At 69.2% G+C, this 115,343-nt stretch carries 99 protein-coding genes, 5 pseudogenes and 1 riboswitch (1 of these 105 only partly in view); of the genes and pseudogenes, 37 read left to right on the top strand and 67 right to left on the bottom strand.

Going from position 1 to position 115,343, the window contains the following annotated elements; translation table 11 throughout:
• Positions 1-51: 51 nt before the first annotated feature.
• The 6 genes from serA to OG747_RS31020 form a co-directional block, all read right to left on the bottom strand.
• A complete protein-coding gene (gene serA, locus OG747_RS31045; RefSeq protein ID WP_405882675.1) occupies positions 52-1,641 on the bottom strand; it encodes a phosphoglycerate dehydrogenase in 1,590 nt (529 codons plus the stop codon).
• A gap of 307 nt (positions 1,642-1,948) precedes the next feature.
• Positions 1,949-2,947 carry a ketol-acid reductoisomerase gene (gene ilvC / locus OG747_RS31040; protein ID WP_405882674.1) on the bottom strand — a complete coding sequence of 333 codons (999 nt, stop codon included), beginning with the start codon at positions 2,945-2,947 and terminating at the stop codon, positions 1,949-1,951.
• Positions 2,948-3,093: 146 nt separating this feature from the next.
• Entirely contained in the window at positions 3,094-3,624 is a 531-nt protein-coding gene (gene ilvN / locus OG747_RS31035) for an acetolactate synthase small subunit (RefSeq protein ID WP_405882673.1), read from the bottom strand.
• 28 nt (positions 3,625-3,652) lie between these two features.
• Complete coding sequence (locus tag OG747_RS31030) at positions 3,653-5,533, bottom strand: acetolactate synthase large subunit (protein WP_405882672.1); 1,881 nt, start codon at positions 5,531-5,533, stop codon at positions 3,653-3,655.
• A gap of 226 nt (positions 5,534-5,759) precedes the next feature.
• Positions 5,760-8,807, bottom strand: coding sequence for a putative bifunctional diguanylate cyclase/phosphodiesterase (locus OG747_RS31025; RefSeq protein ID WP_405882670.1), 3,048 nt, complete (start codon positions 8,805-8,807; stop codon positions 5,760-5,762).
• A 384-nt stretch (positions 8,808-9,191) separates the two neighbouring features.
• Positions 9,192-10,133 (bottom strand): 2-hydroxyacid dehydrogenase, encoded by a 942-nt coding sequence (locus tag OG747_RS31020; protein ID WP_405882669.1) that lies wholly within the window; start codon positions 10,131-10,133, stop codon positions 9,192-9,194.
• A gap of 75 nt (positions 10,134-10,208) precedes the next feature.
• On the opposite strand from OG747_RS31020, the gene OG747_RS31015 reads away from it, so the two are divergent.
• Both OG747_RS31015 and OG747_RS31010 read left to right on the top strand, forming a co-directional pair.
• A complete protein-coding gene (locus OG747_RS31015; RefSeq protein ID WP_405882668.1) occupies positions 10,209-11,207 on the top strand; it encodes an aldo/keto reductase in 999 nt (332 codons plus the stop codon).
• A 111-nt stretch (positions 11,208-11,318) separates the two neighbouring features.
• Complete coding sequence (locus OG747_RS31010; RefSeq protein ID WP_405882666.1) at positions 11,319-12,485, top strand: PQQ-dependent sugar dehydrogenase; 1,167 nt, start codon at positions 11,319-11,321, stop codon at positions 12,483-12,485.
• Between the two features lie 9 nt (positions 12,486-12,494).
• Here the strand turns inward: OG747_RS31010 and OG747_RS31005 are convergent, their stop codons facing one another.
• From OG747_RS31005 to OG747_RS30940, 14 genes are all read right to left on the bottom strand, one after another.
• Positions 12,495-12,788 (bottom strand): DUF6191 domain-containing protein, encoded by a 294-nt coding sequence (locus OG747_RS31005; RefSeq protein WP_405885772.1) that lies wholly within the window; start codon positions 12,786-12,788, stop codon positions 12,495-12,497.
• A 47-nt stretch (positions 12,789-12,835) separates the two neighbouring features.
• Entirely contained in the window at positions 12,836-15,919 is a 3,084-nt protein-coding gene (locus tag OG747_RS31000; protein ID WP_405882665.1) for an AAA family ATPase, read from the bottom strand.
• 134 nt (positions 15,920-16,053) lie between these two features.
• Positions 16,054-16,251 (bottom strand): hypothetical protein, encoded by a 198-nt coding sequence (locus OG747_RS30995; RefSeq protein ID WP_405882664.1) that lies wholly within the window; start codon positions 16,249-16,251, stop codon positions 16,054-16,056.
• 188 nt (positions 16,252-16,439) lie between these two features.
• Positions 16,440-17,039 (bottom strand): hypothetical protein, encoded by a 600-nt coding sequence (locus OG747_RS30990; RefSeq protein ID WP_405882663.1) that lies wholly within the window; start codon positions 17,037-17,039, stop codon positions 16,440-16,442.
• A 64-nt stretch (positions 17,040-17,103) separates the two neighbouring features.
• The gene (locus tag OG747_RS30985; RefSeq protein WP_405882662.1) at positions 17,104-17,670 is read right to left on the bottom strand and encodes a GNAT family N-acetyltransferase; all 567 of its coding nucleotides are present in this window, start codon (positions 17,668-17,670) and stop codon (positions 17,104-17,106) included.
• Between the two features lie 227 nt (positions 17,671-17,897).
• Complete coding sequence (gene gatB, locus OG747_RS30980; RefSeq protein ID WP_405882661.1) at positions 17,898-19,415, bottom strand: Asp-tRNA(Asn)/Glu-tRNA(Gln) amidotransferase subunit GatB; 1,518 nt, start codon at positions 19,413-19,415, stop codon at positions 17,898-17,900.
• 16 nt (positions 19,416-19,431) lie between these two features.
• Entirely contained in the window at positions 19,432-19,674 is a 243-nt protein-coding gene (locus OG747_RS30975) for a hypothetical protein (protein WP_143603000.1), read from the bottom strand.
• A complete protein-coding gene (gene gatA, locus OG747_RS30970) occupies positions 19,671-21,176 on the bottom strand; it encodes an Asp-tRNA(Asn)/Glu-tRNA(Gln) amidotransferase subunit GatA (RefSeq protein ID WP_405882660.1) in 1,506 nt (501 codons plus the stop codon). Before gatA ends, OG747_RS30975 begins: the two co-directional genes overlap by 4 nt.
• 5 nt (positions 21,177-21,181) lie before the next feature.
• Positions 21,182-21,478: an Asp-tRNA(Asn)/Glu-tRNA(Gln) amidotransferase subunit GatC gene (gatC, locus tag OG747_RS30965; protein ID WP_135333574.1), complete on the bottom strand. Its 297-nt coding sequence runs from the start codon at positions 21,476-21,478 to the stop codon at positions 21,182-21,184.
• Positions 21,479-21,842: 364 nt separating this feature from the next.
• Positions 21,843-24,083, bottom strand: a complete 2,241-nt coding sequence (locus OG747_RS30960) for a putative bifunctional diguanylate cyclase/phosphodiesterase (protein ID WP_405882659.1) — start codon at positions 24,081-24,083, stop codon at positions 21,843-21,845.
• Positions 24,084-24,343: 260 nt separating this feature from the next.
• Positions 24,344-26,539, bottom strand: a complete 2,196-nt coding sequence (ligA, locus tag OG747_RS30955) for an NAD-dependent DNA ligase LigA (protein ID WP_405882658.1) — start codon at positions 26,537-26,539, stop codon at positions 24,344-24,346.
• A 15-nt stretch (positions 26,540-26,554) separates the two neighbouring features.
• Complete coding sequence (locus OG747_RS30950) at positions 26,555-27,550, bottom strand: methionine synthase (RefSeq protein WP_405882657.1); 996 nt, start codon at positions 27,548-27,550, stop codon at positions 26,555-26,557.
• Positions 27,547-28,245 (bottom strand): SDR family oxidoreductase, encoded by a 699-nt coding sequence (locus OG747_RS30945; RefSeq protein ID WP_405882656.1) that lies wholly within the window; start codon positions 28,243-28,245, stop codon positions 27,547-27,549. The genes OG747_RS30950 and OG747_RS30945 overlap by 4 nt, the downstream gene beginning before the upstream one ends.
• A gap of 7 nt (positions 28,246-28,252) precedes the next feature.
• Positions 28,253-28,792 carry a TIGR00730 family Rossman fold protein gene (locus OG747_RS30940; protein WP_405882655.1) on the bottom strand — a complete coding sequence of 180 codons (540 nt, stop codon included), beginning with the start codon at positions 28,790-28,792 and terminating at the stop codon, positions 28,253-28,255.
• Between the two features lie 50 nt (positions 28,793-28,842).
• Here OG747_RS30940 and OG747_RS30935 point away from each other — a divergent pair, with 50 nt between their 5' ends.
• The gene (locus tag OG747_RS30935; protein WP_405882654.1) at positions 28,843-29,166 is read left to right on the top strand and encodes a DUF427 domain-containing protein; all 324 of its coding nucleotides are present in this window, start codon (positions 28,843-28,845) and stop codon (positions 29,164-29,166) included.
• Between the two features lie 30 nt (positions 29,167-29,196).
• Here OG747_RS30935 and OG747_RS30930 read toward each other — a convergent pair whose 3' ends face one another.
• Positions 29,197-30,063 (bottom strand): PIG-L deacetylase family protein, encoded by an 867-nt coding sequence (locus OG747_RS30930; protein WP_405882653.1) that lies wholly within the window; start codon positions 30,061-30,063, stop codon positions 29,197-29,199.
• A gap of 129 nt (positions 30,064-30,192) precedes the next feature.
• Entirely contained in the window at positions 30,193-31,320 is a 1,128-nt protein-coding gene (gene mnmA / locus OG747_RS30925) for a tRNA 2-thiouridine(34) synthase MnmA (protein WP_405882652.1), read from the bottom strand.
• 172 nt (positions 31,321-31,492) lie between these two features.
• Between mnmA and OG747_RS30920 the strand changes: the two genes are divergently transcribed.
• The gene (locus OG747_RS30920; RefSeq protein WP_405885771.1) at positions 31,493-32,173 is read left to right on the top strand and encodes an N-acetylmuramoyl-L-alanine amidase; all 681 of its coding nucleotides are present in this window, start codon (positions 31,493-31,495) and stop codon (positions 32,171-32,173) included.
• Between the two features lie 261 nt (positions 32,174-32,434).
• On the top strand, positions 32,435-33,952 hold the full coding sequence (locus OG747_RS30915) for a multicopper oxidase family protein (protein ID WP_405882651.1): 1,518 nt from the start codon (positions 32,435-32,437) through the stop codon (positions 33,950-33,952).
• Between the two features lie 34 nt (positions 33,953-33,986).
• Here OG747_RS30915 and OG747_RS30910 read toward each other — a convergent pair whose 3' ends face one another.
• The 3 genes from OG747_RS30910 to OG747_RS30900 all read right to left on the bottom strand — a co-directional run bounded on the left by OG747_RS30910 (position 33,987) and on the right by OG747_RS30900 (position 35,826).
• Positions 33,987-35,156, bottom strand: coding sequence for a cysteine desulfurase family protein (locus OG747_RS30910; RefSeq protein WP_405882650.1), 1,170 nt, complete (start codon positions 35,154-35,156; stop codon positions 33,987-33,989).
• Between the two features lie 161 nt (positions 35,157-35,317).
• Complete coding sequence (locus OG747_RS30905) at positions 35,318-35,626, bottom strand: DUF4190 domain-containing protein (protein WP_405882649.1); 309 nt, start codon at positions 35,624-35,626, stop codon at positions 35,318-35,320.
• A 32-nt stretch (positions 35,627-35,658) separates the two neighbouring features.
• Entirely contained in the window at positions 35,659-35,826 is a 168-nt protein-coding gene (locus OG747_RS30900; RefSeq protein WP_405882648.1) for a hypothetical protein, read from the bottom strand.
• A 144-nt stretch (positions 35,827-35,970) separates the two neighbouring features.
• Here OG747_RS30900 and OG747_RS30895 point away from each other — a divergent pair, with 144 nt between their 5' ends.
• Both OG747_RS30895 and OG747_RS30890 read left to right on the top strand, forming a co-directional pair.
• Positions 35,971-36,597 carry a TetR family transcriptional regulator gene (locus tag OG747_RS30895; protein ID WP_405882647.1) on the top strand — a complete coding sequence of 209 codons (627 nt, stop codon included), beginning with the start codon at positions 35,971-35,973 and terminating at the stop codon, positions 36,595-36,597.
• A 220-nt stretch (positions 36,598-36,817) separates the two neighbouring features.
• A complete protein-coding gene (locus OG747_RS30890) occupies positions 36,818-37,105 on the top strand; it encodes a hypothetical protein (RefSeq protein ID WP_405882646.1) in 288 nt (95 codons plus the stop codon).
• Positions 37,106-37,223: 118 nt separating this feature from the next.
• Here OG747_RS30890 and OG747_RS30885 read toward each other — a convergent pair whose 3' ends face one another.
• A complete protein-coding gene (locus OG747_RS30885) occupies positions 37,224-38,207 on the bottom strand; it encodes a helix-turn-helix transcriptional regulator (protein ID WP_405882644.1) in 984 nt (327 codons plus the stop codon).
• Between the two features lie 133 nt (positions 38,208-38,340).
• Between OG747_RS30885 and OG747_RS30880 the strand changes: the two genes are divergently transcribed.
• Positions 38,341-38,946: a TIGR03086 family metal-binding protein gene (locus OG747_RS30880; protein ID WP_405882642.1), complete on the top strand. Its 606-nt coding sequence runs from the start codon at positions 38,341-38,343 to the stop codon at positions 38,944-38,946.
• Here OG747_RS30880 and OG747_RS30875 read toward each other — a convergent pair.
• Positions 38,939-39,799 carry a thioesterase family protein gene (locus OG747_RS30875; protein WP_405882641.1) on the bottom strand — a complete coding sequence of 287 codons (861 nt, stop codon included), beginning with the start codon at positions 39,797-39,799 and terminating at the stop codon, positions 38,939-38,941. The two genes, OG747_RS30880 and OG747_RS30875, sit on opposite strands and share 8 nt — an antisense overlap.
• Positions 39,800-40,014: 215 nt before the next feature.
• Here OG747_RS30875 and OG747_RS30870 point away from each other — a divergent pair, with 215 nt between their 5' ends.
• Positions 40,015-41,244 (top strand): alpha/beta hydrolase, encoded by a 1,230-nt coding sequence (locus OG747_RS30870; protein WP_405885770.1) that lies wholly within the window; start codon positions 40,015-40,017, stop codon positions 41,242-41,244.
• Here OG747_RS30870 and OG747_RS30865 read toward each other — a convergent pair.
• The 10 genes from OG747_RS30865 to OG747_RS30820 form a co-directional block, all read right to left on the bottom strand.
• Complete coding sequence (locus OG747_RS30865) at positions 41,144-41,809, bottom strand: trimeric intracellular cation channel family protein (protein ID WP_405885768.1); 666 nt, start codon at positions 41,807-41,809, stop codon at positions 41,144-41,146. The genes OG747_RS30870 and OG747_RS30865 overlap by 101 nt on opposite strands.
• Positions 41,810-41,875: 66 nt before the next feature.
• Complete coding sequence (locus OG747_RS30860; protein WP_405882639.1) at positions 41,876-43,267, bottom strand: M1 family metallopeptidase; 1,392 nt, start codon at positions 43,265-43,267, stop codon at positions 41,876-41,878.
• Between the two features lie 106 nt (positions 43,268-43,373).
• Positions 43,374-44,945, bottom strand: coding sequence for an ABC transporter ATP-binding protein (locus OG747_RS30855; protein WP_405882638.1), 1,572 nt, complete (start codon positions 44,943-44,945; stop codon positions 43,374-43,376).
• Between the two features lie 23 nt (positions 44,946-44,968).
• Positions 44,969-46,057 carry an ABC transporter ATP-binding protein gene (locus OG747_RS30850; RefSeq protein WP_405882637.1) on the bottom strand — a complete coding sequence of 363 codons (1,089 nt, stop codon included), beginning with the start codon at positions 46,055-46,057 and terminating at the stop codon, positions 44,969-44,971.
• Entirely contained in the window at positions 46,054-47,067 is a 1,014-nt protein-coding gene (locus OG747_RS30845; protein WP_405882636.1) for an ABC transporter permease, read from the bottom strand. Before OG747_RS30845 ends, OG747_RS30850 begins: the two co-directional genes overlap by 4 nt.
• Positions 47,068-47,168: 101 nt before the next feature.
• Positions 47,169-48,905: an ABC transporter substrate-binding protein gene (locus OG747_RS30840; RefSeq protein ID WP_405882635.1), complete on the bottom strand. Its 1,737-nt coding sequence runs from the start codon at positions 48,903-48,905 to the stop codon at positions 47,169-47,171.
• A 72-nt stretch (positions 48,906-48,977) separates the two neighbouring features.
• Positions 48,978-49,976, bottom strand: coding sequence for an ABC transporter permease (locus OG747_RS30835; protein ID WP_405882634.1), 999 nt, complete (start codon positions 49,974-49,976; stop codon positions 48,978-48,980).
• A 467-nt stretch (positions 49,977-50,443) separates the two neighbouring features.
• Positions 50,444-51,241: an enhanced serine sensitivity protein SseB C-terminal domain-containing protein gene (locus OG747_RS30830; protein WP_405882633.1), complete on the bottom strand. Its 798-nt coding sequence runs from the start codon at positions 51,239-51,241 to the stop codon at positions 50,444-50,446.
• Positions 51,242-51,542: 301 nt separating this feature from the next.
• The gene (locus tag OG747_RS30825; RefSeq protein WP_405882632.1) at positions 51,543-52,352 is read right to left on the bottom strand and encodes an enhanced serine sensitivity protein SseB; all 810 of its coding nucleotides are present in this window, start codon (positions 52,350-52,352) and stop codon (positions 51,543-51,545) included.
• A gap of 93 nt (positions 52,353-52,445) precedes the next feature.
• A complete protein-coding gene (locus OG747_RS30820) occupies positions 52,446-53,132 on the bottom strand; it encodes an AAA family ATPase (protein ID WP_405885766.1) in 687 nt (228 codons plus the stop codon).
• A 169-nt stretch (positions 53,133-53,301) separates the two neighbouring features.
• A riboswitch (glycine riboswitch) is annotated at positions 53,302-53,428 on the top strand.
• A 146-nt stretch (positions 53,429-53,574) separates the two neighbouring features.
• Between OG747_RS30820 and gcvT the strand changes: the two genes are divergently transcribed.
• From gcvT to OG747_RS30800, 4 genes are all read left to right on the top strand, one after another.
• A complete protein-coding gene (gene gcvT / locus OG747_RS30815; RefSeq protein ID WP_405882630.1) occupies positions 53,575-54,693 on the top strand; it encodes a glycine cleavage system aminomethyltransferase GcvT in 1,119 nt (372 codons plus the stop codon).
• Between the two features lie 139 nt (positions 54,694-54,832).
• On the top strand, positions 54,833-55,210 hold the full coding sequence (gene gcvH / locus OG747_RS30810) for a glycine cleavage system protein GcvH (protein WP_405882629.1): 378 nt from the start codon (positions 54,833-54,835) through the stop codon (positions 55,208-55,210).
• 29 nt (positions 55,211-55,239) lie between these two features.
• Positions 55,240-56,517 carry a serine hydroxymethyltransferase gene (glyA, locus tag OG747_RS30805; protein WP_405882628.1) on the top strand — a complete coding sequence of 426 codons (1,278 nt, stop codon included), beginning with the start codon at positions 55,240-55,242 and terminating at the stop codon, positions 56,515-56,517.
• A 142-nt stretch (positions 56,518-56,659) separates the two neighbouring features.
• Positions 56,660-58,027, top strand: coding sequence for an L-serine ammonia-lyase (locus tag OG747_RS30800; protein ID WP_405882627.1), 1,368 nt, complete (start codon positions 56,660-56,662; stop codon positions 58,025-58,027).
• 1,677 nt (positions 58,028-59,704) lie between these two features.
• Here OG747_RS30800 and OG747_RS30795 read toward each other — a convergent pair.
• From OG747_RS30795 to OG747_RS30780, 4 genes are all read right to left on the bottom strand, one after another.
• Entirely contained in the window at positions 59,705-60,085 is a 381-nt protein-coding gene (locus OG747_RS30795; protein WP_405882626.1) for a helix-turn-helix domain-containing protein, read from the bottom strand.
• A 31-nt stretch (positions 60,086-60,116) separates the two neighbouring features.
• Complete coding sequence (locus OG747_RS30790; RefSeq protein ID WP_405882625.1) at positions 60,117-60,602, bottom strand: peptidoglycan-binding protein; 486 nt, start codon at positions 60,600-60,602, stop codon at positions 60,117-60,119.
• Between the two features lie 113 nt (positions 60,603-60,715).
• Complete coding sequence (locus OG747_RS30785) at positions 60,716-61,618, bottom strand: NmrA family NAD(P)-binding protein (RefSeq protein WP_405882624.1); 903 nt, start codon at positions 61,616-61,618, stop codon at positions 60,716-60,718.
• Positions 61,619-61,796: 178 nt separating this feature from the next.
• Positions 61,797-62,384, bottom strand: coding sequence for a TIGR03086 family metal-binding protein (locus tag OG747_RS30780; RefSeq protein ID WP_405882623.1), 588 nt, complete (start codon positions 62,382-62,384; stop codon positions 61,797-61,799).
• A gap of 976 nt (positions 62,385-63,360) precedes the next feature.
• Between OG747_RS30780 and OG747_RS30775 the strand changes: the two genes are divergently transcribed.
• The 6 genes from OG747_RS30775 to OG747_RS30750 all read left to right on the top strand — a co-directional run bounded on the left by OG747_RS30775 (position 63,361) and on the right by OG747_RS30750 (position 67,823).
• Positions 63,361-63,597, top strand: a complete 237-nt coding sequence (locus OG747_RS30775; RefSeq protein WP_405882622.1) for a helix-turn-helix domain-containing protein — start codon at positions 63,361-63,363, stop codon at positions 63,595-63,597.
• Between the two features lie 18 nt (positions 63,598-63,615).
• Positions 63,616-63,903 (top strand): winged helix-turn-helix domain-containing protein, encoded by a 288-nt coding sequence (locus OG747_RS30770; RefSeq protein ID WP_405882621.1) that lies wholly within the window; start codon positions 63,616-63,618, stop codon positions 63,901-63,903.
• Complete coding sequence (locus tag OG747_RS30765; RefSeq protein ID WP_405885764.1) at positions 63,870-64,430, top strand: transposase; 561 nt, start codon at positions 63,870-63,872, stop codon at positions 64,428-64,430. Before OG747_RS30770 ends, OG747_RS30765 begins: the two co-directional genes overlap by 34 nt.
• Before the next feature lie 263 nt (positions 64,431-64,693).
• The gene (locus OG747_RS30760) at positions 64,694-65,680 is read left to right on the top strand and encodes a helix-turn-helix domain-containing protein (RefSeq protein ID WP_405882620.1); all 987 of its coding nucleotides are present in this window, start codon (positions 64,694-64,696) and stop codon (positions 65,678-65,680) included.
• A 355-nt stretch (positions 65,681-66,035) separates the two neighbouring features.
• The gene (locus OG747_RS30755; RefSeq protein WP_405882619.1) at positions 66,036-66,500 is read left to right on the top strand and encodes a hypothetical protein; all 465 of its coding nucleotides are present in this window, start codon (positions 66,036-66,038) and stop codon (positions 66,498-66,500) included.
• A 321-nt stretch (positions 66,501-66,821) separates the two neighbouring features.
• On the top strand, positions 66,822-67,823 hold the full coding sequence (locus OG747_RS30750; RefSeq protein ID WP_405882618.1) for a hypothetical protein: 1,002 nt from the start codon (positions 66,822-66,824) through the stop codon (positions 67,821-67,823).
• Between the two features lie 154 nt (positions 67,824-67,977).
• Here OG747_RS30750 and OG747_RS30745 read toward each other — a convergent pair whose 3' ends face one another.
• From OG747_RS30745 to OG747_RS30735, 3 genes and pseudogenes are all read right to left on the bottom strand, one after another.
• Entirely contained in the window at positions 67,978-68,352 is a 375-nt protein-coding gene (locus tag OG747_RS30745) for a hypothetical protein (RefSeq protein WP_405882617.1), read from the bottom strand.
• 1,022 nt (positions 68,353-69,374) lie between these two features.
• Positions 69,375-70,175 (bottom strand): annotated as a pseudogene (locus tag OG747_RS30740) (beta-ketoacyl-[acyl-carrier-protein] synthase family protein); the annotation flags it as partial.
• 244 nt (positions 70,176-70,419) lie between these two features.
• On the bottom strand, positions 70,420-71,373 hold the full coding sequence (locus OG747_RS30735) for a nitroreductase/quinone reductase family protein (RefSeq protein ID WP_405882616.1): 954 nt from the start codon (positions 71,371-71,373) through the stop codon (positions 70,420-70,422).
• A gap of 657 nt (positions 71,374-72,030) precedes the next feature.
• Here OG747_RS30735 and OG747_RS30730 point away from each other — a divergent pair.
• Positions 72,031-72,336 carry a type II toxin-antitoxin system VapC family toxin gene (locus OG747_RS30730; RefSeq protein WP_405882615.1) on the top strand — a complete coding sequence of 102 codons (306 nt, stop codon included), beginning with the start codon at positions 72,031-72,033 and terminating at the stop codon, positions 72,334-72,336.
• A gap of 556 nt (positions 72,337-72,892) precedes the next feature.
• Here OG747_RS30730 and OG747_RS30725 read toward each other — a convergent pair.
• Positions 72,893-73,078, bottom strand: coding sequence for a hypothetical protein (locus OG747_RS30725; protein ID WP_405882614.1), 186 nt, complete (start codon positions 73,076-73,078; stop codon positions 72,893-72,895).
• Positions 73,075-73,683 carry a class I SAM-dependent methyltransferase gene (locus OG747_RS30720; protein WP_405882613.1) on the bottom strand — a complete coding sequence of 203 codons (609 nt, stop codon included), beginning with the start codon at positions 73,681-73,683 and terminating at the stop codon, positions 73,075-73,077. The genes OG747_RS30725 and OG747_RS30720 overlap by 4 nt, the downstream gene beginning before the upstream one ends.
• A 117-nt stretch (positions 73,684-73,800) precedes the next feature.
• On the opposite strand from OG747_RS30720, the gene OG747_RS30715 reads away from it, so the two are divergent.
• On the top strand, positions 73,801-76,422 hold the full coding sequence (locus OG747_RS30715; protein ID WP_405882612.1) for a LuxR C-terminal-related transcriptional regulator: 2,622 nt from the start codon (positions 73,801-73,803) through the stop codon (positions 76,420-76,422).
• A gap of 313 nt (positions 76,423-76,735) precedes the next feature.
• Here OG747_RS30715 and OG747_RS30710 read toward each other — a convergent pair whose 3' ends face one another.
• From OG747_RS30710 to OG747_RS30695, 4 genes and pseudogenes are all read right to left on the bottom strand, one after another.
• Positions 76,736-77,203: a nuclear transport factor 2 family protein gene (locus OG747_RS30710; RefSeq protein WP_405882611.1), complete on the bottom strand. Its 468-nt coding sequence runs from the start codon at positions 77,201-77,203 to the stop codon at positions 76,736-76,738.
• 128 nt (positions 77,204-77,331) lie between these two features.
• Positions 77,332-77,997, bottom strand: a complete 666-nt coding sequence (locus OG747_RS30705; protein WP_405882610.1) for an NAD(P)H-binding protein — start codon at positions 77,995-77,997, stop codon at positions 77,332-77,334.
• A 97-nt stretch (positions 77,998-78,094) separates the two neighbouring features.
• Positions 78,095-78,403, bottom strand: a pseudogene (locus tag OG747_RS30700) (XdhC family protein); the annotation flags it as partial.
• 120 nt (positions 78,404-78,523) lie between these two features.
• Positions 78,524-79,708 carry a winged helix DNA-binding domain-containing protein gene (locus OG747_RS30695; RefSeq protein ID WP_405882609.1) on the bottom strand — a complete coding sequence of 395 codons (1,185 nt, stop codon included), beginning with the start codon at positions 79,706-79,708 and terminating at the stop codon, positions 78,524-78,526.
• 62 nt (positions 79,709-79,770) lie between these two features.
• On the opposite strand from OG747_RS30695, the gene OG747_RS30690 reads away from it, so the two are divergent.
• The gene (locus OG747_RS30690) at positions 79,771-80,817 is read left to right on the top strand and encodes an MDR family NADP-dependent oxidoreductase (RefSeq protein WP_405882608.1); all 1,047 of its coding nucleotides are present in this window, start codon (positions 79,771-79,773) and stop codon (positions 80,815-80,817) included.
• 325 nt (positions 80,818-81,142) lie between these two features.
• Here the strand turns inward: OG747_RS30690 and OG747_RS30685 are convergent.
• Positions 81,143-81,187: pseudogene (locus OG747_RS30685) on the bottom strand (hypothetical protein); the annotation flags it as partial.
• 72 nt (positions 81,188-81,259) lie between these two features.
• Positions 81,260-81,916: a TetR/AcrR family transcriptional regulator gene (locus OG747_RS30680; RefSeq protein WP_405882607.1), complete on the bottom strand. Its 657-nt coding sequence runs from the start codon at positions 81,914-81,916 to the stop codon at positions 81,260-81,262.
• A gap of 323 nt (positions 81,917-82,239) precedes the next feature.
• Between OG747_RS30680 and OG747_RS30675 the strand changes: the two genes are divergently transcribed.
• The 3 genes from OG747_RS30675 (at position 82,240) to OG747_RS30665 (ending at position 85,028) form a co-directional block, all read left to right on the top strand.
• Complete coding sequence (locus OG747_RS30675; RefSeq protein WP_405882606.1) at positions 82,240-83,052, top strand: MBL fold metallo-hydrolase; 813 nt, start codon at positions 82,240-82,242, stop codon at positions 83,050-83,052.
• A 64-nt stretch (positions 83,053-83,116) separates the two neighbouring features.
• On the top strand, positions 83,117-83,947 hold the full coding sequence (locus OG747_RS30670) for an alpha/beta fold hydrolase (protein WP_405882605.1): 831 nt from the start codon (positions 83,117-83,119) through the stop codon (positions 83,945-83,947).
• Between the two features lie 211 nt (positions 83,948-84,158).
• Positions 84,159-85,028, top strand: a complete 870-nt coding sequence (locus OG747_RS30665) for a DUF2690 domain-containing protein (RefSeq protein WP_405882604.1) — start codon at positions 84,159-84,161, stop codon at positions 85,026-85,028.
• Positions 85,029-85,375: 347 nt separating this feature from the next.
• Here the strand turns inward: OG747_RS30665 and OG747_RS30660 are convergent, their stop codons facing one another.
• The 5 genes from OG747_RS30660 to OG747_RS30640 form a co-directional block, all read right to left on the bottom strand.
• Positions 85,376-85,909, bottom strand: coding sequence for an RICIN domain-containing protein (locus OG747_RS30660; protein WP_405882603.1), 534 nt, complete (start codon positions 85,907-85,909; stop codon positions 85,376-85,378).
• 450 nt (positions 85,910-86,359) lie between these two features.
• Positions 86,360-86,773, bottom strand: a complete 414-nt coding sequence (locus tag OG747_RS30655; RefSeq protein WP_405882602.1) for a peptidoglycan-binding protein — start codon at positions 86,771-86,773, stop codon at positions 86,360-86,362.
• 863 nt (positions 86,774-87,636) lie between these two features.
• Positions 87,637-88,752, bottom strand: a complete 1,116-nt coding sequence (locus OG747_RS30650; RefSeq protein WP_405885762.1) for an epoxide hydrolase family protein — start codon at positions 88,750-88,752, stop codon at positions 87,637-87,639.
• Positions 88,753-89,025: 273 nt separating this feature from the next.
• A complete protein-coding gene (locus tag OG747_RS30645) occupies positions 89,026-89,592 on the bottom strand; it encodes a PPOX class F420-dependent oxidoreductase (protein ID WP_405882601.1) in 567 nt (188 codons plus the stop codon).
• Positions 89,593-89,630: 38 nt separating this feature from the next.
• The gene (locus tag OG747_RS30640; protein WP_405882600.1) at positions 89,631-90,527 is read right to left on the bottom strand and encodes a LysR family transcriptional regulator; all 897 of its coding nucleotides are present in this window, start codon (positions 90,525-90,527) and stop codon (positions 89,631-89,633) included.
• Between the two features lie 232 nt (positions 90,528-90,759).
• Between OG747_RS30640 and OG747_RS30635 the strand changes: the two are divergent.
• From OG747_RS30635 to OG747_RS30620, 4 genes and pseudogenes are all read left to right on the top strand, one after another.
• Positions 90,760-91,881, top strand: a pseudogene (locus OG747_RS30635) (RHS repeat domain-containing protein); the annotation flags it as partial.
• Positions 91,882-92,102: 221 nt separating this feature from the next.
• Complete coding sequence (locus OG747_RS30630; protein ID WP_405882599.1) at positions 92,103-92,432, top strand: barstar family protein; 330 nt, start codon at positions 92,103-92,105, stop codon at positions 92,430-92,432.
• A gap of 544 nt (positions 92,433-92,976) precedes the next feature.
• On the top strand, positions 92,977-93,330 hold the full coding sequence (locus OG747_RS30625; RefSeq protein ID WP_405882598.1) for a hypothetical protein: 354 nt from the start codon (positions 92,977-92,979) through the stop codon (positions 93,328-93,330).
• An 88-nt stretch (positions 93,331-93,418) separates the two neighbouring features.
• The gene (locus OG747_RS30620; RefSeq protein WP_405882597.1) at positions 93,419-93,982 is read left to right on the top strand and encodes an MOSC domain-containing protein; all 564 of its coding nucleotides are present in this window, start codon (positions 93,419-93,421) and stop codon (positions 93,980-93,982) included.
• A gap of 11 nt (positions 93,983-93,993) precedes the next feature.
• On the opposite strand, the pseudogene OG747_RS30615 reads toward OG747_RS30620, so the two are convergent.
• The 3 genes and pseudogenes from OG747_RS30615 to OG747_RS30605 all read right to left on the bottom strand — a co-directional run.
• Positions 93,994-94,674: pseudogene (locus tag OG747_RS30615) on the bottom strand (NADPH-dependent F420 reductase); the annotation flags it as partial.
• 243 nt (positions 94,675-94,917) lie between these two features.
• Positions 94,918-95,130 carry an EF-hand domain-containing protein gene (locus OG747_RS30610; protein WP_405882596.1) on the bottom strand — a complete coding sequence of 71 codons (213 nt, stop codon included), beginning with the start codon at positions 95,128-95,130 and terminating at the stop codon, positions 94,918-94,920.
• Between the two features lie 58 nt (positions 95,131-95,188).
• A complete protein-coding gene (locus tag OG747_RS30605; protein WP_405882595.1) occupies positions 95,189-96,103 on the bottom strand; it encodes a MerR family transcriptional regulator in 915 nt (304 codons plus the stop codon).
• Between the two features lie 68 nt (positions 96,104-96,171).
• Between OG747_RS30605 and OG747_RS30600 the strand changes: the two genes are divergently transcribed.
• The gene (locus tag OG747_RS30600; RefSeq protein WP_405882594.1) at positions 96,172-96,807 is read left to right on the top strand and encodes a GNAT family N-acetyltransferase; all 636 of its coding nucleotides are present in this window, start codon (positions 96,172-96,174) and stop codon (positions 96,805-96,807) included.
• 441 nt (positions 96,808-97,248) lie between these two features.
• On the opposite strand, the gene OG747_RS30595 is transcribed toward OG747_RS30600, so the two are convergent.
• The 6 genes from OG747_RS30595 to OG747_RS30570 form a co-directional block, all read right to left on the bottom strand.
• Positions 97,249-98,439 (bottom strand): beta-propeller fold lactonase family protein, encoded by a 1,191-nt coding sequence (locus tag OG747_RS30595; protein WP_405882593.1) that lies wholly within the window; start codon positions 98,437-98,439, stop codon positions 97,249-97,251.
• On the bottom strand, positions 98,439-99,248 hold the full coding sequence (locus OG747_RS30590) for a polysaccharide deacetylase family protein (RefSeq protein ID WP_405882592.1): 810 nt from the start codon (positions 99,246-99,248) through the stop codon (positions 98,439-98,441). Before OG747_RS30590 ends, OG747_RS30595 begins: the two co-directional genes overlap by 1 nt.
• Before the next feature lie 181 nt (positions 99,249-99,429).
• Entirely contained in the window at positions 99,430-100,038 is a 609-nt protein-coding gene (locus OG747_RS30585) for an ATP-binding protein (RefSeq protein WP_405885761.1), read from the bottom strand.
• 237 nt (positions 100,039-100,275) lie between these two features.
• Entirely contained in the window at positions 100,276-101,043 is a 768-nt protein-coding gene (locus OG747_RS30580) for an enoyl-CoA hydratase/isomerase family protein (RefSeq protein ID WP_405882591.1), read from the bottom strand.
• 91 nt (positions 101,044-101,134) lie between these two features.
• The gene (locus OG747_RS30575; RefSeq protein WP_405882590.1) at positions 101,135-102,394 is read right to left on the bottom strand and encodes an Ig-like domain-containing protein; all 1,260 of its coding nucleotides are present in this window, start codon (positions 102,392-102,394) and stop codon (positions 101,135-101,137) included.
• Between the two features lie 188 nt (positions 102,395-102,582).
• Entirely contained in the window at positions 102,583-103,803 is a 1,221-nt protein-coding gene (locus tag OG747_RS30570; RefSeq protein ID WP_405882589.1) for an Ig-like domain-containing protein, read from the bottom strand.
• A gap of 199 nt (positions 103,804-104,002) precedes the next feature.
• Here OG747_RS30570 and glgX point away from each other — a divergent pair, with 199 nt between their 5' ends.
• Entirely contained in the window at positions 104,003-106,270 is a 2,268-nt protein-coding gene (gene glgX / locus OG747_RS30565; RefSeq protein WP_405882588.1) for a glycogen debranching protein GlgX, read from the top strand.
• 426 nt (positions 106,271-106,696) lie between these two features.
• On the opposite strand, the gene OG747_RS30560 is transcribed toward glgX, so the two are convergent.
• Positions 106,697-106,903 (bottom strand): hypothetical protein, encoded by a 207-nt coding sequence (locus OG747_RS30560; protein ID WP_405882587.1) that lies wholly within the window; start codon positions 106,901-106,903, stop codon positions 106,697-106,699.
• A 544-nt stretch (positions 106,904-107,447) separates the two neighbouring features.
• Here OG747_RS30560 and OG747_RS30555 point away from each other — a divergent pair.
• The 6 genes from OG747_RS30555 to OG747_RS30530 all read left to right on the top strand — a co-directional run.
• Positions 107,448-108,671, top strand: a complete 1,224-nt coding sequence (locus OG747_RS30555; protein WP_405882586.1) for a helix-turn-helix domain-containing protein — start codon at positions 107,448-107,450, stop codon at positions 108,669-108,671.
• Positions 108,668-109,195, top strand: coding sequence for a flavoprotein (locus tag OG747_RS30550; RefSeq protein ID WP_405882585.1), 528 nt, complete (start codon positions 108,668-108,670; stop codon positions 109,193-109,195). The genes OG747_RS30555 and OG747_RS30550 overlap by 4 nt, the downstream gene beginning before the upstream one ends.
• A gap of 160 nt (positions 109,196-109,355) precedes the next feature.
• Positions 109,356-111,158, top strand: a complete 1,803-nt coding sequence (locus tag OG747_RS30545; protein WP_405882584.1) for an ABC transporter ATP-binding protein — start codon at positions 109,356-109,358, stop codon at positions 111,156-111,158.
• Positions 111,155-113,068 carry an ABC transporter ATP-binding protein gene (locus OG747_RS30540; protein ID WP_405882583.1) on the top strand — a complete coding sequence of 638 codons (1,914 nt, stop codon included), beginning with the start codon at positions 111,155-111,157 and terminating at the stop codon, positions 113,066-113,068. The genes OG747_RS30545 and OG747_RS30540 overlap by 4 nt, the downstream gene beginning before the upstream one ends.
• 30 nt (positions 113,069-113,098) lie before the next feature.
• Complete coding sequence (locus OG747_RS30535) at positions 113,099-114,868, top strand: ABC transporter ATP-binding protein (protein WP_405882582.1); 1,770 nt, start codon at positions 113,099-113,101, stop codon at positions 114,866-114,868.
• Positions 114,865-115,343, top strand: the start of a protein-coding gene (locus OG747_RS30530; RefSeq protein ID WP_405882581.1) for an ABC transporter ATP-binding protein. 1,267 nt of this gene lie beyond the right edge of the window; only the first 479 of its 1,746 coding nucleotides appear in the window; its start codon is at positions 114,865-114,867; its stop codon lies beyond the right edge, outside the window. The genes OG747_RS30535 and OG747_RS30530 overlap by 4 nt, the downstream gene beginning before the upstream one ends.

Here is a 115,343-nt window from a genome sequence, read left to right as displayed (position 1 = left end):
ACGACTGAGGGCCGGGCCACCTGAAGGTGACCCGGCCCTCAACAGCGAACGTCAGACGAGGTTCACCGAGCGCGCCGAGGTCGCGCCGATCTCCTCGGCCACGTCGCCCAGCACGTTCTGGGGGACCGTGTCGTCGACGGTGAGGACCGCGAGGGCCTCGCCGCCCGCCGCCGCGCGCGCGACCTGCATGCCGGCGATGTTGATGCCCGCCTCGCCGAAGATGCGGCCGACGGTGCCGACGACGCCGGGACGGTCCTCGTAGCCCAGCACGACCATGTGGTCGGCGAGCGCGAGGTCCACGTCGTAGTCGCCGACCGCGACGATCTTCTGGAGGTGCTTGGGGCCCGCGAGCGTGCCGGAGACCGAGACCTCCTGGCCGTCGCCGAGCGTGCCGCGCACGGTGACGACATTGCGGTGGTCCGGGGACTCCGAGCTCGTCGTCAGCCGGACCTCGACGCCTCGCTCCTGCGCGAACAGCGGGGCGTTGACGTACGACACCGTCTCGTCGACGACGTCCTCGAACACGCCCTTGAGCGCGGAGAGTTCGAGCACCTTCACGTCGTGCTGGGTGATCTCGCCGTACACCTCGACGTCGAGGCGGACCGCGACCTCGCCCGCGAGGGCGGTGAAGATGCGGCCGAGCTTCTCGGCGAGCGGCAGACCGGGCTTGACGTCCTCGGCGATGACACCGCCCTGGACGTTCACCGCGTCCGGGACGAGCTCACCGGCGAGGGCGAGGCGCACCGAGCGGGCGACGGAGACACCGGCCTTCTCCTGCGCCTCGTCGGTGGAGGCGCCGAGGTGCGGGGTGCAGACGACCTCGTCGAGCTCGAAGAGCGGGGAGTCCGTGCAGGGCTCCTTCGCGTACACGTCGAGGCCGGCGCCGGCGACGCGGCCCTCCTTGAGCGCCGAGTACAGCGCCTCCTCGTCGACGATCCCACCGCGCGCGGCGTTGACGATCCGCACCGACGGCTTGACCTTGTGCAGCGCCTCGTCACCGATGAGACCGACCGTCTCAGGGGTCTTGGGCAGGTGCACGGTGATGAAGTCCGAGACCTCGAGCAGCTCGTCGAGGGAGAGGACCTTGACGCCCATCTGCGCGGCCCGGGCAGGCTGGACGTAGGGGTCGTAGGCGACGACCTTCATGCCGAACGCGGACATGCGCTGAGCGACCAGCGCGCCGATGCGGCCGAGGCCGACGACACCGAGGGTCTTCTCGGCCAGCTCGACGCCCGTGTACTTCGAGCGCTTCCACTCGCCGTTCTTCAGCGCCGAGTTCGCCTGCGGGATGTGGCGCGCGGTGGCCAGCAGCAGACCACAGGCCAGCTCGGCCGCGGTCACGATGTTCGAGGTGGGGGCGTTGACGACCATCACGCCGGCTTTGGTGGCGGCGGAGACGTCGACGTTGTCCAGGCCGACGCCGGCTCGTGCGACGACCTTCAGCTTCTTCGCGGCGGCCACGGCCTCCGCGTCGACCTTGGTGGCCGAACGGATCAGGATCGCGTCGACGTCGGCGATGGCGGGCAGCAGCTCGGCGCGGTCCGCGCCGTTCGCGTGCCGGATCTCGAAGTCCGGGCCCAGGGCGTCGACGGTCGCGGGCGACAGCTCTTCAGCGATGAGTACGACAGGTTTCGAGCTCACGTGAGTCCTCACAAGTCCAATGCGGACGGCCGTCCCGACGGCCGCAGGCGGTGGAGGGTTGTCGCGGCCCCAGGGCGTGCCTTCACTTCTTCGGGGTCGCTTGAGCCGCGTGGAAGACGCACGACGCTGTGGGCCTGACGCGTATGTTGTGCAGCAGTGTAGTGCCGCTTCGGAGGCCCGGTTACGCCTCCGAGGCAGGATCACCCGTCCGTGGCTGGACGGTGTGGACAACGTCGCGATCGCGGGCGTTACCCAGGGTTAGGCCGAGGGGCCGGAGCCGGATGCTCCGGCCCCTCGGCCGTACGGCTCACGCCTCGTCGTTGACCCACGACATGAGCTTGCGGAGCTCCTTGCCGGTGGTCTCCAGGAGGCTGTTCTCGTCCTGCTGCTTGTACTCGTTGTACTTCTTCAGACCGGAGTGGTACTCCTCCATCCAGTTCCGGGCGAACGTGCCGTCCTGGATCTCGGCGAGGACCTTCTTCATCTCGGCCTTGGTGGCGTCGGTGATGATCCGCGGGCCGGTGACGTAGTCGCCCCACTCGGCGGTCTCGGAGACCGACCAGCGCATCTTCTCCAGGCCGCCCTCGTACATCAGGTCGACGATGAGCTTCAGCTCGTGGAGGCACTCGAAGTACGCGATCTCCGGCTGGTAGCCGGCCTCGGTCAGGGTCTCGAAGCCCGCCTTGACCAGCGCGGCCGTACCACCGCACAGGACGGCCTGCTCACCGAACAGGTCGGTCTCGGTCTCCTCGGTGAAGGTCGTCTTGATGACGCCCGCGCGGGTGCCGCCGATGCCCTTGGCGTAGGAGAGGGCGAGCGGGAAGGCGCTGCCCGTGGCGTCCTGCTCGACGGCCGCGATGCAGGGAACGCCGCGGCCCTCCTCGTACTGACGGCGCACCAGGTGCCCCGGGCCCTTGGGGGCGACCATGCAGACGTCGATGCCGGCCGGGGGCTTGATGAAGCCGAAGCGGATGTTCAGGCCGTGGCCGAAGAACAGCGCGTCGCCGTCCTTGAGGTTGTCCTTGATGGACTCCTCGTAGACCTGGGCCTGGATCGGGTCCGGCACCAGGATCATGATGACGTCGGCCTCGGCGGCGGCCTCCGACGGCGTCACCACGCGCAGGCCCTGCTCCTCGGCCTTCGCCTTGGACTTGGAGCCCTCATGCAGACCGACGCGGACGTCGACACCCGAGTCGCGCAGCGACAGCGCGTGGGCGTGACCCTGGCTGCCGTAGCCGATGACCGCGACCTTGCGGCCCTGGATGATGGACAGGTCGGCGTCAGCGTCGTAGAACAGCTCGGCCACTGGGGTTCTCCTTGTTTTCCGGTATTGCCGGTGTTGCGTCCCACCGTACGGCGGGCGGGGAAAGGGAAGTTTTCGGGTCTCGGTATACGGGCGGCACACGGGCGGCACACGGGCGGCCGGCGATCACCGACCGCCCCTACCAAGGATCAGGCTGATCGGTCGAGCGCGCGCAGCGAGCGGTCCGTGATCGAACGCGCCCCGCGTCCGATCGCGATCGTGCCGGACTGGACGAGCTCCTTGATGCCGAACGGCTCCAGCATCTTGAGCATGGCCTCCAGCTTGTCGGCGCCGCCGGTGGCCTCGATGGTGACGGCCTCCGGGGAGACGTCCACTGTCTTGGCGCGGAACAGCTGGACGATCTCGACGATCTGGGAGCGCGTCTCGTTGTCGGCGCGCACCTTCACCAGAACGAGTTCGCGCTGCACCGCCGAGCCGGGTTCCAGCTCGACGATCTTCAGGACGTTGACGAGCTTGTTGAGCTGCTTGGTGACCTGTTCGAGCGGCAGCGCCTCGATCACGTTCACCACGATGGTGATGCGGGAGATGTCGGGGTGCTCGGTGACACCGACGGCGAGCGAGTCGATGTTGAAGCCGCGGCGGGAGAACAGGGCGGTGATCCGGGCGAGGACACCGGGCTTGTTCTCGACGAGGACGGAGAGGGTGTGCTTGGTGCTCATGGTTCGGACTCGGCTCTCTCTCGGTCTCTCAGTCGTCTTCGTTGTCGCCGAAGTCGGGGCGGACGTCCCGGGCGGCCATGATCTCGTCGTTGGACGTCCCGGCGGCGACCATCGGCCACACCATCGCGTCCTCGTGGACGATGAAGTCGACCACGACGGGGCGGTCGTTGATCGAGTTCGCCTCTTCGATGACCTTGTCGAGATCGTCCACGGACTCGCAGCGGATCGCGTAGCAGCCCATGGCCTCCGACAGCTTCACGAAGTCGGGGACGCGGGTGCCGGCGCTCGGCTGCTTGCCCACGGCGGAGCCGCTATTGGACACGGTCGCGTCCGGGCCGGAGTGCAGCACCGTGTTGGAGTAGCGCTGGTTGTAGAAGAGGGTCTGCCACTGGCGGACCATCCCGAGGGCGCCGTTGTTGATGATGGCGACCTTGATCGGGATGTTGTTCAGGGCACAGGTGGTGAGCTCCTGGTTGGTCATCTGGAAGCAGCCGTCGCCGTCCACCGCCCAGACCGTACGGTCCGGCCGGCCGGCCTTGGCACCCATCGCGGCCGGAACCGCGTAGCCCATCGTTCCGGCACCGCCGGAGTTCAGCCAGGTCGCGGGCTTCTCGTACTGGATGTAGTGCGCGGCCCACATCTGGTGCTGGCCGACGCCCGCCGCGAAGATGGTGCCCTCCGGGGCGAGCTGCCCGATGCGCTCGATCACCTGCTGCGGCGACAGCGAGCCGTTGTCCGGCTGCTCGTAGCCAAGCGGGTACGTCTCGCGCCAGCGGTTGAGGTCCTTCCACCAGGCGGTGTAGTCGCCGGCGTGTCCCTCGCTGTGTTCCTTCTGCACGGCCTGGACCAGGTCGGCGATGACCTCGCGGGCGTCGCCCACGATCGGCACGTCGGCGGCGCGGTTCTTGCCGATCTCCGCCGGGTCGATGTCGGCGTGGACGATCTTGGCGTAGGGCGCGAAGCTGTCCAGCTTGCCGGTGACGCGGTCGTCGAAGCGGGCTCCGAGGGCGACGATCAGGTCGGCCTTCTGCAGCGCGGTGACGGCGGTGACCGCACCATGCATGCCCGGCATTCCCACGTGCAGCGGGTGGCTGTCGGGGAACGCGCCGAGCGCCATCAGGGTGGTGGTGACGGGCGCTCCGGTGAGTTCCGCGAGGACCTTCAGCTCTGCGGTGGCCCGCGCCTTGAGGACGCCGCCGCCGACGTAGAGGACGGGCCGCTTGGCCTGGGTGATCAGCTTCGCGGCCTCGCGGATCTGCTTGGCGTGCGGCTTGGTCACGGGGCGGTAGCCGGGCAGGTCCGTGGCGGGCGGCCACTGGAAGGTGGTCTGCGCCTGGAGGGCGTCCTTGGCGATGTCGACGAGGACGGGGCCCGGGCGGCCGGTGGAGGCGATGTGGAAGGCCTCCGCGATCGTCTTCGGGATGTCCTCGGCCTTGGTCACCAGGAAGTTGTGCTTGGTGACCGGCATCGTGATGCCGACGATGTCCGCCTCCTGGAAGGCGTCCGTACCGATCGCCTTGGACGCGACCTGCCCGGTGATCGCCACGAGCGGCACCGAGTCCATGTGCGCGTCCGCGATCGGCGTCACCAGGTTGGTGGCACCCGGGCCGCTGGTCGCCATGCAGACGCCGACCTTGCCGGTGGCCTGCGCGTAACCGGTGGCCGCGTGGCCCGCGCCCTGCTCGTGCCGCACGAGGACGTGCCGCACGCGCCGGGAGTCCATCAGCGGGTCGTAGGCCGGAAGGATCGCGCCGCCGGGAATGCCGAATACGGTCTCGGCCCCGACCTCCTCAAGCGAGCGGATGAGGGACTGCGCACCCGTGACGTGCTCGGGCGCGGACTGCTGTCCTCCGGAACGGGGCCGCGGCTGCGGATGGTGGGCCCCGGTGGCCTGCTCGGTCATCGGCATTCTCTTCTCGATGCTGAGGGTTTTTGCGAGTTTTGTACGGTGTGTGATGGGTGCCTGTGCAACAAAAAACCCCTCGTGCCGTGAGGCAAGCGAGGGGAGCGCGCCGGGTGCGGTCGCTGGGTGTTCCGGGTCCGTCCGGTGGCCACCAGCTTCAGCCGACGCGCTTTCCAAGTACGAGAATTCGGGTGCGCATGGCATTGACCCTCCCCCCGGCACGCACCGACTGTCAAGTAGGTGGGACGGGAGTCTCATTATGTGAGCGGAGGGCCGTACCGCCCCCGAAAACTGCGGGCACACCACTCGTATACACCCCCGCGCCGCCGCCCGCGAACGCGGGCTCGACCGGGCCGTGCGGCACCGGATAATGGCCGGAAGACAGCGCTCTGCGCAGCCTGTACTCGTCGAGCGGCCCGGAGAAGGCCATGCCCTGCCCGTGTGTGCAGCCCATCGCGCGCAGGGCGACGACCTGCTCGGGCAAGTCCACGCCGTCAGCCACGGAGTGCAGCCCCAGGTCGGTGGCGATCCGCAGCAGCCCGCTGGTGATCTTGTGCAGCCGGGCGGACTCGACAACGCCTTCGACGAGGCCCCGGTCGACCTTCAGTACGTCGACGGGGAGCCTTCTGAGGGCCGTGATGGCCGCGTAGCCGCTTCCGAAGCCGTCCAGGGCGATCCGGACGCCGAGCCGCCGCAGCGCGTTCAGACGGCGCTCCAGCTCGTCCAGGGAGACCCGGGGGTCGGTGTCGGACAGCTCGACGATCAGGGCGCCCGAGGAGAGCCCGTGCCGGGTCAGCAGGGCCTCGACGGAGCCGAGGGGCATCGAGCGGTCCAGCAGGCGCCGGGCGCTCATCCGGACGGCCACGGGCACCGTGACACCCGCGGCGGCCCGCTCGGCCGCCTGCTCGACGGCCTCCTCCAGCATCCAGCGGCCCAGCTCGGCGGTCTTGTCACTGTCCTCGGCGACGCGCAGGAACTCCGCGGATGTGAAGAGCACCCCTTGCGAGGAGCGCCAGCGCGCCTGGGCGGTGACCGTCGTGATCCGGCCGTTCTCAAGGCAGACCACGGGCTGGTGCAGCAGCGTGAACTCGCCGTCCTGAAGGGCGGAGCGCAGCCTCGTCGCCAGCTCCGCCTTCCGTACGACGTCCTGCTGCATCTGGGGCGCGTACAGCTCGACGCGGCCCTTTCCGGCCGCCTTGGCGCGGTACATGGCGAGGTCGGCGTTGCGCAGCAGCTCCCCCGCGCCCAAGCCCGGTTCGGCGAAGCCGACGCCGATGGACGCCGCGACCCGGACATCGTTGCCGTCGATGGCGTACGGCTGGGAGAGCTTGATCCGCAGGCGGTCGGCGAGCTCCAGGATCTGTTGCTCGCGCGCGGAGCGGTCGCGGGTGCCGTCGCCGACGATGAGCGCCGCGAACTCGTCGCCGCCGAGGCGGGCGGCGGTGTCGCCCTGCCGTACCGACTCCTGGAGTCTGCGGGCGGCCTGGACGAGGAGCTCGTCGCCGGCCTGGTGCCCGATCGTGTCGTTGACGGCCTTGAAGCCGTCGAGGTCGATGAAGAGAACGGCCGTGCCCCGGAGGGCGGCGCCGCGGTCGGTGGAGCGGCGGCCGGACAGGGCCTGCTGGACGCGCCGGGTGAACAGCGCACGGTTGGGCAGGTCGGTGAGCGGGTCGTGCTCGGCGTTGTGCTGCAGCTGTGCCTGCAGACGGACCCGCTCGGTGACGTCACGGCTGTTGAAGATGAGGCCGCCGTGATGTCGGTTGACGGTGGACTCCACATTGAGCCAGCCGCCGTCGCCGGACTTGAAGCGGCACTCGATGCGAGTGGTGGGCTCCTCCAGATGGCTGGCGGCCAGGAAGCGGCGCACCTCGTGCACCACGCAGCCGAGATCCTCGGGGTGGATGAGCGAGGCGAGCTCGGAGCCGACGAGCTCCTCGGCGTTGCGGCCGTAGACCCCGGCGGCGGCTGGGCTGACGTACCGCAGGATGCCGTTGGGCGCGGCGATCATGATGACGTCGCTGGAGCCCTGCACCAGGGAGCGGAAGTGGTTCTCCTTCTGGGCCAGCTCCTGGGTGAGGGTGATGTTGTCGAGCAGCATGATGCCCTGGCGCACCACGAGGGCGAGCACGACGAGCCCCGCGGTGATGAGGACCACGCGGTCGACGCTGCGGCCGTTGAGGACGTTGTAGAGAATTCCCAGGGTGCACACGGCGGCGGCCAGATAGGGCGTGAGTGCGGCCAGCGATCCGGCGATCGGGCGGGTGACCGGATACCGGTCGTGACCTCCTCCCTGGGATCCCTGAGGTCCCTGAGGAAGCCCGTGTCCCCCCTGCCGGTCTCCTTGTCGGTCTCCTTGCCAGTCTTCCGGCTGCCGCTCTCCTGGCCGGCGTTCCCCCGGCCGTCCTTCCTGTCGCTGCCCCGGGATGTGCTCGTGCACCACGCGCGCGTGCCCGTCCATGCCGTGCCCGTCGGCGGCCGGCTGCCCGTGCCGGGGACCGACCCAGGGGGCGTACGCGAGGAGCAGCGAGCCGGCGAACCAGCCCGCGTCGAGGAGCTGACCGGAGTGGTAGTTGTTGTGCAGGAGGGGCGAGGTGAACAGGGCGTCACACATCACGGTGAGGGCGAGGGCTCCGATCGCGGTGTTCACCGCGGAGCGGTTCACCGACGAACGCCTGAAGTGCAGCGCGAGCACCATGCTGACCAGGGCGATGTCCATCAGCGGGTACGCCAGGGAGAGCGCGGTGTGCGCGACGCTCGGCCCGTCGAACTTCGCCGCCTGCGCGAGCGCGAGGCTCCAGGACAGCGTGAGCAAGGAACCGCCGATCAGCCAGGAGTCGAGCGCCAGGCAGACCCAACCCGCCTTGGTCACGGGCCTCTTGGCTAGCACGAGCAGTCCTACGATGGCGGGCGGAGCGAAACAGAGGAAGAAGAGATCGGCGCAACTGGGACTCGGGACCTGGCGGTCGAGGACGACCTCGTACCACCCCCAGACCCCATTGCCCAGCGCGGCCATGGTGGAGGAGAGCGCGAACAGCAGCCACGCGGGCCGAAGGCGGCTGCGGCGGCTGCGGGCGTAGAAGAAGCAGGAGACCGCGGCGGTCCCCGCGGCGGCGCTCAGCCCGAAGTCGCCCATGAACAGCGCGAGGCCCGCGGAGCCCCAGCCGAGCGCGGAACCGACGGCGTATGCCGCGCACACCAGGGCCAGCACGAGTTGCGAGATCAGGCCCGTCCCGCCACCGAGCGCCGACCGACGGGTCAGCAGCGCCCCGGGGGAGCTCACCGGGTCCACCCGGTCCGCGCCGTGGGGTCCCGCTGGTCCGTGTGCGCCGGGTGCGCATGCCTCCTGCGGCCGCCGTGCCGGCGGTGATGGTGGCCGCCATGGCCACCATGGCCTCCGTGGCCGCGTCTGCGCGTGGCGACGCGCCAGGGTCGTCGGCGGCCCCGCCGTGTCGGATCGTTGGTCCATAGGCCGTGCATCGCCCGTCGCCCCCCTCGCAGTCCGAATGTCCATACCCCGGCGCCGAATGGTGCACGGCGCATCCCCTGTCGGGACGATACACCAGTCTCGTCACTCAGGGACATAGCTTCTCTACGCTCCGTGACGACCAGCGGCAATGCGGACACCGTCCGCATTCGGCGGACTGCGGAGGGTGCCCGAAGCTGATTACGCGCCCGCCGTAAGGACCACGTTGCCCAGTGGCTCACGGTTCACGAAACGATTCAACTGCGCGATCAGAAGCCGCTCGGCGCGCGGCAGGAACGCTGAGGTGGGACCGCCGACGTGGGGGCTGATGAGCACGCCGGGCGCCTGCCACAAGGGATGTCCCTGAGGCAGCGGCTCCGGATCGGTCACGTCGAGGGCCGCGGTGAGGCGCCCGCTGTCCAGCTCGGCGAGGAGCGCTTTGGTGTCGACGACGGCGCCGCGGGCGACGTTCACGAGGAGCGCGCCGTCCTTCATCCGGGACAGGAAATCGGCGTTCACCATGCCCCGCGTGCGTTCGGTGAGGGGCGTCGAGAGCACCACGATGTCGGCCTCGGGGAGCAGTGCGGGCAGTTCCGTGAGTCGGTGCACCGGACCGCGCGCCGTGGTGCGCTCAGAGCGCGCGACGCGCGCCACCCGCGCTACCTCGAACGGCGCGAGCCGGTCCTCGATCGCGGACCCGATCGGCCCGTACCCCACGATCAGCACGGACTTGTCGGCCAGTGCCGGACGGAAACCGGAGCGCCACTCCCCCTTGTCCTGCGCCCGTACGAAGTCGGGGATGCCCCGCAGCGAGGCGAGGATCAGGGCGAGGGCGAGCTCGGCGGTGCTCGCCTCATGCACCCCGCGGGCGTTGCACAACTGCACGCCCGGGCGCAGGGACTTCAGAGCCGGCACGATGTGGTCGACCCCGGCGGAGAGCGTCTGCACGACCCGCAGCGAGGTCATTTCGGCCAACGGCCGCTTCCCGACGGCCGGCGGCTTCATGTACGGCACGACATAGAACGCGCAGTCGGCGGGATCCGCGGGAAACTCCTGGTCGCCGTCCCAGAAGCGGTAGTCGAGGCCCTCGGGCAGGCCCTCGATCTCTTCGGCGTGAAACGGAAGCCACACATCGGAAGTCATGGTCGGGAGGCTATGCCAGGCACCCGGACGTGCAGAGGTTAGGTTGGGTGCCGGAAGAAGGAGGGCCAGGGCCAGGTGGAGCGCAGGACGATCGGCGCGGCGACGCTCGATGTAGGGGCGATCGGGCTCGGGTGCATGCCGATGAGCTGGGCGTACACCGGTTCGCGACAGCGCGGTGAGGAGTCGCTGCGCGCGGTGCACGCGGCGCTCGACCGGGGGTCGACGCTCCTCGACACGGCTGACATGTACGGCCCCTTCACCAATGAGCTGCTGGTGGGGCGGGTGCTCAAGGAGCGGCGCGCCGAGGCCTTCGTGTCGACCAAGGTGGGGCTGCTGGTGGGTGAGCAGCACGTCGTGGCCAACGGCCGCCCCGGCTATGTGAAGCGGGCGTGCGACGCGTCGCTGCGCCGCCTCCAGACGGATGTGATCGACCTCTACCAGCTGCACCGCGCGGACCCCGAGATTCCGGTCGAGGAGACATGGGGCGCGATGGCCGAACTGGTGTCGGCCGGAAAGGTGCGCTCGCTCGGGCTGTGTGCGGTGGGCGCCCGGTCCTCCCGTCGCTCGGGGGCGCGGCTGCACGACGGAACGATCCGGCAGCTGGAGCGGGTGCAGCAGGTCTTCCCGGTGAGCGCGGTGGAGGCGGAGCTGTCGGTGTGGTCGGCGGAGGCGCTGGACGCGCTGCTGCCGTGGTGCGCGGCGCGCGGGGTGGGCTTCCTGGCGGCGATGCCCCTCGGCAACGGCTTCCTGACCGGCACGCTCACCCCCGGCGAGGGCTTCGAGCCGGACGACGTGCGCGCCCGCCATCCCCGTTTCACGGCCGAGATGACGGCCGCGAACCAGCCCATCGTCGCCGGGCTGCGGCGCATCGCCCGGCGGCACGGCGACGATGTCACGCCCGCGCAGGTGGCGCTGGCCTGGGTCCTGGCCCAGGGCCGGCAGGTGGTCCCGGTGCCGGGGGCCAAGCGGGAGCGGTGGGTCGTGGAGAACGCGGGGGCGGCTGAGCTGCGGCTGACGGCGGAGGACCTGGTGGAGGTGGCGGGGCTGCCGGGGGCACAGGGTTCCTGGGACTGAAACCTCACGGGTATCGGGGGCCTCGCGGGTTCGAGGTTCGTTGATCCGAACCCGAGGGACGCGCGCGGTGTATGAAACAGGAGGACCGCCGCGTCGAAGGGACCTCTGATCATGCAACGTCGAGTGATGAAGGCCGTGTTGGCCGCGGCAGCGCTGGTGGTGACGGCCGGTTGCTCCTCCGGCGGCGGAGGAGGGTCACCGTTCGGTGGCCTGGCCCCGTCGTCGAGCGGTAAGGGGACGGGGGCGTCGTCCTCGCAGCGGGCCACCGAGACGGCCGCGCCGGCCAAGGGCTCGGTGAAGGTGGTGCGCACCGTCACCGAGGACCTCAAGTCGCCCTGGGGTCTGGCGGCGCTGCCGGAGGGCGGTCTGCTGGTGTCCTCGCGGGACGAGGGGACGATCACGCGGGTCGACGAGGAGTCCGGCAAGAAGACGGAGCTGGGCCAGGTGCCGGGGGTGGCCCCGGCGGGAGAGGGCGGCCTCCTCGGCCTCGCGCTCTCCCCCACGTACGCCTCGGACCGCATGATCTACGCGTACTTCACGACGGCCTCGGACAACCGCATCGTGCGCATGCTGTACGACGGGAAGAAGCCGTCCGGCGAGCAGCTCGGCGCCCCGGACACGATCTTCAAGGGCATCCCCAAGGGAATGATCCACAACGGCGGCCGGATCGCCTTCGGCCCGGACGGGATGCTGTACGCGGGGGCGGGCGAGACGGGTGACCGGGGGCTGGCCCAGGACAAGAAGGCGCTGGGCGGCAAGATCCTGCGGATGACACCGGACGGCGACCCGGCCCCGGGCAACCCCTTCGGTGACTCGGTGGTCTACTCGTACGGCCATCGCAATGTCCAGGGCCTGGCCTGGGACGACAAGCAGCGCCTGTGGGCCTCGGAGTTCGGTCAGGACACCTGGGACGAGCTGAACCAGATCAAGCCGGGCGACAACTACGGCTGGCCGGTGGTCGAGGGCAAGGGCGGCAACCCCAAGTACCACGACCCGGTCGCCCAGTGGCACACGGACCAGGCCTCCCCGAGCGGCATCGCCTACGCCGAGGGCTCCATCTGGATGGCCGGCCTGCGCGGCCGGCGCCTGTGGCGCATCCCGTTGAAGGGCACAGAGGCCGCGGCCGCCCCGCAGGCCTTCCTGGAGGGCGAGTACGGCCGCCTGCGCACGGTGGTCTCGGCGGGCGGCGACAAGCTCTGGCTGGTGACGAGCGAGACGGACGGCCGCGGCCGCCCCGGGAAGGGGGACGACAGGATTCTGGAGCTGGAGGTGAAGTAGGCCCGGGCCTCAGGATTCGTCCGGCTCCGGCATGGGCTCCTGCCCCGCGTCCGCCTGCTCCCGCTCGTTCCCCTGCTCTTGGCCTTGTTCCCGCTCTTGCTCTCGCTGTTGCTCTTGCTCTTGCTCTTGCTCTTGCTCTTGCTCTTGCTCTTGCTTCGGCAGTCGTACGACCACCTTGCCCGAGGACAGGTCTATGGGCCCGCGGCCCGGGTCGCCGTCGTTCAGGTCCACGCGCGTCAGTTCCAGCCGCTTGCGTTCCTCGTTGGTGTGCTTGCGGCCTGGTGCGAAGAGCTCCTCGAACATGTTGAACACGGCGTCTCCCTCGGCCCGAGTCCTGCCCAGCGTATGCCTCAGCCCGCCGTCCGGGCGGCGGAGGTCTCCTGGGGGAACAACTTCAGTCGATGGGCCAGGGCCGCGGCCTCCACCCGGCCTGAGACGTCCAGCTTGGCCAGGATGTTCGAGACGTGGACGCTGGCGGTCTTGGGGGAGATGAAGAGTTCCTCGGCTATCTGGCGGTTGCTGCGGCCGACGGCGACGAGGCGCAGGACGTCGCGTTCGCGGCTGGTGAGGCCGAGGGCCTCCGCCGGGTCGACGGGAGCCGGGGCGGACGTCTCGGGGGCGCGGCCCAGGGCGAGGCGGGCCCGCTGGGCGAGCAGTGCGACGGCGTCGGCGAGCGGGCGGGCACCGAGGTGGTCGGCGGCCGCCCGGGCCAGCCGGAGGAGCTCGGTGGCGCGGGCCCGGCCGTCCTCGTCGGCGCCCGAGGTCAGCAGGGACTCGGCGAGGCGGTGACGGACGCGGGCGAGGTCGTAGGGGCGCTCCAGGGGTTCGAAGGCGGTGACCACCTCGGACCACTCGTGCGGGTCGACCGAGCCCTCGGCGCGGCGCAGTTCTGCGCGCACCCACCTCTCGTGGGCGAGCCAGACCGGCGCTCCGGTGGCCAGGGACTTGGCGGCCCCCCGGAGGTGCTCCACGGTCTCGGGGCGGCCCGCTTCGGCGACGGGCAGTCCGCGGGCGTCGGCCTCCGCGGTGGCGGCGGCGAGCAGCAGCGGCCAGCCGTCGCGCTGGGTTCCGGGCGGGAAGCCCGCGTCGAGGGCATGCTCCAGGGCGGCGCGGGCGTCGAGGAGGCGCCCCTCACCGGCGGCGACGCCGATCGTGGTGCGGACCAGGGGAAGTGAGTGCTGCGGCATGGGGTCGTGGGTGCCGAAGTGGCAGCGGGCGCCGACGAGTTGGCGGCCCGCCTCGGCGAGGTCGCCGCGGGCGAGCGCGAGGTCCGCCAGCCGCATGGCGCCGATGCCGGACGGCTTGCCGCTGAGCCCGACGCCCAGCGCGTTCCGCGCGGCTTCGACGGCCTCGTCCCACTGGCCGAGCGCGTAGAGCGACTCGGCCAGATTGCCCCACACCCAGACCTCGGTGTCCAACAGCCCTTTCTTCCGGGCGAGTTCGATGCCATGGCGCAAAATGGGGACGGCCTCACGGGAACGGCCGACCGACTCCAGGTGGGACGGCAGGTTGATGTGGACGCGCCCCATGACGAGGAAGGTGCCGTGCCGGAGTACCCGCTCCCTGACCTCGTACATCTCCGCGATGCCCGCCTCGACGTCGCCCGCGTCGACCATCAGGCCGCCGAGCGTGAGCCGGGCGTTCAGCTCGATGTCCCGGGCACCCACCATGCGCGCGTACTCCACGGCGCGCTCCGCGGCCGAGAGGGCGCCGGGGCCCGGTTCGCGCAGCATGCACCAGGCGGCGACCATGGACAGCACCTCGGCGTGCACCTCGGAGGGCGGCAGACCGCGCACCAGGTCCTGGGCGGTGGCGAGCTCCTGCCAGCCGTCCCCGCGGGCCTGCGCCTGCACCAGGCGGGAGCGCTGGATCCAGAACCAGGCGGCGCGCAGGGGATCGTCCTCGCCCTCCAGGAGATGCAGCGCCCGCTTGGTGATCTTCAGAGCGCGCTCGCGCTCCCCGCACAGCCGTCCCGCGACGGCCGCCTCGGCCATCAGGTCGAGGTAGCGCAGGGGTGCGGTGGCCGGGTCGCAGCCACAGGGCGGGAAGACCTCCACGTAGTCGATGGGGCGCAGCTCGTCCCGTACGGCGTCGGGGGCGAGCTCCCACAGCTCCATCGCCCGCTCCAGGAGCCTGAGTTGCTCGGAGTGGGCGTGCCGGCGGCGGGCTTCCACGGAGGCGTCGAGGACGGCCGGGAGGGCCTTGGCGGCGTCGTGCGCGTGGTACCAGTAGCTGGCCAGGCGGGTGGCGCGCTCGTCGGCCGGTACGAGCGTGGGGTCGGCCTCCAGGGCTTCGGCGTAGCGGCGGTTGAAGCGGGAGCGCTCTCCGGGCAGCAGATCGTCGCTGACGGCCTCGCGGACCAGGGAGTGGCGGAAGCGGTAGCCGTCGCCGCCGGGCGAGGCGAGCAGGATGTTGGCGCCGACGGCGGCGCGCAGCGCTTCGATGAGGTCGTCCTCGGCGAGCCGCGCGACGGCGGCGAGCAGTGGGTATTCGACGGTGGAGCCGCCCTCGGCGACGATCCGGGCGACACGCTGGGCGCTCTCGGGGAGGCCTTCGACGCGGACGAGGAGCAGGTCGCGCAGGGAGTCCGTGAGGCCCGTACGGCAGCCCTGGCGGGCGGCTACGGCGAGTTCCTCGACGAAGAAGGCGTTGCCGTCGGAACGTTCGAAGATGTCGTCGACCTGGGCGGGGTCGGGTTCGTGGGCGAGGATGCCGGCGATCTGGCGGCCGACCTCGGCGCGGCTGAAGCGGCCGAGTTCGATGCGGCGGACCGTGCGGAGGCGGTCGAGTTCGGCGAGGAGGGGGCGCAGTGGGTGGCGGCGGTGGATGTCGTCGGCGCGGTAGGTGGCGATGACGACGAGGCGGCCGCTGCGCAGGGTGCGGAAGAGGTAGGCCAGCAGGTGGCGGGTGGAGGCGTCGGCCCAGTGCAGGTCTTCGAGGGCGACGACGACCGTGCGGTCCGCGGCGACGCGCTCCAGGAGACGGGCGGTGAGCTCGAAGAGGCGGGCCATGCCCTCCTCTTCGAGCCGCCCGCCGCGGCCGGCCTCGCCCAGCTCGGGCAGCAGCCGGGCCAGCTCGTCCTCCTGTCCGGCGGCCGCCGCGGCGAGCTCGTCCGGGAGTTGTCGGCGCAGTGCGCGCAGGGCGGTGGAGAAGGGCGCGAAGGGCAGTCCGTCGGCGCCGATCTCGACGCAGCCGCCGCACGCGAAGACGGCGCCCTCGCGGACGGCCGCGGTGGCGAACTCCTCGAGCAGGCGGGTCTTTCCGACCCCGGCCTCGCCCCCGAGCAGCAATGCCTGTGGCTCTCCCCCAGTGCTGAACGCCTGGGAGGTACCCCCACCGGCGGTGCGGGCGAGCGCGTCGTGCAGGACGCCGAGTTCGTCGGTGCGGCCGACGAACACCGGGCTGACGGACCTAACTTCCACAGGCCCGAGCATCGCACAGGGGTCCGACAGTGCGGCACTGATTATCGGGCGGGCGACCGCCGGTCCGACCCGGCGGTCGCCGCCCTGCGGAAAGCGGCCGACCCCCGTGCGGCCGTCCTCCCCCGCCCCCGCCCCCGCCCCCGCGCTCACGCGGCGCGGGCGAACCGGTGCCGGCGGGGACCCGGGCTGTCCGCCTGGCCCTCCAGGTCGCTCTGCCCGGACTCGCGCGCGGCGGCGCGGCGGTTGGCGCGGCGGCTACGGAGGGCTTCCCGCGCCTGCCGGTGGTGCTGTGCCTCGCGGATCAGCTCGGTGGATCGGGTCTGGTGGAGCTCGTACTCGAACATCTCGTACCCCTCGTGAAGAGCCGGTTGCGGTCTCGCTTCTTGCGATGCCTCAACCTTCGTCTCCCAGGGGGGGTGCGCCACATCGGGAGAGTTCCGCATCTTGCGCACGCGAAGGGCCTTAGAGCGGCCGTAAGTGACGTACGGCGGCTCTAAGGCCCCTCAGAGGTGCGGAGGATCCAGCCGGGAATTCAGCTGGTGGAGGGCAGTCCGAGCAGAATGTCGGAGTACTTGGCGACGGCCAGCACCAGGCCGATGACGCCGAGCGAGACGCCCGCCCAGGCGACGGACTTGATCCAGGCGGCCTGCGGCTTGCCGGGGGCGCCGAATGCGGGCCGGACCAGGACCACGACGCCGACGATCAGCGCGGCCAGCGCGAAGAGGCCGCCGACGAGCGCGGTGGTCGCCCAGGCGTCGCCGTAGACCTCCTTGACCTGCGTGGCGACGCTCGCGGACGACGAGGTCCGGAGCTGGCCGACGAGGGTCTCGCGGGCGGCGGCCACGGTGGCGACCCAGCTGCCGCTGAGCGACACGATGCCGAGTCCGGCGGAGACGACGGCTGCGGCACCCTGGCCGACGCCGGTGCCCTTCTCGGTCTCGGGGGCGGCGTCGCCCTCCAGGGCCTCGGCGTCGAGGTCGTCCTGCTCCTCGGTGTCGGTGTCGGTGTCTTCCTGGTCCTCGGCCTCGGCGGCCGGCGCCTCTTCGGTCTTGGTGACGTCCACGGTCTTCTCGTCGCTCTTTGCCTCGGTGCCGTTCGCGTCCACGGCTTCGTCAACTGTCTTGGTTCCCATGACCGGCACCGTACGGACGGAGTCTGAGAAGTCTCTTAATGATCGTTGTGAGCGGCGGTCGAGGTCATCGTCGCTCACGCGCGCGTGCCGCCCGCCACTCGGGCGCGAGCACCGACCAGACCTCCATGTCGTGGCGTACGCCCCGGTGGGGGAAGCTCTCCCGCAGCACCGCGTCCCGTGTCATCCCGAGCCGCCGGGCGCCGTTCACGCTCGGTTCGTTCGCCGAGGCGGCGATCCACTCCACGCGGTGGATCCCGCGCTCCTCGACCGCCCAGTCGATGAGGAGCCGCATCGCGCGGGTGACCAGACCGCGTCCGGTGCCGGCGGGTTCCAGCCAGCACCCGACCTCGCAGTTGCCGCGCTCCGCGTCGAAGTTCAGGAAGAGCACCCCGCCCACGAGTTTCCCCTCCAGCCACAGGCCGTGCAGAGACCCGGTGTCGGCGGCGCGCATGTCGGCGTACCGCTGGAGCGTCTCCCGCGCGGAGGGCACGTCCGTGGCCTTGGACCCGAACGGGATGTACTGCCCGATGAACTCCCTCCCCCGGTCCAGGTGCGCGAGGAACTCCTGCGCGTGCCAGGGCTCCAGGGGCCGCAGTTCCGCGCCGTCGTCACCCAGGGATATCGCGTACATCCTGCTGCCGCTCCTTCTCCAGCTCGTCCTCCAGTACGTCCGCCACCTCGGCGTCCGTCGCAGCCGCCAGCCTCTCATGCGACTGACCGGGCTCACCCCCGCTCAGTCCAAAGGAACGGTGGGGTGCCAGACGACGGTGTCGCTGTCGTCGGCGGGGTGACCCGCGGACATGCCTGGGGGGATGCATCGGAGCCGATGCATCCCCCCAGGTTGTTACTTACGGGTACTCAGCCCTCGCTGACGCCCAGCTTCTCCAGGATGAGTTCCTTGACGCGGGCCGCGTCGGCCTGGCCGCGGGTGGCCTTCATGACCGCGCCGACCAGGGCGCCGGCCGCGGCCACCTTGCCGCCGCGGATCTTGTCCGCGACGCCCGGGTTGCCGGCGATGGCCTCGTCGACGGCGGCGGTCAGCGCGCCCTCGTCCGAGACGACCTTCAGACCGCGCTTCTCGACGACCTCGTCCGGGGTGCCCTCGCCCGCGAGCACACCCTCGATGACCTGGCGGGCGAGCTTGTCGTTCAGGTCTCCGGAGGCGACGAGCTGCGTCACCCGGGCGACCTGCGCCGGGGTGATGGGCAGGTCCTCCAGGGCCTTGCCCGACTCGTTGGCGCTGCGGGCCAGTTCGCCCATCCACCACTTGCGGGCGGACGCGGCGTCCGCACCGGCCTCGATCGTGGCGACGATCGGGTCGATGGCACCGGCGTTCAGGATCGACTGCATGTCGTGGGCGCTGACGCCCCACTCCTCGCGCAGCCGGTTGCGGCGGGCCAGCGGCTGCTCGGGCAGGCCCGCGCGCAGCTCCTCGACCCACTCACGGGACGGGGCGACGGGGACGAGGTCGGGCTCCGGGAAGTACCGGTAGTCCTCGGCCTCCTCCTTCACGCGGCCCGAGGTCGTGGACCCGGTGTCCTCGTGGAAGTGGCGGGTCTCCTGGATGATCGTGCCGCCGCTGTTGAGGACCGCCGCGTGCCGCTGGATCTCGAAGCGGGCCGCACGCTCCACGGAGCGCAGCGAGTTGACGTTCTTCGTCTCGGAGCGCGTGCCGAACTTCTCGCGGCCGTGCGGACGCAGCGACAGGTTCACGTCGCAGCGCATCTGGCCCATCTCCATGCGGGCCTCCGAGACGCCGAGCGCCTTGATGAGCTCGCGCAGCTCGGCGACGTACGCCTTGGCGACCTCGGGAGCGCGCTCGCCCGCACCCTCGATCGGCTTGGTGACGATCTCGATGAGGGGGATACCCGCGCGGTTGTAGTCCAGGAGGGAGTACGTCGCGCCGTGGATACGGCCGGTGGCGCCGCCCACGTGGGTGGACTTGCCGGTGTCCTCCTCCATGTGGGCGCGCTCGATCTCCACACGGAAGACCTCTCCGTCCTCCAGCTGTACGTCGAGGTAGCCGTTGAAGGCGATCGGCTCGTCGTACTGGGAGGTCTGGAAGTTCTTCGGCATGTCCGGATAGAAGTAGTTCTTCCGGGCGAAGCGGCACCACTCGGCGATCTCGCAGTGCAGCGCGAGGCCGATCTTGATCGCGGACTCGACGCCGGTCGCGTTGACGACGGGCAGCGAGCCGGGCATGCCGAGGCAGGTCGGGCAGGTCTGCGAGTTGGGCTCGGCGCCCAGCTCGGTGGAACACCCGCAGAACATCTTGGTCTTGGTGCCGAGCTCGACATGGACTTCGAGGCCCATGACGGGGTCGTACGACGCCAGCGCGTCCTCGTACGACACCAGCTCGTCGGTCGTGGTGGTCACGGTGAAAACTTCCCTCTCAGCCCAGCAGGACGTCGTCGTCGCCCAGGCGCCTGAGCTCCCGGTAGAGGATGGCGAGGCCGGTGACGATGGCGGCGGCGGACACGGCCGCGTCGATGAGGCGCAGCGTGTCGTGCTCCGTACGGGCCTTCTTGGCCTGCTTGGCGACGCCGATCGCTCCGAACGCGGTGCTCGCGATGGACAGGTACGTGCCGGACTTGGACTTCTTGAAGCCCTTGGCCTTGGACAGGGCCTTACTCACAGCGACGGAGCCTCCTCGAGCAGCGGGTGCCCCCACTTTTCCACGAAGGCGGCCTCGACAGCAGCGCCCACCTTGTAAAGCCTGTCGTCCTTCATCGCGGGGGCGATGATCTGCAGACCGACCGGGAGGTTGTCCTCCGGGGCGAGACCGCAGGGCAGCGACATGGCGGCGTTGCCCGCCAGGTTGGTCGGGATGGTGCACAGGTCCGCGAGGTACATCGCCATCGGGTCGTCGGCGCGCTCGCCGATCGGGAAGGCGGTGGTGGGCGTGGTCGGCGAGACGATCACGTCGACCTTCTCGAACGACTTCTCGAAGTCGCGCGTGATGAGCGTACGGACCTTCTGGGCGCTGCCGTAGTACGCGTCGTAGTAGCCGGAGCTGAGCGCGTACGTGCCGAGCATGATGCGGCGCTTGACCTCGGGGCCGAAGCCCGCCTCACGGGTGAGGGAGGTGACCTCCTCGGCCGACTTGGTGCCGTCGTCGCCGACGCGGAGGCCATAGCGCATGGCGTCGAAGCGGGCGAGGTTGCTCGAACACTCGGACGGGGCGATCAGGTAGTACGCGGCGAGCGCCAGGTCGAAGGACGGGCAGTCCAGCTCGACGATCTCGGCGCCGAGCTTCCCCAGCAGGGCGACGGCCTCGTCGAAGCGCTGCACGACACCGGCCTGGTAGCCCTCGCCGCGGAACTGCTTGACGACGCCGACACGCATGCCGGCGACCGAGCCGTTGCGGGCCGCCTCGACGACCGGCGGGACCGGGGCGTCGATGGAGGTGGAGTCGAGCGGGTCGTGGCCCGCGATGACCTCGTGCAGGAGCGCGGCGTCCAGCACCGTACGGGCGCAGGGACCGCCCTGGTCGAGGGAGGACGAGAACGCGACCATGCCGTAGCGCGACACCCCGCCGTACGTCGGCTTGACGCCGACCGTGCCGGTGACGGCGGCGGGCTGGCGGATGGAGCCGCCGGTGTCCGTGCCGATGGCGAGGGGAGCCTCGAAGGAGGCGAGCGCGGCGCTCGACCCGCCGCCGGAGCCGCCCGGGATACGGGTGAGGTCCCAGGGGTTGCCGGTGGGCCCGTACGCGCTGTTCTCGGTGGAGGACCCCATGGCGAACTCGTCCATGTTGGTCTTGCCGAGGATGACGACGTCGGCGGCCTTCAGCTTCTTGGTGAGGGTCGCGTCGTACGGGGGAATCCAGCCCTCGAGGATCTTCGAACCGACGGTGGTCGGAATGCCCTCGGTGGTGAAGATGTCCTTGAGCGCGAGCGGCACACCGGCGAGGGGGCCGAGCTTCTCGCCCCGCTCCCGCTTCGCGTCCACGGCGCGGGCCTGCGCGAGCGCGCCCTCGCGGTCGACATGCAGGAAGGCGTGCACCTTCTCGTCGACGGCGTCGATCCGGGCGAGGTGGGCCTCGGTGACCTCGACGGCCGTGAGCTCGCCCGCGGCGATCTTCGCGGCGATCTCGGCCGCCGTCAGCCTGATGATGTTGACGTTGGTGTCCGTCATGGTGATTAGTCCTCCCCCAGGATCTGCGGCACCTTGAAACGCCGCTGCTCCTGGGCCGGGGCGCCGGAGAGCGCCTGCTCGGGGGTGAGCGACGGACGGACCTCGTCCGCGCGCATGACGTTCGTCAGCGGCAGCGGGTGAGAGGTCGGCGGTACGTCTTGGTCGGCGACCTCGCTGACGCGGGCGACCGCGCCGATGATGTCGTCGAGCTGGCCGGCGAAGTGGTCGAGCTCTTCGGCCTTCAGCTCCAGACGCGCCAGCCGTGCGAGGTGGGCGACCTCCTCGCGCGTGATGCCAGGCATGCAGCGATCCTCTGGGTGAGAGTGTGTGGTTTGGCCCAATCCTATGGGTCCGGGGGCGGTGCCCGCGCCCGGGTTTGTTCGGGGACCTCTCCCACCCGCACCAGCCGTGACGGTTCGCTCAGGAGGTGCGGGTCGCTCGTGGGAGTTGCGAACCATCGGCACCCGCCCGTCCGCGGTGGCTGCTCGCGCAGTTCCTCGCGCCCCTTTCGGGGCGCTGTTGTCCCGCCCGCTACGGGCGGACGCCGACGGCGATGAAGCCCTACGGGAGAGTTCCACTCGTCGGGTGACCGTCACGGATGGTGCGCGGGCGGGAGAACCGGGCGCAACCGTCACCCGCCCGCACCCGACAAACGAACCGTTGGAACTACTCCGCGGCCGGCAACGCGGCGCGCGGCCGCTGCCACCCCCGCGACCCCCGGGCCAGCAACCACGCCGTGGCCTCCTCGGGAGGCATCGCCGCCGCGACCAGCCACCCCTGCACCGCGTCGCACCCCAGATCCCGCAACCGCTCCCACGTCTCGTCGTCCTCGACACCCTCCGCCACGACGAGCAGACCCAGTGAGTGCGCGAGATCGACGGTGCAGCGCACGATCTCCGCGTCCTCGTTGTCCACGGCGAGCCGTGCGACGAAGGACCGGTCGATCTTCAGCTCGCTCACCGGCAGTCGGCGCAGATGCACCAGCGAGGAGTACCCCGTACCGAAGTCGTCCAGCGACATCTTCACGCCGTGCCCGGTCAGCCCGGCCAGCGTGTCCGCGGCCCGCTGCGGGTCCTCGAGGAGCACATGCTCCGTTATCTCCAGCTGCAACGCCCCCGCCGGAACCCCGTGCCGGGCGAGCCGCGCGGCGACCGAGCCCGCGAAACCGGGGGTGTGGACGTCCCGCGGGGACACGTTCACCGCGACCGGTACGCGCAGTCCCTGCGCCCGCCACCGCGCGACCTGCGCGAGCGCCGTCTCCAGCACGTACTCGGTGAGGTGCGGCATCAGTCCGGACGACTCGGCGATCGCTATGAACTCGTCCGGCGGCACCTTCCCCCGCTCGGGATGCACCCAGCGGACCAGCGCCTCGAGCCCGGCCACCTGTCCGTCGAAGCGGACCTTGGGCTGGTAGTGCAGTTCCACGTCACCGGCGTCCAGCGCCCGGCGCAGGTCACCGAGCAGGCCGAGCCGGTCCGGTGTGTTCGAGTCCCGCTTGGACTCGTACACCTCCACCCCCGTACGGTCCCGCTTCGCCTGATACATCGCCACGTCCGCCCGCCGCAGCAGCCCCTCCGCGTCGAGCGCGTGGTCGGGGAAGACGGCGAGCCCGGCGCTGGCCTCCAGGACGAGGGTGAGTCCGTCGAGGTCGAGCGGCGAGCCGAGGGCCGCGACGAGATTGCGGGCGACCCGCGTGGCCGACGTGGTGGAGTCGGCGACGGGCAGTAACACGGCGAACTCGTCCCCGCCGAGCCGCGCGGCCTCCGCCCCGCGCGGCAACGCCAGCCGCAGCCGGTCGGCTATTTGGAGGAGCAGTCGGTCTCCGGCGAGGTGCCCCAACGTGTCATTGACGGAACGGAAGCGGTCGAGGTCGATCAGCATCAGGGCCGCACGCGCACCGATGCGCTCGGCATCGTCCAGAGCCGTCCAGGTGCGTTCGAGCAGCCATTGCCGGTTGGGCAACCCGGTCAGCGGATCGCGCAGCTGCTCCTCGGCCCGTATCCGGGCGATCCACAGCGTGGAGTCGAGTGCGATCAGCGGGATCGAGAACAGCGGCAGCAGCATCGGCTGCCCGACCGCGACGACACAGATCAGCGGCGCGATGCCGAGCAGCGCGACGGCGACGAGTCCTTGTCTGACCAGCGCCGTGCGGGTGGCGGTCGGCAGACCGCCGGTGCCGGGCACATGGAGGTACCAGAGCAGCACGCGGGTGACCGCGAGATACGCGGTCGCGACCAGCACCACCTCGGGTGCTGCGTAGTAGTTCCAGCTCTCCGGGTTCCAGGGCGTCTCGACGGACGGCACCCGCCCGAACATGGCGAGGACCAGCGCTCCGGCGCCGATGCCGAGGATGTCGACCGCGCCGTGCAACACCCCCTGGCGCCAGCGGCCTCGGCGCGCGGCACCCACCAGCACGACGACGGTCAGGCTGACCATCCCGGCGGGCACCCAGCCGTACAGCAGCAGGACCGCGAGGGTGAGCGCGGCGCCGGAGCCCGTGCCGCCCCACCAGCGGGCGCGTCCGAGCGCGACCAGATGGCCGACGATGATGCCGGTCAGCAACGCCAGCGACCAGCCGGCCGCGCCGGACGGGAAGAGCGCGTGGTTTCCGCTGAACGCCCGGTAGAAGCCGGCGCCGAGGACGAACGCGGCCGCCCCGACGACCGCCGCGGGCAGCGCGGGCCAGGAGATGCGCCGTTCGGGATCGTGGCCGGACGGGCCGGCGCCGCGCTCGGCGGTGAACCTGCCGACGCCCGGAGCGGGGGCGGTGAGGGGTGGTACGGAGCCCTGCGCGCCCGCGCCGGGGCGCTGCGATGTCCGCTCCGTCCGGAGGCCCGCCATCCACGCGCCGGTCATCCGGCGCAGGCGCAGCCGTGAGTCCGGGGCGGCGCTCTCGGTCGGTTCCATTCCCGTCCCTCTCACAGCCGGCGGTGCCCACGCCACGCGGCCCGTTGCCGGCGACAACTGCCAACGGCACCGCGTCTGAAAACTCTTCCCCAGACTCTTGAGGAGCAGGGGATGCGCCAACCGCAGCCGGGCACGGCAGGCGTACACCTCAACAGTAGGCCGCAGAAGGCTTCCACGGGCAGCGGTCGGCGACGGTTGCCCGTTTGCGACCCGGCCACCCGTATGCATCTGATATGCGCCGAACGGGTGGCCTTCAACCGCTACTCCCCGGTCGGAAGCGCAACTTCCGCGGCCGCTTCCGGTCCCTGTTCGAGGAGAACGGCGAACCCGTCCTCGTTCAGAACCGGCACCTTCAGCTGCATCGCCTTGTCGTACTTCGAGCCAGGATTGTCGCCCACCACCACGAAAGACGTCTTCTTCGAGACGGAACCAGTCACTTTCGCTCCCCGGCTCTGCAAGGCCTCCTTCGCGCCGTCCCGTGTGTGGTGTTCGAGTGTGCCGGTGACGACGACGGTGAGTCCTTCGAGCGGACGCGGGCCCTCGTCCTCGCCGGAGCGCTCGTCCTCCATTCGGACGCCCGCCGCCCGCCACTTGCGGATGATCTCGCGGTGCCAGTCCTCGGCGAACCACTCCTTGAGCGAGGCCGCGATGATCTCGCCGACCCCGTCGGTGGTGGCGAGCTCCTTCTCGGTGGCCTGGTCGATCCGGTCGATCGAGCGGAACTCACGCGCGAGCGCCTCGGCCGCGACCGGCCCGACATGACGGATCGACAGACCGGTCAGGATCCGGGCGAGCGGGCGCTCCTTGGCGGCCGCGATGTTGTCCAGCATCGCGATCGCGTTCTTCTTGGGCTCGCCCTGCTGGTTGGCGAAGACCGTGGCGATCTTCTCCTCGCCCGTCTTCGGGTCGCGCTTGGGCAGACCGCTGTCCTGGTCGAGGACGTACGCCTTGATGGGCAGCAACTGCTCGATGGTGAGGTCGAAAAGGTCGCCCTCGTCCGCCAGCGGCGGTTCGGCGGGCTCCAGCGGCTTGGTGAGGGCCGCCGCCGCCACGTACCCGAAGTGCTCGATGTCGAGTGCCTTGCGGCCCGCGAGGTAGAAGAGACGCTCGCGCAGCTGGGCCGGGCACGAGCGCGCGTTCGGGCAGCGCAGGTCGACGTCGCCCTCCTTCATCGGCCGCAGCGGCGTACCGCACTCGGGGCACTCGGCGGGCATCACGAACTCGCGCTCGCTGCCGTCGCGCAGATCGACGACCGGGCCGAGGATCTCCGGGATGACCTCACCGGCCTTGCGCAGCACCACCGTGTCCCCGATGAGGACGCCCTTGGCCTTCACCACGTCCTGGTTGTGCAGGGTGGCGAACTCGACCTCCGAGCCGGCGACCTTGACCGGCTCGACCTGCGCGTACGGCGTGACACGGCCCGTACGGCCCACGCCGACCCGGATGTTGATGAGCTTGGTGTTGACCTCCTCGGGCGCGTACTTCCAGGCGATCGCCCAGCGCGGCGCGCGCGAGGTGGAGCCGAGACGGCCCTGCAGCGGGATCTCGTCGAGCTTGACGACCACCCCGTCGATCTCGTGCTCCACGGAGTGCCGGTTCTCCCCGTAGTACGCGATGAACTCCCGTACGCCGTCGAGGTCGTCGACCACCTTCGCGTACCGCGTGGTCGGCAGGCCCCAGGAGTGCAGCAGTTCGTACGCCTGGGAGAGGCGGGCGAGGCTCTCGAAGCCCTCCAGGGCGCCGATTCCGTGGACCACCATGTGCAGCGGGCGGGTGGCGGTGACGCGCGGGTCCTTCTGGCGCAGCGAACCCGCCGCCGCGTTGCGCGGGTTGGCGAAGGGCTTGTCACCGGCCTCCACCAGGCGGGCGTTGAGCTCCTCGAACTTCTCCATCGGGAAGTAGATCTCGCCGCGGATCTCCACCAGATCCGGGACGCGGTCACCCTTGAGGCGGTCCGGAATCTCCGCGATCGTCCGCACATTGGGCGTGATGTCCTCGCCTGTACGGCCGTCGCCGCGGGTCGCCGCGCGGGTGAGACGGCCGTGCTCGTAGGTGAGGTTGACCGCGAGGCCGTCGACCTTCAGCTCGCACAGGAAGTGGTAGTCCGAGGTGCCCACGTCCTTGGCGATGCGCTCGGCCCAGGCGGCGAGCTCCAGGTCGCTGAAGGCGTTGTCCAGCGAGAGCATGCGTGAGCGGTGCTGGACGGACGTGAACTCGGTCTTGTACGCGCCCGCGACCTTCTGGGTCGGGGAGTCGGGGGTGCGCAGCTCGGGGTACCGCTCCTCCAGCACCTCCAACGAGCGCAGCAGCTGGTCGAACTCCGCGTCGCTGACGACCGGCTGGTCCTTCACGTAGTACCGGAAGCGGTGCTCCTCGATCTGCTCAGCGAGCTGCGCGTGCTGCTCCCGTGCCTCGGCGGGCAGGGAATTGGGCTGTGCGTCCTTGTCGCCGGCCACCGTGTTGTCCTCCCGTTACTCTGGGTTGTCCGCGAGGGATCTCGCCGCCCTGGCGCAGTGGGCGAGCGCCCGGCGCGCGTACTGCGGGGAAGCCCCCGCGAGTCCGCACGACGGAGTGACCGTGACCGCCTCCGCGAGAAGTCCCGGATGCAGCCCCAGCCTGCGCCACAGCGTCCTGACACCCATGACGCTACCGGCAGGGTCTGACAATGGGCCGTCCGTGCCGGGGATGACACCGGCGAAGAGCCTCGTCCCCCCTTCCACCGCTTCCCCGATCGCATCGTCGTCACGCTCAGTCAGCAGCGAGAAGTCGAACGAGATCGCCGCGGCGCCCGCCCGGCGCAGCAGCGCGAACGGCACGTCGGGCGCGCACGAGTGCACCACGACCGGGCCGTCCGCGTGCACCCCCACGACGTCCCGCAGCGTCGACTCCACCAGCTGCCGGTCGACGGCGCGATGCGTGCGGTAGCCACTGGCGGACTTCACCTGGCCGCGCAGCACGGCGATGAGCGAGGGCTCGTCGAGCTGCAGGACGACCTGGGCGCCCGGCACCCGGCGCCGTACCTCGTCGAGATGCGTGCGCAGCCCCTCCGCGAGCGAACCGGCGAGGTCCCGGCAGGCGCCGGGGTCGGAGAGAGCCACCTCACCGCCCCGCAGCTCCAGCGCGGCGGCCAGCGTCCAGGGGCCCACGGCCTGCACCTTCAGCGGCCCCTCGTACCCCTGGGTGAACTCCTCCAGCGCGTCGAGGTCTTCGCCCAGCCACGACCTGGCCCGCTTGGTGTCCCGCCCCGGCCGGTCCCCGATCCGCCAGCCGCTGGGCTCCACGCGCGCGTAGAGGTCGACGAGCATCCCGGCGGTGCGCCCGATCATGTCCGCGCCCGGGCCGCGTGCGGGCAGTTCGGGAAGGTACGGGAAGTCCTCGAAGGACCCGGCCACCGTCTTGGCGGCCTCGTGGGCGTCCCCGCCCGGCATGGATCCGACCCCGGTCGCGGGGCCCCAGGTGAAGCTCATCGTCCCGGCCGCACGGTCAGGTCGTTGACCTCCGCGTCGCGCGGCAGGTCGATGGCCATCAGGATGGTGGTCGCGACGGACTCCGGGTCGATCCACTTCGAGGCGTCGTACTCCTTGCCCTCCTGCTGGTGGACCTTCGCCTGCATGGGGCTCGCCGTCCGGCCGGGGTAGACCGAGGTCACCCGGACGCCGTTCGCGTGCTCCTCCTGGCGCAGGGAGTCCGCGAGGGCCTTCAGACCGTGCTTGGAGGCGGCGTACGCGGACCAGTCGGCGCCGGCGTTGAGGCCGGCGCCGGAGTTCACGAACACCACGTGGCCCTGGGCTACGCGGAGCTGGGGCAGGAAGTGGCGGGTCAGCTCGGCGGGGGCGATCAGGTTGACGTTGAGCTGGTGGCGCCAGGACTTGGGGGTCAGCTCGCCGACCGGGCCGAGGTCGACCACGCCCGCGATGTGCAGGAGCGAGTCGACGCGGTCGGGGAGCGTCTGGTGCGAGAACGCCCAGGAGAGCTTGTCGGGGTCCGCCAGGTCGCCGACCAGGGTCTTCGCCCCGGGGAACTCGGCCGCGAGCTCCTTCGCGCGGCCCGCGTCGCGCGCGTGCAGCACGAGCTCGTCCCCGCGCGCGTGCAGACGGCGGGCGACGGCCGCGCCGATGCCGGAGCCCGCCCCGGTGATCACATGTGTAGCCATGGACGCCATGCTCGCATCACTGGGTGCCCAGACTCTCCTCCAGGTAGGCCAGCGCCCCCACCGGCTCCTCGGCGAAGAACACCAGGTCGGTGAGCGGGCGCGGCAGGAAGCCCTCGGCCTCCATGCGCCGGAACTGCTCCTTGAGGCCGTCGTAGAAGCCCGCCGTGTTGAGCAGGACCACCGGCTTCTCGGTCTTCCCGTGCTTCTTCAGCTCCAGGATCTCGGTCGCCTCGTCGAGCGTCCCCGTACCACCGACCATGATCACCACCGCGTCGGCCTTCTCCAGGAGCAGCGCCTTTCGCTCCGCGAGATCCCGCGCGATCACCATCTCGTCGGCACCCGCCCGCGCCTTTGCCGCCAGGAAGTCCACGGAGACGCCCAGCAGCCGCCCGCCCGCCTCCTGCACGCCGTCGGCGACCACCTTCATCAGCCCGACGTCGGAGCCGCCCCACACCAGGGTGTGGCCGCCCTTGCCGAGGAGCTCGGCGAACTCCCGGGCGGGGCGCGTGTAGCGGTCGTCGAGCTCGGCGGCGGAGAGGAACACGCAGATATTCATGTGCCTACGGTACGAGGGAAGAACCCGGGTCCCGCGTGCGCTGTCCAAGTATGGCTAATGGACACACGATCACGATCGAACAGGGCACGGAGCGGGTACGCGTCGTGCACGGCGACCAGGTCCTGGCGGAGAGCGACCGGCCCCTGGTGCTGCGCGAGACCGGCTGTCCCGTGCGCTATTACCTCCCGGCCGAGGACGTCCGCCTGGACCTGCTGACGGCCTCCGACACCCACACGCACTGCCCCTTCAAGGGCGATGCGTCCTACTGGTCACTGCCCGACGCTCCCGACCTCGTCTGGGCCTACCCCGACCCCAAGCCGGATGTCGCCCAGATCAAGGACCACTTCTGCTTCTACGAAGTCGAAGTGGCGTAACCGCTGCAAAGTGATGCCAACTCTGGACGTTCAGCCAGGGCTGGCAGTCCCTGAAGATCTCGGCGAGGCGGGCTTGGCTGCTCCGTCGAGACGGTTCTGATACTGCGGGTCGCCAAGGATGTCGCCGCTCGTATTCGTCCCGGGTGCCGCAGTGGGATCGACGAACCACTCCCGTCCGAGAAGGAGTCCGAATATCGGTGAGGGCAGGCGGACCAGCACGCGGAATATCGGTGCCGCCCGGCCCTTGCCGTAAACCTGCGATCGGTGAGCAGCAAGAGCGGCACGTTTTTGCGGGGCGAAGCGCCGGACGTCGACTCGGTGGGTGATCGCCGATCGGAGGCTGTAGCCAGTGCGTACGACCTGTGGGTCGTAGCGGATCGGGAGCCGGAGGAAACGCAGTAACCGGAACGCTCGGTATACGGGCTCTCGCGGGAGTGTGGCCTCCAGCACGCGGGGAGTGGCAGCCAGTTGAGCGGCTCGGGCGCCTACATCGTGGACCTTCACGTGGTCTCGGTGTCCGTAGCCGCCCTGGGCGTCGTAGCTGAGCAGGACATCCGCCTGCTCCTCGCGGAGCAACTCAGCGAGCTTTGACGCGGCCGCGTCGATGTCCGCGCGGGCAAAGCGCACCCGGTCCGTCGGGTCCGGAAACAGCAGCGGGCCGTGACCACTGTTGGCGTACCCCAGATGCGCCACGCGAGCGACACCCAGCACCGCGGCGCTGGCCCTCAGTTCGTCCAGGCGCGCGCAACCGTCACCGCCCGTCGCCTCGCCCATGACCCCGTCGCAGGCCACGACTATGACCACACGGTTGCCCTCTGCGGCCAATCGCGCCAAGGTGCCCCCGGTGAGCAGGACCTCATCATCCGGATGGGCGTGAAAGGCCAGTATCGTCGCCACACCGACCATACTGACAGGCGCGCATCACCGACGCGGCGGCAGCGACCGCATGCACTTCAAGTGCCGGCCCTCGGCGATTCGTCCCCGATCGCCTGAGGCAGGACACGATCCCTTGGAATCAATCGTCTACTAGGCGTCGACGGTCGCCCGCGCCGTCGTAGCGATCGTCGCCGACCCCACCACCCGCGTGCCGTCGTACAGGACGATCGCCTGGCCGGGGGCGACCCCGCGGACCGGCTCGGTGAACGTGACCTCGAGCTCGCCGTCGACCAGCTCGGCCGCCACCTCCGTCTCGCCGCCGTGGGCGCGGAGCTGGGCGGTGTAGGTGCCCGGGCCGGTGGGGGCGGCGCCGCACCAGCGGGGCTTGATCGCGGTCAGGGCGCCGACGTCCAGGGAGGCCGCCGGGCCCACCGTCACCGTGTTGTTCACCGGCGAGATGTCCAGGACGTAGCGCGGCTTGCCGTCCGCGGCCGGGGTGCCGATGCGCAGCCCCTTGCGCTGGCCGATCGTGAAGCCGAACGCGCCCTCGTGGGAGCCGATGACCGCCCCGGACTCGTCGACGATGTCGCCCTCCGCCTTGCCGAGGCGGCCGGCCAGGAAGCCCTGGGTGTCGCCGTCGGCGATGAAGCAGATGTCGTGCGAGTCGGGCTTCTTGGCGACCGCCAGGCCCCGGCGCTCGGCCTCCGCGCGGATCTCGTCCTTCGTCGTCACCGTGTCGCCCAGCGGGAACAGCGCGTGCGCGAGCTGGCGGTCGTCCAGGACGCCGAGCACATACGACTGGTCCTTGGCCATGTCGGAGGCGCGGTGCAGCTCGCGCGTGCCGTCCTCGTTCACGATCACCTTGGCGTAGTGGCCCGTGCAGACCGCGTCGAAGCCGAGCGCCAGCGCCTTGTCGAGCAGGGCGGCGAACTTGATCTTCTCGTTGCAGCGCAGGCACGGGTTCGGGGTGCGCCCGGCCTCGTACTCGGCGATGAAGTCCTCGACCACGTCCTCGCGGAAGCGCTCGGCGAGGTCCCACACGTAGAACGGGATGCCGATGACGTCAGCGGCGCGGCGGGCGTCGCGCGAGTCCTCGATGGTGCAACAGCCCCGCGCGCCCGTGCGGAACGATTGCGGGTTGGCGGAGAGCGCGAGGTGCACGCCGGTCACGTCGTGGCCGGCTTCCGCGGCGCGGGCGGCGGCGACGGCGGAGTCCACGCCGCCGGACATGGCGGCGAGGACGCGGAGGGGGCGGGGGCGCTGCGAGGTCTCAGTCATAGCCCCTCCAGAGTACGGGGCCGCGGGAACCGAAGCCCGCGGGTATCCGTTGAAGATCGCAACGGGGAGCGCTGGGGGACGGACGGGGGCGGACGCGATGAGTGAGGCCGCAGAGACCGTAGAAACAGCAGAGACGACAGGGACCACCGAGGCGGCAGGGGCCACGGAGACCGTGGGGGCCGCGGAGGGGACCCAGAAGCGCAAGGGCCGGGACCGTGACCGGCGAGTCGGGCGGCGGACGCTGCTGATCGGCGGGGCGGCGGCCGCCGTGGGCACGGCGGTGCTCGCGCGGGGCGAGCTCGGGCACCTGTGGTGGCGGCTGCCGGGTGTGGAGAAGCCGCGGGTGGAGGGTGCGGTCGACTTCCGGGGCGCACAGTGGGTGGCCGCCTCCTCGGCGAACTGGCGGCGGGCGGACCGGCCCGACGACTACGGGATAGACCGAGTGGTCATCCATGTCACCCAGGGCAGCTACCGCAGCGCCGTCAAGGCCTTCCAGGACCCGGGGCACGGCGCTGCCGCGCACTACATCGTCCGCAAGGACGGGCACATCACCCAGATGATCCGCGAGCTGGACGTGGCGTTCCACGCGGGGAACCGGGGGTACAACGAGCGGAGCGTCGGCATAGAGCACGAGGGCTTCGTCGAGCGCGCCTCCTCGTTCACGGACGCCATGTACGAGGCGTCGGCGCGGCTGACCGCCACGATATGCGGGCGGTACGGCATCCCCGTCGACCGTGAGCACATCATCGGGCACGTCGAGGTGCCCGGCACGGACCACACGGATCCCGGGCGGTACTGGGACTGGGACCGGTACATACGGCTCGTGCGGCAGGCGCGCACAACCGCCACGTAGGTGTTGGAAAGCGCTTTCGAAGCGCGGTCACAGGCAGCGGCGCCGAGGCCTCAGGTCACCGAATCGTGATGCTGTGAGGCACGTCCGGGACGCGTGTGTCCGTTGCGTCCCGTGCGGCCGCCGTGACCAGCAACACATCAACTCCCCTTTTTCTCAGGGAAGTTGATCCTGAATTTAAGTCATCGGATTTCACAGCGAAGACGGCGTTCTCCTAAGTCGGCCCCATTCATTACACAGCCCTTAGGTCGAGAGTCCACCGCCATGACGCACTCCACGCAGCCCGCTTCCGACGCGGGCAAGGACAAGGGCCAGTCCAAGACCAAGGGCAAGGGCATGCACCGCCGCAAGTTCCTCGGCGGGATGGCGGGGGCGGGCCTCGCGGCGGTGACCGCCGGCGGCACCGCCATCGCTTTGCTGACGAACGCGACGCAGAACAAGGCGCACGCCGCGGGCACCACGCTGACCATCCCCGACCTCTTGGAGGGGACCACCACGGACGGCACCACGACGTTCACCCTGGAGGCGAAGGCCGGCACCAGCGAGGTGCTCAGCGGTGTGACCAGCACCACCGCGGGCTACAACCAGTCGTTCCTCGGCCCCACCATGAAGTGGACCTCCGGCGACAAGGTCCTGCTGAACATCACCAACAGCCTCACCGAGGCCACCACCGTCCACTTCCACGGCGCGCACGTCCCGCCCAGCATGGACGGCGGCCCGCAGAACGCCTTCGCCGCGGGGAAGACGTGGTCGCCCACCTTCACGGTCAAGGACGAGGCCAAGACGCTCTGGTACCACCCGCACGCCCTGGGGACCACGGCGAAGCAGGCCACCCACGGCCTGGCGGGCATGATCATCGTCGAGGACGACTCCACCGCGTCCGCGGCCCTGCCCAGCACCTACGGCACCGACGACATCCCGATCATCCTGCAGTGTCTGGCCACCGACAGCGCCGGAGACATCAAGTACAACCTGACCGGCTACCTCACCAACGGCCTGAGCTTCCCGCTGCTGTGCAACGGCACGAACGTCGACGACACCACGCTCTCCTTCACCGCCACCAAGAAGCGCACCCGCTTCCGGCTGCTCAACGCCTCACCGTCCGACATCATCACCGTCCAGCGCAGCGACGGCGGGACGCTCACCCAGATCGCCACCGACCAGGGGTATCTGACCGAGGCCACCGAGGTGGCGTCGATCCGGCTGGTGGCGGGCGCGCGCGCCGAGTTCGTGATGGAGCTCAGCGACGCGGTCACCCTGGAGGCCGTGGTGACGACGGGCTGGGTGCGCGGCGGCAGCGGCACCTACGAGTTCCTGACCGTCACCCCGGACACCTCGGACACCCCGGCGACCCTGCCGACCCTCAACACCATCACCCGCTACGACACCAGCGCCTTCACCGCCCGGACGATCACGCTCGGCCAGAGCGGCACAACGATGACGATCAACGGCTCCGCCGGGACGAGCATGTCCTCGATGGCGACGATCAGCACCACCTTGGGCGCCGAGGAGGTGTGGACGGTCAAGAACAGCACGCAGCTTGAACACTCGTTCCATCTGCATGATGTGCCGTTCCAGCTGATCTCCATCAACGGGGCGGATCCGACGGGCGTCCAGCTGGGCTGGTACGACACGTTCGAAGTGGTCGGCGGCGGCACCATCAAGATCGCGATGAAGTTCACCGACTTCTCGGACGACACCTATATGTACATGCTCCACTGCCATCTGCTGCAGCACGAGGACGAGGGCATGATGGCCGCCCTCATGGTGGCGGCCAGCTAGGTTCCGTCCGGCCCGGCGGGTGGGCGCGGGGATGTCAGGTCAGGCCTGCCGTCCGCGCCCGCTCCACCGCCGGGCCGATCGCCTTGGCCACGGCCTCGACGTCCGCCTCCGTGGAGGTGTGGCCGAGGGAGAAGCGCAGGGTGCCGCGGGCCAGGTCGGGGTCGGCGCCGGTGGCCAGCAGGACGTGGCTGGGCTGGGCGACGCCGGCCGTGCACGCGGAGCCCGTGGAGCACTCGATGCCCTGGGCGTCCAGCAGGAGCAGCAGGGAGTCGCCCTCGCAGCCGGGGAACGTGAAGTGAGCGTTGGCGGGCAGTCGGCCCGCGGGGTCGGGGTCGCCGCCGAGGATCGCGTCGGGCACGGCCGTACGGACGGCGTCGACCAGGTCGTCGCGCAGAGCGCCGATCTCCCGGGCGAACCACTCGCGCTGCTCGGTGGCGAGCCGTCCGGCGACCGCGAACGAGGCGATGGCGGGCACGTCGAGCGTGCCGGAGCGCACATGCCGCTCCTGGCCGCCGCCGTGCAGGACGGGTACGGGGGTGTACTCGCGGCCCAGCAGCAGCGCGCCGATGCCGTACGGGCCGCCGATCTTGTGTCCGGAGACGGTCATCGCGGCGAGGCCGGAAGCGGCGAAGCCGACGGGGACCTGGCCGAAGGCCTGGACGGCGTCGGCGTGCAGCGGGATGCCGAACTCTGCGGTGACGTCGGCCAGTTCGCGGACCGCCATCACCGTGCCGATCTCGTTGTTGGCCCACATGACGGTGGCGAGGGCGACGTCGTCGGGGTCCCGGGCGATGGCCTCCCGCAGGGCGTCCGGGTGGACGCGGCCGTAGGAGTCGACGGGCAGGTACTCGACCGTGGCGCCCTCGTGTTCACCGAGCCAGTGGACGGCGTCGAGGACGGCGTGGTGCTCCACGGGGCTCGCGAGGACGCGGGTGCGGGCCGGGTCGGCGGCGCGGCGGGCCCAGTACAGGCCCTTGACGGCGAGGTTGTCGGCCTCGGTGCCGCCGGAGGTGAAGACGACCTCGCTGGGGCGGGCGCCGAGTGCCTCCGCCAGGGTTTCGCGGGCTTCCTCGACCGTCCGCCGGGCGCGGCGGCCGGCGGCGTGGAGGGAGGAGGCGTTGCCCGTGAGGCTCAGCTGGGCGGTCAGCGCCTCTACCGCCTCGGGGAGCATCGGAGTGGTCGCGGCGTGGTCGAGGTAAGCCATGATGGGCCCGATTCTACGGGCCGCCGGTCGACGGCCTCAGCCCACGTCGGTCCACGGCCTCGACCTCGGTCTGTCCACGGCCTCGACCCCGGTCGGGCAGCCGCCGACCCGCCCCTCGTTCGCCGGTGTCCGGTGGATCGAAGGCCTCGTTCAGCGGTGGCTCAGAAGCTCCAGGACACCGTGCTGTCGAACTGCATGAACGCCACCAGGACCAGAAGATCGGCGATGCCGAGGCCCAGGCCGAGGAAGGCGCGGCCGCGGCGGGCGGTGCCGCGCCAGAGGGCGACGGAGGCGAGGACGATGGCGATCGGGCCCAGGAAGACGTTCAGAACCAGCAGGCCGAGGAGGCCGAGGATGAAGGAGGCGACGGCCATCCCGTCAGCGTCCCGGACCTCGGCCCTGCGGGTGGGGGTAGGGGTGTAGGTGGGGATGGGGGTGGCGGTGAGGTCGGTGCGCTCGGTGAGTTGCATGACGTGGGTCAGCTCCCTACGGGTCCCAGCAGTCAGTGGGTGGAGGTGTGGCGCCGACGGGCGTTGCGCTCGCGGACGGCGAAGATGCCCAGCCAGACGGCGATGACGACCGCGGCGACGAGGGTGACGGGCAGCGGGGCGTGGGCCACGGAGCCCATGACGACACCCAGCAGCAGAAGGGCGGCGACGAGGAACAACATGAGGTGCCTCTCGACGGTGAACCCCGAATGTTTCGGGGACTTGACGACTCAGTGAACGATTGTAGTAACACTCGTTCACTGACTCTTGAGTCTAACGCGTCGCGCGGCTTTTCAATTCCAGAGAACAGTTGTTAACTGCATGGCATGAGTCACACTCTCGGCATCCGCCAGGTCCAGAAGCAGAAGACCCGACAGGCGCTCCTGGACGCGGCGTTGGAGCTGCTGGAGGAACAGAGCCTGAGCAGCCTGGGTCTGCGCGAGGTCACCCGCGCCGTCGGAGTCGCCCCGACCGCCTTCTACCGGCACTTCCGCTCGACGGCGGACCTCGGCGTGGCACTGGTCGAGGAGGCGCTCGGCAGCCTGCACCCGATGATCGGGGACACGGTCCTCGCGGCCGGCGACAGCGGCGAACGCATCGAGCGCGCGGTCGACCTGATCGCCCACCATGTCGAGACGCACCCCGCGCACGTCCGTTTCATCGCGCGCGAGCGGCACGGTGGCGTCCAGGCGGTGCGGCAGGCGATCCGGGAGCAACTGGAGCGCTTCGCCGAGGAGGTGAAGGTCGAGCTGGCCAAACACCCCGAGTCGAAGGGGTGGAGCGACGACGATCTGCTGATGCTCGCGGGCCTGTACGTCGACCAGATGCTCATGACGGCCTCGCAGTACCTGGAGGCGCTGGAGGCGTCGCAGGAGGAGCGGGAGCGGGTGGCCCGCGTGGCGGCCCGGCAGATGCTGCTGATCAGCATCGGCCGCCGCAACTGGCTGGGGTGACGCAATCTGGCTGGGGTGACGCAACTGGATAGGTTGACGCAACCGGCTGGAGTGACGCACCCGGATGGGGTGACGCACCCGTTCATCGAGTACGCCACCCCTGAGAGCGCTGAGACCGGCTCAGCCCTGCGCGGCCGGCTGCCCCTGACCCTGCTGGCCGCCACCACCCGGGCCGCCGCCACAGCCGCTCTGCCCGCCACCGCCCGGACCACCGGACGGCATGCCCGAGGGACCCCCGGACGGCATCTTGCCGGTGGGCATGTTCGACGGCGTCCCGGAGGGCGAGCCCGTGGGCATACCGGAGCGCCCACCGGTCGGCATGCCCGACGGACCTCCGCTCGGCATGCCGGAGGGCCGCCGACAGTTCTGGCTCGCGTTGCCGCTGTTCGAGGACGAGGACGAGGACGAGGACGACGACGAGTCACCCGAACCACAGGCCGCCAGCAGCGGCGAGAGCGCCAGCAGGGCGACGGCGGGGACGAGTCGGGCACGACGGTTCATGAGGTAACTCCCAGTCAAGTCGCATGGACCGGTTGATGAAGACCGGATGAGTGCGGGATGAGTGGTGCACAGAGGACCAGATCCACGTAGGGCCGCGCTGTGCCGAACCTGTGGTTACCTGTGGGTCAGCTTCCCTCGCGCGGGCCGCGGTCCCCGCCGTACACGGCGCCGATCGCGGCCGCCGCCCCGGCCAGTTCCGCCCGCACCTCCGGCGGCGACACCACCTCCACCGTGTCCGCGAAGGCCAGCAGCGTGCGGGCCTCGCGGACGACGCCGTACGACAGGTGCGCGAGCACCCACTCGCTCTCCCCGTCGTCCTCCGGGAGCGCCGTGAGGGAGGCCGCGTTGAGGCGCAGGAACATGTCGAGGCGGGAGCGTCGTACCCGAACTGTGACATCGAGACCACCCGGACGCTCCTCGACCTGGCGCCGCAACACCTCCCAGACGGCTCCGAGTTCGACGCCCGGGCGCCGCTTCACCGGATCGCTCAGGAGTGTCGCCGACTGCACCCGGTCGGCGCGGAAGAGCCGCGGCCCGCCGCGCCGGTCGGCGACGAGGTACCAGACGCCCGCCTTGGACACGAGCCCGTACGGGTCGACGGTGTAGGTGCTGGGCTCGGTGTGCCCGCCGTGCCGGTAGCGCAGCCGCAGCCGCCGGTCGGCGAAGACCGCGTCCTGCAGCACCTCCAGGTCGACCGCCCGCTGCGGGCCGCCCTTCCAGCGCGTCGCGTCGACGAGGATGCGGCGGCTGGTCACCTCGGCGGCCGGGCGGTACGGCGCCGGCAGCGCGGCCATCACCTTGCGCAGCGCGGAGCCGAGCGCCGCGTCCAGGCCGAGTGCGGCGTGCGCGCCCTGCGCGGCCAGGATGAACAGCGCGCGGGACTCGTCGGCGGTCAGCCCCGTGACGTCCGTACGGAATCCGGCGAGCAGTTCGATGCCGCCGTGCCGCCCGCGCTCGGCGTACACCGGGACGCCGGAGGCCGACAGGGCCTCGATGTCGCGGTAGATGGTGCGCACCGACACCTCCAGGCGGTCGGCGAGTTCGTGCGCGGGGACGCGGCCGCGGGTCTGCAGCAGCAGAAGGATCGAGAGCAGGCGGTCGGACTTCACGCGCCCAGGATCGCGCACCCCCGATCACACCCACCGGGAGTCCTCGAAAAAAGCTGACGGAAACTGTCAGGTTATGCGGCGAGCCTGAGCGCACCGAATCGACGAGAAGTACGAGAAGCAGAAGAGGCCCGCCATGACCCCCGCCATGAACATCGACCCCCGCCCCCTCTACACCCGCGCCGCCGAGCAGATCGCCGCGCTGGTCAGGACGGTTCGGCCGGAGCAGCTCGCCGGTCCCACCCCGTGTGCCGAGTTCGACGTACGGACCCTGCTGTCGCACATCGCGGGCGGTACCCGCCGGATCGCCGTGGTCGGCGCGGGCGGTGACGGGATGGCCGTACAGCCGTATCTCGACGGCGTGCCGGACGACGGCTGGAGCGCGGCGTACGAAGAGGTCAGGACGGAGGTGCGGAAGGCCTGGGCGGACGAGGCGCGCCTGGACGCCCTCGTCACTGTGCCGTGGGGCGAGGTCCCCGGACGTATCGCCCTGTCGGGGTACGTGATGGAGGCCGTCACCCACACGTGGGATCTCTCCGAGGCTCTCGGGCGGCCGTTCGCACTCGATCCGGAGCCGGCCGAGTTCGCGCTCGCCATCGCCCGCCGCGTGCTGCCCGAAGAGCAGCGCGAGGACCCCGAGGACGGCGAGGAGCTGCCGTTCGGCTCCGTGCTGCCGGCCCCCGAGGGGGCCGACGTCTACGGGCGGCTCGCGGCCTACCTCGGCCGGCGGCAGCTCAGCTGAGCCGGGCCCGGGCGAGCTGTCGGGACTGCGCGACCAGTCGGTCCGCGCTGTCCCACACCTCGGCGTCCTCCTCCAGGAAGCCGCCGGCGAGGTTGCGGGTGGTGATCGACACCCGCAGCGGACCGGGCGCCGGACGGCAGCGCACATGGACCGTCAGTTCGACCGTCGGCACCCAGCCGGACAGTCCGATCTCGAAGGCGGTGGGCGGCAGCGCGTCGACCGCGAGGAGCAGCGAGAGGGGGTCGGGGTCGCGGCCGTCGGCGAGCCCGAACCAGGACCGCATCTCACCCTTCCCGGACGGCGCCCCGAGGGCCCAGCCCAGGGTCGACGGGTCGAGCTTGAGCATCAGCCGCTCGGTGATGGCGGAGCTGCCGTCGACGGGGGCCGGTCCGTCCTCCGGCCCGAAGCAGTGCTCCATGGGCGGGATCACGGGCGGCGTCGCCGTGGTGCGGACGTCGTCGGGCAGGGCGTCGAGATCGCCGTACGAGGCGAGCACCCGGATCCGTTCGACCTCGCGGCCCTCGTCGTCGTACTGGAAGAGCGAGGCCTGGCCGGTCGACAGGGTCCGCCCCGTCCGGACGACATCCGTGCGGACCACCGCGGGGCCGGGTTGCGACGCGGTCAGGTAGTGCGCGGAGATGGTGAACGGGTCGGGGTGCGGCAGGGCGTGCCGGAGGGCGCGGCCGAGGACGGCCAGCAGATAGCCGCCGTTGACGGCGCTGATGATGGTCCATCCGGCGGACAGGTCGATGTCGTAGACGCCGGATTCGCGCAGGGTGACCGCGGTGTCGCGGTCGAACTCGCTGTCACCGATCGTGGCTCGCGCGGCCTGCGCGGTAGCTGCTTCTGACATGCCTGAACGGTACAACAAGAAATTACTAAGCAGTAGCTTTTTCTGTTTCACGCAGGTGACATCCGCCGTGCCGAGGGTGAGCATTCGGCAATTTCTCAGTAAGTGTCCGCACTCTTCCGTGAACCAACGGCTTCGGATGCCCCTCTCAAGGGACATAGAACCCGATGCAGCTGCAGAACCCGATCCAGCCCGTCACAGGAAGAGCCGCACACACCGTGAGCCTCACCGGAACGCCGTTCCTCCTCACCACGATCGTCCTGGTCGCGGTCGCCCTCGCCCTTCCCCTCGTGCTGTGGTCGCGCATCCCCGGCCCCGCGCCGGTGCGCAGCGCGGCCCGGATGCTGATGCTGCTGTTCGCCCAGGGCACGGCGATCACACTCGTCTTCGTGCTCGTGAACAACGCCAACAGCCTGTACGACAACTGGTCGGACCTCATCGGCACGGGCAACCACGTACGGGCGGCCGCCGACCTCGGCCGGGACGGCACCGGCGGTGTCTCGGTGAGTCGACTGCCCAAGGTCCATCAGTCGTTCTCGCTGGCCGACGGCCCCGGTATGCACCAGGCGGGCGGGGTGCGCGTCACCCAGTTGCACGGCCAGGTGTCGGGCGTCGACGCCGAGGTCTACGTATGGCTGCCCCCGCAGTACAACGAACCCGCCTACCGCAACCGGAAGTTCCCCGTCGTGGAGCTGCTGCCCGGCTATCCGGGCTCGGCGAAGGCATGGTTCGGGTCCATGAAGGTGCATGAGCAGTTGCTGCCGCTGATGCGCGACGGGCAGGTCGCACCGTTCATCCTGGTGGCGCCGCGCACCACGCTGCTGGCCAAGGTGGACACGGGCTGCGCGAACGTCGCCGGCAAGGTGAACGCCGACAGCTGGCTCAGCATCGACGTGCCGAAGATGGTGACGGACAACTTCCGGGCGAAGTCCGGGCCGGACGGCTGGGGGGTGGCCGGGTACTCGGCGGGGGCGCACTGCGCGACCAAGCTCGCGGTCGCCCACCCCGACCGCTACCGGGCCGCGGTGAGCATGTCCGGCTACAACGACCCGATCGGCGAACGCAATTCGCTCGCCGCAGAGACCGTCGCGCTGCGGCGGCAGAACAACCCCTTCCTGCTGCTCAAGGCCTACCGCACCCCGCCGCACGTCGCGCTCTACCTCTCCGGCGAGGCCCGCGACGGCTACCAGGCGGCCGCGGCGCTGCAGTCGATCGCGAAATCGCCGACGACCGTGCAGGTGGTGCTGCTGCCGCGGAGCGCCGGGGGCCACAACATGGCCCTGTGGCGGCCGCAGGTCCCGGAGGTGTTCCGCTGGCTGACCCAGCAGATCGGGCCCGGCGCCCGCGCTAAGGAGTCTCAGCCTCCGTCGCCGTCGAGCGGCGATTCCAAGCACGCGGCGCTCGCCAGTGGAAGCGCATCGCGAGCAGCCTCAGGACGAAAGCGGTGACGGCGGCGAGCCCGCTGGTGAAGGGGGTCAGCGCGTCGTAGCGGATGCACAGGACCACCATCGTGGCGCCGACGATCGCTGGGACCGCGTACAGATCGCGGTCCCAGCGCAGCAGTGAGGGCACCTCGTTGGCGAGAACGTCGCGCAGCACACCGCCGCCGACCGCGGTGGCCAGGCCCAGGGCGGCGGAGGCGGTCAGGCCGAGCCCGTACTCGTACGCCTTCGTGGTGCCCGCGACGCAGAACAGGCCGAGCCCGGCCGCGTCGAAGATGTTGACGCCGACCTGGATCCGCTCCACCTCGGGGTGGAGGAAGAACACCAGCAGGGCGGCGAGCAGCGGGGTGCTGAAGTAGCCGAGGTCGGTGAACGCGGCCGGGGGTACGGCCCCGATGACCAGGTCCCGGAACAGCCCTCCGCCCAGCGCGGTGACCTCGGCGAGGACGGCGATGCCGAAGACGTCGAAGTTCTTGCGGACGGCCAGCAGCGCGCCGGAGATCGCGAAGACGAAGATCCCCACGAGGTCGAGCACATGCTGGACGGAGGGGCTGAACAGGTTCTCGAACACCCGGACATTCTCACCTGTCACGGGTCGTGCGCCTTGCGAAGAAAGGCCTTCAGGCGGCCCGCACGATTACAGGGCGGGTTTCCCCGTGGTGAACAGCCAGGTCTGGAAGAGGTCGTCGAGTTGCTGCCCCGAGACCTTCTCGGCCAGCTTGATGAAGTCGGCGGTGTTGGCGTTGCCGTACTTGTGGAGCTTCGTCCAGGCGGGCAGCAGCTTGAAGAACGCGGTGTCGCCGATGCGCTCGCGCAGCATCTGGAGGGTCATCGCGCCGCGCTGGTAGACCGCCGAGGAGAACATGGTGTCGCGCTGCGGGTCGGCGACCACGGTCTGCCAGAAGGCGGCGTCCGCGGGCCTCGCGTTGTACCCGGCGAGGAAGGAGTCGTGCGCCGAGCGGATGCCCTTGTGCTCGGACCACAGCCACTGGGCGTAGGTCGCGAAGCCCTCGTTCAGCCAGATGTCCTTCCAGCGCTCCACCGAGACGGAGTCGCCGAACCACTGGTGGGCCAGCTCGTGCACGATGGTCGACTCCGAGCGCACGGCGGAGTAGGCGGGCTTCGACTGCACCTCCAGCGAGAACCCGGCCTCCGGCATGTCGTCGACGATCGCGCCCGTCTCCTCGAAGGGGTAGGGCCCGAAGACCTGCGACCAGTAGTCGGTGGCCTCGGCCGTGACGGCGTACACGTCGACGCTGTTGCTGTTCGCGAGCACCGGGTCGATGGCGACGTAGATGGGGGTCCCGGCCGGGGTCGTCCCCGTCTTCACGTCGAACTTCCCGATGGTCGCGGTCGCGAGATAGGTCGCCATCGGCCTGCTCTCGCGCCAGTGCGTGACGGTCTGCTCGCCCTTGTCGTACGTCGAGACCAGCCGGCCGTTGGAGACGCCGGTCAGACCCTTGGGTGCCTTGATCCGGATGTCGTAGGTGGCCTTGTCGGAGGGGTGGTCGCTGGATGGGAACCAGGTGGAGGCGGCGTTGGGCTCGCAGGCGACGAAGACGCCGTCGGTGGTCTTCATCCACCCGTAGTCGGAGCCGAAGACGATGGGGCCGTTGAGGGCTTCGGGGACACCGCCGTAGGTGACGGTGACGGTGAAGGTCCTGCCCTTGGGGAGCGCGCCGTGCGGGGTGATGTGGATCTCGTCCCCGTCGCGCGTGAAGTCGGCGCGTCTGCCGTTCACTTCGACGCGGGTGACCTCCAGCTTCTGGAGGTCGAGGTCGAAGGAGGAGAGGGACTGGGTGGCGCGGGCCGTGAGCGTCGTCCGGCCGTCGAGGCGGGCGGTGTCCGGGTTGTACGCCACGTCCAGGTCGTAGTGGCGGGCGTCGAAGCCGCCGTTGCCGAGCTGGGGGAAGTAGGAGTCGCCGATGCCGTCGGCGCCCGGGCTCGGGGCGGATGAGGCGGCGATGACGAGGAAGGAGGCCGCCGCGGTGGCGAGGGCCCCTAAACGTGCCGAACGGGAGAGTGCCATGAGCGTCCCTTTCGTACGTGTTCCGATCGTTCCCGATCAGTTGGACACGCGAGACTCTGCACTCTCCCGTTCGGGCATGTTCATGACTTTGCCCAATCGTCATGGCCTACTTGTCAGTTGACTCCTGACCATCGGCTTCCGCGGGCGCCTGGGCGGCGGGCTTGGCGGAGGCAGACTTGTCGCCTCCGGCGGGGGCATCACCGGCCGCGACTTCGTCGCCTGCGGCGGGTTCGTCACCGGCCGCGGACTCGTCAGCTGCGGGCCCGTCGCCTGCGGCGGGGGCTTCCGCTTCCGCGGGCTCTTCGCCTGCGGCAGCCTCGTCCGCTGCCGCGGAGGCGTCCGCTTCGTCCGCGGCGGTCTCGTCCGCCGTCTCAGGCTCGTCGGCGGCCTCGGCCGCTTCCTCCGGTTCCGTGGTCGAAGCGGTTGCGGCGGGCGTGTCCGTCGCCGTCACCGGCTCCTGGGCCTTGGGGGTCTTGGACGTCTCGGGGGTCTCAGCAACCTCCAAAGCCTCCTCAGCCGCGGGAGTCTCCTCAGCCGCAGCCCCCTCCTCCGCGGATGCGCCCTCCGCCCGGACCGCTTCCGGTACCAGCTCGATGGCCTCCTTGGCGGCGGAGAGCAGGACCACGTCCTGCGGAGCCTGGTCCTCCGCGTTCTCCGGGTGGTGGCAGGCGACCTGCTGGCCGGGCTTCAGCTCCAGGAGCGGCGGCTCGGTCGTCTTGCAGATCTGCGTCGCCTTCCAGCACCGCGTGTGGAAGCGGCAGCCGCTCGGCGGCGAGATCGGCGAGGGTACGTCGCCCCTGAGGAGGATGCGCTCGCTCTTGGTGTTGCGCCGCGCCGGGTCCGGGATCGGCACCGCGGACATCAGCGCCTTGGTGTACGGGTGCATCGGCGCGGTGTAGAGCGAGTCGCGGTCGGCGAGTTCCACGATCTTGCCGAGGTACATCACCGCGATCCGGTCCGAGACGTGCCGGACGACCGACAGGTCGTGCGCGATGATCACGTACGTCAGGCCGAGCTCCTGCTGCAGGTCGTCGAGGAGGTTGACGACCTGCGCCTGGATCGACACGTCGAGCGCCGACACCGGCTCGTCCGCGACGACCAGCTTCGGGTTGAGCGCGAGCGCACGGGCGATGCCGATGCGCTGGCGCTGACCGCCGGAGAACTCGTGCGGATAGCGGTTGTAGTGCTCGGGGTTGAGGCCGACGACCTCAAGCATCCGCTGCACTTCCTTCTTGATGCCGCCCTCGGGCTTGACGCCCTGCAGCTTGAAGGGAGCACTGACGATCGTGCCGATCGTGTGGCGCGGGTTCAGCGACGAGAACGGGTCTTGGAAGATCATCTGCACATCGCGGCGCAGCGGGCGCATGCCCCCGGTGCTGAGGTGCGTGATGTCCTTGCCCTGGAACTCGACCTTGCCACCGGTCGGTTCGAGCAGCCGCGTGACCAGCCGGCCCATCGTGGACTTGCCACAGCCGGACTCGCCCACCACACCCAGGGTCTCCCCCGCGCGCACCTCGAAGTCGATGCCGTCGACGGCGCGCACGGCGCCAACCTGGCGCCCCAGCAGGCCCTTCCGGATCGGGAAGTGCTTCTGCAGCCCGGTCACCTTGAGCAGGATCTCGCCGGGGGCGGGGTCCTTGGTGAGGGTCGCGCCACCGCTCTGTGCAGGGATGGTCACTGCTTTGTCCTCTGCGTTCTCACTCACAGCTTGGGCGCAATCTCTTCGATCCAGATCTTCTCGCGCTGCTCCTGCGTCATGTGGCAGGCGGCCCAGTGCGCGCTACCCACCTCGGTCAGCTCGGGGCGAACCGTGCGGGTGAGGTTGTCCTTGGGCAGGTCCGCGTACGGGCAGCGCGGGTTGAAGGCGCAGCCGGACGGGACGTTGATCAGCGAGGGCGGGGAGCCCTTGACCGGGATGAGGCGTTCGGTCTGCGCACGGTCCAGGCGCGGCATCGAGCCGAGCAGACCCCAGGTGTAGGGGTGCCGGGGCTCGTAGAACACCTTCTCGGCCGTACCGCGCTCGACGCAGCGGCCGCCGTACATCACCAGGATGTCGTCGGCCATCTCGGCGACCACGCCCAGGTCGTGGGTGATCATGATGACCGCGGAGCCGAACTCCTTCTGCAGATCCCGGATCAGGTCGAGGATCTGCGCCTGGACGGTGACGTCCAGGGCTGTGGTCGGCTCGTCGGCGATGAGCAGTTCGGGGTTGTTGACCAGTGCCATCGCGATCATCGCACGCTGGCGCATACCGCCGGAGAACTCGTGCGAGTAGTTGTCGACGCGCTTACCCGGCTCGGGGATGCCGACCCGGTCGAGCATCTCGATCGCGCGGGTCCGTGCCACCTTCTTGGTGACCTTGTGGTGGATGCGGTAGGCCTCGATGATCTGGGCGCCCACCGTGTAGTACGGGTGCATGGCCGACAGCGGATCCTGGAAGATCATCGCCATCTTCTTGCCGCGCAGCCGCCGTACATGGTCGGGGTCGGCGCCGATGAGCTCCTCGCCGTCCAGCCACACCTCGCCGGAGATCTTCGCCTTGGCGGTGTGATGCAGGCCCATGATGCCGAGCGAGGTGACCGACTTGCCGGAGCCGGACTCGCCCACGATGCCGAGGGTCTTGCCGGGCTTCACATCGAAGCTGACGCCGTCCACGGACTTCACCAGGCCGTCGTCGGTGTCGAAGTGGATGCGCAGGTCGCGTACCGAGAGGAAGGCCCCCTCGGTGTCGGCCGGCGGGGTCGCCACGGGCTCACCAACTGCGGCTCCGGTCTTGCTGAGTTCAGTCATGAGAGCCTCACCCGGGGATCGATGGCGGCGTACACCAGGTCCACCAGCAGATTGCAGACGACGATGAAGAAGGCGGCGACCAGGGTCACGCCCAGGACGATCGGCAGGTCGTTGTCCGAGACGCCCTTGACGGCGTAGAAGCCGAGGCCCTGGAAGGAGAAGACGTTCTCCGTGATGACGGCGCCGCCGATGAGCAGGCCGAAGTCCATGCCGAAGATGGTGACGATCGGCGTCAGCGCGGCCCGCAGACCGTGCTTGACGACCACCTTGGACTCGGGCAGGCCCTTCGCCCGGGCGGTCCGGATGTAGTCCTCGCTCATGGTCTCCAGCATCCCGGCCCGGGTGAGCCGGGCATAGAGCGCCGAGTAGAGGAACGCGAGAGAGCACCACGGGATCAGCAGGTTCCACGCCCACTCCGCCGGATTGTCGGTGAAGTTCACGTAGTTGATGCCGTTGCCCCAGATCGGCCACTGGACCGTGAAGACGCCCAGCGCCAGCAGGCCGGTGAAGAAGATCGGGAGGGAGACGCCGGCGAGGGCGACACCCATGAAGAAGCGGTCGAGGAAGGAGCCCCGCTTGAGCGCCGACAGGACGCCCGTCGCCACACCGGTGGTGACCCAGATGACCGCCGCACCGATGGCGAGCGAGAAGGTCACCGGGATGCGCTCGGTGATCTGCGGCCACACCTCGATGTGCGACTTGAAGGAGTAGCCGAAGCACGGCGCGGAGCAGTGCGAGGCGTCGGGGCCGAACTTGTAGTCCGCGCCCACGAAGATCTGCTTGATGAAGTGCCAGTACTGCTCGTAGAGCGGTTTGTCGAACCCGAGGTTCTGTTTCACCGCCTCGATGGACGCCTTGTTGGCGTCCTTGCCCACGTACTGGGCGGCCAGTTGGTCCATCGACTGCCCGGCGAGCCGGGGGACGAGGAAGAAAATCGCAAAGGTGACGGCGCTGACGATCAGCAGCAGCACCACAGCGCCAAACACGCGTCGGATGATGTACGCAGCCACAGCTGTCCGGCATCGGTGCCCGCCGGCCGGGGGTTGCCCGGCCGGCGGCACACCGGCGCCTTCACCTGCCTTTCAGTCTCTTCGGCCCAACGGGCCCACTGCTACTTGGAGGAGCTCATCAGCAGGTAGTCGTACATGCCGAGGTAGGCCTGGGTGACCGTGACGTTCGTCGCGGAGGTCGGCCGCAGCAGCAGGTTCTTGCGGTAGATCAGCGGGACGACGGAGGCGTTGTCCAGGACCATCTTGTCGATGTCGCCCCACGCCTTGGTGCGCGCGGCGGTGTCGGTGTTGGCGATGGCGTCGTTCAGCGCCTTGTTGATCGCCGGGTCGTTCAGCTCCGAGACGTTGTTGCCGCCGGACGGCTTGATGGCCGAGCCGTTGACGATCTGGTCCAGGAAGCCGAAGCCGGTCGGCCAGTCGGCACCCCACGCGGTCATGATCATGCCGAGGTCGTGCTCGTGCACGTAGCTCGGGACACCCGCGAAGTTCGTGAAGTACTTACCGGCCGGGTAGGACTTGATGTTGACCGTGATGCCGATCTTCTTCATCGAGGCCTGGATGGCGGTGGCCATGGCCATCTCCGACGCGCGGTCCGAGCGGGCCGTCAGGTTGGTGGTGAAGCCGTTCGGCTTGCCACACGCCGTCAGCGCCGCCTTGGCCTTGGCGATGTCGCCCTTGTTGCCCGCGGTCGGGTACGTGTCGAACTTGGTGTAGCCGTTGACCGTCGGCGGCAGCAGCGTGGTGGCGACGTCACCCTTCGGGTCACCGCCGGCCGCGGCCTGGACCGAGGCCTTGTCGAGACCCCACTGCACGGCCTTGCGGCAGTTGATGTTGTCGAACGGCTTCACGTTCAGGTTGAGACCCATGTACTCGGTCGCACCGGCGTAGGAGCTGTCCAGCTGGCCCTTGTACTGGGAGTTGGTCAGGACCTTCGGCTGGGTCTCCGGGGCGACACCGGTACCGGCCGCGTCAACCGTGAGGTTGTCCCCCATCAGACTGTTGTCGACGGTGGTCTGGTTGACCTTGAACCGGATGGTGATCTTGTTGGGCAGGGGATTGCGGACCGGGTCGGTCGACTGGACCCAGTTGGGGTTGCGGACGAGGGTCGCGCCCTTGCCCTCCTCGTACGACTGGAACTTGTACGGGCCCGAGGACACGATGTGCTGGACGTACGAGGCGCCCGTGTCCTTCGCCTGCGGCACCGGCGCCGTCTGGTTGAACGTCGCCAGGTAGTCGAAGTCCGCGAAGGGGTCCTTCAGCTTGAAGACGATCGTCGTGTCGTCCGGCGTCTCGATGGACTTGAGGCCGTCCTTCGACTTGTCCTTGTAGGGACCCTGATACTTGTCGCCACCGATGAGGTGCGCCTTGAAGTACGTCGGACCGTTGGACAGCGCCTCGGGAGCGAAGTTGGAGCGTTCGACGGCGTACTTGACGTCCTTCGAGGTGATCGGGGTGCCGTCGTCGAACTTCAGGCCGGGGCGCAGCTTGTACGTCCAGGTCTTGGCGCCGTCGCTGGGCACACCCAGGCCCTGGGCCAGGTCCGGGACCACTTCGAGGCCGGCCTTGCCCGCGGCGGGCTTGAACGTGGTGAGCGAACGCGCGTAGAGGCGGGAGAAGTTCTGCACCCAGCCGTAGTAGTCGTTGCCCGGGTCGAGCGAGTCAGGGACGTCGGACATCTCGTAGGAGACGGTGCCGCCCTTCTTGGTGCTCGGGTTCACCACGGACGTGAGCGCGGCGTTCGCCTTGCCGGAGGAGCCCCCCTTGCTGCTGCTCCCGCCCGAGTTGCACGCGGACGCACCCAGCGACAGCGCCACGACCGTGGCGACTGCGGCTGTCACTTTCTTGGTTTTCACCTGAGGAAAGCCCCCTCAATTGATGGTTGCGGCGGACGAACTGACTGTTGCCGCGCGTTACTTGCTGCGGGGATCGAGTGCGTCACGCAGCCCGTCGCCCAGCAGGTTGAATGCCAGGACCGTGATGAAGATGGCCAGGCCCGGCACGATCATGTACACCGGATCGGTCTCGTAGAGGCCGGCGGCGCTGGTGAGCATGCCGCCCCAGGAGGCCTGGGGCGGGGCGATGCCCACGCCGAGGAAGCTGAGGCCCGCCTCGAAGAGGATGTTCGTCGGGATCAGCAGCGTCGCGTAGACCAGGATCGGCGCGACGAGGTTGGGCAGCAGCTCCCGGAAGAGGATGAACGGCCCGCGAGCACCCAGGCTGCGGGCGGCCTCCACGAACTCGCGTTCACGCAGGCTGAGCGTCTGCGCGCGCACGATACGCGCCATGTACGGCCAGTTGAAGAATCCGATCACGAAGATGAGTACAGCGATCCGCAGCGGAAGTCCGGACAGTCCGAACGCACCGTCCTGCAATGAGGCGGAGATCGAGATCGCGAAGAGCAGGATCGGGAAGGCGAGGAAGGTGTCCATCGCCCGGCTGATGATCGTGTCGACCCAGCCGCCGTAGAAACCGGCGACGACACCTGCCACGACACCGATCACGACCGACAGCATCGTGGCGCCGCCCGCGACCACCAGCGAGACCCAGGAGCCCTCGATGATGCGGGTCATGACGTCGCGCCCGAACTGCGGGTCGACGCCGAGGGGGTGCTCCCAGCTGATGCCGCCCCAGCCGCCCTTGGGGGACAGCAGGGCCGGGTCGATCAGGTCCTGGTGGAACGCGTTGGGGTCCAGACCGAAGATCGACTCGATGGGCTTGGCCAGAACCGCCATCAGGATGAGGAGGATGACGACGACGCCGCCGGCGACAGCCACCTTGTCCCGTTTGAAGCGGATCCAGGCGATCTGCCCGAGGGAGCGACCTTGGATCTGGCTCTGTTTGGCTCCGGCGAGGACTGCCTCCGGCTGCGCCTCGGCAGCCGCCCCGGTGGTCTCGATCGGTGCGGTCACAGTGCCCTGACCCTTCTCGCCGGTGGTCACCGGCCTCTGCATGCCGCGGTTGACGGCTTGCCTCGCCTACGACGTGCGCAGTTGCCGCAGATGATGCGGCACCGCTGCGCTCTGGAACTACGACTGAACTACGACTTGATCTATGACTTGATCTATGACTTGAGCTACGACTGTCTCGCTCACGGGATCGATGACCCCACATCTGACACGGGAGTCTTCAGCGACTCCACGATCACGTGCCAGAGCTGACGGAGAAAGTATGCGCAACCGTGATGCTGTTAGGAGGATTCCGTTATCCGAACAGCGGGTAACGGGGGTCGGACGGTGAGCAATTGGGGTGAAAGGGCTCACAGAAGACCATTTCGCCGCTCTTCGCCCCACAAGCGGACATCAAGCCCTTACGCTTCCTCGCGCGCAGGTCAGCACGGTCGGGCACATGGGGAACAAGAGACCGAACGAGTGGGTCTTCAGTATGAGCGAGGCTGGGGGTAGCCGTACCCACCCGCCATCGGCGCCTGGGCCGGGGCCGCGTGCGCCTCACGGTCGTAGAACGGGCGGGAGTTGGCCCGCAGCCACATCGCCACCGGGTCGTACTCGTCCGACATCGCGACGGTCGACACGGGCAGCCCGTCCGGAACCGCGCCGATGGACTGCTGCATCATCGCCCGCACCGAGTCGACGGCGGGCGGCGAGGTGTCGTAGACGTCGAGACCGATGGCGAGGTACGGCGCCCCGAGCGCGGGCTGCACCCAGGCGCGGCGCAACGAGCGCACGGCGGACGTGCGGTGCGCGTTCTGGGTGAGCAGGGCGTAGAACTGCGGGATCTCGATGCCCGGTTCGGACAGCCGCAGCGGGCCCGCGGGTTGACGCTCCAGGCCCGCGGCGATTCTGCGCAGGTCCAGCCACGGGATGCCGACCCCGCCGCCGGGGGCGTGCGGATTCAGCCAGAGTCCGAAGTGGTCGGGGTAGAGGGTGCGGGCCACGTCGAGGCCGTCGACCACCTCGTACGACCGGTTCCAGCCGCTGGCCGAGAGCTCCTGGGCAGAGGTGACGCACGGCGCGTAACCGAAGCCGTCCACCTCCATGTTCCCGTACTGCGCGTCCGGGGAGCCGCCCTGGCCGTGCCAGAGCAGCATCCACACCTGGCCGGACGACGGGGTCGCGAGTGCGCGAAGGAGCGCCTCGTAGGCGTCGTAACGCCCGGGCGTCACCTGGCGCAGCATGTGCTCGACCTGCCCGGCCGCGGCCGTGCCCGACGCGCTCACCCTCAACCGCCCCTTCGCGAAGAAATCATGACGACATCACGACATCACGACGAACCACGACGAACTCACGCAATCCACCGACGATGCCGGTGGCACACGTGAGTCCAGCACTTCGACGACGCCTCGGCCGAACCCCGACCGACTCATGAAACCAGCTTAAGCGGCGATCGCGCTCCGCCGGGGGAGCCGTTGAGAGCTCGGGGCTCGCTGTCTTCGGGACGCGGCAGGTCCGTCGTGGTCGCTCGCCCCCACGTGGCGGAGCCGCACCATGGTCGCAGCCCCGCGCCCCTTTCGGGGCGCTTCAGTGGCCGTGCTGGTAGAAGGGGCGCACTTCGGCGCGCATCCAGTCGCCCACCGGGTCCTGGGCCACGTCGAGAAGGACCAGGTTCACCGGCCACTTGACCGCGACGCGGCCGAGTGCGCGGGCGAGCGCGTCCATGGGGAGTGCCCGGAGGTCCCCCTCCCACAGGGAGAGTTCGACGCCGATGAACATCACCGGGTCGCCGCCCTCGATGCTGGCCAGGCAGCGGCGGGCGGTCAGCACGACTCCCGTCGCCGCGAACTCGGCCGAGGCCGCGGCCAGGAAGTCCACCGGGTCGTCCTGCCAGTCGGGCTCGAAGAGCTTCACCCGGCCGCCACTCGCGGACCCGTCCAACGGGGTGCGCCCGGCCCGGCACAGTTCGGCGACCGCGGGGGGCGGCAGCGGCGCGCCGACCACCCCGTCCGGGTTGAGGGCGATGCCGACCTGCGGGGGCAGCCCGCGGGCGAACTCGACGGCGGGCGCGATCGTGTACGACAGATGGCTGCCGACCACCCGGCGGAACTGCTCCTCGGAGCTGAAGACCGGCACGTACGCCTGGCCCTCGATCTCCAGCGTGGGCAGGTCGAGGGGTCCCGCGTGCGGTCCGCCGCCGTTGGGCAGCGGCACCCAGACGAAGCTGCGGCCGAGGACCTCGACGATGCGGCCGCCGGCCGAGGGCACTCCGAGGGACGCGGAGAGCACCTCCTCCAGTTCGTTGCCCGGCCAGCCGCCGTGGGGGTGAGGGGGGTGAGGGTGCGGATACGCCGCAGCCGGAGATTCCGTGAAGTCGGGGAAATCGGGGAAATCCATCTGTTCTACCGCCTGCTGTGAACCACTGTTCGCCACTGTTCCGGTGTTCTGCCTGGAAAGGTTAGTGGGCTCATGCGACTTCTCGGCCGCTCCTCAGCCGCCGAAGTCGATCCGGTGCAGTACGTCCGCCGCGTCCCGGTCCAGGAGGACCGCCGAGCCGCAGCCCTCCGGCAGGTCGCCGCGCTCGACGGAGCGCAGCAACCGGGCGACCGCACCCCGGTGACGGGCGAAGGCGTACCGGGAGACGCCCCGGCCGCGCTCGCGCTGGCCCTCCAGCGCGGTGCCGGGCGTGACATCGAGCAGCAGCAGGTGCAGGGCGCCGCCCCGGCGCAGGGCCTCGCGGGCCAGCCAGCGGCGCACCCAGGCCTGCGTACCGCAGTCGTGCACGACGACTCCGGCGCCGGAGCGCAGCGCGCGGCGCAGGCCCGCGTAGTGCGCGAGGCGGACAAGGGGGCGGTACACGGCGTACGGCAGCCAGCCGGCCAGCCGGCCGTCCCAGCGGTCGCGGGTGTCCTGGGAGTCGACGCGGGCGCCTGCGACGGCCCGGCTCATCAGGGTCGACTTGCCGCTGCCGGGCAGCCCGGTGACCACGACGACGTCGGCCGCCGCGAAGTACAGACCGTGCGGGCTGTGTCCCGCGCGCTCCCTCAGGTCGCGGACGACGGCCGTCGGAAGCGGTCCGCACGCCTCCCGGGCCCGGGCCCGGCCCTGGGCGCCGGGCGGCTTGGACAGCGCGATGGCCGAGGTCGTGGCGTACGCCGTGGTCCTGTTCACCGTGATCGTCCTCCCCCTGGGGTGTGGAGTCCCATCCCCGTCGAGTGTAAAGAGAAGGTAATGCGCGGTGTCTCTCGTTTCCGTACGCGGACTGCCACAGGCCGGTTACAGATGCGGACTGCCGTGATCGGACGGCGCGTGCGATGATGTGCGCGCCAACTGCATACCGGCCGCTTGAATCCGCGCGGGAGAGTTCCCAGTGACGTATGACGTGCTGATGTACGTCTGTACGTCGTCTCTGGGGCGCCGAAGGAGCAAGTCCCTCCCTTGAATCTCTCAGGCCCCGTTACCGCGCGGGCGAGGCACATCTGAAAAGCGGGCCGCTGACCAGTGGCCCCACCCAAGGTGCAAGTCAGGACCACCGTTCGCGGGGTCGTGATGAACCTCTCAGGTTCCGATGACAGATGGGGAGGAACGACCTCGCCGTCATGCCTTGGGAGCCTCACCGATGAGCAGTAACACCCCCCGTCTCACCGCGCTCGATGCCCTGCATCGCTCGCTCGGCGCGACGATGACCGACTTCGCGGGCTGGGACATGCCCCTGCGATACGGCTCCGAGCGCGACGAGCACCTCGCCGTCCGCACCCGGGCCGGTCTCTTCGACCTCTCCCACATGGGCGAGATCACTGTCACCGGCCCGCAGGCGGCCGCCCTTCTGAACTACGCGCTGGTCGGCAACATCGCCTCCGTCGGCGTCGGCCGCGCCCGCTACACCATGATCTGCCAGGAGGACGGCGGCATCCTCGACGACCTGATCGTGTACCGGCTGGCCGAGACCGACTACATGGTCGTCGCCAACGCCTCCAACGCCCAGGTGGTGCTGGACGCGCTGACCGGGCGCGCGGCCGGATTCGACGCGGTCGTGCGCGACGACCGTGACGCGTACTCGCTGATCGCCGTGCAGGGCCCCGAGTCCCCCGGCATCCTCAAGTCCCTCACCGACGCCGACCTGGACGGCCTGAAGTACTACGCGGGCCTGCCGGGCACGGTCGCGGGCGTCCCGGCGCTGATCGCGCGCACGGGCTACACGGGCGAGGACGGCTTCGAACTGTTCGTGGCCCCGTCCGACGCCGAGAAGCTGTGGCAGGCGCTGACGGAGGCGGGCGCGCCCGTCGGTCTCGTCCCCTGCGGCCTCTCCTGCCGCGACACGCTGCGCCTGGAGGCGGGCATGCCGCTGTACGGGCATGAGCTGAGCACCTCGCTCACGCCCTTCGACGCGGGGCTCGGGCGGGTCGTGAAGTTCGAGAAGGAGGGGGACTTCGTGGGGCGCACCGCGCTCCAGGAGGCCGCCTCCCGCGCCGAGGAGAACCCCCCGCGGGTGCTCGTCGGGCTCGTCGCCGAGGGCCGCCGCGTCCCGCGCGCCGGGTACGCGGTCGTCGCCGACGGCAAGGTGATCGGCGAGGTCACCTCCGGCGCGCCCTCCCCCACGCTGGGCAAGCCGATCGCGATGGCGTACGTCGACGCCGCGCACGCCGCGCCGGGCACGGCTGGGGTGGGCGTGGACATCCGGGGCAGTCACGAGCCGTACGAGGTCGTGGCGCTGCCGTTCTACAAGCGCCAGAAGTAGTCCCACCAGGGTGGTGGCGTGCGCGTCGACGTGACGTACCTCGCCGCGCACTGTCTGGTATCCCAGGACCACCCGTTCATCCCGTCATCCCGTTCATCCCGTTCATCAGCACTCCCTCGCGTACAGGAGAATTCAGGCCATGAGCAACCCCCAGCAGCTGCGCTACAGCAAGGAGCACGAATGGCTGTCGGTCGCCGAGGACGGCGTCTCGACGGTCGGCATCACCGAGTTCGCGGCCAACGCGCTCGGCGATGTCGTCTACGCCCAGCTTCCGGAGGTCGGTGACACGGTGACCGCGGGCGAGACCTGCGGCGAGCTGGAGTCGACCAAGTCGGTCAGCGACCTGTACGCACCGGTCACCGGCGAGGTCGTGGAGGCCAACCAGGACGTGGTGGACGACCCGTCGCTGGTGAACTCCGCCCCCTTCGAGGGCGGCTGGCTGTTCAAGGTACGCGTCGCGGGGGAGCCGGCCGACCTGCTCTCCGCGGACGAGTACACCGAGTTCTCCGGCTCTTGAGTTCTCCGGCTCTTAAGGACTTCCGACTGATGTCGCTTCTGAACACGCCCCTGCACGAGCTGGACCCGGACGTCGCCGCCGCCGTCGACGCCGAGCTGCACCGCCAGCAGTCCACCCTGGAGATGATCGCCTCGGAGAACTTCGCTCCGGTCGCGGTCATGGAGGCCCAGGGCTCGGTCCTGACCAACAAGTACGCCGAGGGCTACCCGGGCCGCCGCTACTACGGCGGCTGCGAGCACGTCGACGTGGTCGAGCAGATCGCCATCGACCGCGTCAAGGCGCTCTTCGGCGCCGAGCACGCGAACGTGCAGCCGCACTCGGGTGCCCAGGCCAACGCGGCCGCGATGTTCGCGCTGCTCAAGCCGGGCGACACGATCATGGGTCTGAACCTCGCGCACGGCGGGCACCTGACCCACGGCATGAAGATCAACTTCTCCGGCAAGCTCTACAACGTGGTCCCGTACCACGTGAACGACGAGACCGGCCAGGTCGACATGGCCGAGGTCGAGCGCCTCGCCAAGGAGTCCAAGCCGAAGCTGATCGTGGCGGGCTGGTCGGCCTACCCGCGCCAGCTGGACTTCGCCGAGTTCCGCCGGATCGCGGACGAGGTCGGCGCGTACCTCATGGTCGACATGGCGCACTTCGCCGGCCTGGTGGCGGCGGGCCTGCACCCGAACCCGGTGCCGCACGCCCACGTCGTCACGACCACCACCCACAAGACGCTGGGCGGCCCGCGCGGTGGCGTGATCCTTTCGACGGCCGAGCTGGCCAAGAAGATCAACTCCGCGGTCTTCCCGGGTCAGCAGGGCGGTCCGCTGGAGCACGTGATCGCCGCCAAGGCCGTCTCCTTCAAGGTCGCCGCCTCGGACGAGTTCAAGGAGCGCCAGCAGCGCACGCTGGACGGCGCGCGGATCCTGGCCGAGCGCCTGGTCCAGGACGACGTCAAGGCCGTGGGCGTGGACGTCCTCTCCGGCGGCACGGACGTGCACCTGGTCCTGGTCGACCTGCGCAACTCCGAGCTGGACGGCCAGCAGGCCGAGGACCGCCTCCACGAGGTCGGCATCACGGTCAACCGCAACGCCGTCCCGAACGACCCGCGCCCTCCGATGGTCACGTCCGGCCTGCGCATCGGCACGCCCGCCCTCGCCACCCGCGGCTTCCGGGCCGAGGACTTCACCGAGGTCGCGAACATCATCGCCGAGGCACTGAAGGCGCCCTCTCCCTTCGGGGCGGCCGACGCGGAGCCCCTGAAGGCCCGGGTGTCCGCTCTGGCCGACAAGCACCCGCTGTACCCCGGCTTGAAGTAGTACAGAACCAGTTCCTGCAGAAGTTCACTTTCGTACAGAAATTCGCACGGAACGTACGATTCACCAGGGCGCCGCGCACACTGGATCCGTAGCTGTGTGCGGCGCCCGCCCCCATGCACCACCCCTGTTGTGAGGAGTCCCCGTGGCCATCTCGGTCTTCGACCTGTTCTCGATCGGCATAGGCCCGTCCAGCTCCCACACGGTGGGCCCGATGCGCGCGGCACGCATGTTCGCGCGCCGCCTGCGCAACGAGGAGCTGCTGCCGTCGGTGGCCTCCGTCCGGGCCGAGCTGTACGGCTCCCTGGGCGCGACGGGCCACGGCCACGGCACCCCGAAGGCCGTGCTGCTGGGCCTGGAGGGCGCGTCACCGCGGACGGTGGACGTGGAGGGCGCCGACGACAGGGTCGAGCAGATCAAGTCGTCGGGCCGCATCCAGCTGCTCGGCTCGCACGAGATCCCCTTCTCCTTCTCCGACGACCTGATCCTGCACCGCCGCAAGGCCCTGCCGTACCACGCGAACGGCATGACGATCTTCGCGTACGACGCCTCCGGCGACCTCGTCCTGGAGAAGACGTACTACTCGGTCGGCGGCGGCTTCGTGGTCGACGAGGACGCGGTGGGCGAGGACCGCATCAAGCTCGACGACACGGTGCTGAAGTACCCCTTCCGCACGGGCGACGAGCTGCTGCGGCTGACGAAGGAGACCGGCCTGTCGATCTCCGCCCTGATGCTGGAGAACGAGCGCGCCTGGCGCACGGAGGAGGAGATCCGCGAGGGCCTCCTCTCCATCTGGCGCGTGATGCAGTCCTGCGTCTCCCGGGGCATGTCCCGCGAGGGCCTCCTGCCGGGCGGTCTGAAGGTCCGCCGCCGCGCCGCCGTCTCGGCCCGCCAACTCCGGGCGGAGGGCGACCCGTTGGCCCACGCGATGGAGTGGATCACGCTCTACGCGATGGCGGTGAACGAGGAGAACGCGGCGGGCGGCCGGGTGGTCACGGCCCCCACCAACGGCGCCGCCGGCATCATCCCCGCGGTCCTCCACTTCTACATCAACTTCGTCCCGGGCGCGGACGAGGACGGAGTGGTCCGTTTCCTTCTCGCGGCCGGCGCCATCGGCATGCTCTTCAAGGAGAACGCGTCCATCTCCGGCGCGGAGGTCGGCTGCCAGGGCGAGGTCGGCTCGGCCTGCTCGATGGCCGCGGGCGCCCTCGCCGAGGTCCTCGGCGGCAGCCCCGAACAGGTCGAGAACGCCGCCGAGATCGGCATGGAACACAACCTCGGCCTCACCTGCGACCCGGTCGGCGGCCTCGTCCAGATCCCCTGCATCGAACGCAACGGCATGGCGGCCGTGAAGGCGGTCACGGCCGCCAAGATGGCCATGCGCGGCGACGGCTCCCACAAGGTCTCCCTCGACAAGGTCATCAAGACCATGAAGGAGACGGGCGCGGACATGAGCGTCAAGTACAAGGAGACGGCGCGGGGCGGGCTGGCGGTCAATATCATCGAGTGCTGAGGAGGTGGGCCCTGACCTGCGCGTTCGTAACTTTCAGCGCTGTCGGGGCCTTCCCTGCTTACACGGCGGAAAGTCCCCAGAAACTCCCCGGGACAGGCGTGAAAGTCCCCGAAAACTCCCCAGGGACTCCCCAGGGAACGTCGCTGTTTACGGGTGGGCAACGGGCCTGCTCCAGGACCGACGCGGCGCTCTTGAGGCCGTCTCAGGGTGTTGAGTGCAGTCGGTGGACGTCAGGTAGTGGGACCTACGCATTACGAGCTCGCAAGATCGTTCCCCTGGCCTTCCCCGAACGTCCCCACTTTGCGCGTTCTAGCAGGTCAGAAGGCATGCAGCGCGCCGGGACTCCATGATCGTTCACGGGGTTTCCCTCTCCTTCCGGCCCCACGTTGGCCCCAGGAAGGTCCTGCCAGCGGGCGCTTGGGCCCCAGCCAGACGGGCCGCCAGGTCAGCGCCGGGCAGGAAAGCGTCTCCAGCGCATCGACCAAGCGACGCAAAGTGGCCCTACCCCGCCGAGGTTGGGCCACTTTAGCCGTCTATGCGGGCCTGCTGGGCCACTGTGCAGCGTCCTGCCACAGGGGCGCGCTGACCTTATCTGCGCACCTCCATCCCGAGGGGCCATCCCCGCGCGTGCGGGGAGCACTCTGGAAGCTCCTCTGCCCTATTGAGGAGCATGGGCCATCCCCGCGCGTGCGGGGAGCACCCGGAACGGGTCGGCGCCCGGCTGCTCGACGAGGGGCCATCCCCGCGCGTGCGGGGAGCACACTCGTTCACCTGCTGGTCTATGACGGGGGGCAGTTGTTTCCGAGCACTTTCACTGACTCCGGCATTTCAACCATAGTGGATAACTCTTCTGTTGTTGTGTTCGCTCTGATGCGCGCTGACCGCGCATCATAAGTGGGTGATCTGCTATTGGTTGGAGCCACGCCGCCGCAGCCGAGGCGCTGGTACCCGGTGGTGATGGGGTCTTTTGAATCGGCCGGGGCTACTACTCACCTCACTCGCCCCCGCCGGGTGATCTGGTCCGTCCGCAGGATGCGGGGTCCGGAACCGTCGAGCCGGGCTACGGCGATCATCGCTCGCCCGATGTGCTCGGTGCTGGTCACGTAGCGGGGTGCCACGCGGCGCAGGAGCGGCACTGCGGACACCGGCGCTTTCGCGCGTTGAGGCCGGGAAGCCATTCGCGGCGGTATCGGTCGACGAAACGACCCGGAGCTGACTCCCTCCGTGATCGCCGACCGTCATCAGTGACGACAAATCACCCATCAACTCGCATACCGCCCTCTCGGACAGGCGATAAGAGGAATATGGGACAAAATCTGTCCTATATGGCGAGGACCTGGCCCAGTCCGGCGAACCTGTCTCCGGCCCTTCGCGCCCTCACCAGCAACGGCGACCTCGACGCCTACTGGCGTTTTCCACTCCGCCCGCGAACACGAACGCCTCTACCCCACACCCGACCAGGCCGTATACGACCTCACCGCGTGATCCCGACCTTCACTCGAAACGAACTACACCCAATGGCGAACGCGTTGGTGACGGTCACGTACGCCAGGCGAAGCAACACGAGTGATCATCCTGCCGCAGCCACCAAGCAAGCCCTTGAGCAGCATGGATGACATTCTAGGCAAGCGCACTGCTCCTCACAGCACCTCAGGGCCATAGCGACAGCTTCATCCGTCACGGACAGTCCAGGAACTCGTGCCGGTATTCGGTCGGGGTGGTTCCGTAGGCAGCGCGGAACGTACGGCTGAACACGGTGGCGCTGGTGAAGCCCCGGCGCGCGGCGATGGCTTGAACGGACTCTTTGCGCAGTTCGGGGTCGGCGAGGTCGGCACGGCATCGTTCGAGTCGACGCTGCCGAATCGACGCGGCGACGCTCTCTGGCCGGCCCTCGAACAGGGCATACAGGCTGCGCAGTGAGATGTCGGCGGCGACGTTGGCGGCGTGACCTGCGAGGACCTGAACGTGTGGGACTGCGGCATCCCAGCCGGTCGGGGGGCGGCGGCGACGCCTCGTTGGCCGCCTGATGTGCGGCTGCCGTCGGACGCCAAAGGGCACAGCGGATCGGTTCGGCAGCCGCGCCGACCGGTCAGCAGCCGTCGGGATGCACAACCGCCGACGCCGATCGGACCTTCGCGAACGACAAGGCGGAGGACAAGGGGAGGCAACTTGACTGGTTGGCCGCGAAGTAGCGCAGCGCGGGCCAGGTGCTGGGCCCGACGAAGCCGTCAGCCGCGAGCACGTGGTGCGACTGGAAGTCGGCCACGGCCGCCTGCGTGCGGGGGCCGTAGTACCCGTCCACGGTCAGGCCGTAGCCCAGACGGTTGAGTATGCACTGCGCCTCGACGGCGGCATAACTCCAACTTCCGCTTGAGGGGACGTAGCTCGTGCCGTCGTAGTAGCCGTAGTAAATGAAGTAGCCGGAGTACGCGCCGATCTGGGTCCAGTTCTGGTAAGCGCTCGAACACGAGTACGTGCTGGCGGCGCTGGCCGCCGGGGCGGCGGAGAGGTCGACGGCACCCGCGAGCAGGCAGGCCGTCAGGGCCGCAGTGGCTGTGTGCTTGCTGAAACGCATCCAAGAACTCCCTTGTCCACGGCGGAGATCCGTCCCCCGCCTCACAGTCTTTCTGACTCCCGCACTACCCGACATGTTGCGTGCCTGGCGATCACCCCGACCGGGGCCGAGGATCACTGACCGACGCCGGAAGGACCGAGGGCGGCTCCGTGAATGGAAGAAGACCTCGCGAACGCCCCCGGGTCCTCCACGTGGTGATCCTCGGCCCACTGCGCGTACGGGCGCGCTGGATGGCCGGTCAGCCGCTCAACGATGTCGTTCAGCGCCGCTGGCTTGCCGACCGTGGCCGCCATCAGGTCCAGCAGGGCGCCCACGAAGGCGGCGTCCATGAACTGGCTCAGCTGCTGCCGCACGTCCTGGTCCGGGAGTTCCTCGAAGCTCAGCTTCCGGCCCAGGGCGAGGCCGAGCACCCCCAGTTGGTCGGTCTGCGTGAGGGACTGCGGGCCCGTTAGCTCGTAGACACGCCCTGCGTGTTCGGCGGAGCCGAGTACTGCGGCGGCTGCCTCCGCGACATCGCGCTCGTGCACCACCGAGGCCGCTGCCGCCGCATACGGGCCGCGAACCACATCGCCGCTCTGCAACTGCATGGCCCAGGCGAGCGAGTTGATCGCCGGGAAGAAGAGCCGCAGGAACGTCCAGTCCATACCAGTCGCGCGAATCTCCCGCTCCACCCCGGCGTGGTAATCGGCGATCACGTCCGGCTGAGGGTCGGCCCCGTCGACGACCGCCCCGGAGGAGAGGAACACCACGTGCTGGACCCCTGCCTCCCGCGCCTGTTCCAGCAGCGGTTGGGCGTCCATGCCGTAGGGGAGTACAAGGAACAGCTCGGTCACGTCCCTCAGCGCCGGCGCGAGTGTCGATGGATCGGCCAGGTCCCCGCGCACCACCTCCACGCCCTTCGGCAGCCCGGCTCGCTCGGGATCGCGCGACAGCACCCGTACCGGACGTCCGGCGTTCGCCAACGTCTCCACCGTCTGCCGCCCGAAGTGCGCGGTCCCGCCGATGACAAGAATCATGAACATTCCCTCCGACTCAAATGCTCACCAGCACGTTCTGAGACAGGCGATAAGAGGATTACGGGACAGGGTCTGTCCCATATAGCGGGGCCTGGCTCAACCCGGCGAACCTGCCTCCCGCCCTTGAACTGAGCGGTGACGAACGCCCGGTTGGCTTGGGTTCGCCGCCGCTGACGCGTCAGTCCGCCTTGGGCGCCCAGTGCGGGGCGCGGCCGGTGAAGGCGAGCAGCTTGTCGGCGCGGCTCGCATCCGCCGCGACCGGGAGCGCCGGGCCGTACTTGCCGAAGTTGTCCCGGACGAAGTCGACGAGGCGGCCGGCGATGTCCTCGAGCCGCTCGGCCACGGACTCGCTCAGAGGCAGGTCCTGACCGGTCGCGCGGGCGATGTCCCAGGCGTGCAGGGCCGCGTCGAGCGCGGCAGCGGCGGCGCCGAGCTCGGCGGGCATCGGGCCCATAGGAGTGGGTACGCACTCCGCGTCGCGGCCGGACTCCCACGCTGCCGTCGCCGCGGCGAACACGGCCACCAGCTCCGCGGTGGCGTCGCCCTCCAGGGCGTCCACGGGTGCGAACGGATCCCCGGCGGGGACTGTGCCGTTGATCTGCATGACCAATGCCTGCTGGTCGAGGCGGGCGTGGTTGAGCACCTGACGCACCGACCAGTCGCTGCAGGGGGTCGGCGCGCCCCACGCGTCTGCGGGTACGCCGCGGACGGCGGCGAGCAGGGAGTCGTGGGTGTCGGCAAGCAGCTTGAAGCCATCTCCGGCCATCGTGGTTCCTCCCGTTGTCGAAGGGCGACCCTGTCAGGGATCTCGGGGTGTCTAAGGTCAGTGGCCTTGCCGCCACCGGCATTCCCGGGTCAGGCCCCGTGCGTCGAGGCAGAGCTGAAGCGCTGTCAGTGATCCTGGCGATCGACGGCTGAAGACGCGTGGGCCGCGAGGCGCTCGATGGTGCCGGCGATGCCGCTCAGAGCGTGCTGGACGTGAGTCTTGGCAAGGACGTGGTAGCGCCTGCGGCGTACCCGGTTACCCGTAGCCTGCACCGTATGAAGTCAGTTGTAGGTGGTGGGCAGGTACTGGAAGCAGTAGGCGGTGTCGTTTGCTCCGGTGCTGGTGTAGTACGGGTCGCCGTGGGCACCACGTAATCACCGGTCTGCTGGCCGACAATGCGGTCGGCCGAGGCCCGTGCTGGCGTGGGCGGTACCGGTCAGGCCCAGTAGTGCTGCACCCGCCATGGTCGTCCGACCACCTACTCGGCGATCCGGTTCTTGACGATCACGTGCTTCTCCCGCTTCCCTTTGCGGCCTCTGTGCTGCCCTGTGGTTCTTGATCATGCCGGGACGCGCGGTCGAAGTCGTTGACGCTAGGTGCCCAGTGGTTGATCATCCGCGCACAGGCAGGTCGTGGCCGGCGAGGCGACGGAAGTCGCTGGGTGGCATGCCGTAGCGGGCGCGGATGGATCGGCTGAAGTGCGACGGGGCAGATCAGCGACGACAGTCTCGAACGCGCAGCCCGGCCCGGCTTCGCTGATCCCGACCTCGTCCGCAGATCTCCCACCGCCGCATTGCCTCCGCCGACGAACTGGTACGCGATCCATCCGCCCAGGACGCTTTGATCACACAAAGGCAATCCGTACTACACCGGCGGCGGGGTCTCCACCGGCGCCTACTGCTACGGGTACTGCGGTTGAACTCGCAGTGGCGGGTGGTGGTCTGACGTTTCGTGATCGTTGCGGTATGCCGGAGCTATGAGGTATGCCCAGGGAGGCGGGCTGACGCCGAAGAAGCAGGCGGCTCGTGAACAGCTGAGGCTGGAGGCCGCGGAGCGGTTCGCGCGCAGGGAGAAGACTACGGACGTTGCGCGTGAGCTTCGGGTCGGGGAGCGCCAGGTGGAGAAGTGGCGCAGGACGTGGCGCGAGGGCGGGGCGGAAGCACTGCGCTCGAAGGGGCCGATGTGCGTGGAGCTTCTGAGCCCTGCGCAATGAGAGTGTCTCGTACGGGAGTTGGAGCGCGGAACCCTGGCGCACGGCTGGGATGAGGAGCAGGGCTGGACGCTGGTGCGGATCCGTGCGCTGATCATCCGATTGTTCCTGGTGGAGTACACGGTGCAGGGGGTCTGGAAGCTGATGCGGCGGCACGGCTGGTCCCCGCAGGTGCCGGCCCGGCGGGCGCTGGAGCGGGACGACGCGAGTGTCGAGCGGTGGCGGGGTGAGGTGTGGGAGACCGTAAAGCCACCGCGGCGGCTCAGGATGCCTACATCTGCTTCGAGGACGAGTCAGGACAGGGACTGAGGCCGCCGAAGGGACACACGTGGGCACCGAGGGGCCGGACACCGGTGGTACGGGTGCGCGGCTCGAACCGGGGACGGGTCTCTGTGGCGGGCGTGGTCTGCTTCAAGAGCGGCGAACGATCGCGTCTGATCTACCGGTTGCACGTGTACCGGGGACGGAGGAGTGAGGCGAAGAGCTTCACCTGGCAGGATTACCGCGACCTGATCGTCGTAGCGCACAACCAGCTCAAGGCCCCCGCGGTCTGGGTCTGGGACAATCTCAACGTCCACCTGGTCGACGAGCTCGCGCTGTTCTTCGTGGAGAACGAGGAGTGGCTGACGGTGTTCCAGTTGCCGTCGTACGCTCCTGAGCTCAACCCGCAGGAGGGCATCTGGTCGCTGGTCAAGCACGGTCTGACCGACTTCGCCGCCGCCAACCTCGACCACCTGTCCCGCGTCATGAAGCGCAAGCTCAAGAAGATCCAGTACCGACCGGAACTGATCGACGGCTGCCTCACCGAGACCGGACTGATCATGGGTACCGAATGATCGACCGGCCCGCCACCACGAGTTCAACCTCAGTACCTGCACAGCACGTTTCTGACCGCGTAACTCCTTCTCCTTCCGGTTGAGCGAGACGACCTACCGAAGGTCGCCTGGCACAACCGGAGTATCGCTGTGCCACGGCTCGGCAGCCGCCGACGCATCGCAGCATGCCTCAGTCACGTCACGGCTCGACGGTTCCAGTTATCGTGCACACGAACGTCCACATTGGCGAACATACGCGCGATACGAGGCTCGGGGCGCAGCACATGACGATCGAGACCCTGTTTCGGACCGAGGACTTGCCGGTGGCCGAACGCTTCACTGCCTGGAACGACTTCGTCGCCAGCTCTTTCCTGCCTGTGGACATCCGTACCGACCACTCTGCTGACTTCCGTGCCACCGTCCGCGCGCTGGATCTCGGCGCGGTCCAGATGTCCGAGGTCAGCCACCCATCGTTTGAAGTCCACCGGACCCCCCGGCTGATCCGGCGATCCGATCCTGAGTGCTACCAGCTTCTGCTCAACGTTCGCGGCAGTCTCGGTGTAACCCAGGCCGGCCGAGACGCAGTCCTCGATCGGTCAGACATGGTGCTCTACGACAGTTCACGGCCCGTCAACGGCTCGATGACCGCCGACGGAGCGGTCACCGAAATAGTGATGCAGTTGCCTCGGGCGCTGCTGCCAATTCCTCAGAACGAGATCGCCCCTCTTCTGGTAGTGCCCCTCTGCGGGCGCGAAGGCATTGGCGCCCTGCTCGCGCGCTCCCTCCTCGAGCTGACGGGACACGCCGACCGGTACCGGCCGGACGATGCCGCCCGCCTGACCGCCATCACTGTGGACCTCCTCGCCGCACTGCTCGCCCAGCGCCTCGAGGTCGACACATTGCTACCGCCGCACGTGGGTCAAGGAGTCCTTCTGACCCGCATCCACGCCTTCATCCAGCAGCATCTCAGCGACCCCGAACTGACACCCGCGACGATCGCTGCGGCGCACCAGATCTCCATCCGCTACCTGCACAAGCTCTTCCAGGACCAGGCCCACACGGTCACGGCCCACATACGCCACAGCCGACTCGAACACTGCCACAGCGACCTGGCCAACCCCCAGTTGCGTTCCCGCTCGATCCTCGCCATCGCCGCCCGCTGGGGCTTCACTGACCCGGCGCATTTCAGCCGGTCCTTCCGAGCCCACTACGGCATGCCCCCCAGCGACTTCCGTCGCCTCGCCGGCTACGACCGCCGCGTGCGCGGATGATCAACCACCGTGCGCCCAGCGTCAACGACTTCGCCCCCGCGTCCAGGCAGGATCAAGAACCATAGGGCGCACAGTGGCCGCGCAGAATATCGGGGGAGCACGTGATCGACAGCTAACCCTGACCCACCGCTGCTGGGCCCTGCGCTCCGGTGCCGTGCCAAGCGGGCTTGATCGCTCTCGCTCTCGCGCTCGCTACTGGCGCACGAGAGCGGTGAGCTGTGGTGCTCTGCACACCCTGCGTCGACGGGCGCTGTAGCCGAGCAGCGGGCAAGGCTCGGATTTGAAATCGATGAGGGGCGACATTCGCATTGGATGTTGGCTCTCCGACCTCGCGAAAACAATGGACGGGAATGACATGAAGAAGCTGAATGTGGTCAGGTCGCTGCTGGTTGGGGCGGCGATTCCGAGCCTGCTTATGGTGACATCCGGATCGGCGTCCGCCGACGGCTACGGGATAACTTGGCGGAATGGCAAGACGGGCAACTACCTTACCGCATACTACAACGGAAAGGTTGGGGACGACGCCCATTATCAGGGTGAATCAGACTGGAATGACATCGAAAACAGCGACGGCACCTGGAATGAAGTGAACGTGCACCTCGGCCAGTGCCTGACCGGATACTACGCGCAGGTTTACACCGAGAATTGCAACTCCGGAACTAACGGCACGAACTCGTGGGAGCGCTGGTACGAGTGGCCGACCTCGACGGGGTGGGAACTCAAGAACGTGGAGACAGGCTACATCCTAGATGATGACGGATACGATAACGTCTACGCAAACTCTACTGATTGGGCGAATAGCAACCAGCGTTGGCACTGATTGATGCGTAGGCGCCGCCGAAGATCTGGCGCCATCAGCTAGTGCTGTGGCCGGAAAGGTTCACCGGCTCGCGACGTCCGGCACGGCACCTCGCCGCGTTGTCGCATCACCCGAGTACATCAAGTACGCGGGTGATGCTCCGCCTTTCGATGCCCCGCACCGGACGCCGCGAGCTTTCCGGCAAACCTTTCCGGCCACAGCACATAGGTCGGTTATCAGTGCTCGCATCGTCGTCCTGCGGTGGGGCGAAGCAGTGGTATGAGGTGCTCCGGGGCGCAGGCACAAGCGGGGATGATGAAAGTGATATGTAAATTCAGGCCCGTGCGGGTGGCCGCCATAGTACTGATGGCCATTGCCGTGATCGGAGGATGCAGCAGTGCTGCGACTTCCACAGGCGGGAAATCCGCCCAAAATTCCGCCCTCCCGGATGTCTCCGGGCCGGAACCTTCGATTCCACCGATTATCACTGAATCCACTGGCGATCCTTCTAAGCCGATCGATTTTCAAGGCGGTGGCGCAGTCATCAGACCTGACGGTTCCATGACTCTGCCGCTGGATTTCTACGACCCGGCAGACGATGAGACGGTGATTGCGCAAGCTGTGACTGCGCTCGCGCAGCAGTGCATGCGAAGCAAGGGACTGGAACTTCCGTCGGCTCTTATAGGGAATACTGGACCGCAGCCACCCGCGCCATTCCACCTCTACGGGGTGATCGACATGGACAGTGTAAAGAGTCACGGCTATCGGGATCCAGTCAGTTCCACTGCATCTACGTCCCAGTCAAAAGACGGCAAAAAGATCACTCACGCGGTGTTTCAGGCCTACTTTGATAATCCCAAGACGGGTCAGGTCGGATGCCTGAGCAAGACATATAAGAGGCTCGGCGGCGACGCCGAGATGGCGCTGTTCATGCTTCTCCAGGACCTCCGATCGGAGGCGCTCAGCGCCGCCCATGAGGACAGCCGCGTCAAGTCGGTGACCTCCAATTGGAGTGCCTGCATGAAGAACGCCGGCTTCGACTACCCAGACCCGACGGCGCCCGCGCACGATCGGAGTCTTCTTGGCCGAGGACTGCCCACTCCGCCAGGAGCGACGCTGCCCCCGCCGTCCGCCGCTGAGATCGCCGCGGCCGTCGCGGATGTCAGGTGCAAGCGCCAGACTCAGTACTTGCAGACGATCGCCCTGGTCAGCGCCGCGTATCAGCAAGAAATCATCTTAAAGCAGGCTCAGCGACTGCAGGACGCGCAGCACAAGGAGAAGCAGGAAGTGAACGCCGCTCAGCATGTTGAACTCGCGATGTCGGTGGTCAGGGCGGGGCAATGAAGATCCACCATCTTGAAGTCGCTGGTCACGGGGCTGGTGTGGGTTGCGGGTCGTGTACTCGTGCTGGTCGGGGGCGGTTGTCCGGCGTCAAGATCGTCTATCAGCGCGCGATCTCGATGTTCAATGCCAGAAAGTTATGGTTCATGCTGGTTTGTCAAGCAGCCCTGGTGGTCGGCGTGTTCGTGGCGGCGAGCGGCTTTGCGGGGGCGGCTATCACTGGCTGTTCGGGGAGTCGGAAGGTTGCGGGCGCGGTCTTGACCAGCAGGTTCTTGCACGCCCAGGCGCTGAGGTGGAGTGCGAGGGTGCTCTGTTTGACGGTGTTCAGCGCGGCGGCGATCTCACGGGCGTGCCAGGGGCGATGAGGATCGGTGGCCATGACCGCGAGGACGTCTTCACGGCGGACGGCGACCTTGGAGGGCCGCGATGGTCCGTCCCGGATCGGGTTCGGGTACCGAAGCACGCCCGACACGCAGAAAGCTGATCCCAGGCCCGCGATCGGCCGCCGAGCCTGCTTGACGAAGTTGGCCATTGGTCTGGCTGTCGAAACTCTACAAGGCATCGGTCAACATTGAGCCCAGAAATGCCGCTCTTGATGGCCATCCCAGCACTGCGGCTGCACGCGTGGCCGCACATTGGCCGCACCTGGCCTTTGACAGAGCGTCAGCTGACGCCACCATTGCCACAAAAGCCCAGCTCAGGGGCCAGGGGCCTAGGAATCACTACAGAGACCGTACCTTTGACCTACGCATTACGATGCGTAGACTGCACGTGTCCGTTTATTCCTAATTCCAAGGTCAACAGAAACAAGGAACCCCAGGTCAGAGTCCCGACCTGGAGTTCACCATGGAGCCGCCTTCGGGATTCGAACCCGAGACCTACGCATTACGAGTACGCCGGTTCGGGCGAATGCTCGCCCGGACGTCAACACCGTTCTTGCTTCCGCCCTGCACAACTGATGTCGAGCGCCGCCGGATACTTTGCAGGTAAGCGTCCGAAAGAAGTCCCCGAAAAATCCCCGGTGCCACGCGAGCCACGTTTGTCGCGCCAAAATGCCAGGTCAACGCCGTGATCAAAAGCAGCGGACATGTCCGTGAAGTACAAGGAGACGGCGCGGGGCGGGCTGGCGGTCAACATCATCGAGTGCTGAGGGGATGGGCCCTGACCAGCGCGTTCGTGTCTTTCTGCGCTGTCAGGGCCTTCCCTGTTTACGCGGCGGAAAGTCCCCAGAAACTCCCCGGGACAGACGTGAAAGTCCCCGAAAACTCCCCAGGGACTCCCCAGGATTTACGGGTGGGCAACGGGCCTACTCCAGGACCGACGCGGCGCTCTTGAGGCCGTCTCAGGGTGTTGAGTGCAGTCGGTGAACGTCAGGTAGTGGGACCTACGCATTACGAGGCCATGAGTGATCGTGTTGCGTAGTGCCTCGTCGTGCTGTGGCGGGCCACTGGCTCACGTCGGCGGCCAGACCGTACAGCGCTCTGGCGGGTGCGGAGGAGATCAGTGTGTGTGCGGTGTGCCTCAGCATCGCTCAGCCGACCGTGCGGACGAGGCCGCATAGCCGCCGACCTCGGCGTAGATGTGCGCTCCGCGGGCGGTGGCCCGCTCGTAACTCTCCAGTACGAACATGGCGCAGCCCTCGGCCAGCACAAAGCCGTTGCGGGTCGCGTCGAAGGACCGGGAGGCGTGCTCGGGGTCGTCGTTGTACGTCGTCGTGGCCTTGATCGCGTCGAAGCAGGCCACGACGATCGGCGAGATCGGGGTGTCCGCGGCACCTGCGAGCATGACGTCCGCCGTGCCCTCGCGGATCATCTGGACCGCGTTGCCGACCGCGTCGAGCCCGGACGTGCAGCCGTTGGAGACCATCGTCACCGGTCCCTCGGCCCCGACCCGCCAGGCCACCTCGGCCGGCACCACACCGGGGGTGAGGTAGTCGAACATGTGCGGCGACAGATAGCCGGGGTCCACGTTCCACTGCTTGCCCGCGTCGGACAGGATCTGGTACTCGCGGTCCAGGCTGGTGGAGGCCGCGACCGCGCTGCCGAGGCTTACCCCGATCCGGTGCGGGTCGAGTGCGGTCAACTCGAGGCCGCTGTCCGCGACCGCGTCGTCGGTGCACACGGCGGCGAACTGCGCGACCCGGTCCATGCGCCGGATCTCCCGCGCGGTCAGGCCTTCGAGTTCGGCATCGAAGTCACATTCGCCGGCCACTTGGGACCGGTAAGGCGAAGGATCGAAAAAGCTGATCCGGCGAGTCGCGGTGCGGCCTGAGCTCAACAGGTCCCAGAACTCCTTTGTTCCGGATGCCCCTGGTGCTCGCACCCCGATTCCTGTAATCACGACGCGACAGGACATATATCGGTTCCTTCCTTGATACTGGGAAGAACTCCCGCTGCGAGCCTGTATGCGACCCCGGAGGAGGACGGCGAGCGTCTTCCTCTATGCACGTTGGCAACCCCCGCTTGAGGACAACTCGGCCTGCTGTCGAGGGCGACCGGAACCGCGAATTTCCGGGCCGCCGCATACTCCTGCCGGGGTCCGACGCGCAGCGGAAACCCCCGGACCGAGGAAGGAGCCGGCCCGGGGGTACGGTGGATGATCAGCCGAAGTTGGGAGCCGGGGCCGTGGCGTTGAGCGCCGTCACGATCGTCTCCTCCTCGTACCTGAAGTGGGACTCCAGCTGGTTCGCCAGCAGCTCCAGGTCGGCGCGCAGCTGCACGGGGTCGGTTTCACCGGGAACGAAGCTGTCGACGAGCTGCTGGATGTCGTCCTGCAGCCGCGCCACCACCTTGTGCTCCTCGCCGAGCTGCGCCAGCGCCGGAGCGAGCGCGGGGAACTGCTTGGCCAGCATCGGGAACATGGCCATGTCCTCGCCGCCGTGATGCTTCTTCAGCGCCCCGCAGAAGTTGAGGCAGTGGGTGCGCATCTGCTGGGCGAGGTCCGGCGGCGTCCGCTCGATCGAGTCCGCGCCGCCCTCGATCACCTGGTCCGCCTGGGCGCGGAGCGTCTGGAGCTCTCCCCGCAGCCAGTCGTGCACCTCGACGATCCAGTCGCCCATGCCCTTGACCCGCTCTTCGCCGGGCTTGGGACCGATCCGTTTCAGTACGACGACCGGGATCTCCCGGGTCGTCTTGGCCTGGTGGTCGGCGTACCCCGGCGCCTCGGCGATCACGCGGTCGAAGAGTTTGTCACGCTCCTGACCCGGCGGGATGGCGGCGATCGCCTGATAGGTGTCGGTACCCGTCTCGACCGTCACGATCGGGTTCTTGCGGATGTTGTGGTACCACGCGGGGTGCTTGTCGGCGCCGTTCGAGGAGGCGACGACGATCCCTTTTCCATCGAATTCGAGATACCCCAGGATGCTCTCCCGGCGCAGGCCGCTCTTGGCTCCGACGGTCGTCAGCACGGCCAATGTCCAACCCTCGAACATGCCGCTCATCTTCCCGTTGTTCGCCCGAAACTCGGCGATGACCTGACGCTGGAAATCATTGACGTCGAAGCCCGCCCAGGTCTCGGCCTGTGCCTCCCAGGTCTCGGCCTGTTCCTTGCTCATGCACTGCCCTTCTGTGTCGATTGATCGCGAAGGAGGGCCACGCCACCGGAATCGGACACAGAAATACCCCGCATGCCTACGCAGTGAAGATGGGCGCAGCAATCCCAGAACAGGATTGACAAACTGCGAGAGATGGAAAGTGTCCGATCTCTGTAATGGCTGAGTAGCCGCTACCTCCATGCGTAGGCCCATACGGGGCTCGGCAAAACCGTAACACCGTCCTCGCGGATCGAGCAACGTCACCTTGACGGGTGCAACCGGGAGCCGGTGGACCGGAGTTGGGTCCGATCTCAAGTCAGCCCCTAGCCCGCGCTCATAGCTTTCGGGCCGATCCGGCGTCGGGCGCCGGCTCCCCACCCATTCCCAGGAGCTGGAACATGACCAGTGCGTCTCCACCGATCCGCCAACTGCCCTCTCTGACTGGCTACCGCGCGATCCTGTTCGTCGCCGTGTTCGTGACGCACGCCCTCGGCGCGGGCTATTTCTTCGCCAACCAGTCGATCAACAAGGCCGGCACTCAGCTTCCCTACGGCACAGGCGCCCTGGCGACCTTCTTCGTGCTCAGCGGTTTCGTGCTCACTTGGGGCGAGCCGTGGCGCAGCACGGTGGGCCGGTTCTGGCGGCGGCGTGTGGTCAAGGCACCCCACGCCCCTGTTGGTGCCCTACCCCGTGCTCACCGAGGTCTGCTACCTCCTGGAACGCGAGCACGGAACTCGCGCGGAGGCCGCCTTCCTGTGCTCCGTCAGCCTCGGGCAGATCAGCCTGATCCCCCTGGCTGCCCAGGACATCGAGCGCATGGTCGAGCTGGTCGAGAAGTACGCTGACTTCCCCCTCGGCGCGGTCGACGCCTCCGTCTTCGCCATCGCCGAACGCCTCGGAGCGGACGCCATCGCCACCCTCGACCGCCGCCACTTCAGCGTCGTCCGCCCCAAGGCACCCGTCTCCTTCGCTCTCCTGCCGTAGCCGCGCCACCCGAACGGACGTGCACCGTCACGCACGGGGGTTGGCGGGATGTTGGGCCGGCGTCCTGTCCGTACTGGGGTCGGGCATGGCCAGGGGACCGTACGCTCGCGCGCGGACTCGGGCAGGCTTTGGGCCTGCCCGCGAGGGGCCCGAGTGGCCCCCTGGTCGTGCCCGACGCGGGTCCCGGCGCGGGCAGGTGGCTCAAGCCGTCGGCCCCCGCCCCAGCCACCGCTCACCCCGCCTCCATCCGCGCTGCTGTCCAGACTCTCCGCCGGAGCGAGCCGCCCGCCGACCACGGCAGCGAGGCAGGTGACAGCGGCCCTGGCCGTGGGCGTCACGGCCACCTTCTGCGCTGCGGATGATGCTTCGTCAGGATCGTTGCTGCGGTGCCCGGTCTCCCGGCCACGCCTTTCTGCGCGGCATGGCCGGGGTGGGCAAGCGGGGCGGCGACGTAGCGGCCGGCCCCGGCCCGGCCGCGCGCGACCCGCGACAGCGGGTCGCCTTGAACTCGTAGAGAAAATCTGATCGCACACCCCAGGCCATCCGGCACGGCGGGTCAGCGGCCCCGCTCGCCGCCGTCCGACTCCAGGGCCTCGACGCGGCCACGGAGGTCGGCCAGCTGCTCGACGGCGTCCGACCGCCCCTCCGTGTCACGCCATGTGCGGCGAATTCCGCCCCGCGACGTACGGGCGAGGACTCCTCGGTCTGCCCGGTTTTCGTCTCCCTTGCAGGACGGGTTCATTTGCGTGGTCTGCGGGCGTGGAGGACGAAGGCCGGAGGGGCGTTGCGCCAGATGGTCCGGCTGGGCACGACCTCCTCGAACCGTTCGGCCAGCAGGCGGCGGAACCGTTTGGCCAGGGGCAGAGGCACGGCGTGGAGGTAGGAGAACGCGGTGAAGACTCCCTGTGGTCCGAGCCGGGCGGTCGCCGACTTCATGAGCTGCTCCTGGTGGGAGGCTGGAAAGAGCGCCCAGGGAAGTCCGCTGACCACGACGTCGGCGCAGCTGATGCCGCGTTCCTTGAGCAGGCGCGGCAGCAGCGCGGCGTCCTGCACTATCACCTCGGCGCCCGGAAACTGCTGCCGCAGGCGTTCGGCCAGGTGCGGATTGACCTCGATGGCGAGGTGACGGCCACGGCCGTTGAGCTTGCGCTGGATCTCCGCGGTGAAGGGGCCGGTCCCCGCGCCCAGCTCCACCACGACCGGCTCGCCGCGCTCTGCTACCGGAGCGCAGACGAGCCGCGCCAGGTGTCGAGAGCTGGGCGCGATCGCACCCGTCCGGGCCGGTGAGCGCATCCACTGCCCCAGGAACAGGGTGAGATCGCTCGGCTGAGGAGGACTGATCGCCATGTCGCTTCCCTCTGTTGTCGGGCCGTCAGGGTCCCGGCCGCGCCGGTGAGGTGTCGTCACTGGATTCGGGTGATCTCCTTGGATTAGGCTGGTGACTCGCCTGGAGGAGAGAGCGCGATGGCTGATGGGCCGGGCAGAGTCGCGTTGATCGATCGGCACGACCTGGTCGCCACCCTGGACCTTGCCGCACGACAGCGAGTGACGATCATCTCGGCGCCGGCGGGCAGCGGAAAGACCTCCTTGTTGCGGGCCTGGGCTGACCGGGCCGGTCAGAAGCGTCCCATCGCGTTCGTCTCGGTACGGCCCGGCCGGCACGATGCCCAGCTGTTCTGGCTCGGCCTGGTCGGCGCGATCCGCGGTGCTTTGAACAAGGCGGCGGAGCCGCCGCATGCGACGCCCGGCTTCGACGGCGGCGCCATGGTGGACCGGGTGCTGTCGGAGCTCGCCGAGACCGACGACCCCATCACGCTGGTGATCGACGATCTTCATGAGCTCGGCTCGGCGGAGGCCCTCGAACAGCTCACCTCGCTGCTGACCCGCCTTCCCTGCCACGCGCACGCGGTCCTCGCCACCCGCCGTGATCTTCCCCTGCGGCTGCACAGACTGCGTCTCACGGGCGACCTGGCCGAGATCCGCGGCCCGCGGCTGCGCTTTGCCGAGGCCGAGACCCGCGCTTTGCTGGCGGCGTCCGGCCTGGAGCTGCCTGACCACCTCACCGCGACACTGCAGCAGCGGACCGAAGGCTGGGCCGCCGGCCTGCGGCTCGCGGCGCTCTCCCTGGCCGGCCACCCCGACCCCGAGCGTTTCGTCGCCGAATTCTCAGGCAGCGACCGCACGGTGGCCGAGTATCTGATGGCTGAGATGCTGCAGCGGCAGCCCAAGAACGTCCAGCGACTGCTCCTGCGCACCTCCGTGCTGGACCGAGTCAACGGCGAGCTCGCGGACCTGCTCACCGGTTCGACCGGGTCGGAGCGGATCCTTCTGGAACTGGAGGACGCGAACGCCTTCGTCGTCTCGCTCGACCCCGACCGCACCTGGTTCCGCTACCACCACCTGTTCGGCGGGCTCCTGCGGCTGGAACTGCGCCGGACACAGCCCGAGGAGCTGCATGAACTGCACAGGCTCGCCGCGCGTTGGCTAGTGGGGCGAGCGCGGATCGCCGATGCCATCGAGCATCTCCAGGCCGCGGGCGCCTGGTCCGAGGCGGCCCATTTGCTCGCCGACCATGCCCTGAGCCTGACCCTGGACGGCCAGACGGACACCATCCAGGCGCTGCTGGGTTCCTTCCCGGCCAGGACGTACGAGAACGAGCTGGCCCTGGCATACGCGACCGCCGACCTCAACCGGCTCCGTCTGGAGGAGGCGTCCGCCCATCTGGAGATCGCGCGAACCTATGCCAAGTCAACGCCGCCGGACCGCGACAGCCGCCTCACCATGGCGATCGCTTCCCTCGAACTGCAGCTGGCGCGGCTGCGCGGCCATTTCGACGGCGTGTTCGAGCTGACGGGCTCGATGCCGTCGCCCGCGACCGGCCGTTCCAGCGCCGACATCGCCCTCGGCAGCGATCTGCGCGCCGACGCGCTGCTCAATCTCGGTGTCACGGAGGCGTGGTTGCTGCGGCTTTCCGACAGCGAACGTCACCTCGCGGAGGGCGCCGCCCTTGCCCGCGCCATCGAGCGGCCCTACCTGGAGGTCGCCTGCCTCGCGCACCTCGGTTTCGCCGCCACCATCCACTCCTTCGGCCTGGCCCGCCGACGCTGTGAGGAGGCGATCGCGGTGGCCACCCGGCACGGCTGGGACAGCCTTCCCGTCATCGTCCCCGCGCTGGCGACGCTCGCCGGGGCCAAGATCTGGATGGGCGAGTTCGACGACGGTGAACGCTGGCTGGAGCGCGCGTCGCGGGCCGGCAGGTCGGGCGCCGAACCGGGCATCCGGCTGCTCCTGCACCTCCTCACCGGGGTGCTGCACGCCGCGCGAGGCCGGGGCGACCGGGCACTGGAGGAATTCGACGCCGCCACGCGGGTGAACGCCCTCATGATCGGCGAACACGCGTTGGCGGATCGGGTGGCGTCCTGGACGATCGCCACGCAGGCTCGGCTCGGGTTGCTCGAACAGGCCCGGGCGGGGCTCGCCATGCTCACGGACCGGCAGCTGGCCAGGGGCGAGATCTGCAACGCGGTCGCCACGCTCCACCTCGCCGAGCACGATCCTGTCGGGGCCCGAAGCGCGCTCGAACCCGTGCTGGAGGGAACGGCGCCCGTCAACCCTCATCTCACGCTGATCGAAGCCCACCTTCTCGATGCCCTCGCCCATCGTGATCTGGGCGAGGAGCACGCAGCAAGAACAGCCGTCGAGCGGGCACTCGACCTCGCCGAGCCGGAGCCGCTGATCCTGCCGTTCGCCATGACTGGGGCCTGGAACCTGCTTGAAACGCTGTCACCAGGGGCGAGCGCACACCGTACGCTGATCACCGACATCCTCCGCGCTGTTCACGGCGCCGCCAGGCCCGTCGCCGCCGTCCAGGATCGAGCCGAGCCGCTCAGCCCCAGCGAAATCCGTGTGCTGCGCTACCTGCCGACCAACCTCACCCGGCAAGAGATCGCCAACGAAATATCGGTCTCTCAGAACACCGTCAGCACACATATTCGCAATATCTACTCCAAGCTCGGTGTCACCGACCGCTCGGCGGCCGTGCAGCGCGGCCGTGAGCTGCGCCTTCTGCCTGGCGGCAGGGCCTGAGCCCGGAGAGGGATGCGGCTGCTACTCCCTGACCGCGTCGTTCGCCGTATGGCGGGCGACGGCGACGCCCCAGGGCATGCCGAGCAGGACCACGAGGCCACCCACTCCAGGTCAGCTGCCCGGACAGGCGGTGGGCCGTCTGTCCGACCAGCACGACCAGCACGACCAGCACGACCACAACGAGGCCGTAGAACAGTTCGAGCGGGCTGACGGCGCGTTCGAGCGGCTGCTCCCCGTGAGGGCGCGGCGGCTGCCACAATCGGTGGCGCAGCCGCGCCCAGCGTATGCGTGCTTCGGGCACGGTGGGTCTGCGTCAGATCTGGAGCGGCCGCGTATCGGTCCAGTTGACCATGAGGCGGCGCTCGGCGAACAGCCACTGCCCCTCCTGCTTGACCATGGTGTCGAGGTAGCGGATCGAGGCGACCATCATCGTCCGTGACCCGCCGTCGGCCTCCGTCAGATGGTGGGCCAGGCAGTAGGTTTCCCCACTCGCGCGGTCGCCTTCCAGCTCGATCGTGCTCTGCCCGTTGAAGTGCATGGTGGCGGCGTAGGCGTTGAGCGCGTCGAAGACCGGCGCCAGCGACTCGCGGTCGTGCAGCTCCTGCGTGGGCTCGGGGTCCCTCGCGTCCATGTACACCACGAAGTGGGTGTCCTCGGTGAACAGGCCCATCTGGCCCTTGGCGTCACGCCGGTCGGCGCAGTACGCGTAGGCGTCGACCAGTTCGCGGAGGGCGAGCCGGTCGGCGGCCTCCGCTCCGGTGACTGACGTATGGATACTCACGGCGACATCTCCTCCACAGGTTGCGGCGCCTTCACTGCACGCCCCTTTTCAGGGTTGCGGTCGGGCAGGTGAATGGTCCTCACCGGATTCCGGTGATTCCCGTCGGCTGACCTGCCGTCCGTGCGTCTCTACGCCCCGAGCCGGGTGATCTGGTCCGTCCGCAGGATGCGGGGTCCGGAACCGTCGAGCCGGGCTACGGCGATCATCGCTCGCCCGATGTGCTCGGTGCTGGTCACGTAGCGGGGTGCCACGCGGCGCAGGAGCGGATAGAGCCAGGACGTGAGCCGGTAGAACAGTCGGTACCACCGCGTTCCGGAGGTTTCCCCATGGACGGGCTGGATCCATCCGGGACGGAAGGCGTACGCGCGCATGTCCATCGCCATCAGCGCATTCTCCGTCCGGCCCTTCACCCGGGCCCAGAAGACGCGCCCCCGCTCCGTGCTGTCGGTGCCTTCCCCTGACACGTACACGAATGTCACGTGCGGATTGCCGGCCGCCACTACGCGCGCGGCCTCCAGGGTGTAGCCGTACGTGATCTTCTCGTACTCCTCGGGGCTGTGCCCCGCCGACGACACTCCGAGGCAGTAGAAACACGCGTCCGCCCCTGACAGCTCCGCTGCGATCGGGGTGAGATCGGAGAAGTCGGCGTGCCGCACTTCGCGAAGCTTCGGCGCGTTCTTGCCGAGTGGTCGCCGTACGACGGCGATGACCTCGGTCACCTCTGGTTCTTCCAGGCATGCACGGAGGACGCCTTGGCCGACCATGCCTGATGCCCCGAAGAGAACTACCTTCACGTCGACTCCGTTCTAGGTTTCGTACTTGAGGGTTACATGATCTGCGGCTCGGAGAGCTGTGCGGCTGGCCAGCCGGTGTTGGCTGTGAAGGTCAGCTTCAGACCGCGGCGTCGGACGCCGTGCGGTCGTGGTGGATGGGACCGTTGAGCCGCCCGAGGGGCAGGGCGGTGCCTCCGTGGTGTGCGGCGATGAACTCCGCCCCGATCGCCACGGCGGTCTCCTGGGGCGTGCGGGCACCGAGGTCGAGGCCGATGGGGGAACGCAGGCGTGCGAGTTCCCCGTCGGTCAGCCCGCCTTCGCGCAGTCGGGCCAGTCTCTCGGTATGGGTGCGGCGCGAACCCATCGCGCCCACGTAACCGACAGGCAGCCGGAGAGCGACCTCCAGCAGCGGCACGGTGACCTTGGACGTCACTCGCACTTCGGCAGGCGCGAACAGGACCACTTCCCTGGGGCCCGTACTGGAGGGTTCGCGAGCTGGTGTTCGCCATGGACTCAGGCCTCTGCCTTCCGCTGGTCAGACCTTCCGTCAGGCATGGCTGCCCACCTTCACCTCACCGATGGTCAACTCGGGCCTGACCGCCAGGATGTCGCCGAGTCGCGCCACCTGGTCGTCGAGTTCGCGCAGCTGCCGCGCCGTCAGCGTGCCGATCGGCTCCACGGTGACGGCCAGTCGGCGGACCGAGCGCCGCTGGTGCCAGACCCCCGCCACCACGCCGTCGACAAGCAGCACCGGCTTCGTGCCCGCCTGGCCGTGATCGAGCGCGCGCTCGGCCGCCCGGCCTGGAAACACCTTCTCGCGCGGATGGCAGCCGACGACGTAGGCGTCGAAGTACGGCAGCAGCCGAACCCCGGCGGGCTGCTCGTCGGGCACTGCAATGTCCCCGGCGTTCACCCATGCTTGTACACCGTCCACAGCCACCTGCTGCAGGTCGTCCGCAAGACGCTCGAACAGGTCGACTCCCCAGGACTTCGGCGCCGCCAGCCACTGGGCGAACTGCTGCGGCGTAGCCGGTCCGTAGGCGTGCAGGTAGCGGCGCAGGACCTCGGCGACCGCGGTGGCGGCGTCGGCCGGCTCGAATCCCGGCAGCCAGCGCCGCGGATGGGTGTAGGTCGTGTTCCGGCCCCGGTTCGGGCCGAAGCACAGCGCGCCGCGGTTCGCCGCGACCTGGACGGCCTGGCGCCAGCGCGGCCACATGCCCTGGAAGGCGGGCATCACCAGGTCACCCGCCCAAGAACCGGTCCGGCCGATGACCGCCTCGCTGAGCTCGTCGACGGTGAGCTCGTCCTCGGCCAACGCGTCCCCGATCGCCGCGACCACGGCGTCGGTCTGTTCCGGGGTCAGTCGCACGTGCTCAGGAAAACGGGACGACTGCGACGGCAGCGCGGAAAGCGCTGCCGTCCAGATCGGCAGGTCCGCGGCCGGCAACAGGTGCACGGTGCCGCGCGGACCGTACGTCTTGACGAGGCTGCGCGTCGTCCACAACGCCTCGCGCACGCCTGCCTGCGTCATCCCGGCCACCCGCAGCGCGACGGACGGTTCGGCGGCGGACATCACCTGTGCGTGCGCACCGCAGATGACCCCGACCTGCTCGGCCACCTGCCCGGCCGCCACCGGCTCGCCCAGGCCGTGCCGGGCGAGGCGCCTCGCACGCGTCTCTGACCAGGTCATTTCCATGCCGCCCCGCGCATCCGTCGCAGTGAACTTCTTCATGCGTCCAGAGTGCCTGCAATTGAGGTCAGAAACTGACCGCTATCGAATCCAGTGTCACACCCATGAACGAACAGACGAACACTCAGATTCAGCAAACCCCGCTCCTCGGCCGGGAGGTCCGCCTCGCCCGGCACCTCAAGGGCGCGCTCACCCTCGCCAACTTCGACCTCGTTCAGCTGGACGTGCCCGAGCCCGGCCCCGGCGAGGTACTGGTCCGCACGGACTACATCGGCCTGTCGGTGGCCTACCTGGAAATGATGCGCGCCGACTCCCACCTACCCATCCCGCCGTGGGAAGTCGGCCAGCGCCTGGGGGCCGGAACTGTCGGCACGGTGCTGCGGTCCAACAGCACCGGCATGGCCGACGGCGACCTCGTCCAGGGGTTCACCGGATGGGGCGAGTACTCGGTGGGACCTGCAAGCGAGTATCGCCGACTCGACCACGGCCAGTTCCCCAGCCCGGTCCACCACCTCAGCCAGGGACCCACCGCCTACTACGGCATGGCCGACATCGCCAAGGTCGGCCCAGGCGACGTGGTGTTCGTCTCCGGCGCAGCCGGTGGCGCCGGATCCCTGGCCGGCCAGATCGCGAAGTGTCGCGGCGCCGCGAAGGTGATCGGCAGCGCCGGGTCCAAGACCAAGGTCGACTACCTCGTAGGCGAGCTCGGCTTCGACGCCGCCTTCGACTATCACGACGGCCCCGCTGTCGATCACCTTCGCCGACTCGCGCCCGAGGGCATCACCGTGTTCTTCGACAACGTCGGTGGCGAGCAGTTCGACGCCGCGGTCCGGGCAGCCGCGCCGCATGCCCGCTTCGCGATCTGCGGGGCGCTGTCGACGCAGATCGGCGACCACGAGAACAGGTTCCCCGACCCGGACCTCACCGCCGCGAACGCCAAGCACATCGACGTGTTGCCATTCTCCACCTATCACACACCGGAACAGATAGCGGCCTGGACCGAGCACTTCAGCGCCTGGCTTGACCAGGGTCGCTTCGTGTTTCCCCACACCGTCGTCGACGGCGGACTCCAGCAGGCACCCCAGGCACTCTGTTCGCTGCTTGACGGCGTCTATCGGGGCAACGTGTCCGTCCACGTGTCAGGCGCCTGAAGAACACGCCAGGCCCGTCGGATCTTGCGACGAGATCCGACGCGGCGTGGATGGCACGGATGGTGGGGCAGCGAACGGCCATCCCAAGACCAACGTCGAAACCCTGCGCCACCGACTTCGCGAGCCCCGCGACACGTCTCATCGCCACCACCGCGGAGCTGAACGGACTGCCGTGGGCGGCCTGTCCGGAACGATCCAAGGCCGTGACAAGATCTCGACAGGCGGGGTGTCGGCGTAGTTCCGCGAAGAACTTGCTTCCATGCAGAGCGAGTTGGACGTCTCTGGGGTTCGAGCGATCGACCAGGAGGGCGCCGATGCGGCGTTCCTCGCTCTTGACGGACTGGCTGACGCGGGCCTGCGAGAGGTGCAGCCGTTGGGTGGTGCGGCCGAAGTGCAGTTCCTCGGCCAGGGTCAGGGCCGCTATATGCGGACGTGGAGCGCGCTAGCTGTATTGCCCTGTGAGGTTGTCGTCGCTTGATGGGCGGGAGGCTTCGCGGGGTGCCACGTCGAGCAGCCGGGTGATCGCCGTTCGGGCGCGGGCTGGAGCCGTCGGGTCGTGGTGGAGCTGAATGGCTTGGGCGACAGCCAGTGCGATGCCGTTCAACTCGAAGACGACCTGCTCGGGGTCGGTCTCCGGGGGTAGCTCCCCGTTGGTGACGGCTGTTCGCACTTCAGTGCTCACGTAGGTGCTCCAGCTCATCAGCGCAGCGAGGACCGCGTCCCGGATGGGGCCCGGCCGCCCGTCGAACTCGGCGGCGACCGAGGTGAGGAGACACCCGCCGTGCCCTTCGGCGTCGGCCATGTAGTCGACCCATTCTCCGAACGCGGTGGTGAGTCGTCGCAGCCCGGGGTCGGCGCCGACCGCTCGGGCCGGGACGCGGCGGCGGAACTGCTCGATCGCGGCCTCGAGTGCGGCGATCTGCAGCGCCTCCTTGCTGCCGAACTGGCCGACTACTCCGGCCTTGCTCATGCCCAGGTCGGCTGCCAGCCGGCCGATGGTCACCCCGTCCAACCCCTCGGTGGCGGCCAGGGCCAGGGCGCGCTCAATGATCCGGACGCGGGTGGCGGTCGCCTCGATGGCGGACTTGCGGGGACTCATGACATCAGCTTAACCTAACGGTCGTACGCTATTAGCTGACGAACGTTCGTAATCCAAATGGGGGCCGTCATGGGGATCCACCACCTCAACTGCGGATCGATGCGGGAGATCGAGGCGGAGGAGGGCCGCTTGCCCGCGGAGACCGCGCAACGCCAGGTGACCCGCCTGCGAGGACGCGGAGCCGCTCGCCACGCCGATCCTCTCGTCGCTGCAAGGCGCACTGCTGATCATGCGTGTCCAGCACGACGCCTCTTGCATGCGGCTCGCCAGTGCCCGGGTCACCGAAGTCGCAGTCCGGAGCCATTTCATATTCAAGGAGTGAGATGAAAATTCACCACCTCAACTGCGCCTCTGTGCGGATGATCGAACCCACCTACGAGGGGTTGTCCCCCGCGCATGCGGTCAACCACTGCCTGCTGATCGAGACGGACTCGGACGGCCTGGTGCTCGTCGAGACCGGTTTGGGCCTCGATGACATACGCGACCCCGACAACGTGTTGGGGACCGCCTGGGTGGAGATGTCACAGCCGGTGCTGTCCGAGGACGAGACCGCAATTCGCCAGGTCGAGCGGCTCGGCTACTCAGCCCACGACGTCCGGCACATCATCCTCACCCACCTCGATATCGACCACTCCGGCGGCCTGCCCGATTTCCCTGGTGCGCAGGTCCACGTACTGCAGGCCGAGATCGCCGCCGCGTTCGCAGAGGCGCCCAGCTTCCGCTACCGCCCCGGGCACTGGGCCCATGGCCCGAAGTGGGTTCCCTACACCCCCGAAACCAACGAGATGTGGTTCGGCTTCACCGCTGTGCAGGCACAGGGCCTGGCCGGCGACATCCTGCTGGTCCCGCTCGGCGGCCACACGGCCGGCCACACCGGCGTGGCACTCCGCACGGACGACGACAAGTGGCTGCTGCACTGCGGCGACGCCTACTACTACCACCGTGAGCTCCAGGAGGACCCGCACCCCCACCCCCTGCTCAACTTCGTTCAGACCACCGCCGAGGTCCACCACGACCTGCGTGTCGGCACCCAGGCCCGGCTGCGCGAACTTGTCCGCGACCACAGCGACAAGGTGACCGTCATCTCCGCCCACGACCCCTGGGAGTTCCAGCGCCTTCAGGCGAAGACAGCCTGATCGGGTTCACAATCCGATGGTCCGTCAGCTTCCAACAACCCACCCAGGCACAGAAGGAGACGCTGTGAGCAGGACAGCGATGCGCAACGGCACTGCGTCCGTCAACGGGGCTGAGATCTACTACGAGGTGCGCGGCGACGGGACACCCGTCCTGTGCATCTCCGGCGGCTTCGGTGACGGGGCCGCATGGGAGACAGTCGCCACGCTGCTCGCGGACAGCCACTCCGTGATCAGCTATGACCGGCGTGGTCATTCGCGCAGCCCCCGCCCCCTCGGCTGGACGTCGACCTCGATGGACGAGCAGGCGGCCGACGCCGCCGGCCTGCTCGACTCGCTGGCACTGGGCCCGGCCGTGGTGTACGCCAACAGCCTGGGCGGGGGCATCGGGCTGACGTTGGCGCTGCGCCGACCGGACCTCCTCCGACTCGTGATCCTCCATGAGCCGTTCCTGCCGTCAATGCTTGCCGATCCAGCCGAGGCGAGCGCCCCCACCCGGGCGGTGGTGGGGCCGTTCGTCGCGGTCGGCGACATGCGAGGTGCGGCGGACGCCCTGCTCCGGCTCCTGCTAGGGGACGCCTACGACCAACTCCCCGCCGCACAAAGGGAACGCCTGCTGGGGAACGCGGACACTCTCTTCGGCATCGACTCCAGGGACCTGGCGGAGCTGAACGTGGACGTGGCCGTACCGACCGTCCCTTTGACGATCGCCCACGGGACGGAGTCCCCGGCGTTTCTCACGGCCGGGGCCCGCAGGCTCGCGGAGATCCTCGGCAAGGAGCTCGTGATGATTCCCGGCGCCCACGTCCCGCAGCTCACCCACCCCCCGGCCGTCGCCGATACCATCCGCCGGACCCTCGGCGAGGCGAACCGGCCAGCCGCTGACGGTCGAGGGTAGGTGTGGCCTGCATGATGACGATCCGGCAGAGAGTGGGGCGCCGGACTTGTCGGGGACGGCGTCTGGAGGCCCGACACGGTGAAGGCGTTGCAGAACGCACTGAACCAGGGCAGGTTCTAGGGGTCCTGACAGGCCCGCGCGGTGTTGGTGAGCCGTTTTCCCCTGGCCGTATCGTGTCTTTCGCACGAAATGGACCAGGGGGTACAGGGTGATGAACGGCCAGAGCTCCGTAGAGGAGAAGGCATCAGCACGCGAGCGGCTCGTCGGGGAGATGAGTCGTATCAAGGAGGAATCCCGTCTGAGCTTCGGACGACTTGCCGCGGTGACGCACTACAGCAGTTCGTCCTGGGAGCGTTTCCTCAACGGCAAGCAGCTCCCTTCCCGCGTAGCCGTCGAAGAACTGGCCACCGTGGGCGGGGAGGAACCCGAGCGGCTGATCGCCTTGTTGGAGGAGGTCGTCGCGCAGGCCTCCGAATCTGCGCCGACGACGGTGGATGAGGCGGCACAGGCGCCGGCGGACATCCCTGTGGCGCGTCCGCCCGCGGCCCCCCTGCGAGAGGCAGCTCGGCGGCTCGCCCCGGTCGGCTATATGACCGTCGGGGCGCTACTGGGCAGTCTGCTCACCGCCCTGCTGATCACCACCGACCAGGGCGCAGCGACGGCGGGTGGGGCGGTGCCCACGGCACAGACGCCGGCGCAGGTGGATCCGGTCGCCCAGCAGACGAAGCCCGGGTGCCACAGCGACACCTGCCTGTCCCGCGAACCGCAGGCGACGGACTGTCAGTGGGACGCCAGTACGGTCCGCCAGACGTGGTTGCGCGGACTGCAGGTCCAGTTGCGCTACAGCCCGACTTGCCAGGCCGTGTGGGGGCGGATCGAGAACGGGACGATCGGGGACGAGGTGACCATCCACGATCGCTGGGGCCGCACAGAGGATGCGCGCATACGGGTGGGCACGGACACCTACACCCGCATGCTGGCGGTGGCCTCTGGGGCCCCGGCCACCTCGGTGACGATCTGCGGCCTGATCCCCAGCCAGCGGGAGATGGAGTGCTCGCCCACGGCGCCGCTCCAGCCGTGACTGGCATGCCGAATCCGGGCCCCACGAGCCGCCGTTGCCTTTCACTCGCCGTCGAAGGGCGCGCACACCAGCCGTCGTGATCCGTGCTTCCGGATAGAGGCCGCCTGCAAGCAGCGCCGTTCCGTAAAGCGGCTCTTCCACCGTCCGGTGGAAGAGCACGGCCCAGTCGCGTCCACGGACCGGTGTAAATGATCACGGGCGTAGGGTGCCGTGCTGAACCTGCCAGTTCACACGTCACTGCTCTCCGAGGAGCCGTACGCCCATGACCGCACGAGTATCGCCCATGCATGCCCTGCGCGCCGAAATCGACGCCCTGTTCACCGGGGGCACATGCGGAACGAAACGGGCTACAGGTAGTTGAGGTTGATGGTCTCGTTGGAGGCGCCGTTGATGCAGGGGTAGAGGCGGGCCTGGTTGCCCCATGCGTCGCCACCCCACATGTTGACGCAGTTCTTGGCGGCGCTCTTGGGCTGGAGTTCGTAGAGGGGCCAGGTGCCGCCGTTGTAGTTGACGAGGTTGAACTGGCCGTCGCCATCGGTGACGTCGCAGTTGTAGAGCACGATGTGGTTGCCGGTCTGGTCGCCCCCTTCCCAGTTGTTGAGGCACAGGGAGTAGTGGATCGAGCTATGGATCTTGAAGTGCGTGGCGTCGACCGCGGTGATCTCCCAAACCTGGGCGTCGGTGCCGTTGCAGCCCCACTGCTGGACGAACTGGCCGCTGCGGGCGTCGGAGTTGGGAACGTCGAGGCACAGGCCGTTGCGGAACTGGATCTGGACGGCGCCGCCGTCGACGGCGTGGGCTGCGGGGCTGGTGACCAGACAGCTGATCGCGGCGAGGACGACGGTCCCGACGAACGTGGCTGTCTTGCGACGTATGGACATGGGTGACCTCCGGCATCGGCGCAGCTGATCGCTGCGCTACGCGAGTAGATACAATCATCCAAGGAAGTGACGGGTCGTCATGTCTTCCTGTTGCGCCATCTCTTAGCGGAGCTCGGACGCTGGGTGATCACTGCGGGAGCGATACGCCGATTGATGTCCGTCAGGCGATTTATAGAGGGATCTTGCCTCCGTGCCCGACTCCGTGATTTCATGCGCCTTCGCTGCCTCTGAGAACCTCGACTTCGACCGGCTGCGCTGCAACTCGACGTGCCTGACCAAGCCGGCCGCCCAGGCGGGAGGAACGTGGCGCCGGTACGCCGCCGGAGACCACCTCCGGTCACCGTCGGGATGGATCACGCAGAGAACTGACGACAGCTGAATACACGAGCTCACCAGATACCCCCTGTGTCCGGCCACCCGGGGCGGGCGCCCGGACACAGTGAGTCTTCATCAGGTGGTGCTGGGGATGTACTGGTAGCAATAAGCGTTGTTCTTCGCGATGCCATATCCGGTGTAGTACGGGTCGCCGTAGCCGAGCAGGTTCTCGCCCGTTATGGGGCCGACGTAGCCGTCGGCCTTGACGCCGGAGATGTCCTTCTGGAAAGCCTCCACGGCTTGCTCGGTCTTCGGACCCCATATGCCGTCTTGGCTGACGGTCGGGATAGGAACCGGGAGATTGGGCTCCTTGCCGAAGTAGTTCAGGCTCTCCTGCACGCACCACACCGCATTGCCGTTGTTCGCGTACCCGTTGCCGATTGTAGGGGCGGTGGTGCTGGCGTTGGCGGTGCCCACGGCACCGGCCAGTGCGGTCGCGGCGACGGCGACGGCGACCGCGCCCTTGGCTATCTTGCTCTTGACGCTCATCTGGGACTCCTGTGTGATGCCCCGCGCCGCGTATGACGGCTAGTGGGGTAATTGAGTGCTGAGCGGGTCATGTCCCCGGCCGTGACGGTTCCACAGCATGATCAGGGAGCTTCCCCCGATGCGCCGACACGTCTGGCGCCCCTCTGTGACGGTCCCGTGAGGGCGCCGCCCGGAACCCTGCCAGACAGTGATCACTGCGGGCAACGCGGAATCTGCCCCTCCCGCAGGTCGTCCCACACCCTCCCAGAGCCGTGACCTGCGATTGCGCGGAATTCCCCCTGTCCGTCCCGGGACGGGGGATGCAGAGGACGGGACGATGGGACACGATCCACAGCAAGAGGCCCCGCGGCGGGCGTTGGCATCGCGCCACCGCAGGTACTGGACGAAACCGAACGCCAAGGAGGTACTCAAGCCCCGCCACGAGCGCTACCTCCTCGCCGTGGGCCAACCCACCGAGCCGAGTACGAGTTGATCCACTCGGCCCGGGACAGCACGGAAGCAACCCGGATCTGCATCTGGCTCCACGCCTTCGACTAGCGGCGCAGCGACGACGACACCTGCTCCCGCGCGCTGGACGTCCAGCGCCGCGCACTCAACGCGGGCTTCCACGGCGCCCTCCCCCTCCCCGACCTGCTCATCGCCGCCACCGCGGAGCTGAATCGCCTCACCGTCCTCCACTACGACGGCCACTTCGACATGGCCGCCACCCTCACCGGCCGGCCCACCGAACGGGTCGTCCCACCCGGCAGCGCCGACCGCTGAGAACGTCGACTTCGACAGGCTGCGCGACAACTCGACATACCCGGCGAATCGGTCCACCTCCAGACTGCCCGGGCATTCTCTCGTGGTGACACCCCTAGGCGTCAGTTGTCGAGCGTGCCGAAGAAGGCACGGACGTCGGTGACGAACGCCTCCGGCTGCTCCAGCGAGAGAAAGTTGCCGCCGCGCTCCAGTTCGGTCCAGTGGGTGATGTTGTGGTCCCGCTCGGCGAAGCGGCGGATGGCGATGTCCGTGTCGAGGGCGACGGCCACGCCGGTCGGGACCGTGCCGCGAGGCTTCGGGGCCCAGGCGCTCGCGTCGTGACCTGCCTCGTAGTAGAGGTTCGCCGAGGAGCCGGCCGTGCCGCTGAACCAGTAGACGCTGATGTTCGTGAGCAGCCGGTCGCGGCCCACGGCGTCCTCGGGGAGCTCTGCGGCAGGATCCGTCCACTCCTTGAACTTCTCGGAGATCCACGCGAGTTGGCCGACCGGCGAGTCATGAAGTCCATAGGCGAGGGTCTGCGGGCGAGTGGCCTGGATGGCGTTGAAGCCCATCTTGTCCTGCTGGAAGTTCTCCAGCCGGGCCAGCCGCTCCTGCTCGGGCCCGGTCAGCCCCTCGAGTTCGGCGGGGTCTCCGGAGGGGAAGGTGACCAGGCCGTTGACATGAATGCCGATGACCTGTTCGGGTGCCTGCCGTCCCATCTCTGCGGCGATCCAGGCGCCACCGCCCGTTCCCTGGATGCCGTAGCCGCTGTAGCCGAGCCGGGCCATCAGCTCGACGAACGCGCCCGCGATGCGGCCGGTGTTCCAGCCGGCCTCGTCGAGCGGACCGGAAAAGCCGGTGCCCGGCGTCGAGGTCACGATCACGTGGAAGTCCTCCGCCAACGGTCGGATGACCTCGACGAACTGCACGAAAGAACAGGGCCAGTCATGCAGCAGGAGCAGCGGGACGGCCGCCGGGTTCTGCGAACGGACGTGCAGGAAGTGGATGTTCTGACCGTCGAACTCCGTCGTGAACTGGGGGAACTCATTGAGCTCCGCTTCGGCCTTGCGCCAGTCGAAACCATCGGCCCAGTACCCGGCAAGGGCCTTGAGGTAGTCGGTGGGCACACCCCGGCTCCACCCGGCGCCGGGGATCTCGCTGCCCCAGCGGGTACGTGCCAACCGGTCGCGCAGGTCGTCGAGGTCGTCCTGCGGGACGTCGATGCGGAAGGGCTTGATCTCAGGCACTGACGCTCCTTATGGATGTTCCAACACGCGCCAGCCTGCGGCAGCGCCCTTCCGGAAACAACGCCGAAATCGCTTCGCCGACGATCACTCCCGCTAATCGACTCCGATGAGTACGGGCTCCGCATCCCGGCGTCGCCGCCATCACGTTTTCCCCGAGACAGACATCGCCGCGATCGGGCACGGTTTCGGCTGCAAGGCCGTCGCCGTTCGCCAGCAGGAAGACCTCACTGCCGTCGCCGACTGTCCGGACGGGCCGTGGAACCGTCAGGTGCCCCTCGATGCGAAGGCCACGTCCAACGAGCCGTCCTGGTGGCTCGAAGAGTCGTTCCACGGCCGCTGCGGCCGGCGGTTCCTACTCGAACACCCACCCCCGTCGGACGCACTGCGATCGCGACGCGGTCCGGTGCGTCCTCCGGAATCCGCGGAGCCCCTTTCGTATCGCTCGGAAAGGCGCTGGTACATCTTCGTTTCGGGGTCGGCGTCGATGTGGTCGACGACGCCGCGGATCTCGGTGTGGCGGTAGGACTGGTCCGGGTCGACGATCGAGATGGCGACCCGCGGCTCATGCGCGATGTTCTTGTACTTCTGCCGAGCCGTGGTGTGCGTGAACCAGATGAACTCGCCGTCCCGGACGAACCCCATCGGGTTGACCTGCGGCGCGCCGTCTGACCTGGTCGTCGCCACTGAGCACCTATGCTCCTTGTCAGCTGGCGACCGTAAGGAGCCGACGCGGTTCAGGCGCGTCTGATTGAAGCCCTGGAGGATGTCGGTGAACTGGCGCATCACCAGGAAGTGCCAGGTCCAAATAAGCGCCTTTGGTTCGACGCCCACCCGCGGGCTTTGACGGTCATCGGCTGCATGCCGCGGTTTCAGCTCTGGTCGAGGCGGCCCAGGTCGCGGACGACCTCGGCGAGGGCGTGGATCTGCTCGGTCTCGGATCCGGCGCGCCAGACGAGCGCCCATCGGAGCCAGTGGGAATCGGCGATGGGCACGAAGGTGATGCCCGGACGGTTGGCGTAGCGGGCAGCGTGGCTCATGGACATGTGGACAGCGTCACTCGTGCCGATGATGGTCTGGAGCTCCTCCCAGGTCTCGACCCTCACGACACGTTCGATGGGTCGGCCGGTAGGGGTGCGGAAGGGGGTGTAGGCGTCCTCCCAGTGCTCGGGCGGCGGCATGACAGGCCCGAACGTCCCGCGGTCGCCGAAGATCTCCAGCGACACGGCCTTGCCGCCGGCGAGTTCGTGGCGGTCGGACATCATCGCCGCCATCGGCTCGGTGGCGATGACCGGCCCCACCGTCAGGTCGGGGTCCTCGATCGGCAACCAGGCGATGACGATGTCGGCGTCGCCGCGGCGCAGCAAGCCGAACGGGTCGTTGAACGAGATGTTCCGGACCTGCAGCTCCCACTGAGGGTGCCGGGCCTGGAAGGCGTCCCAGAACGGCTGGTAGTCGTAAGCGTTGAAGCCGATCATGCCGACGCGGAGCAGGCCGGATATGCCCCGGGCGGTCAGCCGCGCGTGATCGATGGCCTTGACCAGGTCCCGATACGCCGGGAGCAGCTCGGCCAGGAGCTGCCTGCCGAGCAGGGTGAGCTGGACGTTGCGGGGGTTCGAGCGGTCGACCAGCCGGGCGCCGATGCGGCGTTCCTGGCTCTTGACGGACTGGCTGACACGCGCCTGGGACAGGTGCAGCCGTTGGGCGGTCCGGCCGAAGTGCAGCTCTTCCGCGAGAGTGAGAAAGATTTCGATGTCCCGCAGTTCCACCGCTGTCCCCCTGATCGGCTGTTCCGACGGGCGTCTGCGGCGCAGGATCGCACCGCCGCCGCCCGTCCGCTCAGACTACTTTCGCGAAGAATCCGCGGATGTCCGCGAGCAGCAGGTCCGGGGCCTCGTGGGCCGCCCAGTGCCCGCCACGGTCGTACTCGTTCCACTGAACGATGTTCGCGTGGTCGCGTTCGGCGAACTTGCGCGGCGGCTTGAAGTCGTAGCCGAAAGACACGCCGCCACCTGGACCGAGACATACGCCTACGACACGGCAGGCAACCAAGCCGCCGCTGCCTGGCCGTCCACCCACCCCGAGCACGAAGCGACGGGTGAGCGTGCGTACACCGGCACCCGCATCACCCGCGCCGGCAACGTCCGTTACGAACACGACGCCCTCGGCCGCATCACCATGCGCCAGAAGACCCGCCTGTCCCGCAAGCCCGAGACATGGCGCTACGAGTGGGACGCCGAAGACCGCCTCACCTCCACCGTCACCCCCGACGGCACCCGCTGGCGCTACACCTATGACGCCCTCGGCCGCCGAGCGGCCAAGCTCCGATACGCCGACGCCGGCCGCACGGTCGTCGAACGCACCGACTTCACCTGGGACGGGACCACGCTGTGTGAACAGACCACACGGGCACGGGAGTTGCCGAACCAGGTCACGCTCACCTGGGACCACCAGGGTCTGCACCCCATCGCCCAGACCGAACGCATCGCCTCCGTCGACGCCCCGCAGGACGAGATCGACTCCCGGTTCTTCGCCATCGTCACCGACCTCGTCGGCACTCCCAGCGAACTCGTCGACGAACACGGACACATCGCCTGGCGCACCCGCAGCACGCTTTGGGGCACCACGGCCTGGAACACCGACGCCACCGGCTACACCCCCCTCCGCTTCCCCGGGCAGTACTACGCCCCCGAAACCGGCCTCCACTACAACTACTTCCGCCACTACGAACCCGAGACCGCCCGATACGCCACCCCCGATCCGCTCGGTCTGGCCCCCGCGCCCAACCCGCACACCTACGTCGCCCACCCGCACACCTGGACCGACCCGCTGGGGCTCTCACCGAACTGCAAGGCGGGCCAGACTCTGGGCGACACGTCAAAACTGAGCGGATGGATCCCCACTGAGGTGCCGGAGGAATCCGAGGCAGTCCTGCGCGACATCCGCGAGGCCGGCGTGGAGGCTCAGGGCATGGGTCCTCAGCGTATGGGGCCGTCCGTTCCCCAGCCATTCGAGAACAGCGGCAAGGGCGGCGGCTACAAACTGCCCGAGTTCGACAGCCAGGGAAACCCGATCAAGTACAGGGAATGGGGCACGGCCCAGTCGATCGACAACCCGAAATGAGGCGGTGAGAGAATCATCACCGGCAGCGACGGGTCGGCCTACTACACACCGACCCATTATCAGACTTACATCGTCATGGATACAGGTAGGTGAACGACACCATGTGGTGGGCGCAAGACGAAGCAGGAGTCCGTTTCGCCTCGGCAGACTCCACGATCCCCGTGACGCGCGCTCTGCCGCCCACCGGGCTGATCTACTCAGCCCGAATGCAAGGGCAGGAAATGCGCGACTCCGACGGGGTGTTCACCCAGTTCTACGAGGCACTGCGCCTGCCCGACTACTTCGGCTGGAACTGGAACGCGTTGCGGGACTGCCTACGCGATCTCCACTGGCTCAGCGCCAGACACTTCCTCATCACCATCGACGACGCCGACGCGGTGCTCTCCGAGAGCCCCGAGGAACGCGAGATCCTCTTTCGCGCCCTGAACGACGCCGCGAAGTCCTGGGCGGGGCAACCCGAGCTTCCGGGCCAGGAGAAGACCACCTTCCAGGCCGTGCTGCTGGGCCCGCCCGACGTCCAGGAAGAGATGCGCCGCGAACTCCAGGCGTGATCCCCCAGGACCCGGCCTACCGGGTCTTCGAAGTTGAGCGGTGCGCGGGGAGTGCAGGCGCCCGAGTGGTGAGGCACGAGGATGTGACACTCGGCGCTGAAGTGTCACATCCTCGTGGGCGAAGGTAATACGGGCGGGCGCCGGCAGATGGCCACACCGCGAAACTTCGAAGACCCCGGATACCTTGCAGGCGCCCCTGGCAAGAAGTCCCCGAAAAGTCCCCGACCTGACGCAAGTAGGGCCTGCCTGCATCAAATCCGCAGGTCAATCCCGTGATCAAAAGCAGCCGACTGGTCCGTCAAGTACAAGGAGACGGCTCGGGGCGGGCCGACGGTCAATATCATCGAGTGCTGACGAAACCGGCCGGGTGGCAATCAGCCAAGGCGGCGCTGCGGGAGTGGGCCGCAGCCGGGAGCTGACCGGTCGCCGGGCGCGACGGAGTGGGCAAAAACCGCTTGGCCGCCCGGCTCGCGGGGCCGGTATCGTCCAGGCTCCAGACCGACCGGACCCGAGCCGGTCCCCGCCCGTACGGAAAGCGATGCGCATGTCCAGCCGGCCGGCGACGACGACCCTGTGGCGCCCCACCGGCCCCAAGGAGCTGGACCTGGTCCGCGCGTCGCAGTGGCGTGCCTGGCCGCCTCGGCTGCCCGAGCAGCCGATCTTCTATCCGGTGCTCGACGAGGACTACGCGATCAGGATCGCGCGGGACTGGAACGTGAAGCACGACGGGGCCGGCTTCGTCACTCGGTTCGAGGTCGAGTCGGAGTTCCTGCGCCGGTACCCCGTCCAGCAGGCCGGCGGGCGGACGATCCTCGAATTGTGGGTTCCGGCCGAGGAGCTCGACGAGTTCAACGCCCACATCGTCGGAGAGATCCGGCTGACGCACGAGTTCCACTGACACGGCCGAGACGGCCGAGACGGCATCGACGTAGGCTCTGACCTGCGGCTCAGTGGAAGTCGTTCGTCGGAGAGGGGAGCTCTGTCGTATGGGTGGGACGGTCACGGCGGTCAGCAGTAACGGGACGTACTCCTTCACCAAGCCGAACCGGGAGAGCATCACGCTGCTCGCCGGGCTCGGGGTCGAGGGGGATGTGCACGCGGGGGTGACCGTCAAGCACCGGTTCCGGATGGAGAAGGATCCGTCGCAGGTGAATCTGCGCCAGGTGCACCTGATGCACGAGGAGTTGTTCGACGAGTTGCGGGAGCGTGGGTTCACCGTTGCTCCCGGGGAGCTCGGGGAGAACGTCACCACTCGGGGGGTCGATCTGCTGGGGCTGCCGGTCGGAGCGCTGCTGCGCCTCGGAGACGAGGCCGTCGTCGAGATCACCGGGCTGCGCAATCCCTGCGCGCAGATCGACAACTTCCAGAAGGGGCTGCTCAAGCAGGTGGTCGGGAGGCACGGGAGCGGGGACGGGGACGGGGACGGCCGCGGTGCCGTCCACAAGTCCGGGGTCATGAGTGTCGTACGGGAAGGGGGTGTGGTGCGGCCCGGGGACTCGATCGAGGTCGAGTTGCCGGTCGGGCCGCACCGGCCCCTGGAGATCGTCTAGACCGTCCGGTCTCAGCCGCGGAAGTGCGCCGGGCGCTCCGGAGACGCCTCCGTCAGGGCCTTCGTCACCGCGGCGAGACCCTCCTGGAGGCCGTACACCGGGGTGCCCGGCTGCTGGCGCCAGGAGTCGTCGAGGCCGCCGGCGTCGACCGTGTCGAAGCCGAGTTCGTCGATCAACTCGCGTACGACCTGCTTGGCCGCCTCGTCGTCGCCGGCCACCGGCAGCGCCAAACGGTCGGGGGCGCCGGCCGGGCGCGGGCGGTCCAGGATGTCCTGGGCGTAGGTGCCGTTGAAGGCCTTGACGACCGTGTGGCCGATCTGCCGGGCCGTCCAGCGGCTCTCGGTCAGGCCCTCGTCCTCGATCGCGTCGATCCTGCCGTCGCGCTCCTGGGGGTAGTAGTTGCCGGTGTCGATGACGGCGACACCCTCGGCGGCTCCGTCCAGGAACCCGTCCGGCAGGTTCGGGACCGCCTTCACGGGGACCGTGACGACCACGACCTCGGCGCCGCGCGCCGCGTCCTCGACCTGGACGGGTGTCGCCCCGGTCTCCTCGGCAAGCGCGGTCAGGGTCTGCGGACCGCGGGAGTTCGCGACGGACACGTCATGCCCGAGGGCGGTGAGCCGCCGAGTGAGGTTGCCGCCGATGTTACCCGCGCCGATGATGCCGATCTTCATGAGTGACAGGCCCTTCCGAGGTTGACGCTCCTGGACTGATGGCGATCATCAACCCCGGTGCACGTTCCCCTATTCCGGGGCATACGGCAATCGGGTGACTTCCGTTCGAGTCGGACAGCGGGTCGCGGTCAGGGCCTCACCATGCGGGTTTCGGCTGCCGAGATCAGCATCGACATGCTCGCGGCCTTCCTGCGCACCGCGCGCACGGCATGACGAAGGGGCGCCCGCCGGATCACCGGTGGGCGCCCCTGTCCGTCCGGCTCACTTGTTCAGGTGGGTCCAGAACTCGTCGAACGAGAGGACCTTGTCGCCGTTGAGGTCGCGGGCGGCGATGATGGCCTCCGCCACCGACTCGGTGACGTTCCAGTCGCCGCCCTGGGCGAGGGCGCTCTTGAGCTCGGCCGCGGTGATGAAACCGTCACCGTCCGTATCGATCCGCTCGAACTGCTTGCGTGCTTCCTCGATGTCCGCCACCGATCCGCCCCTTCGTAGTGCATGACTGCCGTGTTCACTGCCGTTTACGGAGGTCAGATTATCGGGCCGACCGAGCGCGCAGTGCGGCGACCACCCAGGCGAACTCCGCACGGTGCGCGGGCTGGGTTCCCTGGCCCTTCACGGTGGACAGCAACTCCCGGTAACGGGCGACCCGGTCGTTCGCGGCGGACTCGAGACGTTCCAGTACGGCGGCCGGGTCCGCGTCGCCGAGCAGGCCCCGCAGAATCTCCTCGGCCTCGGGTGCCTCGGGGTCGATCCCCCGCTCGCGGGCCTGCGCCGCCAGCTGGACCAGGCGCATCGCGAACCACATGGACGACCCGGCGGGGGTCTCCTGTCCGCGGTCGGCCGCGTTGAACTCGGCCACCGTCCGCATCTGCGCCCGGAACTCCGGGTCCTGCAGCAACTCGGCCAGCTCCACCCAGGCGTCCACCTGCTCGGGCGTCGGCTCGTCCGGCAGGTCCACGGCGGTGGACCGCATCCGCTCGCGGATCACCGGGTCCGCCGTGTCGAGCCCGTGGAAGATCTCCTCCACGAACTCCTCCATGATCCGCTTGCGTTCGGCGGCCGACAGCCGCGCCAGCTTGTTCATCAGCGTCATCTCCTCCGCGGTCGAACCGCGTCGCGCCACGGACGACAGCACCGCACGGGTCACCTTCAGCGAGCTGATCTGCGCGTCCAGCGCGGCCACATGCGCTGCGGCCACCTCCGCGACCGTCGTCTCGCCGGCCAGCACCTTGTGAACGGCGTCCAGGCCGAGGCCCAGTTCGCGCAGGGTGCGGATCAGCTCCAGGCGGGCCACGGACGCCGCGTCGTACAGCCGGTAGCCGCCCGCGGAGCGGGCCACCGGGGGCAGCGCGCCCTCGTCCGACCAGAAGCGGATGGTGCGCACGGTCAGTCCGGTGGCCCGGGCCAGCTCACCGATGGTGAAAAGTCCGGTGCCGTCGTCGATCATGTCTGCGAGTGTGGGCCTTCCAGTGGGTGGAGACTCAAGCGGCGGGAAGGGCAAGGGGGATGGGCGAGATGGGTGACACTCTGCGGGACATTCTGGAGGCGGCCGCGCGTGGTGTCTTCCCGCCTCCCGACGGCTCCACCACCGTCGTACGCCAGCACTCCCCTCGCGACGCCGGCGTCCTCGCCTTCACCGCGCACTCCGTCGTCTTCACGGACGAGGACGAGGAATGGGTGCGCGAGACGCTGGCGCGGGTCGAGTGCGACGTGCTCGCCGCGACCATGAACCCCCGCTTCCTCACCGCGCTCATGGAACGCACGGGGAGGTCGAACGACACCATCGACCTGATGAACGTCGCCGCTCCGCTCTCCGGCGAACCGCCCCTGGCCCTGACGGAGATCGGCGACCCCGATCATCCCCGGGTCATCAGTTCCCGCAAGCGGCGAAACGACGTACGGGTGTGGACCACGGAGGGCGGCGTGCTGGTCCTGGGGCGCGGGATCGCGGGACGTCTGGAGGTCGCGGTCGAAGTGGACGAAGACGTACGGCACCGGGGGCTCGGGCGCCGGCTCGCCACGGCAGCGCGGCACCTCGGCGGCGAGCCCGTCTGGGCCCAGGTGGCACCGGGGAACGCCCGTAGTCTGCGGGCGTTCCAGGCGGCCGGTTACCGTCCGGTGGGGGCGGAGGCGCTGCTCATCGCCAGGTGACGCATCGCCCCGTGACCCGATGTCGTACTGCCCGTTGATGACGTCCTTGGGGTAGAGGCTCTGCTGGAAGACGGTGGCGGGGACCCGGCTGTCGCTGCGGTACAGCGTGCCGCAGGTCTTGCGCCAGACCGGCTGCGGGGTGATGCGGTCGACGTCCACGCGGTGGTCGGCGGCGGCCTCGACCGGGTCGTCGAACTGGGGACAGGTGGGCGCCGCGGCCTTGGCCTGCGCGGCGGCCTTGCAGTGCAGGGCTGCCGGGGCACGGGGAACGTCGTGGCCGAGGTGGCGAAGACGGCCGCGAGGGAGACGACGACGGCGGCGGCCCGGCGCCGCAGGCGAGTTGCGATCATGGCGAGCGCGATCTCGGTTCTGCGGCGACGGGCCGGGGGTCTTCACCCGTACGGCGGCGTGTCACCACCCTCCGGGTCAACCGGGCGTGGATCAGCGGAAGATGCCGGTGTGGCCGAGCGAGTAGCGGCCCGGCTGCGGGTAGACGGCGAGGCCGTGCGGGCCGCTGCCGACGGCGATCCGGGCCAGCTGGACGCCGGTGCGGGTGTCGATGGCGTACACCTCGGAGTTGTAGCGCCCCGACAGCCACAGGACCTTGCCGTCGGCGGAGACGCCGCCCATGTCGGGGCTGCCGCCGTCCGGCAGTTGCCACTTCTTGGTCAGCTTGTTCTGGGTGAAGTCGAAGACGGAGATGCTGCCCTCGCCCCGGTTGGAGATGTACATCTCGCGCGAGTCGCGGCTGACGTACAGGCCGTGGCAGCCCTTGCCTGTCGGGAGGAAGGCCGGCTTCGTGAACCTGTCGCCGTCCAGGACCCACACGCCGTTGGCGATCATGTCGGCGATGTAGAACCTCTTGCCGTCGGGGGAGATCTTGACGTCCTGCGGCATGGCGCCGTGGACGGGCAGCTTCTCCTGCGCGATCACCTTCATCTTCTCGGTGTCGACCTTCAGCACCTCGCCGCTGAACTCGCAGGAGACGATGAAGTAGCGGCCGTCGAGCGAGAAGTCGGCGTGGTTGACGCCGGAGCAGCTGACCGGCTCGGTCTTCACGCGCTTCATGGTGTGCGCGTCGCGGAAGACCAGCTCGCGGTCGAGCGAGGCCATGACGATCGCGTACTTGCCGTTGGGCGTGAAGTACAGGTTGTACGGGTCGTGCACGGAGACGGTCCTGCCCGCCTTGCCGGTCCTCGGGTCGATGGGGGTGAGGGTGTTGCCCCTGTCGTTGTTGACCCAGAGCGTCTTCATGTCCCAGGAGGGAACGACGTGCTGGGGCTGGACACCGACCGGGATCGTCTCGATGACCTCGTACGTCTTCGGGTCGATGACGGAGACGGTGTTGGAGTTGGTGTTGGGGACGTAGACGCGGGACGGGAAGTCCTTGACGACCGGGGAGAGCTGGTTCGGGCGGTCGGCGGCGTAGACGTCCGTCGGGTCGAGCACGGGTGGCATGCCGGGCAGGCCGTCGACCTGCTTCGGCCGGGCCGGCTTGACGGCGGCCTGGGTGTCCAGGGCCTCGTTCGCGTGTTCCTTGGACCCGCCGCCGCAGCCCGGAAGGACGGCGAGTACCGCGAGTACGGCGCCCGCGAGCAGGGCGCGCTTCGTGAGGTTCCGGTTGCGGTGCATCAGCTCAGCAGCTCCGTGGTGGTGACCGCGCGCAGACCGCGACGGCCGAGTTCTTCCAGGACGGCGGGGAGCGCGGCGACCGTGTCCGCGTACCCGAAGTGCAGGCTCACCACGGATCCGTTGCGGATCTCGCCGATGACCTTGCGGGTGACGGCGGGGGCGCCCGGCGCGGTGTAGTCGAGCGAGTCGACGTCGTACGAGAGGACGTGCGGGTAGCCCACCCGGCGGGCCACGCTCTCCACGAGGGGCGAGGCGCGAGGGGCGCGGGAGGGTCTGAACCAGGTGCCGATCGAGCCGGTCAGGCGCCTCAGGCGCTCCGCGCAGCCCCGGATCTCCGCCTCCGCGTCCTGCTCGGACATCGCGTTGATGTCGACGTGGCGCAGGGTGTGGTTGCCGAGGTCGTGGCCGCCGCCGAGGATGCGGCGGGCGATGTCCGGGTGCTCGTCGAGCCAGCTGCCCACCGCGAGCACGGTGACCCGGGCGCCGCCCTTCTCGGCCTCGCCGAGCAGTGACTCGGCGAGGGCCGGATCGCCCTGGCCGTGGAAGGTGAGGGCGACTTGGGGGCGGTCGCGGGGGCCGTGGGTGACCTCGGCGGGCTGCCGTGGGAAGCGGCGGGGCGCGGGCGCGCCGAGGGGCTTGGCGGCGGGTGTGGCGCGGGGGGTGCCCGTCGCACGGGACGCTGCGACCGGATGCGCGACGGCGCCGGTCGCGGAACACCCGGTGGCGAGTGGCCCCGCGACGAGCGTCCCGGCGGCGAGCGCGACACCCGACCGCAGCGCCGCCCGCCGGTCCGGCGCCGCGCGCGCCACGTCTCTTTCGGTGCTTCCGCCGGTGCTTGCATCGGCGGAAGCACCGGTGCTTTCTTCGGTGGGCGGCTGAGGAGGGCGAGCGGGCGTGGTCACCCGCACCATTTAAGGGCGTCTTGGGGTGAAAACGGATGATTGGATCAGTTGGCGGGGGTGCGGGTCGCGGTGCGGCCCTGGCGCGGGGTCAGCGGTCGGCGACGCGCATCTCGAACCAGGTCGTCTTGCCTCGCGGCAGGAGGTCGACGCCCCAGCGGTCGGAGAGCTTGTCGACAAGGAAGAGGCCGCGGCCGCTCAGGTCCATCTCCTGGACCGGCATCAGACAGGGAAGGCCACGGGAGGGGTCGCGGACCTCGATGCGGATCCAGCCCCGGCGGCGCCGCATCCGGAGCCCGAAGACGCGGGCGCCCGTGTGCCGCACGGCATTGCCGACGAGCTCGGACACCAGTAACACGGCATCCTCGGTCATTTTCGGGGTGAGCCCCCAGTGGCGCAGGACGACGACCTGGGTGAGCCGCCGCGCGGTGGCCGCGGACTCGGGGCGGGACGGCAGCGGAACCTCCGCCTCCGTCGGATTCCCGAACAACTCGAGCGCCTTGAGCGCCCGTTCGTCCTCGACCGCAGGCGACCAGCGCGCCGCGGTCGCACTCCCGTGCCGCCGCGGCTGTTCGATACCCTCCAGCCCCGCCATGCCCCCATCATGGCCGCCCAGAGCGCCCTTCGGGGCCGTTCCGGGGGAATACGCCCCCCGGAAGCCCTCATTCCGCGCCATTCGATAGGCATATGCCACCGGCAGATCAGAGCCCACCATGGCCCGTCCGACCTGCCGGAATGCCCCCCTTGGCGGCAATCGCCGACCATCCCCGACAAGGCAGCCTTAAGGCTGCCTTAAGGTTCGGATAAACCAGCCCTTCGGGGGACAACGGCTAAGACATCGCGTCAACTGCAAGTGGATCAGCGGAACTTGGAGAGTGAGTTTCGCAGCACCGGCCGGTCCCTGCGACAGGAACGAGCCGGTCGCTGTCGGAGAAGTTCAGAGGAACTTGGCCTTCCCCGGGCCCTCCTCCACGAAGCTGCGCATCCCGCGCTCCCGGTCCTCCGTCGCGAACAGCCCCGCGAACCAGTTCCGTTCGATCGCCAGCCCCGTCTCGAGATCGGTCTCGAGCCCCGCGTCGATCGACTCCTTGGCGGCGCGCAGCGCGATCGCGGGCCCCTGCGCCAGCTTCGCGGCCCACGCGTGCGCCTCGGCGTACACCTCGTCGGCGGCCACGACCCGGTCCACGAGCCCCAGCGACAGCGCCTCGTCCGCCTTCACCATCCGGCCGGTGAAGATCAGGTCCTTCGCCTTGGAGGGGCCGATCAGCCGGGAGAGGCGCTGGGTGCCGCCCGCGCCGGGGATCACGCCGAGCAGGATCTCCGGCTGGCCGAGCTTGGCGTTCTCCCCGGCGATACGGAAGTCCGCGCAGAGCGCCAACTCGCAGCCACCGCCCAGCGCGTACCCGGTGACGGCGGCGACGACGGGCTTGGGAATGCGGGCCACGGCACTGAAGGAGTCCTGCAGGGCCCTGGACCGTACGACCATCGCCGCGTGGTCCATGGCCTGCATCTCCTTGATGTCCGCGCCCGCCGCGAACACCTTCTCCCCGCCGTAGATCACCACCGCGCGCACATCCTCGCGGCGCGTGGCCTCCTCGGCGAGCTCCTTGAGCCGGTCCTGCGTGGCGACGTCCAGCGCGTTCATGGGCGGGCGGTCCAGGCGGAGGGTTCCGACGCCTTCGGCCACTTCGAGATGCACAGTCATGAGGGCAGGTTAACGAAGACTAACGACAAAGGGCCCGGTGTGCTCGGTCACAGAGGTGACCTGGCACAGCGGGCCCGTCGAGGCGAAACGATCAGGCGGTCCAGGCCGACCAGGACATGTTCCAGCCGTTGAGGCCGTTGTCCGGGGCGACCGTCTTGTCCTTGGAGTTCTTCACGATCACCACGTCGCCGGTGATGGAGTGGTCGAAGAACCAGGCGGCGGGCGTGCTGCGGTCGCCGCCCCCGCGCACGTCACGCAGACCCACACAACCGTGGCTGGCGTTGTAGTTGCCGAAGGCGTCGCCGCCCCAGTAGTTGCCGTGGATGAAGGTACCGGAGTCGGTCAGGCGCTGGGCGTCGGGCACGTCCTTGATGTCGTACTCGCCGCCGTAGCCGACCGTGTCACCGTTCATCCGGGTCACCCGGAGCTGCTCGCTGATGACCATCTGGCCGTTCCAGGTGTCGTAGCCCGGCTTGCCCGTGGTGATCGGGATGGTCTTGTAGACCTTGCCGTCACGCTTGATGACCATCTTGTGGGTCTTGGCGTCGACGGTGGAGACCTGGCTGCGGCCGATCGTGAACGACACCTTCTTGGCCTGCTTGCCGTAGACGCCGGGCCGGCCCTCGACGCCGTCGAGGTTGAGGTCGACCGTCACCTTCGTACCGGCCTTCCAGTACTGCTCGGGACGGAAGTCGAGGCGGTCGTTGCCGAACCAGTGGCCCTGGACGTCGACGGCGGGCTCGGTCTTGATCTTGATGGCCTTCTCGACGGCGTCCGGGTGCGTGATGCCCCGGGTGAAGCGGATCGAGAAGGGCATACCGACGCCGACCTTGGAACCGTCCTCGGGCGTGAACATGCCGACGAAGGTGTTCTTCGGGGTCAGGGTGGTGAAGGCGGACTCCTCGGCGGCCTCCCGGCCGTCGGTGTCCTTGGCCACCGCGTGGACCTTGTACTTGGTGGCGGAGGCGAGGTGGGTCGAGGGCGTCCAGGTGGCGCCCCCGCCGGTTATCGCGCCGTCGACGGCGTTGCCCTTGGTGTCCTCGACCGTGACCTCGGTCAGCTTGCCCTTGGCGGCGGTGACCTTGAGGGCCCCGCTGGTGGCCACGCCGTCCGTACCGTCCTTCGGGGCTATGGTCACCACGGCCTGCGAGACCTTGGTGTCCGCCTTGCCGGAGCCGCCCGCGCTCTTGCCCTTGCCGTCCCCGGACCCGGAGTCCGAGCTCCCTCCCCCGCCGCACGCGGACACGGCGAGCAGCAGCACGCCCAGCAGCAGCGCCAGGATTCCCTTGCTCCCCCTGCTCCCACGTGCCCGCGTTCCAACCGACGCCCCCGAAATCGGTCGCCCGTTCAAGTCTGTTCTCCCCTCGCACGGCCTGATCAGGCCCGCACCCCAGCGCGTCCCCGCGCGTATCGCGCTAATTAATCACACGGCTCGGAGAGATGGCTCCCCGGGATTGTCACTGTTCAGTCCCAAGATGGGCCGTGTGGGGGCGCGCTGGAGTCCCCTCCCGTACGGCGCGTGCGTACCCCTGCGCGGGGCTACTTCGCCGCGCTGCCCGCTTTCCACTCCTTCCAGCTCATGTTCCACCCTCCGAGCCCGTTGTCGGGGGCGACTTCCTTGTCCTTGCTGTTGACGACCTCGACGACGTCACCGATGAGCGTGCGGTCGAAGAACCAGCCCGCGGGGGTGCTGGAGCTGCCGCCCTTCACGTCCTTCAGCCCGACGCAGCCGTGGCTGACATTGGTGGTGCCGAACACGTCCTGCTGCGACCAGTAGTTGCCGTGCAGGAAGGTCCCGGAGTCGGTGAGCCGGATCGCGTGCGGGACGTCCGAGATGTCGTACTCGCCGCCGAAGCCGACCGTGCGGCTGTTCATCCGGGTCACCTCCAGCATCTCCATGACGACCATCTTCCCGTTGTACGTCGTCCTCTTGGGGGCGCCCGCCGTGATCGGCACCGTGGCGAGGAGGTCGCCGCCGCGGCGTACCTCCATGGTGTGCGCGGCGGCGTCGACCAGGGAGACCTGGCTGCGGCCGACGGTGAAGGAGAAGGTCTTGTACTGGAGTCCGTAGACGCCCGGCGCCCCTTCCACGTCCCGCAGCCGCAGCCCGACCGTGACCTTGGTGCCCGGCTTCCAGTACTCCTGGGGCCGGAAGTCGAGGCGGTCCTTGCCGAACCAGTGCGGGCGGATCTCCACCGCGGGGCTGGACTCGACGTGGATCGCGCGCTCGACGGCGGCCCGGTTCTGGATCTCGCGGTTGAACTCCAGCGAGACGATCATCCCGATGCCGACGGTGGAGCGGGTCTCCGGCTTCACGTATCCGATGAACCGCTCTCCGGGGACGTACGTCGTGAACGTCGTGTGCCGCGCCGAGCGCCGCCCGCGCCCGTCGAGGGCCACCGCGTCCACGGTGTACCTGGCGGCGAGCGCGAGCCGGCGGTCCTCGGGCTGCCAGGCCAGGCCGTCGTCGGAGATGTGCCCGGGCACCGCGGTCTCCTGCGCGTCCTGGTCCTTGACGACCTGCACGGACTCCAGCCGTCCGTCGGGCACCGCCACCCGCAGCGCCTGCCCGGGTCGAACGTCCTTGCTGTTGTCGTCGGGGAACACCCGGATGACGTCCTCGGCGGCGGGGGGTTTGCCGAGTACTTCGTCCATCCCGTCCGAGGAGCAGCCGACGGCTCCGGCCAGCAGGCCGGCCCAGGTCAGTACGGCGGCCAGCGCGGCCCCTGCGCGCCGCGCGCGTGTCTGTACGTGCTTCACGAGGGGCCCAACGATTGTGCACCTCTGGGGAAACGTGAGTGCGAGCCAAGCTCTGGGCAGAACAGTGGGGAGGACGACGCGACGGGGAGCCGCGCCCGTGAGCCGCAGGGGCGCGCCGGAGGCGATTGCGCCGAAAAGAGGGGGCGGGACGCCGCACGCTCCTTTTGTGCCGTTCCACGGAGCCGCGGGAGGCTGAACGGTGTCGAGCGCAGCCGAGCAGGAGGCAGTGCCGGAGGGGCCTGCCACGGGCGAGAAGCTGCCCGTGCAGTCGTCCCCCGCGCTGAACGGCGCCCAGCGGACGGCGGCACCCGCCGTGTCCGTGTGGCCGGGCGCCCCGACCCCGCTCGGGGCGCGCTTCCGCGTCGGCCCGGACGGTGCCGCGGGCACCAACTTCGCGCTGTGGGCGGGCGGGGCGGAGGCCGTCGACCTCTGTCTCTTCGACGAACGGGAGGGCGAGGTCCACGAGACGCGCGTCCCGCTCACCGAGCTGACCCACGAGATCTGGCACGGCTTCGTCCCCGGCGTGCTGCCCGGCCGCCGCTACGGCTACCGCGTGCACGGCCGCTGGGACCCGTGGACCGGCGCCCGCTGGAACCCGGCGAAGCTGCTCCTGGACCCGTACGCCCGTGCCGTGGACGGTGACTTCAGTCTGCCGCCCGAGGTGTACGGGCATGTCCGCGACTGGCCCCAGCAGCAGGTCGCGGACACCGTGCGCGACGACCGGGACTCGGCGCCGTACGTCCCCAAGGGCGTCGTCGTCCACGATGACGACGACTGGTCGGACGACCACCGCCCGAAGACCCCGTGGGCGGACTCGGTGATCTACGAGCTGCACGTACGGGGGTTCACGCGGCTGCACCCGGGGATTCCCGAGGAACTGCGCGGCACGTACGCCGGTCTGGCCCACCCGGCGGCGATCGAGCATCTGGTCGGGCTCGGCGTGACGGCCGTGGAGCTCCTGCCGGTCCATCAGTTCGCCCACGAGGACCACCTCCTGCGGCGCGGAATGAAGAACTACTGGGGCTACAACTCGATCGGCTACTTCGCGCCGCACGCGGGCTACGCCTCCTCCGGGACGACCGGGCAGCAGGTCGGCGAGTTCAAACGGATGGTGCAGGCGCTGCACGCCGCCGGCATCGAGGTCATCCTCGACGTGGTCTACAACCACACGGCGGAGGCGGGCGAGCTGGGCCCGATGCTGTCGCTGCGCGGCATCGACAACCGGGGCTACTACCGCCTCCAGTCGGACGCCCGCCGGTACGCCGACTACACGGGCTGCGGCAACACCCTGCACGTGGTCCAGCCGCATGTCCTGCGGCTGATCACGGACTCGCTGCGGTACTGGGTGACGGAGATGGGGGTGGACGGCTTCCGCTTCGATCTGGCGGCTGCCCTGGCCCGCTCGATGCACGACGTCGACATGCTGTCGCCGTTCCTGGCCGTCATCGCGCAGGATCCGGTGCTGCGGCGGGTGAAGCTGATCGCCGAGCCGTGGGATGTCGGTTCCGGCGGCTACCAGGTGGGGGCCTTCCCGCCCCTGTGGACGGAGTGGAACGACCGCTACCGCAACGCCGTGCGGGACTTCTGGCGGGGCGCGCTGCCGGACGTACGGGACCTGGGCTATCGGCTCTCGGGGTCGAGCGATCTGTACGCGTGGGGCGGGCGGCGGCCCTACGCCTCGGTGAACTTCGTGACCGCCCACGACGGCTTCACGCTGCGCGACCTCGTCTCCTACGAGCGCAAGCACAACGAGGCCAATGGGGAGGGGAACCGGGACGGCACGGACGACAACCGGGCCTGGAACTGCGGGGCGGAGGGGGAGAGCGACGAGGAGCGGGTACGGGTGTTGCGGCGGCGCCAGTTGCGGAACCTGCTGACGACGCTGCTGCTGTCCACCGGGGTGCCGATGCTCGTCGCGGGGGACGAGTTCGGGCGGACCCAGCGAGGCAACAACAACGCGTACTGCCAGGACAACGAGATCAGCTGGGTCGACTGGGGTCTGCTGGAGGAGCCGGGCTGGCGGGCGCTATTCGACCTGACGTCCCGTCTGATCGCGCTGCGGCACAAGCACCCCGTGCTGCGGCGGCGGGCGTTCTTCTCCGGGCGGGCGCACTCCGTCGACGGGCTGCGGGATCTGGCATGGTTCACTCCGCGCGGGGCGGAGATGACGGAACGGGACTGGTACGCGCCGGCCTCGACGCTCGGGATGTACCTCTCCGGGCGGGACATCCCGGGACGCGATGCCAGAGGGGCGCCGGTCGTGGACGACAGTTTCCTCGCGGTCCTGCATGCCGGGGACCGTCCGGTGAGTTACGTCCTGCCGGGACCTCCGTGGGCCTCACGCTACGAACTCGTGGTGGACACCTCGGCGGAGGATCAGGCGCGGGCGCCGGGGGTGGTGCATCGGGCCGGGGGGACGGTCACGGTACCGGCGCGGGCGGTTTTGTTGTTGCGGGTGATGGGGTGAGGGAGGTGCCCCCGCCGGAGCCACTGTGCGACAAGGACCTCGTGTCGTTCCGCAGTCTCCCGCGCGGCGATGCAGCACCGGTCGACACGACCGGCGCCTCCAAGTACTTCACCCACAGCGCCACGCAACCGGGCCCGGACAGCCGACGACTCCCGGCAACAAGCAAGACGCCAGAGGGCCGTCTGCCGATAAATCCCTTAATTCGCACAGGAGTCGGCACACCTCACGGCGTGGCGCCGCACACGAGCCGATTGGGGGCCGTCCGCCCGTCCTCGGGGACGCAAACGGATGGACGGCCGATCGTTGCGGGACCCGCCCCGGCAGGGGCTTCCACACCCCCTACCGAGACGGGCGACACAGGTTACGGCCCTGACCCGAAACGGCCGCCATGGGACCCCTTCAACACCGGGGCGGGGTGGGGGTGGTTCAGATGCCGGACCGTGCGGCGCGCAGCACGCGGATTCGGGCCAACAGAACAACGGCAACGGGATCGGGCCGCACCATGTGCGCATGCTCACGGTGCGCCCGCACCTCCCAGCCGGGCCCGGAGTTGGACGGCTCGTACGCGACCGGTACCCCGTCCGCCTCGTCCGTGATCAGTCCGTCGCAGTGGCGGCACACGTGCGGCGTCACGAGGCACCCGCGATCCGCGTGTGGCAGACGCAGCCACACCGGGGCACCAACAGGACACCCGTGGCCCCGGGCAGGGGCATGTCCTCGGTCTGGCGGCAGTCGGCGTGCAGACTCCGGTACCCGGGCCGCTTCGCGACCGTGCACTCCGCCGATAGCGACGGGGTTTCAGCGGCGGCAGGAGCACTCACTGGGCGGCCCTCCGCCCTCGGCAGCCGACGCACTCGCACGGCGGGTACTCGGCCGTCGTCGGCAACGGCCCTTCACCGGGCATAATGCTCAGGGTGCCGCGATCCTGCGTGACTTGGCCGCCACGGTTCACCGAATACACACGGATGGTCATCTTGACCCCGGGGTCGCGCTCCCGACCCGGGGCTGTAGCTTTCGACATGTCGACCTGCTTCCTTCAGGTTGGCCACGCCCCGGGGCCGCGCGAACGGTCGCCGGGGTCTTCGCTGAGTCACTGCCTTCTCAGACCGTAAGGCCGGTATAACGGTCAGTAGGCACGCAATCCGCGTGCGTCATGGGCCGATCGCCGGGAGCGGGGATGGACACGAAGGGAATCGGCAGGCGCGTTGCCTACTGGCGCGAACGCCGCCGGATGACTCAAGCAGACTTCGGGGCGCTCATGAACAAGTCCCGTAGATGGGTCCAAGACCTCGAAGGAGGACAGCGGCAGAGCGATCCACGGCTTTCCATCCTCGAAGGGGTGGCCCGGGTGCTGTCCGTGCGTCTGGAAGACCTGTTGTCGGACACTCCGCTCGGCACAGGTACCGAGTGCGTGGATGCCACCGAACTCGAAGCGATCCGCAGTGCTCTGCAACGGCACGACGTGATCACCGGGTCTTGCGACGTGACAGATATTGAGCCGGTCCCCGTCGAAACGTTGAGCCGCAATGTGGAATATGGCTGGACGGCATTCCAGGCAAGCCACTTCGCCTCGCTCGGTCGCGTGGTCCCAGGGCTCCTCATCGACGCCAACCGCGCTGCTGCCAGGCACGAGGGAGACGCGAGACTCGCATCGTTCCGTCTGTTGTCCATGTCCCTGCAACTGGTCGAGGCGGTAGCCATCAAGTTCGGCGACACCGGCCTGGCATTCACTGCCGCTGACCGGTCAGTGGTGGCCGCCGAACACTCCGAAGACCCGGTCACCATGGCTGCGGCCGCCCGGCATCTTGCCGACGCCATGACTCACCACGGGCAGGCAGCCGCCGCCGTCGAGTTCGCCGTAGCTTCCGCCGCCCGCCTCGAAAGCGACCTGACCGGGCGCGGCGCAGACGGGCTCTCCGTCTTGGGCATGCTCTATCTGAAGGCCGCCATGGCCTCAGCCACCATTGAGGACCGCCGCGCCGCTCCCCGTCTCCTTGACCAAGCCGGCCATCATGCCTCGCAGCTCGGCACGGACGGTAACGCGATGTACACCGCGTATGGTCCGACCAACGTAGCCGTGCACCGCGTAGCCGCCCATGTAAGGCTCTGCGAGGGCGCTGAGGCCGTCGCCGCCGCTGAAGGCATCCCAGACCCACATCGCGATGCCCTGCCGCGCGAGCGCCGCGCCCATCACCTTGTCGACCTTGCGCGCGGCTACACCCAGGTTGGCCGTCGAGAAAAGGCCGTCGAAACGCTGCTTCTGGCCGAGGAAGAGGCCGAGGAAGAGGTACGCTGCCGCCCCCACAGTCGCCAACTCGTTGAAGACCTCCGCCTTCTAGGTGTCGCGAGCGCCGAGGGGCGCTTGCAAGCACTCGCCGCACGGTGTGGACTACCCGAGTGACCAAGATCCTGTATCTGATCTCCTGCGCCGCTCCGCCCGCCCAAGCTGTCGCCACCGGAATACGCAAAGCCCAAGCCGTCGGATGGGATGTCTGCCTCGTCCTCACTCCCTCCGCGCATCGCTGGCTTGAGAATGACCTTCATGCGTTTCGCGAACTGACCGGGCACCCCGTACGCCATCAGTACAAGTTGCCGGACGAGTCAGATGTGCTGCCCGCGCCGGACGCAATCCTCGTCGCCCCCGCCACGCTGAATACGCTGACCAAGTGGGCCGACGGCCACGCCGACACGCTCGCTCTCGGACTCGTCACAGAAGCGATCGGGCTACAACTGCCACTCGTCGCCCTGCCCTACCTGAACCAAGCCCAAGCCGCACACCCCGCTCTCGGCCGAAGTGTGTCCGTCCTCCGCGAATGCGGGGTGACCGTGCTACTCGGCGAAGGAGGGTTCATCCCCCACGTACCCAAGCACGGCGACCTGGACGCGTACCCCTGGGATGCGGCTCTGGCCGCCCTCCCCGAGTGATCGCAGCCCGACGACGGCCCCGGCGGGATGCCCTGCCAGGGCTGATCCATGCCAGTCGGGCTCATGCGCCACTACGACCCCGCCCTAGGCCCATGGAACGATTCAGGTCCGGCCAAAACTCGGTGGGCACTGTCAGTGGCGAACCGTAGGCTCGCCCCTGATGTCCACTCCAGATGCAGCGACCAGGGACCGAGCCGGCCATTCGACCGTACGCAGCCTGCTGCGCCTGTGGCCGTACGTGCGGCCGGTGCGGGCACGGCTGTTCTGCGCGGCCTTCGTCGCGATCGTCGCCTCCTGTACGGGGCTGGTGTTCCCGCTCGTCCTGAAGTGGATGGTGGACGGTCCGGTGGCCGACCACGACCCGGCGGGCATCTGGCTCGGCGCGCTGTATCTGCTGCTGCTCGGGATCGCGGAGGCGGTGCTGTTCGGGCTGCGGCGGTTGCTGGTGGCGCGGCCGCTGTCGGGGGTCGAGGCGGACATGCGGGCGGATCTGTACCGGCATCTGCAGCGGCTCCCGGTCGCCTTCCACGACCGCTGGGCCTCCGGTCAGCTGCTGTCCCGGGGCACCACGGACCTGATGCTGGTGCGTCAGTTCCTCGCTTTTCCCCTGACGTTCCTGCTGGTCAACTCGGTGACGATCCTGGTGGGCGTCATCATCATGCTGGCCCAGGAGTGGACGCTCGGGCTGGTGCTGCTCGCTCCCGCCGCGCCCTTGATGGTCGTCTGCTGGCTCTTCGAGCGGCGCTACTCGCTGGTGGCGCGGCAGGCGCAGGACCAGGTGGGCGATCTGACGACGGTCGTCGAGGAGAGCGTGCTCGGCATCCGCATCATCAAGGGCTTCGGGCGCCATCGCAGCCAGGCCCGCGCCTTCCGCGAGCTGTCCCGCACCCTGCGCGGCACGGAGCTGGCCAAGGCCCGCCTCCTCGCCTCCATCCTGGCGGTCATCGTCACCCTCCCCGAACTCGCCATCGGTGCCGCCCTCGTCCTCGGCACGGTCCAGGTCGCCGACGACCGCCTCTCGGCGGGCACGCTGGTGGCGTTCCTGTCCACGGCCCTCGCGCTGCGCTGGCCCGTCGACTCCATCGGCTTCCTCCTGGCGATGAGCCAGGAGGCGGCGACGGCGACGGAGCGGTACTTCGAGGTGATGGACGAGAAGCCGGAGTCCTCCGCCATCTCCACGGTCGCCACCACGTCCACGGGCGCCGCCGGGAAGGGCGACGGCGGACTCCGGTTCCACGGCGTCCAGTTCCGTTACCCCGACGCCCCCGCGGACGCGCCCCCGGTCCTCGAACGCATCGATCTGCACATCCGTCCGGGTGAATCGATGGCCCTGGTCGGCGCGACCGGCACCGGGAAGACCACCCTCACCGCCCTCGTCCCACGGCTGCACGAGGTGACGGCCGGGCGGATCACGCTGGACGACGAGGACATCACGGCGATGCCGCGCGAGGAGCTACGCGCGCGCGTGGCCGTGGCCTTCGAGGAACCCACCCTCTTCTCGGCCTCCGTCGGGGAGAACGTACTCATGGGCGCCGCCGACACCGCCGGGGAAGCGGAACTGGACCGCGCCCTCGCCGTCGCGCAGGCCGACTTCACGCACGCGCTCCCGCAGGGCACGGCGACCCAGGTCGGCGAGCAGGGCCTGAGCCTGTCCGGCGGTCAGCGCCAGCGCCTCGCCCTCGCGCGGGCCGTGGTCGGCCGCCCCGAATTCCTGGTCCTGGACGACCCCCTGTCGGCCCTGGACGTCCACACGGAGGCCGCGGTCGAGGCCGCGCTGCGCCGCGTACTGGCGGAGACGACCGCGCTGATCGTGGCGCACCGCCCGTCCACGGTCCTGCTCGCCGACCGCGTCGCCCTGCTCTCCGGCGGCCGCATCGCCGCGGTCGGCACCCACCACGAACTGCTGCGCGGCAACGCCGAGTACGCCCATCTGATGTCAGGTGATGAGGAGGCCGACCGATGACGGCGCCCACGACGACCGCACCGGACAGGGAACCGGACGGGAAGCCTGGCGGTGAAGCGGACGGAGAGCCGGGCGGGACGCTCGGCAAGGACCGGGCGGCGCGGGAGTCCTCGAAGCACCAGGACCCCTTCGACCGCGACACCCTGCCCACTCCCCCGGGCGCCACCGCCGCGCTCCTGCGCTCCCTCCTCACCCCGCTCAAGGCCCGCGTCGTCGTGACGACCGTGCTGCTTCTGCTCCAGCAGGCCGCGGTCCAGGCGGGCCCGCTGCTCGTCGCCTACGCCATCGACCGCGCCGTACCGGCGCTGCGCGCGCACGACCACGGCCCGCTGATCGTGGTGGGGGTCGGCTACCTGCTGTGCTCGCTGGCGGCCGGCGTACTCCAGTACGCCTTCACCAGCGCGTCCGCCCGGGTCAACCAGGACGTGCTGCTCGATCTGCGCGGCCGGATCTTCCGCCATGCGCAGGCGCTCAGCATCGACTTCCACGAGCGCTACACCTCGGGCAGGCTGATCTCCCGCTCCACGACGGACGTCGAGTCGCTGCGCGAGCTGCTCAGCGAGGGCCTGCAAGAACTCATCACGGTGATCCTGTCCTTCGTCTACATCTCGGCGATGCTGCTCTGGCTGGACCCGGGCCTGGGCGCGGTGGCGGTGGCGTCCTTCGTGCCGCTCTATCTCCTCGTACGGCTGTACCGGCGCCGCGCGGGCCGCATCTACCGTCTCCGCTCGACCGCGATCGCCGCCGTCATCGTGAAGTTCGCGGAGACGATGAACGGCATCCGGCCGGTGCGCGCGTTCCGTCGCGAGGAGGCCAACGGCGCGGAGTTCCGGGTGCTGAACAAGCGCCACGAGCGTACGAACGGCGATGCCCTGCTGGAGATGGCCCGCTATGTCGTCGGCTCCCGGCTGGTCGCCAACACGGCGGTCGCAGCGATCGTGCTGTGGGGCGCGTACCGGGTGGCCGGGGGTTCGCTGGCGCTGGGTGTGCTGGCCGCCTCGGTGCTGTATCTGCGCCGCCTGTACGACCCCATAGACCGGCTGGGCATGTTCCTGAACGCGTATCAGTCCGCCGCGGCCTCGCTGGAGAAGATCGCGGGTCTGCTGGCCCAGACGCCGTCCGTGCCGGAGCCGGCCGCCCCGAGGCAGCTGCCCGAGCTCGCCTCCGCGCAGCCGGGCCGCGAGGTCGTCTTCGAGGACGTCCGCTTCGCGTACCGCACCGGCGGCGAGGTGCTGCCCACCTTCTCGCTCACGCTCCCCGCGGGGCAGACGGTGGCCGTCGTCGGCTCGACGGGCGCGGGCAAGTCGACGCTCGCCAAGCTGCTGGCCCGCTTCTACGACCCCACGGACGGCCGGGTCCTGCTGGACGGCGTCGACCTGCGCGAGCTGTCCGTGCCCGAGCTGCGGCGCGGGGTGGTGATGGTGACCCAGGAGGCCTTCCTGTTCTCCGGCACGGTCGCCGAGAACATCGCCATCGGCCGCTCGGAGGCGAGCCGTGAGGAGATCGAGCAGGCCGCGAAGGCGATCGGCGCGCATGACTTCATCAGCGCGCTGCCCGAGGGCTACGACACGGACGTACGCAAACGGGGCGGCCGTATCTCCGCCGGGCAGCGCCAACTCGTCGCCTTCGCACGGGCGTTGCTGGCCGACCCGGCCGTCCTCATCCTCGACGAGGCGACCAGCTCCCTCGACATCCCCGGTGAACGGGCCGTGCAGCGCGCCATGTCGACGGTCCTGCGCGGCCGGACGGCGGTGGTCATCGCGCACCGCCTGTCCACGGTGGAGATCGCCGACCGGGTGCTGGTGATGGAGCACGGACGGGTCGTCGAGGACGGCAGCCCGGCCGAACTCGTCGCGTCCACCGGAAGGTTCGCGGACCTGCACCAGGCGTGGCGCGACAGCCTCGTATAGCGGACGGCGAGTGAAAGGCATGAGGGCCGGATGATCGACGCGTACGAGGACCCGGGGACGCCCGACTGCCGGGGCGGGTGGCGGTATCTGTGGTGGCTGGTCACCAGACAGGCGGGGCGGAGCGCGGCCGGCGCGCTGCTCGCCACCGTATGGATGGTGCTTCTGGCGCTGCCGCCGTATCTGCTGTCCCGCGCGATCGACGACGGCCTGGAGCCGGGCGACCAGGGTGCGCTGTTCGGCTGGACGGCCGCCGTACTGGGGATCGGGGTGTTCAACGCCTGGCTGGGCATCATGCGGCACCGCACCATGACCAAGGTCCGGATGGACGCCAACTTCCGTACGGTCAAGGTCGTGGTGGAGCAGTCGGCGCGGCTGGGTGCCGCGCTGGCCCGCCAGGTCGGCGCCGGGGAGGTCGTCACGATCGGCGTCGGCGACGTCCAGACGATCAGCCAGTCCCTGACCGTCGTCGGCCCCGGCGTCGCCGCGATCATCACCTACGGCGTGGTGGCCGCGCTGCTGGTGTCGGTCTCGCTCCAGCTCTCGGTGGTGATCCTCCTCGGGGTGCCGCTGACCGCCGGGCTCGTCGGCCCGCTGATGGGGCGGCTGCAGGGCGCGGAGACCGAGTACCGCGAGCGGCAGGGCGTGCTGACCGCGCGGATCGGGGATCTCGCGGACGGCCTGCGCGTCCTCAACGGCCTCGGCGGCAAGGGGCTGTTCGCGGACACCTTCCGCCGCGATTCGCAGGAGTTGCGGGCGCAGGGGTACCGGGTCGGGGCGGCGACCAGCTGGATCCAGGCGCTGGGCATGGGGCTGCCGACCCTCTTCCTCGCCGTCGTGACCTGGCTCGCGGCCCGGCTGGCCGCCCAGGGGGAGATCACCATCGGCCAGTTGGTGTCCGTGTACGGCTATGTCGCGGTCCTCGTGATGCCGGTGTACTTCTTCATCCAGAGCGGCTACCAGCTCAGCCGGGCCGTCGTCGCCGCCCGGCGCGTCGTACGGTTCCTGTCCCTGGAGCCCGTCGCCGACCGCCCAGACGCCCGGGACGCGCCCGCCTCCCCGGCGGTGCTGCACGATCCGGACTCCGGGGTACGGGTGCTGCCGGGGCGGCTCACCGCGCTGGTCGGAGCCCTTCCCGCGGAGTCCGAGGCCGTCGTCGACCGCCTCGGCCGGTACGCGGAATCGGCGGTGACCTGGGGCGGCGTACGGCTCGACGACATCGCCCTGGCACAGGTGCGCGAACGGATCCTGGTCGCGGACAACGAGGCCGACCTGTTCGCGGGCACCCTGCGCGAGCTGGTCTCGGGCCGCCGTGAGCATGACGAGCAGGCCATCGCCCGGGCCGTGCACACGGCCGTGGCGGACGACATCGTCGCCGGTCTGCCCGACGGTCTCGACTCGGCCGTCGACGCACAGGGCCGCAGTCTCTCCGGCGGCCAGCGGCAGCGCGTACGCCTGGTGCGGGCGCTGCTCGCCGACCCCGAGGTACTGCTCGCCGTCGAACCCACCTCGGCGCTCGACGCGCACACCGAGGCGGCCGTGGCGGCCCGGCTGCGCGCCGCGCGCTCGGGCCGTACGACCGTCGTCACCAGCACCTCACCGCTGATGCTGGACCAGGTGGACACGGTGTACTTCCTGGTCGACGGCAAGATCGCGGCGAGCGGCAGTCATCGCGAACTCCTCGACGGGGAGCCGGGATACCGGGCGCTGGTGGCCCGCGACGTGGACGCCCTCGACGACATCGACTCCGCCGACGGCCTTGACGGCCTCGGCGGCATCGACGCAGAGGAGGCCGTGCGATGAGCACGCATCTGCCGGTCGCCGAACCCGCCGAGGTGCGCCGGGCGTCGGTGCGGCTGTTCCGGGCGGACGGGCGGGCCTTCGCCGCCGTGCTCGGCCTCAACGCGCTGGCCGCCGCGGCCGGTCTGGTCGGGCCCTGGCTGCTCGGACGGATCATCGACGACGTACGGGCCGGGGAGGGTGTGGACGTCGTGGACCGGCTGGCGTTCGTCATCCTGGTGTGCTCGCTGGCGCAGCTGCTGCTGGCGCGGTGGGCCCGGTACGTGGGGCACCGCTTCGGGGAGCGGACGCTGGCCCGGGTGCGGGAGGAGTTCGTGGAGCGGGCGCTCAGCCTGCCCGCCTCGGTCGTGGAGCGGGCCGGCACCGGCGACCTGACCGCGCGCGGCACCGCCGACGTCACCCTGGTCGGCAACACCCTGCGCGACGCGGGCCCCGAGTTGCTCATCTCCTCCGCCCAGGCGCTGTTCATTCTCGGCGC

The organism is Streptomyces sp. NBC_01384 (genome assembly GCF_045040035.1).
Classification (GTDB): Bacteria; Actinomycetota; Actinomycetes; order Streptomycetales; family Streptomycetaceae; genus Streptomyces.
Note: the sequence above shows the minus strand (reverse complement) of the source record. Positions and strands in the feature narration are given on the sequence as shown.

Bases quoted from the DNA above. Each gene is read 5' to 3' on its own strand.
- OG747_RS30625 (WP_405882598.1), top strand. From the start codon at position 92,977: ATGTCCAGCCGGCCGGCGACGACGACCCTGTGGCGCCCCACCGGCCCC.
- OG747_RS30630 (WP_405882599.1), top strand. From the start codon at position 92,103: ATGCGCGACTCCGACGGGGTGTTCACCCAGTTCTACGAGGCACTGCGC.
- OG747_RS30620 (WP_405882597.1), top strand. From the start codon at position 93,419: ATGGGTGGGACGGTCACGGCGGTCAGCAGTAACGGGACGTACTCCTTC.
- OG747_RS30860 (WP_405882639.1), bottom strand. From the start codon at position 43,267: ATGGCACTCTCCCGTTCGGCACGTTTAGGGGCCCTCGCCACCGCGGCG.
- OG747_RS30915 (WP_405882651.1), top strand. From the start codon at position 32,435: ATGACGCACTCCACGCAGCCCGCTTCCGACGCGGGCAAGGACAAGGGC.
- OG747_RS30945 (WP_405882656.1), bottom strand. From the start codon at position 28,245: ATGGCGTCCATGGCTACACATGTGATCACCGGGGCGGGCTCCGGCATC.
- OG747_RS30910 (WP_405882650.1), bottom strand. From the start codon at position 35,156: ATGGCTTACCTCGACCACGCCGCGACCACTCCGATGCTCCCCGAGGCG.
- OG747_RS30665 (WP_405882604.1), top strand. From the start codon at position 84,159: ATGAACGGCCAGAGCTCCGTAGAGGAGAAGGCATCAGCACGCGAGCGG.
- OG747_RS30595 (WP_405882593.1), bottom strand. From the start codon at position 98,439: ATGCACCGCAACCGGAACCTCACGAAGCGCGCCCTGCTCGCGGGCGCC.
- OG747_RS30825 (WP_405882632.1), bottom strand. From the start codon at position 52,352: ATGGATTTCCCCGATTTCCCCGACTTCACGGAATCTCCGGCTGCGGCG.
- OG747_RS30950 (WP_405882657.1), bottom strand. From the start codon at position 27,550: ATGAGCTTCACCTGGGGCCCCGCGACCGGGGTCGGATCCATGCCGGGC.
- OG747_RS30605 (WP_405882595.1), bottom strand. From the start codon at position 96,103: ATGATCGACGACGGCACCGGACTTTTCACCATCGGTGAGCTGGCCCGG.
- OG747_RS30580 (WP_405882591.1), bottom strand. From the start codon at position 101,043: ATGACTGTGCATCTCGAAGTGGCCGAAGGCGTCGGAACCCTCCGCCTG.
- OG747_RS30780 (WP_405882623.1), bottom strand. From the start codon at position 62,384: ATGGCCGGAGATGGCTTCAAGCTGCTTGCCGACACCCACGACTCCCTG.
- OG747_RS30875 (WP_405882641.1), bottom strand. From the start codon at position 39,799: ATGTCAGAAGCAGCTACCGCGCAGGCCGCGCGAGCCACGATCGGTGAC.
- OG747_RS31020 (WP_405882669.1), bottom strand. From the start codon at position 10,133: ATGACTTCCGATGTGTGGCTTCCGTTTCACGCCGAAGAGATCGAGGGC.
- OG747_RS30790 (WP_405882625.1), bottom strand. From the start codon at position 60,602: ATGCGTTTCAGCAAGCACACAGCCACTGCGGCCCTGACGGCCTGCCTG.
- OG747_RS30555 (WP_405882586.1), top strand. From the start codon at position 107,448: ATGGACACGAAGGGAATCGGCAGGCGCGTTGCCTACTGGCGCGAACGC.
- OG747_RS30905 (WP_405882649.1), bottom strand. From the start codon at position 35,626: ATGCAACTCACCGAGCGCACCGACCTCACCGCCACCCCCATCCCCACC.
- OG747_RS30985 (WP_405882662.1), bottom strand. From the start codon at position 17,670: ATGTACGCGATATCCCTGGGTGACGACGGCGCGGAACTGCGGCCCCTG.
- gatA (WP_405882660.1), bottom strand. From the start codon at position 21,176: ATGACGGACACCAACGTCAACATCATCAGGCTGACGGCGGCCGAGATC.
- OG747_RS30675 (WP_405882606.1), top strand. From the start codon at position 82,240: ATGAAAATTCACCACCTCAACTGCGCCTCTGTGCGGATGATCGAACCC.
- OG747_RS30535 (WP_405882582.1), top strand. From the start codon at position 113,099: ATGATCGACGCGTACGAGGACCCGGGGACGCCCGACTGCCGGGGCGGG.
- OG747_RS30680 (WP_405882607.1), bottom strand. From the start codon at position 81,916: ATGAGTCCCCGCAAGTCCGCCATCGAGGCGACCGCCACCCGCGTCCGG.
- gcvH (WP_405882629.1), top strand. From the start codon at position 54,833: ATGAGCAACCCCCAGCAGCTGCGCTACAGCAAGGAGCACGAATGGCTG.
- OG747_RS30745 (WP_405882617.1), bottom strand. From the start codon at position 68,352: ATGGCCAACTTCGTCAAGCAGGCTCGGCGGCCGATCGCGGGCCTGGGA.
- OG747_RS31000 (WP_405882665.1), bottom strand. From the start codon at position 15,919: ATGCTCGGGCCTGTGGAAGTTAGGTCCGTCAGCCCGGTGTTCGTCGGC.
- OG747_RS30760 (WP_405882620.1), top strand. From the start codon at position 64,694: ATGACGATCGAGACCCTGTTTCGGACCGAGGACTTGCCGGTGGCCGAA.
- OG747_RS30660 (WP_405882603.1), bottom strand. From the start codon at position 85,909: ATGTCCATACGTCGCAAGACAGCCACGTTCGTCGGGACCGTCGTCCTC.
- OG747_RS30995 (WP_405882664.1), bottom strand. From the start codon at position 16,251: ATGTTCGAGTACGAGCTCCACCAGACCCGATCCACCGAGCTGATCCGC.
- OG747_RS30600 (WP_405882594.1), top strand. From the start codon at position 96,172: ATGGGTGACACTCTGCGGGACATTCTGGAGGCGGCCGCGCGTGGTGTC.
- ilvN (WP_405882673.1), bottom strand. From the start codon at position 3,624: ATGAGCACCAAGCACACCCTCTCCGTCCTCGTCGAGAACAAGCCCGGT.
- OG747_RS30960 (WP_405882659.1), bottom strand. From the start codon at position 24,083: ATGGAACCGACCGAGAGCGCCGCCCCGGACTCACGGCTGCGCCTGCGC.
- OG747_RS30775 (WP_405882622.1), top strand. From the start codon at position 63,361: ATGAGGTATGCCCAGGGAGGCGGGCTGACGCCGAAGAAGCAGGCGGCT.
- OG747_RS30540 (WP_405882583.1), top strand. From the start codon at position 111,155: ATGACGGCGCCCACGACGACCGCACCGGACAGGGAACCGGACGGGAAG.
- OG747_RS30895 (WP_405882647.1), top strand. From the start codon at position 35,971: ATGAGTCACACTCTCGGCATCCGCCAGGTCCAGAAGCAGAAGACCCGA.
- OG747_RS30720 (WP_405882613.1), bottom strand. From the start codon at position 73,683: ATGGCGATCAGTCCTCCTCAGCCGAGCGATCTCACCCTGTTCCTGGGG.
- OG747_RS30715 (WP_405882612.1), top strand. From the start codon at position 73,801: ATGGCTGATGGGCCGGGCAGAGTCGCGTTGATCGATCGGCACGACCTG.
- OG747_RS30695 (WP_405882609.1), bottom strand. From the start codon at position 79,708: ATGAAGAAGTTCACTGCGACGGATGCGCGGGGCGGCATGGAAATGACC.
- mnmA (WP_405882652.1), bottom strand. From the start codon at position 31,320: ATGACTGAGACCTCGCAGCGCCCCCGCCCCCTCCGCGTCCTCGCCGCC.
- OG747_RS30880 (WP_405882642.1), top strand. From the start codon at position 38,341: ATGACCCCCGCCATGAACATCGACCCCCGCCCCCTCTACACCCGCGCC.
- OG747_RS30890 (WP_405882646.1), top strand. From the start codon at position 36,818: ATGCCCGAGGGACCCCCGGACGGCATCTTGCCGGTGGGCATGTTCGAC.
- OG747_RS30990 (WP_405882663.1), bottom strand. From the start codon at position 17,039: ATGGGAACCAAGACAGTTGACGAAGCCGTGGACGCGAACGGCACCGAG.
- OG747_RS30785 (WP_405882624.1), bottom strand. From the start codon at position 61,618: ATGATTCTTGTCATCGGCGGGACCGCGCACTTCGGGCGGCAGACGGTG.
- OG747_RS30940 (WP_405882655.1), bottom strand. From the start codon at position 28,792: ATGAATATCTGCGTGTTCCTCTCCGCCGCCGAGCTCGACGACCGCTAC.
- OG747_RS30725 (WP_405882614.1), bottom strand. From the start codon at position 73,078: ATGAACCCGTCCTGCAAGGGAGACGAAAACCGGGCAGACCGAGGAGTC.
- OG747_RS30545 (WP_405882584.1), top strand. From the start codon at position 109,356: ATGTCCACTCCAGATGCAGCGACCAGGGACCGAGCCGGCCATTCGACC.
- OG747_RS30900 (WP_405882648.1), bottom strand. From the start codon at position 35,826: ATGTTGTTCCTCGTCGCCGCCCTTCTGCTGCTGGGTGTCGTCATGGGC.
- OG747_RS30850 (WP_405882637.1), bottom strand. From the start codon at position 46,057: ATGACTGAACTCAGCAAGACCGGAGCCGCAGTTGGTGAGCCCGTGGCG.
- OG747_RS30935 (WP_405882654.1), top strand. From the start codon at position 28,843: ATGGCTAATGGACACACGATCACGATCGAACAGGGCACGGAGCGGGTA.
- gcvT (WP_405882630.1), top strand. From the start codon at position 53,575: ATGAGCAGTAACACCCCCCGTCTCACCGCGCTCGATGCCCTGCATCGC.
- OG747_RS30755 (WP_405882619.1), top strand. From the start codon at position 66,036: ATGAAGAAGCTGAATGTGGTCAGGTCGCTGCTGGTTGGGGCGGCGATT.
- glyA (WP_405882628.1), top strand. From the start codon at position 55,240: ATGTCGCTTCTGAACACGCCCCTGCACGAGCTGGACCCGGACGTCGCC.
- gatC (WP_135333574.1), bottom strand. From the start codon at position 21,478: ATGCCTGGCATCACGCGCGAGGAGGTCGCCCACCTCGCACGGCTGGCG.
- OG747_RS30655 (WP_405882602.1), bottom strand. From the start codon at position 86,773: ATGAGCGTCAAGAGCAAGATAGCCAAGGGCGCGGTCGCCGTCGCCGTC.
- OG747_RS31010 (WP_405882666.1), top strand. From the start codon at position 11,319: ATGCAACGTCGAGTGATGAAGGCCGTGTTGGCCGCGGCAGCGCTGGTG.
- OG747_RS31030 (WP_405882672.1), bottom strand. From the start codon at position 5,533: ATGCCGATGACCGAGCAGGCCACCGGGGCCCACCATCCGCAGCCGCGG.
- OG747_RS30735 (WP_405882616.1), bottom strand. From the start codon at position 71,373: ATGAGCAAGGAACAGGCCGAGACCTGGGAGGCACAGGCCGAGACCTGG.
- OG747_RS31005 (WP_405885772.1), bottom strand. From the start codon at position 12,788: ATGTTCGAGGAGCTCTTCGCACCAGGCCGCAAGCACACCAACGAGGAA.
- OG747_RS30690 (WP_405882608.1), top strand. From the start codon at position 79,771: ATGAACGAACAGACGAACACTCAGATTCAGCAAACCCCGCTCCTCGGC.